This window comes from Bacillus sp. TH19 (genome assembly GCF_016651075.1).
Taxonomy (GTDB): Bacteria; Bacillota; Bacilli; order Bacillales; family Bacillaceae_G; genus Bacillus_A; species Bacillus_A mycoides.
In genome coordinates, this window is sequence record NZ_JAEKEO010000010.1 from 461,371 (window position 1) to 576,713 (window position 115,343).

Sequence of the window (115,343 nt, forward strand, 5' to 3'; positions counted from 1 at the left end):
ACTGAGACGAAACAACTTGTGGAAAAAGAAGGCGTGAATTGTGTATTATTGCCGGGAGATTTGAGTAATGAACAACATTGTAAAGAGATTGTAGAAGAGACCGCCCAGCAGCTAGGGGGGCTAAATGTTCTTGTGAATAACGTCGCACAGCAATATCCGCAGCAAGGACTAGAGTATATTACAGCGGAACAGCTAGAAAAAACGTTCCGTATTAATATTTTTTCTTATTTTCATGTTACAAAAGCAGCCCTCTCTCATTTAAAGCAGGGGGATGTAATTATAAACACGGCATCTATTGTTGCGTATGAAGGAAATGAAACGTTGATCGACTATTCTGCAACGAAAGGAGCGATTGTCGCTTTTACAAGATCGCTCTCTCAGTCGTTAGTACAAAAGGGAATTCGTGTAAATGGTGTTGCACCAGGCCCAATTTGGACACCGCTTATTCCATCCAGTTTTGATGAGAAAAAAGTATCACAGTTTGGGAGTAATGTTCCTATGCAAAGGCCTGGTCAGCCGTATGAATTAGCGCCTGCATATGTATATTTAGCGTCTAGTGATTCGGCATATGTAACGGGACAGATGATGCATGTAAATGGTGGAGTAATTGTGAATGGATAGTTTTCATTTATAAGAGCAAAGTAAAGTTAATTGTATTTATCCCGCATTAACGGGCAGTAAAATTCCACCTCAAAATTCAGGTGGAGCACAGAAGTTAGGTGGGAGGTTAACTGCCCGTAAATGCCCGATTGGTGAAGGCTAATAATCAGTGGGGGATGAACAAAACCCCCACTGATTAAAGTTTCACTTTATCCCGCTATTTGCGGGCAGTAAGACCCCTACCTAACAATTCGGTGAATACAAGGAAGTTAGGTGGGAGATAAATGTCCGTAAATGCTCGATTGGTGAAGGCTAATTCTCAGTGGGGATGGACAAAATCCCACGACGAGTAAAGTTTCACTTTATTATGATGTTAGTGCTAGGGAGGATTTAGATGAAGAAAGTATGGTTTATCGTAATCCTATTTTTCTGCCTGCCAGCTAGCGTTTTTGCTAATACAGATCATTTAATATTAGTTAACCTTACGACGAATCAGCTGTCTTTTTTTGAAGATGGAAACTATACTAAGACATTTTCGATAACGACAGGAAAAGACAGGACCCCGACGCCTGAGGGTAATTTTTGTATTATAACTAAATATAAAAATAAAGAATACCATCGTAAAAAAATAGCTGGGGGTGCTCCGAATAACCCTCTCGGTACGAGGTGGTTAGGTCTAGATAAAAAGGAATATGCAATTCATGGAACAAATCGGGAATGGACGATTGGAAGCAGGGAGTCGAATGGTTGTATTCGCATGCACGATCGGGACATACAATGGTTATACGACCGGGTACAATTACAGACGAAAGTAATTATTTCTCGTTTTCATACGAGTCCCGAATATGAAGCGTATAAGCTTGGTTATCGGGTTGTGAGTTGGAATGGTCGTAAAGTAGAAGAAGAACAAATTGGAATGCTTACGTTAGTAGATCGTGTAAATATATATTGGCAAGAACCAAATGGACAATTGACGAAAGTAAAAACGGTATTGCCAAATGAAAAATATACAGTGTATTCAAAACGAAAAGATGGAACCTATTATATAGGAAACAATTTGTATATTGTAGATGTAACGGGAGAAAAAATTCGTTATGAGCAATTACCTTATTCGATTTTAAGTAACATATATAAAAGGAAATATAATGTTCCATAATAGCTACCGTGTATAGGCGGTAGCTTATTTGTGATGAAGTTTAGTTGGTTTTAATGATTTCATACCAATCGCGCGCCTGTAAATAGTGAGATAAAAAAATTGAAACAGCAACTATTATGTTTTGCTGAATATAATACAGTACAGACTGGGGGGCGGTCACATTATGAAAAGTGAATTTGCATTTAAAATTTTCTTAATCACGACTTGTTTATTTATCGTGTATTTATATGCGTTACTCGTCTTCTCCTTTTATGTTCCATATATTGATTTAATATTGTTCGTTGGATTTATTTGGGCATTTGTTAAAGCGAGGGAAGGGGAGAAGAGTGTATATCGGCGCATTACTTTATGCGGGACGGTCCTTCTCGTTATTTTGTACTTTTTTATGATGCATGATGTTTGGAGAGGAATGTAAAAAAGCATACGACTAATCGTATGCTTTTACGTTTAATATTTCGGTTTAAATGTATGACAACACGTTTCTACACTCGTTGTTACAGAACTTTCAAGCGTCTCGTTTGTTAAAGTAGCGTTTGTATATGAACTGTTTTCAATTTGACCTGCTTCTTGTGCATCAGGTTGAACAACGATTGCACTTGCTTGACAAAGGTTACCTTGTCCCCAAAATGAGCAATTGGAAACAGAGCATTTCACTTCTGGCATAAAACCCCCTCCTCATACATTAGTGTGGGATTTTACGCCCATTTCATGTATAGAAGGAGTTTCCTTTTCTTATTATTTTTTCGTTTGCTCAAGCCACTCTTTTAATTTGTCTTCCGGTTGTTCGCCGCTAATACGGCTCACTTCTTTACCGTCTTTAAAATGAATGATTGTTGGAGTTCCTTTAATTTTATATTCATCCCAAGGAGCATCTAATTTTTCAATATCCATAACTTTCATATCAACATTCAAGTCTTTAGCCATTGGTACTACGATAGGAGATAATTTTTGGCAATGAACGCAAGATGTTTGATAAAAGTATACTGTTTCTTCTTTTTTCTCTTTTAAATTCTTTTGGAGATCTGAAAGAGAGATTTTATTTGTGTAGTAGTCAGAACCATCTGTTTGACTAGTAGCATTATCAATTTTTTGGCTTGTTGAAGCATTTTTTTCTTCCATTTGTGTTACAGCGAAAATTGCTGCAAACAAGGCGATAATAATACCGCCAAATATAAGCATTTTTTTCATTCTTTCATCTCCTTATTTGTTTTTAATTACGATGAAGCTACAAACAGCGATTGTGATAAAGCCGATAAGTGCTAAAAACGGGATTGTCACAAAGCCGAACCAGTTTATGTATTCTCCCGTACAAGGTACGCGGCCGCAAGCTGCCCCAGCAGCTGAAAATGCTGCGATTTTTTGAATTGCATAGTGATATAAAGAAATACAAGCACCAATACTTGCGATTGGTAAAGAATAACTTGCAATGCGATAGTCTTTCTTTACTACAGCGATACCGAGCCATAAAACAAATGGATACATAAAAATACGTTGATACCAACAAAGGACACAAGGCTCAAATTTCATAATTTCGGAAAAGTATAGACTTCCTAATGTAGCAATAAAAGAAGCTCCCCATGCAGTAAATAAAGCATACTCTTGCTTTTTTTCTCGTCCCATATTTTATACCTCACTTATAATAGTTACATACTAAATTATAGTATGAAGTGGTAGGGAAAAGAAAGAAAAAATATGTTTATCAATAAAAGTTTTATAAGGAGAAACTTTTATTGATATAAACATTTTAAAAAAGCGCTATTCTCATAAAGAGAATAGCGCTATATTTTACATTTGAATTTGCTCTACTTCTTCTACATGTGACTTTTGGGATGCGTGGTCAATATATTGAAATAGGAGCTGCAATTGTTTATCAACTTCTGGTAGTTCTTTACTGTATTGATAAGCGTGTAAAAAATGCTCAATACGCTTAGAAAATAATTGATCGTTCGTTTGAACCATGAGAACGAGTAATTTATCCCAATTACAGCAATACGTGTAATAGAGAGCTTTATCATAGTCGTTATATGTTTGCACTGTGTACCCTCCTTACCGAGGAGTTATATATAGTGTGTGACAAGTAAGGAGAAATACACTTGAAAGAATTTGTTAAGAAAAAAGGTGAATGAAAAGAGAAAAACGAGGGATTTTCTCGTTTTTATGCTTTTGGCATTGGCGTAGGTGTTGGCTTGCCATACCCTTCTTTGTATTTATTGTCGATATAGTTACGAATTTCGAGCGTTGATTTTCCTTTTTGTTTCATGGAAGCCGATTCAACCGCGATTTCTAGGCAGTTGACACAAGTTGTTGCGTGGGAATCCCAAACAACTTCACCATTCTTTTTAATTTCACGAATAAAGCAGTTTTTATTGTTTTTATGTCCTACACTCTCACCGCAACCGCAGTAACATGGAATCCAATCTAATAGCTCTGCATTTTGTCCAGCGACAGTGTAGATATCTTTCATTTGCGGATCAAGCTTGTCTAGGAAGGTAGGGAGTGTGTCGACTCCTTTTGTCTTTTCTTGAATATCAGCTTGCTGAGTATGTGATGCGTGGTCATGCTCTTCTTTTGATTCAGAAGATTTTTTGTCATTTGTACTAGTACTCCCGCATCCAACAAGAATTAGGCTCAGTACTGCAAGTAAAGAAAATACATACTTTTTCATTCGCTTGTCCCCTTTACAAATGTATTAACCAAATTGTATCAAATATCATGGTGTGTCGGGTGAAGATTTTTTCGACTGATTTTTGAAGCGCCATCGTAGTGAATGGAATAGAAATAAAATTGGGATATAAGCGTATACAATATATAAACCAGCTTGAGACAGTACTGTATTTAATGTATTGATACTTTCACGGTTTGTGAAAAATAAGGATGAAATAAATATAGCTGCAATAAAAAATGGAAGTGTAATTTTAAATGGTACGTGAAAAGACCTTTTACTAATGCAACAAGAAGACCAAATTGTTAAACAAAGATTAGGTAAAATAATAAGATACCACATGAAAATAATGATGTACTCAAACCTTTGGATAAAAGGAATCTTTATGATTTTTAGCATTGTTAATGTTGGCCAAATTGTATGATGTAGTTGTCCTTGGCTATAGTACATAAGGGAAACAATGGCTAGTATTACGTATAGAATTGTTGTAAAAGCAATACCACCGTGCGCCCATTTATTTAATGATTTTTCTTTTTTTATAAATGGATAAAAAACAAGAATTGCTTCAAATCCAAGAAATTCTAATGCAGATGATTTCGCTGCAGTTAGAATTTCTAAAGGTGAATGAGTTAGAATTGGGAGAATGTTACGGACATGCGCGTATTTCATTGGGAAAACTAAGAAAAATAGGACGAAAATCGGTATTACGACGCCCCAAAAACATATTCCTGTTACAGAGCGAAAACCACCTTTAATTACGTAGTAAGTCACAAGTAAAAATAATAAAGTTAATTTCCACGGTTTAATTGTAGGGAAGACCCAAACTTGAATGACTTCAATATATGTACGAAGGACAGTAAGGCAAAATAATAGAAGGTATGCAGCAAAGCATACGGACAAAAATGTTCCAATCCACTTTCCGAAACATGTCGTATGAATACTCATTAAATCATTATCTTTTTCTAACATTTTAAGCATGCAAAATAGCACGATATGAGTTGCAATGCCCGCAACAATAAGAGAAATCCAAGAATCATAACCGGCATATTGCGCAATAATCCTTTGGTATCCTAACACACCTACTCCAATTTGAAGGGAGTGTAATAGAAGAAATGTGAAATAAGGGGAAACAGTATGTGTTTTATCTTGTCCAGCCATTACAGCACCTCACTATTCTCCGATACCAGATTGCACGACATTGATTTGCACATGAACAGCAACGTCTACATTAGGGTACATTTCTTGAATTTGTTTTATAGTCCATTTTCTTGAATGACTACGAATTTCTTCTTGTATACCTATCGGATCGATTTCTTTTTCTTGGAATTGTTTTATTAATTCGTTTAAATGCTTCTCAAGCGTTTTTTCTACATGTTTTTTTACGTAAGTTATATTTTCGTGCTTTGCTAAATCGAGCCAGTCGGGAGCATTTTTTATAAGTCCGTTTAACTTTAAGTGGATGTTAACTTTCGGAATGTCACCGTTTTGGGAAAGAGAACAAAAACTTTTCCCGGATAAGTTTTGAGTAGCGATCAATCCTTTATGCTTACCTTGACGTATCGGAACTTCGTAACGACCATTTTTAGTTGGATTAATGAGTAGTTTTAATAAAAAAGATCCTTTTTTATCTGTGTACATAACCACTTTATCCTTTTTTAAAAAAGCAATTCCTTTAATGGAAGCAGACTTGTCTTCATCAACTTTAATATAAGGAAGAAATGGATCGCATCCAGATGAATAAAAGTTATATAAAAAAATATTTAAAGCTGTCCGAGGGATTGTCTCGGTTTCTATATTTTGCTCCAGTAAATCAGATAGATATAGCGATCCATTCGTTTTGACATGTTTAAGTAATTCTTCTGTTGAACCATCTACAAGCGCTAGTTGCACATCTCGGCCAATATTAGGATCACGTTGCAAGTTGTTAATAACATCCCCAATTCCACGTTCACCAAATGATTTTCCAAATAGGACAACACGCATTTGACCTACAGCGATCGTATGTGGTGATTTGGCGTTTAGAAGTGAAGAAATTGTTTCAATTGTATCTGCGGTAGTTGACTGAGTTTCTGGTTTTGATTGAACGCCTTTTGTGTAATCGGGATATAAGATTGTCCCGCGAAATTTTTTATCTTTCGTTATATCAAATCCACCTATATGAATCATTCGCTGTGTGTCTACTATATTCGGTTGTGTACAGCCGGATTGGAAAATTAAAATGATAATGGAAAAGCATAATAAAGTATTTTTCATTTCTCTTCACCATCATGTTTTTCTTTCGCTTTGTTTGGATCATAGCGCCATTTCTTTTTTGGTCTTAGAAAAGAGGCACGTCCTGCAGTTTGACTAAATGGCAAGCGAAAGAGACCTTCTGCCGTTCCTAAACCGCGAAATGGATATAGAGGTAATAAATAAGGTGATCCAAGTGATTTTAAGCGAATTAAATGAGCTAATATGAGTACGAATCCTACAATGAGACCTAAGCCCCCAAATGCACCAGCTAAAAGAATAAGTGGAAATCGTAGTATCCGGATAGTAGAAGACATTTTTACAGTTGGTGTTGTAAAAGAAGCGAGTGCTGATAAAGCAACTGCAATTAATAAAATGGTACTCGTTAAAGCAGCCTGAACAGATGCTTGGCCAATTACAATCCCGCCAACGATGCCGATTGTTTGTCCAACTTTTGTAGGTAATCGTGCTCCAGCTTCACGGAGCAATTCGATTGTGATTTCTAAAAAAAGTGCTTCTAAAATGGGTGGAAAGGGTACATTAGCTCTTGAAAAAATAATCGGACCTAGTAAATCCGCAGGAATCATTTGATAGTGATACGTTAATACAGCTGTATAAATAGCTGATGAAAATAGCGAGAATGCTGCTCCGAAAAAGCGAACCATTCGAAGAAATGAGCCTGCTATCCATGGTAAATAATAATCTTCTGGAGAGACGAAGAAATCGAGTAATGTCGCTGGTCCAGCTAATGCGTAAGGTGAACCGTCTGTTAAAATGACGACTCCTCCATTCAATAATGCATAAACGGAGCGATCTAAACGCTCTGTAGGGAGTAAAACAGGGAAGGGAGAGTTGCTGTTATCACTAATAAACTGTTCAATCATAGTTGCATCGAAAGGAACATCAAAGTCAATGTCTTGTAGGCGCTGCATCGCAGTATTAACGTGCTGCTCATTCGTAATATCTTCGATGTAAGCAACTACGACTTTTGTTTTTGATATAGAACCAACTATAACTTCTTTGAAAACTAATTGTTCTGTGACGATATTTCGCCGAAGTAAGTGTATATTTGTATCGATATTCTCAACAAATCCGACTTTTGGACCGATGACACTATATTCATTTTCAGTATCGTTATATAACCGTGTACCTAAAACGGAACTTTCAGCACGAATAAGTGCATATTCTGCGATTTGAGAATCATTTTTTAGTTGTATAAGTACATACCCACTTAATAATTTTTCACGAATGTCATCAATAGTAGGGCCAGTGATAATCTCCTCAAGTGTGACGATATTTGCGATATCACTTATATTTTCAATGTGATCTAATTCTCTTTTTATAGGTGTTAAAATGAATCGATTAATGAGGAGTGATTCAGCCGTAGATTTATAGTAAAACAAACATAATGTCCCATCTTCTACGATGTTATAAGAAACGAAATCACTCGATTCTTTCATAGTATGGATAAACTCTGGAATGGAACAGATTGTTTTTTTCTTCTTTTTAGACGATAAACGAAACATTTTCTCACCCCTTACTACATCATTTTCTTATGTTAGTTTTTGGGAAAGGCGGGAATTTATACTTGAAAATTGAAAGTTCATAAAGAAAAGGAAGAGTATTGAATATCTCTTCCTTTTTGGCGTGTTAATTTGTTTTCTTTTCTTTAATGGACTTCACTAATTTAATCATCTCTGCTCGTATATCTTCTCTTTTAACATTTAATTTTTCCGCAATTTGTTTAATATCCATCCCATCTTTTCTCATTTTTAGTACATCGTCAAGAGGGGTATTACTTTTTTGAGAGATGATTGTTAACACGGTAAGTTGGCGTAAGCCGATGTTATATTCTTTCATTTTTTGTTTCAGTCCATCTGGTGTGGACTTTTGCATATTTGCTAATTTTTGCAGTAGTGCTTTTTTCGTTTCTTTATTCATATGATGCTTTTTCAATTTACTTGGGTCTACACCGAAATGCTCGGCTGTTTTCTCCCAAGATTTATTTTGCTTATAGTAAGCTAAAACGTCCTTAATTTCTTTTTTACTTATTCTTGCAATGTGGGCAGCTTTCCAAATTTCATGTTTATTATAGCCGAGTTTTTCGAGCGACTGCATTTCTTCTTCTGAAATAGGCTTATGATGGTGCATTGTTACTTCTTTTGGCGTGGCAGCGGAAGCAGGAAAGACAGATATCCCGCACAATAATGCTGCCATAGTCATACTTACTGCGATTTTCTTGTACATATAAACTCCTCCTAGATGGGTAATGTGGAAAACTTACACATATCATTTCCATAAAATGTGAAAAACTTGTGAACAAGTTAAGTTTTTTTATTCACAGTATAAAAAGAAGTTTTTCATGGTTTTCCAACATAAAACATTGATTAATAGTGAAAAACTAGGTTATAATCGAAATTGAAAATCAATATCAATGACGGATTTATACATATAGATAAAAATAAGGGAGAGAAAAATATGACTACATATACTTCCATCGCAAACGTTATTAAAGAAAGACGTTCTGTTCGTACATTTACAAATAAAGCAGTAGAAAAAGAGCTATTAATTGAACTATTGAACGACGCAACATGGGCACCGAATCATAAACACCGTGAACCATGGAATTGTAAATTATACATTGGAGAAGGCCGTCAGAAATTAGTAGACGCAGTACTAAACTCTTTCACAGAAGAAGAAAGAGCAAAACGCGGCAAAACTTTATCTGATCGTTTCTTAAGCACACCTGCACAAATCGTTGTTTACATTAATGAAGATCCGCGTCAAATTCAACGTGACGAAGATTACGCTGCAACATGTGCATTTATGCAAAACTTCCAATTACTTGCTTGGGAACGCGGCTTAGGTTGCGTTTGGAAATCAGGTGGATTAAACTACAATCCACTATTTATAGAAGGAATTGGTTTAACACGAGGTCAACGCATCATTGGAATTCTTCATATCGGCTATTTCGATAAAGCACCAGAAGGAAAAGCTCGTACACCGATTACGGAGAAGATGGAGATCATTGAAGGTTAATTAGAAAGAGGCATTCTCGTTTTTTTAGAGGGTGTCTTTTTATTATGCAATCAATCCTCATGAAAGCTTGTTCCTCATCATACACTTTCTTAAGGGAAAGTGTAAGGAGGGAAAATAATGAGAGCAAGTGATGATAAAGCACTACAATATGCGATTGCTGAAATTACGGAAATTGCGACTGGATTTGGTCTTGATTTTTATCCGATGCGCTATGAAGTATGTCCAGCGGAAATTATCTATACATTTGGTGCATATGGGATGCCGACGAGGTTTTCGCATTGGAGTTTTGGAAAGCAATTTTTCAGAATGAAATTACAATACGATTTAGGACTTAGTAAAATTTATGAACTCGTTATTAACTCTAATCCATGTTACGCCTTTTTATTAGATACGAATTCTTTAATTCAAAATAAATTAATCGTGGCGCACGTTTTAGCACATTGTGATTTCTTCAAAAATAATATTCGTTTTTCTAATACGAAACGCGATATGGTGGAGAGTATGGCAGCGACAGCAGATCGTGTGAAGGCGTATGAACATAAGTATGGAAGAGAAGAGGTAGAAACATTTTTAGATGCCGTACTTGCCATTCAAGAACATATTGATCCATCGCTTATGCGTCCGAAACTTGCATGGAGTATTGAAGATTTAGAAGAGGATGTAGAAAAGAAAAAGATATCACAGTACGATGATTTATGGAATTTAGATGATCGAAACAAAAAGAGAGAACGACCTAATATGCATAAAAAGAAGAAAATCCCACCGCAGCCAGAAAAAGATTTACTCCTCTTTATTGAAGAATATAGCCGTGAGCTAGAAGAGTGGCAGCGCGACATATTAACGATGATGCGTGAAGAAATGTTATACTTCTGGCCACAGCTTGAAACGAAGATTATGAATGAGGGTTGGGCTTCCTTCTGGCATCAACGCATACTTCGTGAAATGGACTTAACATCTGGTGAAGCAATTGAATTTGCGAAATTAAATGCAGGTGTCGTACAGCCATCAAAAACAAGTATTAATCCATACTACCTCGGTATTAAAATGTTCGAAGATATTGAAGAGCGCTATAACAACCCGACAGAAGAAATGAAACGACGCGGTGTGAAACCTGGTTCTGGTCGTGACAAAATCTTTGAAGTACGGGAAATTGAATGGGATGTATCGTTCCTAAGAAACTATTTAAATAAAAAACTTGTAATGAGAGAAGATATGTACTTATTCCAGCGCCAAGGAAAAGAATATAAAGTAATTGATAAAGAATGGGAGCATGTACGCGATCAACTTGTAAATATGCGTACTAATGGAGGTTTCCCATACTTAGTAGTAGAAGATGGAGACTACTTAAAGAATGGGGAATTGTACATTAAACATAGCTATGAAGGAATTGAGTTAGATTTAAAATACTTAGAAAAAGTATTACCGTACCTTCATCAGTTATGGGGAAGAACAGTGCATATGGAGTCGATTGTGGAGAGTAAGGGCGTTGTGTTCTCTTATGATGGGAAGATGGTGCATCGGAAGTATGTGTGATGGAAAGAACGGACATAGAAATGCTATGTCCGTTCTTTTTTATTATATGGAGTTTTTGTTTACCAAACAGGTCGTATGCTCGATGATAATTTTCCTGTATTTTCTTTAGTAACGAATGTTGTTAAATCCTCTTTAAGCATTTGCATTCGTTCTGCACCTATGTTTGCAATCCATCGTTGTTCTATTTCAGCTACTATTTCTTCTTTTACTTTCATTACTGCTAAACCACGCTCGGTTAAAACAATAATTTTACCTCTTTTATCAGTAGGATGCGTTTGGCGCGTGACATAACCACTGTTCTCAAGAGAATCTACCATTTTACTTATGGCTTGTTTTGAAACCCCTAAATATTCAGCTAGTTCTATACCGGTTGCTCCATTAGGAAGGATGCGTTTGAACATAAAACCGTGCGCTGGCCTAATATCTTCAAATCCTAATTCACTTAATCTATCATGTAGTTCAGTAATTAATGTGCTGAAAGATAGTGATAAAAGTGATGTAAGATCTAGTTCGTTAAGTGTTTGATGAGTCATGTATATAACCTCCTTACTTATAGTCAATTAAATTGACTATAAGTAGAATCTATTGTACTATACAGGATATAGTCAATCAAATTGACTATATAATAGTAATAGAACAAATAATGATTTATCTAAATAATATCAATGAATTATGGAGGTTTCACATGGTTAATATCGTTAAAATTAGAGGGAGTGTATTTGCACCGTATGCTTTGCTGAAACCTATTCAGGATCCTGCGACGGGAAGAGTGTTTGAATATGCCGGAGATGCACGTGAATTTACACCATACGCTGTGAACACAAAGCGTTCAAGATTAGAACAAGAAGTGGTTGTTGATTTTTATAAAAGAGAAATTTTCACATATGCAGATGCTTGTATCGTTACTGTGAAAATTACAAATCCAGATGGCTCAATTGAGTATCAAAAAGGAGAAACAAGTACAGAAAACATTGCATGTACAAATATTGTATGGAGTGAAGATGAAGTTTCATTTGAAATGAGAGCAAGTGCAAGTAATCCGTTAAACGCGGCAGCACCTGCAGCTGATTATTTTTTGACTATACGAGTTAATGAAAGTGGTACTGTGCATGTTGAAGGTTTACATGATGGTTTTCCTTGCTATGAATTTTATAAACAAATCGACTTTGGTTCATTTGAATTAATATATACACATGATTTCAGGAAAACGGATGATACCCCAGCAGCACTAGCTGGAGAAATGGAATATAGCTTTAAAACGAAAATCTAGATATAAATATAGCGCTATTTTTTAGAAGGAAGTAGCAAACGTAAAAGAGAAAGCTATTGGTTCTAGGATTGAAATTGTGGTCTATTTTATTCAATAGCATGCAGTATATAAAATTAGAATTACAGGGGTGTTTCTTATGACGAATATCGTTAAAATTAGAGCCAGTGTATTTATTCCAATGTCTTGGACAGAACCGCGGAAGGATGCACAAACAGGGAAAGTAATCCAGTTCGAAGGTGATTCACGTGAATTTACACCACATGCGGTAAATACTATGCGCTCTAGAGTTGAGCAAGAGGTAGTAGTGGACTTTTATAAAGAAGAAGTGTTTTCATATGCAAACACGGGTATTACGACAGAGAAGGTCACAAATCCAGATGGTTCTGTGAATAAAAGAACAGGAAAAGCGAGTACTGAAAATATTGTGTGTACGGATATTTCATGGAATTCTGATGGTGTGCAATTCAAAATGAGTGCAAGCGCTAGTAATCCGTTAAATGTGTATGCCCCTCCTGTGGACTATTTATTAACTGTATGTGTGAACAAGGATGGTAGTATCGATATTCAAGGAGAACATGATGGATTCCCTTGTTTCGAATTTTATAAGCAAGTAGATTTCGGTTCATTTGAACAAATTTATACACATGATTTTAGAGAAACTGGTGATACACCTGAAGCGTTAGGTGGAGAGATGGATTATAGTTTTACAAAGAGGTTATAAGGCATAAGATAGTAGACCAGTTAACCTCTAGAAGGTTGAGAAAAAAATAAGCCTCTTTACAATATACCCTCAAGGGTATATTGTATTATACAAAGTTACAGCCCTTTCCGAACGAGAAAGCCCATCGCCTTTAGGCATGGGATGAAAGTGAGGTTGGATACGGAGTGCCACTAAAAATCGTAAGGTTCGTGGTACTTTAAGTATAAAAAGTATAGGTAGTTTCATTGGGTCTTTTTGTTGTGATTTTTCGAAAATAAATGATACATTGTAACTATGGTAAATGATTATAGAAGAACGTTGCAAAGTTTATGGACACGTTCTTATTTTGTTTCTACAGCTAAAAATGTAGCAAATGAAAATATGTTGAAAATCAAAAAACAAGGGGTGAAACGTATGTCACAGACCCTAACAGTGAAAGTGAAATTGATTCCAACAAAAGAACAAAGTCGTTTATTAGAAGAAAGTAGTCGTGAGTATATCAAAGTCATGAATATGCTTGTATCGGAAATGGTTGAAGCAAAGAAAAGTACGAAAAAAAGCACAAAAGATATCGAAGCGAATATCCCCAGTGCGGTGAAGAATCAAGCAATCAAAGACGCGAAAAGTTTGTTTGCTACAAAAGTAAAGAAAAGTAATTATAAAATCATTCCGATTCTAAAGAAACCTGTTTGTGTATGGAACAATCAAAATTATTCATTTGACCCCACTCATATTTCAATCCCGTTTAAGGTAAATGGAAAGTCCACTCGTTTAAAGGTCCGTGCTTTATTAATCAATAAAAAAAATCGCAATTTGGATTTGTTAAAACATAAGTTAGGTACACTTCGTATCACAAAGAAATCGAATAAGTGGATGGCCCAAATATCTGTCACACTTCCTACAAATGAAAGAGCAGGAACGAAAGTTTTAGGGGTAGACCTAGGCCTCAAGGTCCCTGCAGTAGCAATCACAGATGATGACAAGGTTCGTTTCTTTGGGAATGGTAGGCAAAATAAATATAGGAAGCGTAAGTTTCGTAGTGTTCGTAAGAAGTTAGGAAAAGACAAAAAAGTGAATGTGATTCGGCGATTTGATGATAAAGAACAAAGATGGATGCAAGATAAAGATCACAAAATAAGTCGTGAAATCATTGATTTTGCAATTGCTAATCATATTTCTGTCATTCGTTTAGAGCAACTAACGAATATAAGACAGACGGCAAGAACAAGCCGTAAAAACGAAAAGAACCTACACACTTGGTCATTCTATCGTTTGGCACAATTTATTGCTTATAAAGCAACGATAGCTGGTATTCAGATTGAATATGTGAATCCAGCTTATACAAGTCAAAGTTGTCCGAAATGTGCTGAAAAGAATAAGGCTCGAGATAGAAAATACAAGTGTCCATGTGGGTTTAAGACACATCGTGATATCGTTGGAGCGATGAATATTCGCTACGCAACTGTGATTGATGGTAACAGTCAATCAGCCTAAGCACCTATATGGTCTGGTTTAGGAGGGGCAATGAGATGCCCTTATCTTGAAGGCTGTTCAAAACAGAAATGGACTGCGAACGCTTAGTCATTCAAGAATCCCACCCGTAAATCCGTAAGGATTCGGGCTTGCGACTTTAGTTGTGGGAGTCTCAAAAAGTAATGTATAATATAGTTATAATTACGGAGGTGATCTACAGTGGAATATAATCAAGATATGAAAAATAGATTGAAACGTATTGAAGGTCAAGTTCGTGGTGTGCTTCGCATGATGGAAGAGGGAAAAGATTGCCGAGATGTTATTACACAGTTAACTGCATCCCGTTCTGCACTTGATCGTACAATTGGACTCGTTGTTGGAACAAATTTAGAGCAATGTTTGCGCGAGCAGTTTGAAACAGGTAATGGTTCAAATGAAGAGTTAATTAAAGAAGCCGTTCAATTACTTGTAAAAAGCCGATAATCTGTCAAACGTATGTGTTGACAGATTTTCAAAAACATTTTATTATACCCCTACAGGTATATGTATGCTAATTAGGGAGGAAATGATTATGAGTATAAAAGTTGATATGAATTTAGACTGTAAAGGCTTGGCTTGCCCGATGCCAATTGTGAAGACAAAAAAGGCGATGGAAGGGTTGGCATCAGGGCAAGTTATTGAAATAGAGGCGACAGATAAAGGTTCTATGCTAGATATTCAAAGTTGGTCAAGTAAAGTAGGGCATCAATATATCGGAACGAAACAAGAGGGAGATATATTAAAGCATTATGTACGAAAATCCCATGAACATGAAGTAAATGAAGTTGTGAAGTATCCTCATACAATTACGAATGGGGAATTGCAAGATCTATTATTAAGTGGTGAAGAGTGTATTGTAGTAGATGTTCGTGAAGCGGCGGAATTTGCCTTTGGTCATATTCCATCTGCCATTTCGGTTCCATTAGGTGAAATAGATAGTGCTATGTTAGACAGTGCGAAACCAATTTATGTTGTTTGCCGAACTGGTAACCGTAGTGATGTAGCTTGCCAAGTGTTGAAAGAGAGAGGTTTTTCAAACGTGAAAAATGTCATTCCAGGTATGTTAGAGTGGCAAGGAAATATAGAAAAATAAAATTTTTTAAATATAAATATACCTTAGGGGGTAATTGAATGAGTGTTAAACTGTTACAAGCAAAAGATGTCGCAGAGAAAGTTTTATTCGGGGAATTGTTTATTTTAGATGTTCGTAATGAAACGGACTATGAAGATTGGAAAATTGAAGGGAAACAAGTTTCTTCTATAAATAAACCGTATTTTGACTTATTAGATGGTGTAGATCATATTGTAGATGAATTGCCGAGGGAGAAAGAAATTTTAGTCGTATGTGCGAAAGAAGGTTCTTCGCAGTTTGTCGCAGAGCAATTGTTACATGCCGGATTCAATGATGTTTATTATTTAGCTGGTGGTATGAAAGCTTGGAGTGAATATGTAAAGCCGTTAAAAGTAGGAGATGTACAGGGCGGAGGAAGTGTATATCAATTTAACCGTCTTGGAAAAGGCTGTTTATCTTATATGATCGTCTCAAACGGTGAAGCAGCAGTTATTGATGCAGTCAGAACGGTTGAAGCATATGAAGATTTTGCGGAAGAGCATGGTGTTACTATTACGAATGTCATGGATACACATTTACATGCAGACCATATTTCTGGAGGACGTAGGTTAGCTGAAAAAGTAGGGGGTACGTATTGGTTACCTCCAAAAGATGCGGAGGAAGTCGTTTTCTCATATAAACCGCTTGTTGAAGGATCTGTTATTATGGTGGGGGGTACCAAAATTGGAATTGACGCATTATACTCACCGGGGCATACGATTGGAAGTACATCATTTATTGTAGATGATTCCTATTTATTATCAGGCGATATTTTATTTGTAGATTCAATCGGGCGTCCAGATCTTGCTGGGAAGGCGGAAGACTGGGTAGGGGATTTACGAAATACTTTATATAAACGTTATAAGGAATTATCTCAAGATTTAATTGTTTTACCAGCTCATTATTCAAAAATAAGTGAAATGGACGACAGAGGCATTGTGAGTGCGCATTTACAAGATTTATTTAAGGAGAATGTAGGGTTAAATATTGCCGATGAGGTAGAGTTTCGTAGAACTGTGACAGAGAATTTACCGCCTCAGCCAAATGCATATGAAGAAATTCGTCAAACGAATATGGGGAAAATTCATCCGAGTGTGGAAGAAGAGCGTGAAATGGAGATTGGCCCAAATCGTTGTGCAGTTCATGATTCATTATAAAATAACAAACTGGAGGAATAGATGATGAATGTAAAACAAGTATTAGATGCGAAAGGTTTAGCATGTCCAATGCCGATTGTAAGAACGAAGAAAGCGATGGATACTTTACAAACTGGAGAAGTGTTAGAAGTACATGTAACGGATAAAGGGTCAGTAAAAGATATTCCAGCATGGTCAAAAACAGGCGGTCATGAAATAGTAAAGCATAATATAGAAGACGATGTGCTGAAGTTTTGGATTAAGAAGGCGTAGTGAAGAACTAGTTTTGTAAAGGCGGAGAGGTTGGTTATATGAATACAATATTAAGTACGCTTTTCATTGTAATTGCTGTATGGTTTGTTATTTCACGTTTTTTACCGGTGAAAGGTGTTCAAAATATAAATGGAAAAGAATTAAAGAGTATAGTGGGAAAACAGGGAAAGCAGTTTATCGATGTTCGTACAGTAGGTGAATATAGAGGAAATCATATGAAGGGATTTCAGAATATCCCGCTAAATGAGTTAGCTAGTAGAGCAAATCAATTAGATAAAAATAAGGAAATAATCGTTATTTGTCAGAGCGGGATGAGAAGTAAGCAAGCAGCAAAAGTATTAAAGAAATTAGGATTTCAGCGTATTATAAATGTTTCAGGTGGTATGAACGTTTTATAAGGAGAAAGTAGTATCAGGTGTAGCTAGATAATTTGAGCCTTTTTACAATTTTTAAAATACCCCTACAGGTAATTAGGAGGAGAACAACATGGAACAACAGAAGAAAACAACAATTGTTTTATTTAGCGGAGATTATGATAAAGCGATGGCAGCTTATATTATTGCAAATGGTGCAGCGGCTTACGATCATGAGGTGACTATTTTTCATACTTTCTGGGGTTTAAATGCTTTAAGGAAAGATGAACATGTGAAGGTAAAGAAAACATTTATAGAGAAAGTGTTTGGAAAAATGATGCCGCGCGGCGCTGATAAGATGGGATTATCAAAAATGAATTTTGCTGGTATGGGGCCAAAGATGATTAAAGGCATTATGAAGAAGCACAATGCGATGCCTTTACCAGATTTAATGGATTTGGCGAAAGAACAGGGAATTAAACTTGTAGCTTGTCAAATGACAGTAGATTTATTAGGGTTAAAAGAGGATGAGATTATGGAAGGGGTAGAATTTGCTGGGGTAGGAGCATATTTAGCAGATGCTTCGGATGGAAATGTAAATTTATTTATTTAAATTACCTTCTTTTTAGAAGGCGAGGGGTACAATATGAGTTTAACAGTGCTACTATTTATTATTGGGTTTATAGGGTCATTCATATCAGGGATGGTTGGAATTGGCGGTGCAATCATTAATTATCCAATGATCTTATACATTCCAGTATTGCTAGGATTTGCTGGATATACATCACATGAAGTGAGCGGTATTACAGCGATTCAAGTATTCTTTGCAACTTTTGCAGGCGCGTGGGCGTACAGGAAAAGTAACGATATGGATAAAACTTTAGTTGTGTATATGGGAGCTAGTATATTAATAGGAAGCTTTGTAGGTAGCTTTAGTGCGAATCTATTAAATGAGCATGCTGTAAACGTTGTTTACACATTACTAGCTACTATTGCGGCTATTATGATGTTTATACCGAAGCGAAGCAATCGTAAGGGGACAGAAGGAATTACGTACAATAAGTGGCTCGCTAGTTTGCTAGCGTTTATTGTAGGAAGTGTTTCCGGCATTATTGGGGCTGGTGGTGCATTTCTTTTAGTACCGATTATGCTAGTTGTTTTAAAACTACCGATACGTACGACAATAGCAACATCTATCGCTATTACTTTTATTTCCTCGATAGGAATTACTACTGGGAAAGTGATTACTGGACAAATAGTTGTTATTCCGGCTCTTATCGTTGCGATAGCAAGTTTATTTGCCGCTCCTCTTGGAGTGAGAGTAGGGAAGAGAGTGAATCAAAAAGTTTTGCAATACGTATTGTCTACTTTAATTGTAGGAACCGCGATAAAGATGTGGGTTGATATGATATCGAAATAAAAAGATGGTGCTCTTGTAGCACCATCTTTTTATTTACGCCCAAATAACTTTCATTAAGTTCTTATATTCATCGTTTGCCAGTTTATATAGCATTCTCGTATGTTCAAAGACAAGTGCGGGATTAAAGTTTGGTTCTGAGAATGCAAGAGATGTTGAAATATCAATTGCATTTTGTTTGTTTAGCGTGAATTTTGCAAATCGATAAGATGTGTTTAATTCATTGATGACATGTAAAATATCATTTGTTGATGTTGAATCAGGTACAAGAGCAACATTGAAGCAGTATATATCCACAGCAGGATGTTCGCTTTGGAAAGCAGCGATAAGTTGAATTTTTGCGCCAGCTTCTGTTTCTAATCCTACTGAAAAATGTACCGAACCATCATTTTCATCTATATTTTCTTCCATGTATATATCGTTTGATTTTAAGTACTCTTTAAAGTCTGAAATGTTATGTTTTACTGCAGCTTTCATATGTATGAGCCCCCTGATAATTGGAATAGATTACTACTATTTATTATAATTTAAAAATATTAAAAAAGATAGTTGGAAAGTTCTGATTTTTTATTTTGAAAGCATTAAAAAGAAGCAGTGCTCTACCTCCATAGAGCACTGCTTCACTTTATTCATTGTCATTAGACGATGTTTCTGTATCTTCACTGTTATTCTTCTTATTTTGAGTTTCATCGTTACTTGATTCGCGTTCACTCGTATTTTCAGACGTAGATTCTTTTGTTTTCTCTGAGTTTGTTTTTTTCGAATCAGAATCAGATTTTGTATAGGCAGGTAGTCCAAGGTGACTACGAAGTTCGTTTGTAACATTAGCTAATTCTTTTTTATCTGGATTGTAGTAGTAAGTTCGACCACCACCAGCTGACTTACTACATGTATCATCACCTTTTGCCATGTAACAATCTTCACCTTGAAGTTGTAATTTCTCAATTTCCGAATCCGATCCATATTTATAGAATGAAAGCATGTCATCGAATGTTAAGTTTGTAACGAATTGTCCGTTAATATCATCAATGATGTTACCAACTTTTGTTACGGATCCAACGCTTGTTAGTTTCTTTAAAATTGCTTCAATAACGAGTTGCTGACGTTGTCCACGCATCGCATCACTATCAATGTGTCGTGTTCTAGCAAGAGCAAGAGCTTCTTCACTATTTAACTTTTGAACACCTTTTTTCAGGTGAATTGCTTCAGCGTTATCATTACTATCTTGTTCAGTAAACTCAACTGGTACGTCAACTTCAATGCCGCCTAAATCATCAACGATTTTCATGAATGATTTAAAGTTGAATTTTACAAAGTAATCGACGGGAACATTCATTAATTTTTCAACTGCATCAATACTAGCTTGTGGTCCACCATCTTTTCCGTTTTTAGTAGAACCAAATGCATGAGCGTGTGTAATTTTATCTTTTTTCTTTTCTACTGGAATATAAGTATACGTGTCACGTGGAATACTTAATAGCTTTACAGTTTTGCTATCTTTATTAAACGTTGCAAGTAATAGTGCATCCGTTCTTATAGCTTCACCATATTCTTTCCCACGGACATCGCTTTCATCAACGCCCATTATTAAGACAGAGACGTTATTTGTAATAGGTTTTACAGCTTTAGCACGTAAATCAGACTTATCACCGCGTGCTAAATCGTGAGCGGCGTTTCGAACAGCAGAAGATGCTTTATTTACTAAAAACCAAGTATAACCGCCACCTATTATTAAAAATAATAAAATAACGCTTATAATAATTTTTGTTTTTTTCTTACTTTTTTTCGGTTTAGTTCGTGTATTTTCTTGCAAAGATGGGTTTTGCTCCATTTCTTGTACTCCTTCATTTGAATTGAAATACGACACTCATATCCACTTATTATAATGAAATTTAGCGAAAAAAAACATTACAAATCATTTACATTTCGTAAAAATTCAATTTATTTATAAAAAGTCAGATTTTCTATATTTTATTTTTAAGATGTAGAACAAGTATAATGTGTTTTAGTAGAAATGAAAATATGTATTGTGAGAAAGTGATAGAGAAGTAAGATTTGTTGAAATATAGCCAATAAGATGTGATTAGCTGTATGTGTATTTCTTATATAATAAAGAAAGATTTTACGGATGAAGGAGAGAGCATAATGAATCATACATCATTCCGAGCAATTGTCGTGAACGAAAAAGAAAATAATCAATTTGAAAGAAAGCTTGTTGAGAGAGAAGTCAATAGTTTACCTGAAGGAGACGTATTAATACGTGTTTATTATTCTTCATTAAATTATAAAGATGCCCTTTCAGCTACTGGTAATAAAGGTGTAACGAGAACATATCCTCATACACCAGGCATCGATGCAGCGGGAGAGGTTGTTAGTAGTGGGAATACCGCCTTTCAGGAAGGTGATCAAGTTATTGTAACTGGATATGATTTAGGTATGAATACTTCTGGTGGTTTCGGAGAATATATTCGCGTGCCATCATCTTGGGTTGTTCCTTTACCGAAAGAAATGTCTTTGAAGGAAAGTATGATGTACGGGACAGCCGGTTTTACAGCTGCCTTATCGGTATATAAGCTCATTAGAGCGGGAATTACGCCTAGTATGGGAGATGTTTTAGTAACGGGTGCTACGGGCGGAGTAGGCAGTGTAGCAGTTAGCATTTTAGCGAAGCTAGGATATGACGTAGTAGGATCAACTGGGAAAATGGAAGAGGAACAGATGCTGCTACGTTTAGGTGCAAAAAAGATGATTCATCGCGCGGAGTTGAGTGATGAATCAGGAAGACCGATGCTTAAAGGAATATACGCTGGGGTTGTCGATACCGTAGGCGGAAGCATGTTAGAAAGTTCTTTAAAGGTAGTTAAGTATGGAGGCTGTGTAACAACGTGTGGTAACGTAGCAGGGCATGAATTAAATACAACTGTATACCCATTCATATTACGAGGGATTAGCCTTTTAGGAATAGATTCAGTTCAATGTCCGGTAGATGTGAGAAGAGACGTGTGGGCATTGCTAGCAGGTGAGTGGAAAAATTCAGAGCTATTATCTTATACAGAAGAATGTACATTAAAAGAATTAGATGAGAAGTTTACACTTATACTGCAAGGAAAGTTAAAAGGAAGAACGGTTGTAAAGATGAAATGAAAAAAGAGACGCTTAAATTAGCGTCTCTTTCCTATTATAATGATTGTTTTAAATTTACTTTTCCTTGTTCACCTAAAACACCATCAGCAATATTTACAGCGTGATCACCGATACGCTCTAAGTTACTTACCATATCAACGAAGATGATACTTGCATCACCTGAACAGCTACGTTCGTTCAGACGTAATACGTGACGTTTACGTAGAACACGTTCCATTTGGTCAATTTTACGTTCTTTTGCAATAACCGTTTGTGCTAGTTCAGTATCGAAGTTTGTTAAAGCATTGATTGCATCTTGTAATGTTGAAATTGTTAATTCAAGCATTTCATTTAATTCAGCTAGTGCTTCATCTGATAGTGAAACGCGGTTTGAAATTTGGAAATCTACAAGTTCTACAAGGTTTTCTACATGATCACCGACACGTTCAATATCTCCAACAACACCTGCTAAAACTGAATGTTTTTCAGAGTCTGTAGGTGAAAGTGGTTTTTCTGATAGTAAAACTAAATACTCGATAATTTTTTTATCTAAATTGTTAATAGCTCCTTCTAATTGAGTAGCCATGTTAGCGTGTTTTTTGTCTTGTGTATTTAAAAATTGATTAGCTTCTTTTAGTCCATCTAATGAAAACTCAGCCATACGAATAATTTCTTTTTGAGCTTCTGTTAAAGCAATCGCTGGAGATTGCTCAATAAAGATTGGATTTAAATGCTGTGGTTTGAAGTTAATAGATGCATCTTCACCACGAATAAGTTTTGTTACAATCCATGCTAATACTGCAATGAATGGGAACTGAATGATTGTATTCGTTACGTTAAACGTCCCGTGTGCAAATGCAATTGTCATTTCTGGATTTAAGTTTAATGACGTTTGGAAATATTGAATTAAACTTGTAAATGGTATTAATATAATCGTAAAGATAATGGTACCGATAATATTAAAGATAACGTGAACTAATGCTGCACGTCTTGCTGCAATTGAAGTACCGATTGCTGCTAATACGGCTGTAATTGTCGTACCGATGTTATCACCGAACAATACAGGAAGAGCAGCTTGTAAATCAATAGCACCCTGGCCGAATAGTTCTTGTAAAATACCGATTGTCGCACTTGAACTTTGTACAATTAAAGTGAAGACTGTACCAACAACAATTCCTAAAATTGGATTATCACTCATGCTAACCATTAACTCTTGGAATGACTCTAAAGAACGAAGAGGTTTCATACCTGCGCTCATTAATTCTAAACCGAAGAATAACATACCAAAACCGAATACAACTTGACCTACAGAATGTACTTTTTTATTTTTAAAGAAGAATAGTAAGATTGCTCCAACTGCCATAATTGGGAGAGCGTATTCTCCGATTTTAATTCCGATAATAAATGCAGTAACTGTCGTTCCGATGTTCGCACCCATAATAACACCAATTGCTTGTCTTAATGTCATAAATCCGGCACTTACAAGTCCGACTGTTAAAGCGGTTGTTCCTGAACTTGATTGAATTAATACAGTAACTAACATACCTGCTAGTACACCCATAAGAGGATTTGTTGTAAAACGATCTAGAATATCGCGAAGACGATCTCCAGCTGCTTGTTGCAGTCCATCGCCCATGTATTTAATCCCGAATAAGAAAATACCTAATCCACCAATGAACTGGAAGATCATATCTTGAATATTGTATTCCACGCATTCCACTCCTTAAATTTCATGTACGATGTAATTATTAACTAAACCTTGAGGCACTGTAAACGGTTTGTCTGTAAAATTTACACTAAATTTACAAAGTGATAAAAAGTTTACAATTCTTTAAAGAAACACCTGGATTTAATTGGTTTTCATGCATGGTATATGACTATTTTGTGAAGAAGTCACATTTATCACACTATTTATTGATAGTAAAAATAGGTGAAGGGAAACTACCCAACTGGGTATGCGGATTGGAATTTTATTTTGTTATGATGATGGTTCTTTGCATATTTTTTGATTAAAGTTAGAAAAATATGTAGGGAAACGGGGGAGGTTTGAAATGGATTTATTTAATGAAAGTAAAAAACGATTAAATTATTTTAAACTGTTTTCTTTTGAGATGCTCGCAACAATAAAAAAGAGCAATTCGCATATGAATTTGCTCTGCTTTTTTATGTTAAAAACTTTCGGTGCTTTGCATTTTAACAATTATGCAAAGTGTTTTTTCTTTATTTAGAATCGTCATTATGCTCCATAGTTATGACGACATTTCCCTTCTTATGTCCTTTTTCAACATATATGTGAGCTTCAATAATTTCCTCAAAAGTGTATTGCCTATCAATGACCACTTTTATTTTACCGTCCTCAACAAGTTCTTTAAGGAAATTTAATGCTTCGGAAGTTTCAGGTGCGTTTTGACTTAATATGAGTTTCACGCGACTTGTCAATTTAGTCCAGAACATTTGAGCACTTGGTAACGGTTCAACGATATTTATATAGGTACCATCTTCCTTTAACATTTTAATACACTCTGAAAAGGAGCTCCTGTTTACCGCTTCAAAGATAACATCATAAGTTTCGTCTGTAGTAGAAAAATTTTTTGTGGTGTAATCAATTACTTCGTCAGCTCCTAGAGATTTGACCAATTCTAAATTGGAGCTACTGCACACACCTGTAACTGTTGCGCCGAAATACTTGGAAATTTGTACTGCATAACTTCCGACACTTCCAGAAGCTCCGTAAATAAGAATGTTTTGACCGCTTTGAACGTTAGCTTTCCTAAGGAAAAATAAAGCTGTACGTGCTCCAATTGGGATGGCTGCGGCTTCTTCATAGGATATATTGGAGGGCTTCATGCACACTGCTCCACCTTCAGGTAGACAAATATACTCAGCATAAGAACCAAAATTTACTTGGGTAGCTGCAAAAACTTGGTCTCCTTTTTTAAATCGTGTGACGTCTTTTCCTACCGATTCAACTTCACCAGCCAATTCCATTCCGAGTATTTGTTTTTTCGGTTGCTTAAAGCCAAGTGCGATTCGAGCGGGTAGCCAAACAGAAGAGGGAACCGTAAAACTTCGTGAGCGAATATCTCCTGCTGTTACGGTTGTCGCTTTTATTTTTACTAGTATTTCATTGTCCTTAGGAGCAGGTTTTTCTATCTCTTTCAGTTGAAGAACGTCGGGGAGACCGTATTTTGTGTACACTATTGCTTTCATTAATATTTCCTCCAATTCGTTCTATATTAATATCATACGAACAACATGAATAAATAGAACAGCGGTTCACTCTTCAATACAATGCAAAAAGCAGTGTGATTTTTTTAGGAATCCACTGCTTTTTACAAATGTGTATACATGATTTTTTGGTCCAAGTACTTCGAAAAAGAACCAATTAGCATTACCCAACGGCTTTTTCTTTTGTTTTATCCCCCTGTTTTTGCTTCCGTAAGCTTGTGATGTAAATGAAAAGAAAAGCGATAAGTAATAGAGAGGAATATCGATATACAGTTGCATAGTTGGTAAAGTGTGCAATGAATCCAAAAATAATCGCTCCAGCACCAATTCCAAGATCAAATGCTGAGAAGAATGTTGCTGTTGCTACTCCTCTCCGATGCGGTGCTACTCGGTCAATCATCCATGCTTGTAGTGCCGGTTGAATTGCTCCGAAACCACTGCCGTAGCACGATGCGGCAATAATTAAACTCGGAATTGTAGTTGTATACGACAGCAAGATAATACCTGTAAACGTAATAATAACTCCTGGAATGATGACGAATGTATGGCCTTTCGTATCATATAATCTTCCAGAAAACGGGCGAGTTACAGCGATTGCAAGTGCGTTAAATAAAAAGAAGAGACTGATATCAGCAATCCCGACTTCCGTAGCAAATAATGTGATAAAGCTCCCAATTCCCCCGTACATTAATGTAATACATAATATTAATAATGAAGGAAGTAAAGCTTTACGCTCAATAAATCCATCGAGAAAGGTACCAGATGTTTGCTGTGGTGGTTGCGGCGATTTTTTGATTTGAAGTAGTTTCGTTAATATTAATGAAACTATTGTGCATGAAAGTGCACATAAAAAAAGAATCGTGAAGTTATATGCTTGCATAAGCCAAAGTCCGATAAGCGGACCGAGCGCCATGGCGATAGTTCCAGAAAGACCGAAATATCCCATGCCTTCACCGCGGCGAGCTTGCGGAATTAAATCTGAAACGACAGTTCCGTATGTAGTCGTTGTAATACCAAAACCAGCTCCGTGTAAAATTCGAACGGCAAGCAATAGGAAAACGGTTGAAGCGAAAAGATAACTGCCCATAGCGAGTAAACAAATAGCGGTACCGATCATTAAAATGATTTTTTTGTTGAATTTCTGCAAGGCATTTCCAGTTAGCGGCCTAATAAAAAGTGCTGCAACGGTAAACATGCCGACAACGAATCCGATATTTGAACTTGTGCCCCCAATTTCTTTCACATAAACAGGTAAAGTTGGAATTAACATTTGAAATCCTAAAAACATACATAAGTTTGCTAGAATTAGCGCAATAAACTCTTTTGTCCATAACGGTTCTCGTTTTACGAGTACTGCCTCTCCCATATATTCATCCCCTATATAAAAGTTTTCCCGCGTTAACGGGCAGTAAGACTCTCACCTCAAAATTTGGTTGGAGCAAAGAAGTTAGGTGGGAGCCCTGCTGTCCGTAAACGCCCGATTGGTGAAGGCTAATAATCAGTGGGGGATGAACAATACCCCCACTGATTAAAGTTTCACTTTATCTCTGTTCTTTCGAGTATATGTAGTGGTCAACGTAACAGTCAAGGAAGGTGCCTTGAAAACGTATAACAATTTTCAAGGCAAAAAAACTGACAAATTTGTGGAAAGACTACACAACTATGAAAAAAAGATGTAAAGTATAGATGTATAGACTAGTAGTTGTTATGAATGATAGAAATTGTTTTTTCTTTAAAGAAAGCGGATTCAAATTGTAGTGGAAGAGAAGGGGATACATACTTTTTCGCTACATATATTTGAAAGGGTTTACAATATGATGAAGAAAGAGGCGTGTACATATGAGACGATTAGGTATTTCTATTTATCCAGAACATTCGACAGTAGAGAAAGATAAAGAGTATGTAACATTAGCAAGTAAATACGGATTTACACGTGTATTCACATGTTTATTATCTGTAGATGGCGAAAAAGAGACAATTATAGAAGAGTTTAAAGAAACGATCTCTCATGCAAATGCATTAGGGTTCCAAGTATTAGTTGATATTAGTCCGTCTGTTTTTGAGCAACTAGGTATTTCTTATAATGATTTATCGTTTTTCCATGAACTAGGTGCTTACGGTATTCGTTTAGATGTTGGTTTCTCAGGATTAGAAGAATCGATTATGACGTACAATCCATACGGTTTAAAAATTGAGATTAATATGAGTAACGGTACGAAGTATGTAGATAACATTATGAGTCATAGACCAAATCGTGAAAATTTAATTGGCTGTCATAATTTCTATCCGCATCGTTATTCAGGATTATCATACGATCATTTTATTAAATGCTCGAAACAATTTAAAGATTACGGTATGAGAACAGCTGCTTTTATTTCATCATTCGATGCAACATATGGACCTTGGCCAGTAACAGAAGGGTTATGTACGTTAGAGCAGCATCGCGAATTACCGATGACAACACAGGCGAAGCATTTGTTTGCAACAGAATTAATTGATGATGTTATTATTGCGAATGCTTATGCTTCAGAAGAAGAATTACAAGCACTAGGTACGTTAAATAAAGAGAAACAAACATTTGATATAGAACTATATGATACAACAACAGATTTAGAAAGAATTATCGTATTAGAAGAACCTCATTTTTATCGCGGGGATGTATCTGAATATATGATTCGTTCTACACAAAGTCGTGTGAAATATAAAAAAGAAGAGTTTAAACCGCATAATACGCGTGAAATTAAGCGTGGCGATCTTTTAATTGATAATGAGCAATATGGCCAATATAAAGGTGAATTGCAAATTGCTTTAAAAGATATGGTGAATACAGGAAAAACAAATGTAGTTGGCCGAATTATAGAGGAAGAAATCTTCTTATTAGATTATTTACAAGCTTGGGATAAGTTTGGATTTACGCTAAAGAAATAATGAACGCGGGATAAAAGGGAAAAAACTACTGATTTCAGTGGCTTTTTCCCTTTTATATAAAGAGCGAGAGGAAGAGCTATGACAAAAGTGCATCAGCGATTAATTTCCATTTTAGAGGAGTTTTTAGAAGAGAAATCGATGTTAAATCGAGCTTTTTTAGCGAGCCGTTTACACGTATCAACGAAGACGATTCAAAAGGATATAAAATTATTAAATGATATATTGGAAGAACACGGAGCGAAAATTGAATCACAAAGAGGGAATGGGTACGAACTAGAAATTATACAAACTAAGAAGTTTGAAGATTTTTGCGTAAATGTATTTCAAAAACAGACAGAAAAGATTCCAACTTCTTATGAAGAAAGAGTAGCTTATATTTTACACCGTATTTTAACGACAGATGGGTATGTGAAGCTTTCACAGCTAGCGGAAGAGATTTATGTGAGTAAATCTACTGTAAACTTAATTATGAAAGATGTTACGGATATTTGTAGTCGCTATGAGTTACAAATTGAAAAAAGACCATATTATGGTATACGTATTGTAGGAGAAGAATTTAATATTCGTTCTTGTTTATCACAATATGGTTTGCCACGTTATGACCATACTCCGTTTCATGAGAACTATGAGCAGACGGACACATATTTATCGTTACCCCATATTTCTCTCATCCGCTCAGTTATACTAAAGTATATCGAGGGAGGAACGATATATTTATCAGATATAGAAATTGATAATTTATCAATTCATATTGCGATTGCTTTAAAGAGATGCAGGGATGATCATTACATTCAAGCACTACATGTAGAGGAATCTGAACTTATAATAAAGAAAGAATATAAAATTGCGAAACAGATTTTAGGGAATTTAGGGGAAGAGCTAAAACTTCAATTTCCAGAAGAAGAAATTTTATATGTGACGATGCATTTATTAAGTACTGCTGTTACAGCGAGAGATCGCTATGAAAATGTGGAAGAGCTATTAGGGAAAGACGTATATGCATTCATGCAGCATATTCTTTTCAAAGTAGCGGAAGAACGGAATCTTACTTTTTATTACGATGAAGAATTATTATTTGGTTTTGGTGTTCATTTAAAAACGTTATTAAATCGTTTGAGATATAAGTTAAATACGAGAAATCCTCTTTTGGCAGAAGTGAAAAAAAATTATCCATATGCTTTTGAAATTGCAGTTCTCGTTGGAGATATAATTGGTGAATATATGGGTGAATCCATTCCAGAGAGTGAGATTGGTTATATTGCCATTCACTTTGGTGGGGCGATGAGCCGCTTGCAGGAAAATAATCAAAAGAAAAGATGTTTATTAGTTTGTGCAACTGGTCAAGGGAGTGCACAACTACTGAAATATAAAATTCTATCACATTTCCGAGATAAACTAGAGATTGTAGGTATTACAGGGTACTATCAATTGAAAGTGGAAGATCTTTATAAAGATAAAATAGATTGTATTATTAGTACGATTCATATACCGAGTGGTTTGCCTGTTCCGGTTATAAAGGTAAACTCAATATTTGATGATAAAGAGATTAAATCAATTGGTAAGCAGTTATTTACACATGTGAATGATAGTATGCAGCAATATATTAAGGAAGATTTGATCTTCTTAAATCGTAGTGCTTCTACGAAAGAAGAGGTTATTCAGTTTTTATGTGAGAAAGCTGCTGAGAAAAACTATGTACCCGCAAACTTTTATGCTTCTGTTATGGAGAGAGAGAACACATCTCCTACAGCGGTTGGAAACTTAGTGGCAATTCCGCATCCGATGCAATTATTAAGCGATACGACATTTTTGATGTTTTGTACACTCGATAAGGCGATTGACTGGGGAGATAAAAAAGTACAAGTTATTATTTTATTTAGTGTGAAGCGCAATAATAATGAAGATTTACAAAAGCTTTATGATTTTTTATATGATATTATGTCTAATCAAACTATAATAGAAAAATTGCATCAGGCTCAAGCTGTTGATGATTTTCAAGAAATCTTACTATCATTATGAAAAAGTATATTAAAACTTCCGTTACATAACGGAAGTTTTTTATGTTTAATTGTATGCGTTTTCATAATAAGATGAAAATATAGAAAAAACATAGCTTGGAGGAATTTAAAATGACTGATATGCAAACTCCATTTGCGTTAATTTTACATGGTGGTAACGCGAGAAGCGCGGCACTTGAAGCAATTGCTTTTGCAAGACAAGGAGATTTTCAGAATGCGAGTGAAAAGATGGAACTTGCTAGTGAGGAAATATCATCCGCTCATCGTATTCAAACCGATTTAATTCAAGAGGAAGCAAGAGGCAATCATGCAGAAATAAGTTTATTATTAGTGCATGCACAAGATCATTTAATGAATGCCATTACAGTGAAAGAACTTGCTGAGGAATTTATTACTCTTCATAAACGAGTGGAAGAGAAAGTGACAGTATAATATGTACATTTTATTATGTTGTGCAGCAGGCATGTCAACGAGTATGGTTGTAAGAAAAATGCAAGAAGAGGCAAAGAAACAAGGGAAGGATTATAAAATTAAAGCAGTTGATTCGGAACTTGTGAAACTGGAAATAAAAAATGCTGATGTTGTTTTAATTGGACCACAGGTGAAGTATTTGTTTCCAGCGGTAGAGTTTCTTGCAAAGTCATACGATATACCAGTTGCAATTATAGAGCAGCGAGATTATGGTATGTGTGATGGTTTGAAAGTACTTAAGCAAGCTGAACAATTAGTTTTAGCGTAATTATATTTTTTTAAATATAAACATTATAATGTTATAACTTTTACTTTTGTCAGATTGAACATAGGGAGGGTTATCGATGAATGGTTTTATGAGTTTTATGGAACAGAAGATTATGCCAACAACGCAAAAGATTGCGGGGCAACGACATTTATTAGCAATTCGAAATGGAGTTATTTCTACATTACCGTTAACGATTGTCGGGTCATTTTTCGTTATCTTTTTAAACTTACCAATTGATGCATATATGGAGTGGATTGCACCGTTTCGTCATATTTTAGATATTCCATTCCGATTTACAGTAGGCTTAATGGCTTTATACGCAGCATTTGGGGTAGGGGCCTCACTCGCGAACTTTTATCAGCTCAATCAATTAAGTGCAGGATTATTATCTGTACTCGCCTTTTTACTAGCATCAGTTGAACCAATTCAAATAACAAAAGCTGTACCAGGTGTTATTGATGCAGGAAGATATATTTCAGTAGGGACATTAAGTGCTACGTCTTTATTTGGAGCTATTGTGACAGCATTAATTGCAGTAGAAATTTATCACTTTATGATTAAGCATAATATTTCGATTAAATTACCAGATAGTGTACCACCAGCAGTTGCAAACTCGTTTGCAGCATTAATTCCAACTTTAGTAGTTATTCTTTTATTCTGGGGTATTCGTTACGGTTTGAAATTTGATGTAAACACAACAATCACATATTTAATCGCACCATTAAAATCAGTATTAGTAGGAAATAATTTATTCGGCGGTTTATTAACAGTATTCTTAATCGTGTTCTTCTGGTCGTTCGGTATACATGGCCCAGCGATTTTAGGACCAATCATCCGTCCGATGTGGGATTCAGCAATTCTTGAAAATATGGAAGTATTCACGGCTACAGGAAATGCACATCAGTTACCAAACTTATTTACAGAGCAATTTATTCAATGGTTCGTATGGATTGGTGGATCAGGCTCAACGTTAGCTTTAGTAATTATGTTTATGTTCTCTAAATCTAAGTTCTTAAAAGAGTTAGGTAGATTATCATTCGTACCAGGTTTATTCAATATTAACGAGCCAATTATTTTCGGGGCACCAATTGTAATGAATCCAATCTTAATTATTCCGTTCGTTATTACACCGTTAGTTACAACGACGGTATCATATTTCGCAGTTGTTTCAGGTATGATTCCGCTCATGATGGCGAAGCTGCCATTTACGATGTTAGCGCCAATTGCAGCGATTATTAGTACGGACTGGACAATTATGGCTGGTGTACTTGTACTTGTTAACTTTGTTATCTCATTCGTTATTTACTATCCATTCTTCAAAATGTATGAGAAGCAACAATTAGCAGGAGAGGAGAAAACAGAATGCTCGGAGCAATTATCATCTTAATTACATTCGTGGCGGGGCAGTGTATTGCACATTATTCAAAGTGGGTACAAAGTAAATCGCTATTAGTTTTACTACTTGTGTCGATATTATTTATTGGATGTTCAATGGGGGCTTATGTGGCATTTAGTTTAGAATCACCGTACTTTATCATCGTACCAACGATTTTATGTGCAACATGTTTATCTGCAAAATATAGATTTACGAGCATGACATTAATACAACGTGTGAAGGAGATGCAAAAGCATGGAGCGTAAATTAGGAATTTCACTTTATCCAGAGCATTCAACGAAAGAACAAGATATGGCATACATTTCGACAGCGGCACGCCACGGTTTTTCAAGAATATTTACATGTCTATTATCTGTGAATCGTCCGAAAGAAGAAATTGTAGCTGAATTTAAAGAAATTATTGGGCATGCAAAAGAGTATAATATGGAAGTTATTTTAGATGTAGCTCCGGCTGTATTCGATCAACTTGGTATTAGTTATAGTGATCTATCATTCTTTGCAGAGTTAGGTGCAGATGGAATTCGTTTAGATGTAGGGTTTGACGGGTTAACAGAAGCGAAAATGACGAATAATCCATATGGCTTAAAAATTGAGCTGAATGTAAGTAATGATATTGCCTATTTAGAAAATATCCTTTCGCATCAAGCGAATAAATCAGCTTTAATTGGTTGTCACAATTTTTATCCGCAAAAATTTACTGGTCTTCCGTATGATTATTTCATTCGCTGTAGTGAACGCTTCAAAAAGCATGGTATTCGCAGTGCAGCCTTTATTACATCGCATGCAGCTGACATCGGTCCATGGGATATTAATGACGGATTATGTACGTTAGAACAACATCGTAACTTACCAATTGAAGTACAAGCGAAACATTTATGGGCAACAGGGCTTATTGATGATGTTATTATCGGAAATGCTTATGCGAGTGAAGAAGAGTTAGAGAAACTAGGAAACTTAAATCGTTACATGTTACAGCTAAAGGTACAATTTGTAGACGAAGCGACTGAAGTAGAGAAGAGAGCGACACTGCAAGAATTACACGTAAGACGCGGTGACATAACAGAGTATATGGTACGTTCTACAGAAGTACGTAAAAAGTACAAAGACTATGACTTCCCAGTGCGCGAAAGTGTACGACAGGAAAGAGGGCAAGTTGTAATTGGTAATAACCTATTTGGAAAGTATAAAGGTGAACTACAAATCATTCTGAAAGAAATGCCAATAGATGAACGGAAAAATATTGTCGGTACAATTGCAGAAGAAGAGTTATTCTTACTAGATTATGTAGGAGCTTGGACACAGTTTACTTGTGTGGAATAGGGAAGGTAAGAGAGGGTGCTATAGCATCCTCTTTTTTCTGTTGAAATAGTAGTCTATCGTATATAGAATTCAAAGGGATAGATTTAACTTGGACGGGGGAGAAGGAGAAAGAATGTAAGAATCATAAAAAAAGAGTCAGTCTCAAGGTTGAGACTGACTCTTTTTTATATAGTAATTAGTTTAAAATTTTCACTGTAACTGTTTTACGTCCCCAGTTACTTGATGTACCTTTATCTGGCATTAAAACATCGATTTTATTTCCTTTAATAGCTCCACCAGTATCACCAGCGATTGCTACTCCGTAACCTTCAACCCATACTTTTGAACCTAATGGAATGACACTTGGATCAACTGCAATTAGTTTCATGTTTGGATTAGCTGTTAAGTTATGACCCATAGCTGATTTTACTTGGTCTCCTGCTTTGTAACCATTTTCAAGTGGATCCGCTGTGTAAGCTGTTGCTTGAACTCTTAATTCACGAGAAGAAGATGGTGCACTTGTTTCAGTTTCTTTTGCAACAGGTTGTTGTGTAGCTGGTTTTTGAGCTTTAGCCGCTTCACGAGCTTTAGCTGCCTCTTGAGCCTTAGCTGCTTCACGAGCTTCAGCTGCTTCTTGAGCCTTAGCTTCTGCTTGAGCTTTAGCCGCTTCACGAGCCTTAGCTGCTTCTTGAGCTTTAGCTTCTGCTTGAGCTTCAGCTTCTGCCTGAGCTTTAGCTGCTTCACGAGCTTTAGCTGCTTCTTGAGCCTTAGCTTCTGCTTGAGCTTTAGCTGCTTCAGTTGCTTCTTGAGCTTTAGCTGCTTCACGAGCTTTAGCCGCTTCTTGAGCCTTAGCTTCTGCTTGAGTTTCAGCTGCTTCACGAGCTTTAGTTGCTTCTTGAGCCTTAGCTTTTGCTTGAGTTTCAGCTACTTCACGAGCTTTAGTTGCTTCTTGAGCCTTAGCTTTTGCTTGAGTTTCAGCTACTTCCCCGGCTTTAACTGCTTCACGAACTTTAGCTGTATCTTGAACGTTAGTTACTTTTTCAGCTTTAACTACTGGCTGAACTTTAACTGGTGCTTTTCCTGTTAAGTAAGGAATGTGTACATAAGCTGTTTGGCCGTTATATTCAAATTGGATCCAATCATTTTGTACTTGGTGTGTTGTTTCGATTACATCATCTTTTTTCAATTTACCAAGAATCGCTGAATCTGTATTTGCTCCAGCACGTACGTTTAATACGTTTGCTGTTACGTAGTAAGTATCTTTTGTGTAGTCAGCGCTTATGAAAGCCTCTTTACCACTATTTAATTTAACTTTTGACCATCCGTTTTCTGTATGTAAAACGTTAACTTTATATCCATCTAATAACTTTCCGACAACTTGTGATTCAGTAGTTGGGTTTTCTCGTACATTTAGTACATCAGTCGTTACGATTGTTTCTGCTTTAGCAGATGTTGTGAAAATCCCAAGACCAAAAACCGCTGCTGTTGCTATACCCATAAATTTTTTCATAATAGCCTCCATTGCATTTGTTTTCGTTGACCTCATTATAGCAACCATTATTTTCTTATTTGCGGAAAACACAAAACTACAAAGCATTCGTAACGAGGCATTAATATTCTGTAATAATTCCATTAATGTCCTGATAGCGTTTTCTTTGCGTTTTTGAGGGGATTAGAACATACGATTCATAAAATCAACACTTTTTTAATTACTAATAGATTAATGATGTATCAGTTGTGTTACTAGAATGTTTCTGTAACGTTACAAAAAAGGGGTATTTAACTATTTGAATCGCAATGTAGTTATGAAAATATAATCTTCTTGTGTGTGAAGTCGTATATATAGGGGGGATTTTAATGAAATAGAGATATAATTGTTACAAAATAAGTTGTAGTATGGAAAAAATTACGCCTTGAATTTGTTCTTTTACATATTATTTTTGCAATAATAGGATTGCTTGATAGCTTTCGTGAGAAATGAAAGTTTAAATGATAAAAAGATAATCGCAACATGAAACATATATAATAGAAGAAACATGAATTAAAGGGATGATATCGTTATGAATTGGTTCGTGAGTTGCAGTAGAATTATCCCGCTATTTGTGGGCAGTAAAACCCTCACCTCAAAATTCGGCTGAAGCAAAGAAGTTAGGTGGGAGATTAACTGCCCGTAAAAGCCCGATTGGTGAAGGCTAATAATCAGTGGGGGATGAACAAAACCCCCACTGATTATAGTTTCACTTTATATAATAGAAGTTAGAGGTTCTTATTTTTGTTAAAACATCGATGAAATTACATTTGCCTTCAACAAAATAAAAAACGTAGGAGTGTAAACTCCTACGTTTTTTTATTTACTCATATCGTAAACATTCAATTGGATCAAGTTTAGCAGCTTTGTTTGCTGGTAGTAAACCGAATGCAATACCGATTAGCATTGAGATACCTACTGAAAGAAGTCCAAGTTCTTTTGAGATAACGAGTGGCCATCCGGCAAAGATTGAGACGATCCAAGCGAAGAAAATACCAAGCATGAATCCGATGAAACCACCGAGTCCTGTTAAAATACAAGATTCAATTAAGAATTGTGTTAATACTTTACCGCGCGTTGCACCAAGTGCTTTACGAATACCGATCTCACGTGTACGTTCTGTTACAGATACAAGCATGATGTTCATTACACCGATACCACCAACAAGTAAGGAGATAGCGGCAATGCCACCGAATACCATTTTCATCATACCGATGGATTCGTCTAATTGCTTCGTAAATTCACCTAAGTCCTGTGCTTCGAATTTGTGCTCGAATTTAGGAGCTTTCATGTCGTTTAAAACAGAAACAGCTTGTTTTTCTACACTTTTACGTTCTGTTGGAGAGGTCATTGTTAATTTTACAGAGTCATACTCATTTACTCCTGAAATGACAGGCGCGTTTTCAAGAGATGTATAACCTTCAGGCATAGCCATTCCAAATTCGTTTTTCGTTTCGTATACACCGACTATTTTATACGGCTTTCCTTTTACATCTGTGTATAAATTTGATTCCCAACCACTAAATAATTTGTTGAAAGCTTCTTCATTTAATATAACAGCAGGGATTGCTTGGTTTAATTCGCTGTCGTTTAATTCACGACCGTGAACTAATTTTATTTTCGAATCTGTCATAAAGGCGCCTGTTCCACCTTTTAAATCAAGAGAGACATCTTTTGAACCAGAAGATGCTTTTACTTTCATACTTACATCTGGATAAACATCTTTAACGCCTGGTACAGTTTGAAGACGTTTTAGCATATCAGGTGTGATTTTGGCACTATCAGTTCCATAATCAGGGTTGTTGTAGTAAATCGTTACTTCAGTATCTTTTCCTTGGCCTAACTCTTTTTTAAACTTTGCATTTGTACCATCACCCATTGAAATGATAGTAATAATGGCGCTAATACCGATAATAATACCTAGCATTGTTAATATAGAACGCATTTTATGAGCAAAGATAGAGGAAAGGGCCATGCGTATATTTTCACTCGTGTTCAAAATTAACCTCTCCAATCTTGGACGATATTTCCGTCACGAATTACAATTTGACGTGCTGCCGCTTCCCCAATTTCACGATCGTGGGTAATCATAATGATTGTTGAGCCTTGTTTGTTTAATTCGTAAAAGAGATCCATAATTTGTGTACTTGTTTTCGTATCAAGTGCACCCGTCGGTTCATCTGCTAAGAGAAATTTCGGGTTATTTACGATTGCACGTGCGACTGCGACACGCTGCTTTTGTCCACCTGACAATTCATTTGGTAAGTGAGTAGCACGATCAGCTAAACTGACTTTTGTTAAAGCTGCTAATGAGCGCTCACGTCTTTCTTTTTTATCGACTCCAGCGTAAATAAGAGGTAGTTCTACATTTTGAAGTGCTGTAAGTCTCGGTAATAACATAAAGTTTTGGAATATGAATCCGATCTCTTTATTACGAACATGTGCAAGTTCTGTTTCAGACATGTTTGAAATGTTTTGACCAGCTAGTTCGTACGCACCTGTCGTTGGTTTATCTAAGCAACCTATAATGTTCATTAATGTTGATTTACCAGAACCAGATGGTCCCATAATAGAAGTGAATTCTCCTTGGTTTAGTGTTACATCAATTCCGTGTAATATTTGAACGGACTCTGCACCATTTTGGAAAGATTTCGTGATGCCTTTTAAGTTAATCATTGAGTGACAACCTCCATACCGTCTTTTAAGTCTTTTTCAGGTTTAGAGATAATTTCCTCTCCTTTTTTCACTCCAGAAACTTTTGCTTCGCTATCTGTCTCGAATTCAACAGTAACTGCTTGTTCTTTCGCTTTACCGTCTTTTACAACGAAGACAACATTTTTGTCACCTTTTTTCACAATGCTGCTTTTCGGAACAATCGTACCAGTTGCTTCGCCAGATTTACTTGTTACGTAAACATGGAAGCCGTTTTGTAATTCTTCACTATTATCTAATGTGACAGTGAATTGATAATTAGAAACAGTTTTATTTTCGTCCATGCTCTTTAATGGTGTAGAACCGATTTCTGTTACTTTTCCTGTCCAAGTCTTACCAGCGACAGTTTTTGATGAAACAGTTACTTCTTGCCCAACTTTCATACTAGCAAGTTCATATTCAGAAAGTTGACCTTTTACTTTAAATTGACCAGCGTGACGAAGTGTAATGCCACTCATACCTGTTTTTTCATCAGCAGTTTTTACGATATCATCAATTACACCGTCGGTTGGACTCGTTACAGAAAGTGTGTTTACTTTCTCTTTTGCTACTTTAATCATTTCATCAGCTTTTTCTACTTCAAACTTTTTCATTTCAAGTTGTGATTCTAATTGCCCAACTTCAATTTCTGATGCTTTTAATGCTTCAGCGGGAAGGCCTGCATTTTTATCTTTTTGTAATTTTTGTTTCGCTGCATCAATTTGTTTTTGATATAATGTCACTTCTTTTTGTGCAATTTTCTTTTGCATTTCTGCTTCTGTTACACCTTGTTTAGCAGTAGGGTCATTATATTTAAATAGAAGCTGCCCTTTTTTCACTTCGTCACCTTTTTTAACAGCTAATTCATACGTACCTTTTGTTGGATCAAATGAAATTGTTTCGATGCCGTTTGGAATGACTTCACCGCCAAATTTTTGCGCGTTTTCAATTTGTTTTTCTGTTACTTTATATCCGCTATATGCCATTGCTACTTCTGAACTACCGCCAGCTAAAGCAAAATATGATCCAGCTGCAATTCCGATCGCTACTACACTAGTAATTAACACTTTATTTTTCTTCTTCATCTATTTATCACCTTTTCGTTCGTTTTAGTATCTACATTAAGTATAAAAGAGGTGAAGAATCTGACAAATCGTTTTAGCTTACAATAACCTTACAGTTTTGTAAGGTATGAATATCTAAATGTAAGGTAGAGGTTGTCCTAGCTAGTTTAAGCAAATGAATTGACTCGTTGTTTCTTTCTAACAATAATATTGTATGAAGGAGAGGAGGAAGGAAGATGGAAGCTTATTTTAGTGCGCATCCATTAAAACCATTTATTCCGTACTCGAGGCAACATGTCATTATATTATTTATTATGTTGGTGGGGATATTTTTTCTGTATCAATACCAAGATTTATTGCGTCAAAGTGAGTGGAATATAACGGTTCGATATGCAATTGCATTTCTATTTATAGGGAGTGAGATTGGACTTCATATGTGGGAATGGAAAGCTGGGATTTTTGAGCTAGGCACTTCATTACCATTTGAGTTATGTACGATTAGTTTATTGTTAGCATCGATTATGATTGTAACGAAAAGCTATCGAATATATGAGATTGTGTTTTTTACAGGGATTATCGGTGCATCGCAAGCTATTTTAACACCGAACGTGCAATATGCTTTTCCGCATTTTCGCTTTATAGAATTCTTTATCGCACATATATTGCTCATTTGGGCACCACTCTTTATGACATGGGTGGAAGGATATCGTCCGACATTACAATCTATTAAGCGTACGATGGTATTTTTAAATATATTGATTCCAATTGTTTCGTTTGTGAATTACAAAACAGGCGGTAATTATATGTTTTTAGCTCGTAAGCCAGAAACTGCTTCATTACTCGATATGTTAGGGCCGCATCCTTACTATATCATTTCATTAGAAATAGCTGCGCTTATGGGATGTTTTATTTTGTATATGCCGTTTGTGAAAAGAGAAGGGCATGCGCATAAAGAATCACTAGGATCATAACCTAGTGATTTTTTATCTTATAAATATTTACAATTCAGAAAATTAAGAATAAAATTAGAGGGTAAATTACATATAGAGAGAAGGGAAAACGTGGTCAAAAAAGTTTTTTTGAATGGGATGGAAGTGACGATTCAATTTATTATTTCGATTTTGGGTATTATTTGTTTAGGGGCACTGCCGAAGTTGTTTTATGGATTTGAGCTGCATGTATCAGAGTACATAAAGAGTTTAAAAGAAGTATTTGCGAACTTAATGGATTTCTCCAATTTGCAATATGTGAGAGATAAATTTTTATTCCCACAGTTGTTTGTCCATTATAAAGAAACGATTGTTATTTTTTTGGCCGCTTTTTTCATTTCATTATTTGTAGCATTTTGTATCGTTTATATGATTATGAGTAGTTCACCGCGTATACAACATCGAATTAAATCATTTCTCATCTTCCTAGAATCCATTCCAGACATTCTTCTTATTTTAGTATCACAAATTTTAGTTATATGGTTTTTTAAACAAACAGGTTTTTTACCTTTTCAAATTGCGTCAATTGGAGGCGAGTCGATTAGAGGATTGCCAATATTTTGTTTGAGTATACCGACTACGATTATGTTTGTAAAAATGTTAGTGCTTCGTTTTGAAAATGAGCTAGAAAAAGATTATGTACTATTTGCTAAGGCGAAAGGGCTGGATCGCTTTCATATTTTAAATCGTCATATTTTACGAAATGTGTTGCTTAGTACACTTTTCTTTGCGAAAACGAATGTTTTTTTTATGTTATCTAATTTATATATTATAGAATGGATTTTTAATACGGGTGGTATTTTTATGTTTTTGAAATCTTATGAAGGTATTAGGGTTGAGGTTTTCATCGTTAGTGTGCTGCTTATTTATATTCCGATTTTTATTTTATTCAAATTGTTTCATTATCTCATTCCAGCTGCGATGAAGGAGAGATTATAATATGTGGACGTATATAAAACGTGATAAAAGATTTTGGATGAGCATTGGATTTCTTCTCATATTAGTTCTTTTGAGCATCGGAAATACGATATGGAATGGTGGGCACATTAGACAAGTTACACTGCAATATGATGCGGATGGAAATCCAGAAGTACCACCGTTTTCACCTTCATTACAATTTTTACTCGGGACAGACCGGAAAGGATATGACCTTTTACATTTAGTCATTGAAGGCGCGAAGTGGACGATTGGGATATCTATTTTAATTGCGGCACTTAGAATGGTAATAGGTGTATTTTTTGGTGTTGTACTCGGAACGTACATAAAAAGAGGGTTTTCAAAAATCGAGGCTTTTTTTGATAGTTTTACAGTTATTCCGACAGTTATGATTGCGTATTTCTTTCTTCACTCTGTGAATACCTTTGGAAGTGGAGAGGAAACAACAACCTTTTTTGAAAGAGCTTCATTTCAAGTGGTATTACTTGTAATGCTTGCGATGCCGGTTATTGCACTGTATGTTGCGAAGGAAGTTCGTAAATTACAAACGGAAGAATTTATTGATGCCGCGCGCATATTAGGCGGATCGAGAAGACGTATTGTTATAAAACATCTTTTTCCGCATCTCTATATGACGTTTATACTCGTATTTCTTCAACAGTTTACGCAGACTCTTACTATTTTACTGCACTTAGGGTTACTGGAAGTATTCTTTGGTGGAACAGTTAACTTTATGGGGCCGGTGGAAGAAGTGGAATCTTATACGCATGAATGGTCAGGTTTAATTGGAGTATACTTTAGGTCATTAACAGTGCATCCATGGATTCCTCTCGTCCCAATTACATTTTTCGGGCTTACTATTTTTTCAGGAAATATGATTGTGAAAAGTATAGAAGAGGCGATGTTGAAAGTAAGATTAGGAGGAGAGAGAAAGAGGAAAGATGTAGAAGAGGAACAGCCTGCTGTGCAGTCAAAAGAAGAGTTATTTACTTTTAAACATACGATGTGAAGAGCCTAGGAAACTAGGTTCTTTTATTTTGTTATATTACAATATTGTAAGAGAGGTGTAATGAAAATCGATAGGGAGGAATTTTTTTTCGTATACACTGCATGTATAGAGACATGCGAGAGCGGATGGAGGTATACGATGGATTTTTTAGAAGTATCAAAGCGTAGTATAAAACGAAATATGAAAGATTATTTTCTATACTTTATTTCATTAGTAGGCAGCATTATTATTTATTTTACATTCGTATCGATTAAACGAAATGAAAGTGTAGTAGCTCTTTTAAAAGAGTCAGATAAGGTGGAAACGACATTTACGTTTGCACAAATATTATTGATTATCTTTTTGACGATATTTATTTTTTATTGTAATAGCTTCTTTTTACGAAAGAAGAAGAAAGAAATTGCATTGTATAGTTTATTAGGAATTCGTAAAGAAGAAATTGCAAAGTTACTCTTTTATGAAACATTACTAGTTGGTGCTGCGGCAAGTGTATTAGGTATTATTTCTGGTTTATTTATAGCGAATATATGTGCAGGGCTTCTTGTGAAGTTAATGGGAAGTGCGTTTACGTTCACATTTACGATTTCATTTTTATCTATAGTAGAAGTCCTTATAACGATAGGTGCGATTTTCTTTATTGCATCATGGAAAAGTAAAAAGTTAATTTATGAGCATCGTTTAGTTGAATTACTATATGGTGAAAATCAGAAGGAAGAGGCACCTACGTATTCAAGTAAGAAGGCAAAACGAGCGATTGTTTTATTAATTACAGGTTATAATAATTGCGTTACTCACACAAGTTTTTGGGTTTGGAGCAATTTTTATTACAGGTCTACTTATTTTTGGGTGTATTGTAAAAGGTACGTTTTTACTATTTGAGCAATATACAGTGAAATCACTCCATAAAATAAAGGGAGATAAAACGAAATATTGGAATGGAACGAACATTTTATCGATTTCTTCACTGTTCTTTAGAATAAAAGGGAACGTAAAGATGCTTGCGTTATTATCTTTATTAAGTGCAGTGACGTTATGTACAATTGGGATTAGTTCTAGTATGTATTATGGGGCTCAGAAAACGGCGACATTAATGAATCCAGTTAGTTATGAGTATGTAACAACTGGAAAGGAATTAGATAAGAAAGTTAGAGAAGAAATTCAAAAACATGAGTTAGGAATAAAAAATGAAACGTCCGTAGCTTTACTTTCTATGCAAGGGAAGATAGATGGAGAACAAATATTAACTGGGTATTTAATAGGTAATGGTAATGTACAAGTTATAAAAGAGTCGGATTTTAATAAATCAGCTTCTATGTTAGGGAATAAAAAAGCTGTGCTTCATTCGGAAAAGGAAGCAATTTTATTAGATCCGTATAAATCATATAACATTGAAAAGAATTCGCTTGAAGGAAACAACGTGTCCTTTGAAGGGATGAAGAATGGTATAACAATTGTTGAGCATCGTGAGGAAACAATTGTTAGTGCGAAACTTGCGCCAGTTGGACTTGTTGTTCAAGACTCGTTATTTAATAAGTTGCAGCAAGGAAATGCTGTTTCAAAGGTAAGTGGATTTATCGTTGAAGGAAACGGTAGTAGAGAGCTAACGAAAGAGCTAGAGACTATTCTTTTTAAGGAAGCGAAATTCCAATCATTTGAACAGGCGAGTCAAGCTGAGTTGCAAGATGGTGCAGTGTTGTTATTTGCAAGTGTATTTTTAGGGATTGTTTTTATTCTTGCTACTGGCTGTATTTTATACTTTAAACAAATAACAGAAGCGCTGGCAGAGCGACCAGCATATGGAATGTTAAAGAAAATCGGACTAACGAAAAGAGAAGCAACAGAGTCTGTAAGAAAACAAGTAGGAGCGATTTTCGTAGTACCATTACTGCTTGCGATTTGTCATACATTCTTTGCATTTTTAAGTTTGATGGGCTTTACAGGGATGTTTGAATATAGTCTTCCTTTACTAGGTAGTATAGGAGTGTATATCATGATTTACTTAGGCTACTATATGTTAACTGTTCGCTCATATACAAATACTGTATTCAGCGATAGAAAATAAAAAGAAGCAAGCATGGATTTCATGCTTGCTTGTTTTCTTTATTTTGTAGAAACTTCACCTGCAGCTTCTGTTTGTGGAATACAGTATCCGATTATACCACCGATTATTGCTGGAACGATCCAGCCGATTCCTAAGTTATAAAAAGGAATTGTGTGTACGATATTAGCGATAAAACTTGGTATCATTCCCACATTATCAAGTGCATGAATACAGCTAATAATGAATGCTGCGATCATCGCTCCGATATAGACAGAAGGTTTACGTTTCGTATATTTATCGATAAATGATACGAAAATTAAAATGATTGTAATTGGATATAAAATAATTAATACGGGTAATGTAATTTTGATTAATAAACTTAATCCTAAGTTTGAAATAACGAAGCTAAAAATACAAACGTATAGTACAAGCTTCTTATATGAAACATTTGTTAATACTGTTGTGAAATAGTTGGCGAATGCACTTACAACACCGATTGCAGTCGTTAAACAAGCAGCTATAATTGCGATACTTAATAAAACATTACCGCTTGTCCCAAAGAATTGATACATAATAGTTGCTAATAGTTGACCGCCATTTTCAAATTGTCCTAAGTTTCCGTTTGAAGCGCCGATATAACCTAGTAAGAAGTAAACAATTGTTAAGAAAAGAGCCGCAATGCTTCCGCAAATAATTGTATATTTCGCAATGGATTTCTTATCTTGTATACCGTTTTGGCGAATTGCATTTACAACAATCGTTGATAATACGAGAGCTCCGATTGCATCTAATGTTAAAAAGCCTTCGAGAAATCCTTTGAAAAATGGGATTTCTTTATAGTCACCAACAGGTTCTGCGAACGATACTGGTGAAAGAATCGCCTTTGTTGCCATAATTGCAATAATTCCAAGCAAAATTGGCGTTAATATTTTTCCGATATGATCTACTAATTTGGATGGATTTAACGATAAGAAGTAGACGACTATAAAGAAAATCGCACTAAAAACTAACATAGAGTACCATTGATCTGGGAAAAGTGGTGTAATCCCAATTTCATAAGATACAGTTCCAGTTCGTGGAATAACAAATAGTGGGCCGATGGAAAGATAAATAATGATAGCGAATACTGCTGCGAATTTTGGGTGAACACGGCTCGCTAAAGTATTAAAACTACCACCAGCAAGGGCAACAGCGACGATAGCTAGTAAAGATAAACCGACATCTGTAATAATAAATCCTGTAATGGAAACCCACATATTTTCTCCGGAAGAAAGACCGAGAAGAGGCGGAAAAATCATATTACCAGCACCGAAGAAAACTGCGAATAGTAATAAACTAATCGAAAGTATTTGCGCTGGTTTTAAAGTTGTACGCATATAAAGAAAAGCCTCCTAATGAGCGTTTTTTTGTCGAAAATTCAAATAATTTGTCGATTGACTGTTATTATTTTAAAGGTCTGATGACTAGAAAGCAAGAGGGAATTTTAAAAATATTTTAAAATAATGCGTAAAATTGAATAAATATACTATTTATATGTTAATGAGGAAGGATTTTACTTTTAACGTAAAAAAACACATATCGCTAGGATATGTGTATTAAAAATAAATTTGCCTATCACGTTCTTCTTTTAAAATTTCTACAGCCTCTCGGAAACGTTGAGAATGGACAATTTCTCGTTCGCGTAAAAAGCGTAAGCTATCATTTATATCGGGATCGTCTGATAAATCAATTAGCCATTGATAAGTCGCTCGTGCTTTTTCTTCAGCTGCAATATCCTCGTATAAATCTGCGATAGGATCTCCTTTCGCTTGAATGTAAGTGGCAGTAAAAGGAACACCACCTGCATTATGGTAAAACAAGGCGCTATCATGATTCGCATAATGCGCGTCTAATCCGGCAGCTTTCATTTGTTCAGGTGTTGCATCTTTTGTTAATTTATAAATCATTGTAGCAATCATTTCTAAATGTGCGAACTCTTCTGTACCAATATCAGTTAGTAAGCCAACGACTTTGTCAGGAATTGTATAACGTTGATTTAAGTAGCGAAGAGCAGCAGCCAGTTCGCCGTCCGCACCGCCATATTGTTCAACTAATAATTTGGCGAGTGCTGGATTACAAGTACTCACCTTAACAGGATACTGTAATTTTTTTTCATAAATCCACATAGTTTCTCTCCTTTATCCCGCTATTTGCTGCCCGTAAACTCCACTTGATTAAAGTTTCATTTTATATTTGCCATGGCCACGGTCCTTGGCTCCATTGCCATGGAGCGTTAGAATAACTATTTCCGAACTGCTGAAGTGGCCCGTATTTTTCTTCAATTTTTTGTTGTAATACTCTTCGTTTATAGGAGAAATCATTGAATTGATTTATAGCTGCAGTATCGTCGGGGTGCGTATCTAAATAGAGGGTAAGTTCAACTAATACAAAGTCTAGTTCTTGTAGTTCTTCAATCCATTTGTAATATTCATCAGGCAATGTTTGTGTCACGTTTTTATTCACCGTCCTTTTTTGTGAGGATTTTCATAAAAATCATAAAAAGCAGGCCATAAAGTCCCTTTTCTTAAAGCTTCGTTTGGTGGGAATTGGGGTAAGTTAGGTGGTTGAAAGCCCATAAATAGGTGTGGGGGAGTTGAGTAGTATTTCTTTCCAATTGGAGGGCAAGGATCATTTGGACCGTGATAAGGTATGTAAGATTTCATGAATTTATCCATGTTACACGCCTCCTTTATAAATGAAATATTCATCACTATGTATTGTATTCGTACATAATTGCAAATTATGACTCATATAGAAAACTAAAAGGGGCAGGGGGAGTGCGGATGGAAAGTGTTACAACATGTATTGTCTTAGAATCTAAAAACTTAAAGGAAACATTATATTTTTATGAAGGAATTCTAGGGTTTAAACCGAGCGAGGAGAGGCCACAAATACGTGTAACAGGTGTGTGGTATGATATTGGTTTAACGAGAATTTGTTTTGTTGTAAACAGGGGACTGGGAGAGTATAGAGAAACTGTAACCTCATCAGTGAAGGAACTATTGTTAAAAACTACAAATATCGAGCGGTTAAAGAAAAAGTTAGCGTTTTATCAAATATCATTTGTAGAAAAGCGCCGCGGGGAAGAAGTTAAAATAATATTTCTTGATCCAGATGGTTATACACTCCAATTTACTTCAATAGAGAACGTGAAAGAGAGCTTTTTGCAATGTAATAATCTGAATGGTGAATGAAAAAAATATTGACAAGCTTAGGTAAATATTTTAATGTGATTGTATAAAATTGTGTATCTAAAGGGGAGTAACTTATTACAGTAAAGTCGTCATTACAGGGAGAAACCCTCGGCTTTATTGGCAACGATTCGTTGTTAGTGAGACCTTTACCAGCAATGGTAAAGGCCCCTTCTTGTCTTTTTTAGGACCCTTACCATATTTGGTAGGGTCCTTTTTGTATACAAAGAGAGGAGAAATAAAAATGAAAAAACTTATAAGTAGATTAAGAGTTGTATTTCATGTCCGCCGTTTTGTTCCATTCCTATTTGACTTTTTTACTTCAAAAGAGGTTTCAATAAAGAAGAAAATTTTATCTATTGCTTTTTTAGTTGGTTATGTAGCGATGCCGCTCGATTTAATTCCAGACTTCCTACCGTTCATTGGTATTTTAGATGATATTGGAATTGTGTTATTTATTTTGAACCGAATTGTAAAGATGGCGCCAGTTCAATTACAAGAAAAGCATAACGTAAACGTAGGATAGGAGTTGAAAATATGGAGCAAATTATTTTAGATATAATCGAGTTTTTAAAGCAGTTTTCTTATTTTGGAGTTGTGTTAGCATTAACGTTTGAATTTATTCCAGCAGAAGTAGTTTTGCCCATGGTTGGGTATTGGGTATATGAGGGAGATATGAATTTTTGGCTAGCTGTATTAGCTGGAACGCTTGGCGGAACGACAGGACCTTTAACGTTATATGCGCTCGGGTATTACGGTGGTCGTCCTCTATTAATAAAATACGGGAAATACTTCTTCATTAAAGAAGAACAAATTCAAAAAGCAGATGATTTCTTTGAAAAATATGGACCGGTTGTAGCATTTGTTGGACGCTTTGTGCCAGGAGTTCGAACGCTTATTTCCGTTCCATGTGGTATGGCGAAAATGAACATATGGAAATTTAGCATATATACATTTGTAGCAATGTTCCCATTAACGACTTTGTATATTTATTTTGGAATGAAATTAGGTCCGCATTGGGAAAAAGCAGCGGGTGTTGTTGGACAATATATGCTACCGATATTAGTCGTCGTTCTTATTATTGTAGGTGGTATTTTAATCTATAAATTTATGAAAAAACGAAACAGATCGGAATCTATCTAGTCATTGGTAATGGAATTTGCATATTTTTTGAAAATAGATGAATAGTACAGGCAAAAGACTCTGAGGGACATACACATATAGGGAATATAAAAGAGAGAGGGGAAACAACTATGTCTTGTGAGTGCTCAGGGTCAGCATTAACTTGCTGTCCAGATAAAAATTATGTGCAAGATAAAGTGTGTAGTCCGTGGTCTGCTACTGTAGTTGCAACAGCAATTGATAATGTTCTTTATACAAATAATATTAACCAAAATGTAGTTGGTACTGGTTTTGTTAAATATGATGTTGGTCCAGGTCCAATTACTGTAGAAGCGCTTGATTCTGCTGGGGCTACAATTGATACACAAACATTAAACCCAGGAACGAGTATCGCTTTTACGTATCGCCGCTTTGCTAGTATACAAGTTGTGCTACCTGCAACACCTGGTGGAACGTATCAGGGAGAATTTTGTATTACAACACGTTATCCACTTTCATAGTAGAATAGGAGAGGATCGAAATGGGAATGAGAAGTTCCGGTTTGTCTTGTTGTTCTAATAAAACACTTGTGCAAGATCAAGTATGTACAGACTGGTCTATTACAGGTGCTGGTACTCAAATTGTATATACGAATAATATTACACAAGAAGTATATGGTTCAGGTTATGTGAAATATGATGTAGGCGCGAATCCCATTACAGTTGATTTTTTAGTCGGTGCTACAGTAGTTGATACAATTACTGTACAACCACAAAGTAGTGGTACTTTCACTGTACGATATTTTACTACTGTCCGAATTACTACGACAGGAACAACTGTTAATCAAGGCGAGTTTTGTATTACAGTACGTTATCCAATTTCATAAAAAAAGCATACCGTAAATGGTATGCTTTTTTTAAATTGAGGAAGTAATAAAATTGGTATTCTATAAGCAACATGTAAATTGGCAACAGTACTTGCCTTCTAAATATAGTGAAGGATTATTTTGTATATTAATAATACTAACGGATTTTAAATCTTTACCTGTGTAAGATATTGTATTGCCAGGAAACACAGTGAAAATATTGGTTACTGCTCCAATGATTTGAATTGTAATTGCTTCAGTGCTGCTAGTACTATTGTAAACCGAGACAGTACCTGATATAAGCAGTATCCCATCACTTTGCCACAGTATCATTGATTGTAGTGCATCTTTGGTAGAGGGAATGGTGTTGTTAGTTATGAGGAAATTACCTGCAAATTCATTTGTTACTCGCTCACAACTTGGATTTGGAGGAGGGGGCGGTGGACAAGGGTCTGGACAAATGATAGATAAAGGAGCGAAACAGCCAATATTTTTTTTGTTCTTCAATACAACCCCTCCTTTTTAAGTTGTCTTTTACTACTATTAAATGTAGAAGCATGGCCGATGTGTTAAGAAAAGAAGAAAATTTTTAAAATTAAGATTGTCTAATAGGCTTACAGCTTAACTTATCATTAATGTTATAGAAAAGATTATATGTGAATAGACATGGGAAAAGAATGATCAGACTCTTTTAGACAAAAGGTGGTTGTATACAATAGTACGAGTAATGTTGGACTTAACACTTAATTAACTGTATATTTACAAAAAACTAATAAAATTCATTTGTTATTTAAACGATATTAATATGTTTAAGATAAAATAGCCCTTGTAATGAATCAATTATTATGAGGAGGATTCACGTGGAAAGAACTGCTTTACGAAAAGTAAAAGGTCTTATTGGATTATTAATGGTGTTTGTATTGGCATTTGTATCATTACCGTGGAGTACGTCGGTTAAAGCGGAGGAGAAAAAGCAAGAAAAGGCACCAAGTGAGAAGAAAATCGTTTTCCCAGTTGTAAGTGATGTGCATATTAAAGATAGTGGAACAGATGATACGTTCCGCTGGAAAAGAGCGATTGAGCAATTTAATACGCTTGCACCAAAGCAAGATGCGTTTGTCATTGTAGGTGATTTTACTGATTCGGGTTCAGTAAAGCAATATGATCGTTTCATGCAAGTGTATAACGAAAATGCAAATAAAGATGCGGTACGAATGAATTCTCTAGGTAATCATGATTATTGGAACGGCTTATCTGTAGAGGGAGCACAGAAGCGTTTCTTAGAAAAGACAGGAATGGAATCGGTTTATTATCATAAGGTGGTAAAAGGGTATCATTTCCTTGTTATGTCTCCAGAGGATGGGACAACACATGGCTATTATTCGGACAAGCAAATTAATTGGTTAAAAGAAGAAATGGCAAAGGCACAAAAAGATGATCCAGAAAAACCGATTTTTGTGTTTTTACATCAACATATTAAAGATACAGTGTACGGTAGCCAAGAATGGGGAACGAAAGATAGTGCGAAAATTAATGCGGTATTAAAAGAATATCCACAAGTCATTACGTTTTCAGGTCATTCGCATTATCCGTTAGATGATCCAAGATCGATTCATCAAAAAGACTTTACGTCTGTTGGAACATCTTCTGTAAGTTATATGGAAGTTGAAGGTGGTAAAGTACAAGGAAATATCCCGTCAGGAGCTAGCACGTTAAGCCAAGGTCTATTAGTAGAAGTGGATGATAAAGAAGTAACGATTAATCGCCGCGACTTCCATACGAATTCTTGGACAGGTGAACCTTGGAAAATTAAATTACCATCAAAGAAAGAAACATTTACTCATGTAGAAGATCGTGATAAAGAAAAACCATACTTTGCAAAAGATGCAAAGCTTGCTGTATCAAATGTAACGGAAAATGCGGCAATAGTAACATTCCCGCAAGCATTGGACAACCTTCTTGTTCATTCTTATCGCTTGCAAGCAAAGGATAAACAAACAGGTGAGATTAAAAATAAGCTATTAGCGTTCTCTGAGTTTTATCGTGATCCAGTTCCAAAAGAACTTACATTTACACTGGCAGGATTAGATGGCGGGAAATCATATACACTTGAAGTAGTTGCAATTGATTCGTTTGGCAATGAAAGTGAGCAACCATTAACTGCAGAAATCATAACGAAAAAAGAGAATATTGATCCGAATGTGAAAGTACCAAAGGCAGACGTTTTTGATGTGAATTTCTTAGATGGTACATTTAAAGATAACTCACCGTTTGGAACAAAAGGTGATGTGAAAGGAAATGTATCTATTGAATATGATAAAGCGTTGAAAACAAATGTAATGAAATTAAATGGAAAAGCAAATACATTTGGGTACCTTCCATTTTCAGCAACACAAAAAGAAAAAGTAGCAAATTCATTTACGTTAGAAACTGTATTTTCAATGAATGAAATTCGCGGACAAGGTATTTTGCAAAATACAGAGAGCGGTGGAATTGGTTTTGAGTCTACAGGAAGTGGATATGTAGAATTATGGGCTCATATTGGCGGAAGTTATAAACGTGTAGGTGTTCAATTAGAAGCAAACAAAACGTATCATTTAACAGGAACGTATAATGGAAGTGAAGTAGCAATTTATGTAGATGGTAAAAAAGTAAATAGTCAGCCAGCTCAAGGGAAAGTATATCACCCGAACGTACCATTTGCACTTGGTGCAGATCCAGATAGCAATGGAAATGGTGGTATTCCGTTAAATGGACAAATTGCGTTAGCAAAATTATATAGTAAAGCATTAAGTTCTTCAGAAGTATTAGCAGCATATAACGAATTTTCTAATCGTACAAAATTAGAGCAAGTAAATGCGTTATATGAAGAGAGTGGAAAAGTGAAAGAAGTGTTAGCTGGTACTTATGAATTTGGTGAAAAACCAGGTCAGTATTCCCAAGCAGCTTTTAACGAATTAAAAAGAAGTTATGACAATGCAAAGAAAGTGTTTGAGAATATAGCAAGTACAGGAGAACAAATTGTTCAAACGTATAATGAATTAAAAACAGCAAACCAAACATTTGTACAATCAAAGGTAGCAGAAGAACAGCCAAAAACACCGAAAGAAAAATTACAAGTGAATATTGAATCTGCAAAAGCAGTAGTGAAAAAAGCACAAGCTGCAAATGTAACGGACGGTTCAGTGAGATCATTGAGTCAAAAAATTACAGTTGCAGAAGCTGTAGTAAAAGATGTGAAAGTAAAAGATGCACAGGTAGAAACGATGAATCGTACGTTAGAGTACGCTATTTCACTGGTTGAAAAAAGCATCAACAAATAAGGTATAAGAAAAAGAAGCTTATCATGATAGGCTTTTTTTTTGTTATACTAAAAGTAGTATAGAAAAAGGGAGCGAATAATTTGGAAGAGAAAAAGCTAAAAAGAATTCTTGAATATGTATGGATCGCCGTTGTGCTCCTTGTAGGATATTATTTATTAAAAGATAAAAGTATATGGATTCTATTTTTAATGACATTTTTATTAGCGGGATTAGGAACGCTATTTATTAACTTTTTCTTTGATAGTGTAAACGCGTGGAGAAAGAAAAAGAAAGAGACGAAGTAAGGGAGAATAAAGTGAAACTTTAATCAGTGGGAGTCTTACTGCCCGGCAAATAGCGGGATAAGTATACAAAAGTTGATCGGTGTATTTTTCGTTTTACAATCGTTAATGAAAATAGCTCGCCTTTATTATAGGCGAGCTATTTTTTTATACTTCTTTTTTCTCATCATTTGTTTTTTTAGTAGCTAAATGACTATGTTTTCTAGAGTAGAAGAAGTATACGCATAAACCGACTATAAGCCAAAATAAAAAGCTGATCCATGTCGTTTTGGACAAATTAGTCATTAAATATAAACAACAAAGAATAGCGACAACCGGTAGTGCAGGTACGAGTGGTGTGCGGAAGCCTCGTTTTAAATCAGGATGAGTTTTCCGTAAAATAAGTACAGCAAAGCAAACGAATGTGAAGGCTGTTAACGTACCGATGTTTACTAAATTCGCTAGTAAATGTAGGTCTAAAAGTCCTGCTAATAAAGCTGCAAATACTCCAGTAATCCATGTATTTAATAAAGGGATTTTCACTTTTTTATTTACGCGTGATAAAGCTTTTGGGAGTAAGCCGTCTCGGCTCATTGCATAAGAAACACGAACTTGTCCATACATAACGACTAAAAGAACGGTTGTCATTCCTGTCATCGCACCTACTGCAAGTAGCCCCGCAATAGTATCTTCACCAACGAAATGTAGTGCAAATGCAACTGGATCAGAAACGTCTAATTGCGTATAAGGAACCATGCCTGTTAAAACGAAAGATACGATCATGTATAAAACTGTACAAATAAGAAGGGAACCGATAATGCCAATTGGTAAATCACGCTGCGGTTTTTTCGTTTCCTCTGCCGCGGTTGCGATTGCATCAAAACCTAAAAAGGCGAAGAAGACAGTGGCAGCTCCGGTAATAATACCGTCGTACCCGAATGGAATGAACGGTGTCCAATTTTCAGGCTTTACATACTTTGCACCTGCTACGATAAAGGCGATAATAACTGCTAATTTTATAAGGACCATAATATTATTAATGCGTGCGCTTTCGCGTATACCAAAACTTAAAAGCCCAGTAATGAGAAGTAAAATACAAACAGCTGGTAAATCAATGAGACCACCTTTTCCTGTACCAGGGGCCGAGGCTATTATGGCGGGCAGATGGATGTTAAATCCTTGTAGTAAAGATTGTAAATAACCAGACCAACCGACAGCTACTGCTGCGACGGCAAGTAAATATTCGAGCATTAAACACCAACCAACGATAAAGGCGACAACTTCTCCGACAGTCATGTATGCATAAGTGTAAACACTGCCTGAGACTGGTATAGAAGAAGCGAATTCGGCATAACAAAAGGCTACACAAGCACAAGTAAATGCAGCAATAAGGAATGATAACATAATACCAGGGCCAGAATGTTTTGCCGCTACGATACCTGTTAATACAAAAATCCCTGTCCCAATTACGGCGCCGATTCCTAAAAACGTTAAATCGAGTGCTGTTAATGTTCTATCTAGCTGTCGTGGTGATTCAGTACTAAGCGCTTTTTTTCGTAATAATGACTTCACTTTGGACTCTCCTCCCATTTTTCATCTCCATAACTGCGAATAGTGTGAATCCATTGGAAAAGAGTACGTAAGTGAATAAAGGTACAGTTATGGTATGTAGTTTTTTGAAATTTCTGGATTAATTTTATTATAATTCAGAATATTTTGTCAAATAAAAATGTGACAAATAATATTCGAATGAATAGGGGAAACTACTTGCAGGAATGGACGAGGGTTAACAGAGTGACAAAACCACTCATTAAAGTTTCACTTTATCCCGCATTAACTGCCCGTAAATGCCCGATTGGTTTAACTAATAATCAGTGAGGATGGGGAAATTCCCCACTGATTAAAGTTTCACTTTATAAAGTAGGAGAAGATGTTATGTTATTTTATTTTGAACTTGTCGTCATTTTACTTTGTACGAAATTAGCTGGTGATATTAGCGTAAGACTCGGCCAGCCCTCTGTACTTGGTAAATTAATCGTTGGTATTATTATCGGTCCGGCTTTGCTAGGTATTATTAATAGTTCAGAACTTATTGATGAGCTTAGCGAAATCGGTGTTTTGCTACTTATGTTTATGGCAGGACTCGAAACTGATTTAGAAGAGTTAAATCGTAATTTAAAATCTGCATTCGCAGTAGCGATGGGAGGAATTATTTTCCCATTCCTTGGTGGGTATTTAGCAGGACTTGCGTTTGGAATGTTACAGTCGCATGCGATCTTTTTAGGGTTATTACTTTGTGCCACTTCGGTTAGTATTTCTGTTCAAACACTAAGAGATTTAGGGAAAATGAATACGAGAGAAAGTACGACGATTTTAGGTGCAGCTGTATTTGATGATGTAATTGTCGTTATTTTATTAGCATTTGTGATGAGTTTTTTAGGTACACAAGATGTAAATGTAACGCTAGTCATTGCAAAGAAAATTATCTTTTTTGTAAGTATTGTTTTCATCTCTTGGAAAGTTGTTCCATGGATTATGAAAATGCTCGTACCACTTCGCGTAACAGAAGCGTTAATTAGTGCAGCTCTTATTATTTGTTTCTCTTTTTCGTATTACAGTGAAATGATGGGGATTGCAGGTATTATTGGGGCATTTGCAGCAGGAATTGCGATTTCGCAAACAGAGTATAAGCATGAAGTGGAACATAAAATTGAACCGATTGCTTACGCGATATTCGTACCGGTTTTCTTCGTAAGTATTGGAATGGAAATTACATTTCAAGGTATCGGAAGCCAACTTTGGTTCATTATCATTATGACGCTCATCGCAATTTTCACAAAGTTAATCGGATCAGGTTTAGGAGCAAGATTAACAGGGTTTAACTTACAATCTTCTATTAGTATTGGTGCGGGAATGGTGTCGCGCGGGGAAGTAGCGCTTATCATTGCAGCAAATGGACTTGCGGCGAATTTGTTAGCGAAAGAAAATTTCACAGCGATTGTTATTGTTGTTATATTGACGACAATTATTACGCCGCCGCTTTTGAAGAAGTATTTTGTATAGAGAGGAAGGGCTTATCTGATGTAGGTAAGCTCTTTTTTTATTGCAAAATGCAGTGGTCATGTAGCATGAATGGATTGTAATTATGATAAAATCTATGTATGTGATATGACAAGGAGAGGGAAGTGTGAAGATTACAAAGGGGAAAGTTATAGGTGTAATCATACTTATTGCACTATGTATACCATTTACTGCATGGAAAGAGTCAAAAGTGAAAAATTTTCCAGTTTCTATTTTTTCTTCCTATGTAGAAGACGAAAACCCGAAAGACTATAAGTACACTGCTTTTGTACCTGACTTTGCAATTTGGATACATGGATGGGAAAAACAGCGATCTGAAGGTGAAATAACGTCATATAAAAAAGGGGATCGAACTGTAATTGTTCACCATCCACCTGGCAATGATGGTTTTTATCTATATGATACAAATGATATTAGAGAATATACGCAACCGTAAGAAGTGGAGGTTAAATAGTGAAAGCTTCAACACTACTATTTAAAATTGAAAGTAATATGGATCAATTTTCACCAGCTGAAAAGAAGGTTGCCATGTACATAATGGAGAATGCTGAGATTGTTCCGAATTTAACGACGAAAGAAGTGTCAACGAATGCAGGTGCAAGTGAGGCGAGTGTTGTTCGCTTTTGTAAATCGATTGGAATCGGAAGCTTTAAAGCATTTAAGATAGCGCTCGTTCGTGAATTAACGATTGCTGATTATAATATTAATGATTTTTCAGTGATGAATACGGAAGATGGACCGTACGATTTGTTTAATAAAGTTACATATGTGAATAAAGCTGCAATTGAGGCGAGCGTTACTGCGATAGATAAAAAGGAACTTGAGAAAGCTGCAGATCGTATTGTAAATGCGGATAAAATTATATTTTACGGAGTAGGCGGATCGGCTACTCCAGCGATGGACGGGGCTTATAAATTTACAAGGCTCGGATTTACAGCGATGATGCTATCTGATTTTCATATGATGTTGCCACTCGTCACGAATTTAAAAGAGGGAGATATATTTGTGGCGATTTCAACTTCTGGGCGGACGAAAGATGTGCTCGAAATGGCGCAATATGCGAAGAAGCGAGGGGCTACAGTTATTGCGATTACGAAGCTAGATCAATCATCTCCTTTATATAAAGCGGCAGATATTCGCCTTTGTATGCCGGATGTAGAGCAAGACCATCGCATTGCGAGTATTGCTTCGAGAATGACGCAACTGAATATGATTGATGCTTTATACGTGATTACTTTCAATCGAATTGGTAATAAAGTATTAGATCAATTTATGGAGACGAGAGAAGAAGCATTACGGTTACGGAAATTGAAGTAGAAGAAAAGATGGGGAGACTCATCTTTTTTATTATCTTTGACACAAATATGTCATGTTGTGAAATTTTATTTCATAAAATAAGAAAGAGTTATTGATTTTTAATTTCTTAAAGTTATAATAAAAGTGTGAAATATAATTTCGAAGAGGGTGGCAATATGTTAGAGAATTTATCGACAGAACACCGTAATGAGAAAACGATGAATCTAGATGAGATGAGTATAAAAGAAGTGTTACAAAGTATGAATGAAGAAGATCGAACTGTTGCGTTAGCAGTTGAAAATGAAATAGAAGAAATTGAAAAGGTTGTACAAATTGTTACTAAGTCTTTTGAAGAAGAAGGCCGTTTAATTTATATTGGGGCTGGTACGAGTGGCCGTTTAGGCATTTTAGACGCAGTAGAATGTCCCCCGACATTTGGAACAGATGATAAAATGGTTCAAGGATTTATAGCAGGTGGATTGAAAGCGTTTACTAAGGCGGTGGAAGGTGCCGAAGATCGTGAAGAGTTAGCAAAAGAAGATTTAAAAAGTATTGGATTAAACGAGAAAGATACGGTTATTGGAATTGCAGCAAGTGGTAGAACACCCTATGTAATTGGCGGATTGAAATATGCAAGTAGCGTGGGAGCAAGTACAGCTAGTATTTCCTGTAATAAAAATGCTGAAATAAGTAAATATGCAAAACTAAATGTGGAAGTGGAAACAGGCGCAGAAATATTAACAGGCTCAACACGGTTGAAGGCTGGCACAGCGCAAAAGTTAGTACTCAATATGATTTCTACAGCGTCTATGATTGGTGTAGGGAAAGTATATAAAAACTTAATGGTAGATGTTCAATCTACAAATGAAAAATTGGTAGAACGCTCAAAACGAATTATTGTTGAAGCGACAGGCGCTAGTTATGAAGTAGCTACAGAGTGTTATGAGAAAGCAGATCGAAATGTGAAAGCTGCAATCGTTATGATATTACTACAGTGTGAATATGGGGAAGCACTAGAAAAATTAAAAGGTGCGAAAGGATTTGTGAAGAAAGCACTTTAAACTTTGGGGAGGGGGATTCTATTATGAAGAAAGAAGAGAGAATGGCCAAAGAGATTTCAGAGCAACTTGGGGGAGTAAAAAATATTCGTGGCATTGCTCATTGTATGACGAGACTGCGATTAACGCTTCATGATGAAAGTAAAGTGAATATGGACCTTTTGAAAAAGGTTGAAGGGGTTATGGGCGTTATTGAAGATGAGACGCTTCAAGTTGTTGTTGGACCAGGGACAGTAAATAAAGTAGCAGCTGAGATGGAAGGTTTAACGGGACTGCGAATTGGTGAGGTGGCAGATCAGCACCTTGAAGATCTTGGGCAAGAGATGAAGTCAGAGATTAAGAAGAAAAATAATACACCAGTGAAAAACTTTTTAAGAAAAATAGGAAGTATTTTCATTCCGCTAATTCCGGGGCTTGTTGCGTCAGGAATTATAAATGGGGTTGCTAACTTTGCGAAAAACGCAGGTGCTGATCCGAATGCAACGTGGCTACAAATGCTACTACTTATTGGCGGCGGTATCTTTACATTCTTAGGAATTTTAGTCGGTTGGAATACAGCGAAAGAATTTGGCGGGACACCAGTTCTTGGGGCAATTGCAGGTATTTTAATTTTTAACCCAGCGATGGCGAATGTAAAATTATTTGGTGAAGCGCTCGTACCCGGACGGGGCGGATTATTTGCAGTTATTTTTGCAGCATGGCTTATGGTTGTAGTTGAGAGACGAGTGCGGAAAGCTGTGCCAAATGCAGTTGATATTATCGTAACACCACTCATTACTGTATTAGCTGTAAGTATAGTAACGATGTTAGCGATTCAGCCAGTAGCAGGCTTCTTATCTGATGGTATTACAAGCGGTATTAATGCAATTTTAAATGTTGGCGGAGCATTTGCTGGAGCTGTGCTTGCCGGAACATTTTTACCTCTCGTAATGGTCGGATTACATCACGGTTTAACACCGATTCATATGGAATTTATTAATCAAACGCACGTAACGCCTTTATTACCAGTACTCGCAATGGCTGGCGCTGGGCAAGTAGGAGCAGCAATTGCGATTTATGTGAAAACAAAAAATAAACGCCTTCGTAATGTGATTAAAGGTGGATTACCAGTAGGATTTTTAGGGATTGGCGAACCGCTATTATACGGGGTTACATTGCCACTTGGGAAACCGTTTATTACTGCTTGTTTAGGAGCGGCTGTCGGTGGTGCATTCCAAGCTGTTATGAAAACGGCTTCACTCGGAATAGGTGTATCAGGATTATCATTAATTCCGTTAATTGCTGATAATAAATATTTATTATATTTCCTTGGATTAGTAGTTGCATATACGTTCGGATTCATCTTTACGTACTTCTTCGGCTTTAAAGAAGAAATGGCAGAAAACATATAGAGAAAGGGATTCCTTTCTCTTTTTTTTATATTAATAGAAGGAGAGATTCATATGATAGGAGTTTCAATTTATCTTTCAAAAGAGCGAGTAGAGAAACAAGAAGCATGGTTAAAACTAGCGAAAGAAAACGGATTTTCATCTGTTTTTACATCTCTTCACATTCCAGAAGATGATCCGAATACGTATAAGGAGTTAATTCAAATACTTGGGCAACAAGCTCTCGAAAATGAAATGGAATTAATGGTTGATGTCTCTCCAAAATCGTTAAACCATTTAGGGATGACGTATGAAAATGTGGAAGAGTTATTAGACTTTGGCATTACTGGTTTACGAATGGATTACGGTATTACGCCAAGAGAAATCGCACGTGTATCTCATAAGATGAAGGTAGCTTTAAATGCGAGTACGATTACAGAATCATTTTGGAAAGAGTTACTTGCGGAAAATATACGAGTAGATCGAGTAGAAGCGTGGCATAATTTTTATCCACGTCCAGAAACAGGACTAGCCAAATCATTCTTGCAAAAACAAAATAAATATTTACATGAGTGCGGAATAAAAACGATGGCGTTTATTCCGGGAGATGGTGAAAAACGCGGTCCGTTATATGAAGGTTTACCAACTTTAGAAAAGCACCGCTATATACGGCCACTTGAAGCGTATTTAGAACTTGTGCAAGAGTGCGATGTTGATAAAGTGCTAATTGGAGATATAAGCGGGAGCCTAGAGAGTGTACAAGAAATCTCGAGTGCGAGTGGTGGGATTATTCCAGTGCGATATGAGTCATTTATAAATGCAAGTGAAGTATTAAAAGTGGTAGAGCAAGTGCATACAAATAGGTTAGATCCGGCTCGTGATGTAATTCGTTCTGTAGAATCGCGCGAAGAAAATAAAGTTGCATTACAACCGATGAATACAATTTCAAGAAAACGAGGCAGTATTACAATTGATAATGAATTGTACGGTAGATATGCTGGTGAAATGCAAATAGTTATAAATGATTTACCTGAAGATAGGAAAGTGAATGTTGTTGGAATGGTGATGGAAGAAGATGTGTCTTTATTGTCTTATATAGGTGCTGGGAAAAATTTTCAACTTTTTTCTAAGTAATAGAGCGAAAGCTTGAATTAGCACTATTTTATAAAAAACATTATCTGCAAAAAGGATAATGTTTTTTGGTTTCTTTAAAAAAGCATTTGACGAATGAAAAGAAATACCGTATTGTTTTGTCTTGTGAATAAATTTTCACCATAACAAAACAAAAAGGGAGAGTTCAGAATGAATCAATATATTGGTAATTTAATTATTCGTATCGTATTAGGAGTTACTTTTTTTGCACACGGTTTAGCAAAGTTTCAATCAGGTATAGATAACGTAGCAGGATGGTTTACAAGCATCGGTTTACCAGGTGGTCTTGCATATGGCGTAGCAACAGTTGAATTAGTTGGTGGTATATTATTAATTATCGGTTTAGGCGTGAGGTATGTAGGATTGTTATTCGCTCTTATTTTGGCTGGAGCTATCGTAAAGGTAAATGGAGCAGCAGGCTTATTAGGAGATGGAAAGAATCCGGGATATGAATTAGATCTTGCATTATTATCAATGGGTGCGTATTTATTCGTTGTAAAAGCAGAAGGATATGTAGATCGCTTCTTAAAAGAGAAAGTAATGAAAACGAAGTAAATTTTATTTTTTTAGTGTTGACTTGACGACTTGGTGTAACTATAATGATTACATTAAGTCGATTAGTAATAAAATGATTCGTATATTTTTTTATTCCGGTTGTAACTAACTTAGTTACAACCGGAATAAAGCTTAAAGAATAAAGGAATATAAAAGAGTAAATAAAAAGTGGAGGAAATAACATGTCAAAATTACATTTAGAGGTTTTTACAGGATCTGAGCAAGCATTTCAAGTTACATCCACAATTGTATACGGAGAAAAAGATGCAATTCTTATCGATGCACAATTTTTATTAAGTGATGCGCACCGTTTAGCAGCTCAAATTATTGAAACAGGAAAGAATTTAACTCATATTTATGTGACTCATTTCCATCCAGATCACTATTTTGGATTAAATGTATTACATGAAGCATTTCCAGAAGCGAAGATTGTTGCATTACGGAATACTGTTGAAGATATTCGTAACACATTTGAGAAGAAAGTGGAACAGTGGAAACCATCTATTGGGCATAATGTTCCTCATCAACCAATTGTTCCAGAGGAATTAACAGAAGAGAAATTGATTTTAGAGGGAAATAATTTAATCATTAAAGGTGGTTTGCAAGGTGATACACCGAATAATAGTTATGTATGGATTCCATCATTAAAAGCCGTTGTTACAGGCGATATCGTTTATAACAATACTTTCGTATGGACGTTAGAAACAGATGCTGAAGCTCGTCATAAATGGTTAGACACATTAAGTGAACTTGAAAATCTTCATCCTGAAATTGTTGTAGCGGGTCATCGTGATTATGACGTACCAAATACAGCAGACGCGATTAAACATACTCGTAAATATTTAGTTGCATTTGATGAAGTTCTTACAGGAAATCCTTCAAGTGAAGAAATTCAAACGGCAATAAAGGAGCGGTTCCCGCGCGTTAAAGCGTTAGAAATTGGACTTATTTTAGCGGCAAACGCGTTTGGGGCGAAAAAATAATGAAGCAAAAAACAAATTTAGAAATTATTCAAAGCACGTATGAAGGATCAGCTTCTTCGAATGCAAAACATTTAGCAGAAGCATTTTCTGAAAAAGTGGAATGGACAGAGGCAGAAGGTTTTCCGTACGGCGGAACGTATATAGGTACAGAAGCTATAATGGAAAATGTATTTAGTCGTTTAGGATCAGAATGGGATGATTATAAAGCGAGTGTAAAGACGTACCATGAAGTAAACGGAAAAGATGTGATTATTGCTGAAGGTGTTTACTCAGGAGTTTATAAAGAGACGGGAAAATCATTTGAGGCGGAATTTGTTCATGTGTGGCAGTTTAAAAATGGAAAAATCATGAAATTTAAGCAATATGTGGACAGTTACATTGTACGAGAAGCGATGAAGGCTTAAAATGAAATAAGGAAACAAATGGAATCGACTATGTGCAGGCGATTCCATTTGTTTATGTAATTATTAGGGGGAATGGGGAGTACATAATATGAAAAAATGGATAATAGGGACAATTACAATGATTGTAATTGCGGTAGGAGCTGTATTCGGTGTTACTAAACTTCTTAATTATATAGAGGAGGAGGAGAAGAGCCTTAAAGTACAAAAAGTAATGGATCAACAGGAGAAGAAAGTAAAGGAAGAGAAGCCACAAGTTAGTGAAGATGAAATTATTTCTACAATGCATAGGATGGTACATCAAAAAGTGAAATCCTCTGAGAAATGGGGATTTATCGAAATGACAAATAAGGAAATTAGTAGTGCGAAGAACGCAGTAGAAAGCAGTACTAATTTTAAATATAAATCAAAGCTACTTTCTACTTTAGAGCGTTGGGAGAAAGGGGATTTTTCACAGACGGTTGAGGAGCATAACTTTTTGTGGGAAATTCAAGGTGGTGATACCGGAAAGGCAACAGAACGTTTATCGCCAGAAGAAGAAAAGCAGTATGTGAAAGAAATGAAAGGTAAATAAAAACATCGCCACTTTGGTGGCGATGTTTTTGATTAAGAATGTTTTCGCATTAAAGTTCTAGTTGGCTGAACAGCAACGGTTTTGAAATGAGAAAATAAATAACACCCTGTCACGACGATGATTGTACCGAAAATTTGAATCCATGTTAATTCTTCTCCAAGGAAAAGGAATGCTAAAATAGCTGTGAAAATTGGATTGAAATTTAGAAAAATCCCCGATGTAGTAGCGCCTAATTTCTGTACACCAATATTCCAAAACACCATACAAAGTACTGTTGAAATGAGTCCTGTATATAAAAGTGATGTTATGAAGGAAGAGTTGATATTGGAAACAGTGAAGCTACCTATGTTAAATGGAAGCAATAAAATGACACCAAAAATGCCAGAATATAATGTAGCCATTAGCGGTGTAACTGTTTTTGTCGCCCATTTACTACAAACAGAATAAATGCCCCAAATACAAACTGCTGCAATCATCCATAAATCCCCGCTATTAAAATGTAGTGAAAATAAAAGAGCAAAATTTCCTTTTAAAAGGACGAGCATAACCCCGAAAAATGAAAGAATCATAGAAAGAATTTGAAGTGTATTTACTTTTTCTTTTAGAAATAGCACAGAAAATAATGCAATTGAAATAGCGTTCAATGTAGAAATAAGACCTACATTCGTTGCGGATGTTTTTTCTAGTGCTAAAAATTGAAAAATGTTGAAAAGAGCGACGCCTGTAATTCCCATAATTACTAACGGGATTATAGCAGCACGCGGTGGAATAATTTTCTTCTCTTTAAACCATACGAGTGGTAATAAACAAACAATCGCAATCATCCATCTTAAACTTGTCAGTGTCATCGGAGACGCATGATCGACAAGTGATTTCCCAACGACAAAATTTCCTCCCCATAATAAGCTTGTTAATAATAGTAAAAAGACGTAAAAATAAGGCATGCTAAAAACCCCTTTGTTGAAATAAGAATGAACTGTAAATAATTTTAGCATTTTTCTTTATTATCTAATATATTCTTTTGTATAATGGTAAAAACTCGATAAAATGTTTCGTTAGAAATATTATTTACAGGAAAACATTCAGTTTTATATAAGTTATGAGATGTTTCTTCGAATAATCGTCGGTAAGAAAAAAGGGGGAATTTTGATGGAGTCATCTGTTATTAAAGTGCTTGATGATTTGGATGTGAAAATTTTAGATATATTGCAGAAAGAATCACAAGTAAGTAATGCAGAGCTTGCACGCCGTGTTAATTTATCTCCAGCTGCGATGCATGCACGAATAAAAAGGTTAGATGGGGAAGGTTTTATTGATAAGCAAGTAGCAATTTTAAATCAAGAAAAGCTTGGATTTGATTTATTATGTTTCATTTTTATGAGCACGAATATTCATCAGTATGAAAAGCTTGAAGTGTTAGAACGAGAATTAGAATCTATGCCTGAAGTGTTAGAATGTCACTGTTTAACAGGAGAGTATGATTATTTATTAAAAGTTGCAAATCGTGATCGTAAGGAACTGGAGCATTTTATTAGAAAGCTGAATAAGCTTGGTATTACACGTATACAGACGAGTTTAGCACTTCGTGAAATTAAATATTCGACGGTATTGCCGATACGAAATGAGGAATCAAGCATCGATTAAGTTGCTTGGTTTTTTGTTCATCCACCACTGATTATTAGCCTTCACCAATCGGGCGTTTAGGGGCAGCCCGACTCCCACCTACCTTCTTTGCTTCAGCCGAATTTTGAGGTGGGAGTCTTACTGCCCGTTAATGCGGGATAAAATTCAGAAAAGTGATTGACGGAGAGAAAAGAGAGATGTATTATTATATGAAATTATGAATTAAAATTCATTCGTTGTTATAAATATTAATTCTGGGGGCAAGGGGATATAATATGAAAATCTTTAATGCGGTTACAAGTGATGTGAAAGAAATTTATAATCTCATTGAAATGTATGCAAAAGAGGGAGTTATTTTGCCGCGTTCTCATTTGTCTCTCTATCAATATTTACAATGTTTATATGTTATGAAAGAAGGGGAGGAAGTCGTTGGAGTTGCTGGTTTGCATGTGTTAGGAGAGGATCTCGCAGAAGTACGATCGTTAGTAGTTTCGCATACATATGCAGGAAAAGGGATAGGGCGTAAGTTAGTGAATCATGTAATGAATGAGGCGGCAAAGATAAAAGTGAACAGGATAATTTCTTTAACATATGAAACAGAATTTTTTCAAAAGTGCGGGTTTGATTTTGTGAATAGACAAGCATTGCCAGAAAAAGTGTGGATTGATTGTAGACATTGTCCAAAAGTTGATTATTGTGATGAGGTGGCGATGATACGGTATGTGGGGTGAAATTTTTAGAGAGAAAAAAGGCCCACTATTATTTAAGAAATAGTGGGTATCTATATTTTAATCAGAAATGAGATGTTGTTAAGAATTTGAATTCGTTTGTCTCACTGCAAAATTAAAAATGGGATTTTTAAGCTCATAGTTATAAGTAGAACCATCGACAAGCCCTACAACTTTATCGCTATCATAAAGGTCGAGCATAAATTGTGCCATTTGTTTTGCAGTGTGGAATTTTGGTACAACATTATCGTATTGGAATTCATCAATATCAAATGAACGTTTTGCGAATTCTGTTTCAGTTGCAGCAGGAGCTAAAACTTTTGCTTGTAGTTTTGCACGTTGTTCTTTCAGTTCGTGAGATAGTCCTTCTGTAAATGCACTTACATAAAATTTCGTAGCGCAATACGTAACAGCATCAGCAACAATCGTGTATCCACCGCCTGATGAAACGTTAATAAGCTGTGTTCCTGCGGTCATTGAATAATCTCGAACGAAAAGGGAAGATAGTATTGTTAGTGCTTCTATATTTACATGCAACATCGTTTCTATCTTGTTTAAATTTTGTTCAGCAATTGAGGCAAAATTACCAAAACCTGCGTTGTTAATCCACGTTTCAATTTGAAAACTTTGTAGACTTTCATAAAATTTATAAACTTCTTCAGTGACGGATAAATCAGTTCTTCGAATGACAACATCCAATTCCGGATGCATTTCGTTAATTTTCAATTTTAATTCTTCTAATTCTGCTTGTCTTCGAGCTACAAGTATTAAGTTTTTTCCGCGAGATGCAAAGGCTAAAGCGGATTCATAGCCAATTCCTGAACTAGCACCAGTAATAACAGTATATTTCATATAAAAGCCTCCTAAATTCAAATTAATTTATCATGGTTAGATTGTATTTGTTAGAGTATACTCTAAGTCAAATGTTTTTTATAATTTGGATAAGGCAGTAAAATATATGAGAGTAAATGGCTTGCGAAGGGAGTATGGTTATGTACACAATTAGCGAGGTAGCTAAATTATTAGGAGTGAGCACACATACATTACGTTATTATGAAAAGGAGAACATATTAATTGCAAATCGCGATGTAAATGGGAATAGATTGTATGAAGAGTCACATATAAAGTGGTTGCAGTTTGTAATGAAGTTAAAACAAACACAAATGCCGATAGCGAAAATAAGAGAATATGCTAGATTATATTTAGAAGGAGAGCATACAACCGAAGCTCGTTTACAACTGTTAGAAAATCATAAAAAATCTATTCGAACTCAAAGAGAAAACTTAGAAATTACAGAGAAGATGCTCGAAAATAAAATTATTGCATACAAAGACTCGTTGAAAAGTAAATAGCGTACAAAATATTTCGTTCTTTGTTGCATGTTGAAAAGGGAGTACAGGTTTTTGTTTTGGAATTTATCTATGAGTATTTTATTATAATGTGCCGATAAATTAAAAAAGAGCAGTTAGCTAAAAGCAACTGCTCGATTCAAAGGGATCTCCAAGGGGGAATGGAGAAAATATTATGTTACTACCATTATTGACAGATTATTAAGAAATATTCATGTGGATTTAAGAAATTTAAAATATTTTTTGGTTAATAGAATCCGGGTGTTGACACTTTATCAATTGGTCATGTAGAATGTTTATGAATGACATTCAGTCATTTTTCTGTGAAAGGGTGTAGATAAGCAACTTTTATATGTAGTTAGCTTAATAACGGAACAAATATAAGGATAAATGAGGATGATATTGGTTTTTTAAATAGTAGTTAGAGTGAGATTATATTTTTTAAATTAAAAATGACTGACGGTCAGTCAGTAAATAATAGAAGGTGAGAGATATGAAAAATAAAGCTTGGTTATATGTCATATTAACATGTATCTTTGAAATTTTTTGGGTGTTTGGTTTTAATACAGCCCATACTTGGTGGCATTGGGTCATTATTGTAGGAGTTATCGCTGTTGATTTTTACTTCCTATCGAAAGCGTGCGAACATCTTGCAACAGGGACTGTATACGCTGTGTTTGCCGGAGCTGGTACGGTAGGTACTTTCCTAATGGATGTATTCCTTTTCGGCGGCAGTTTCAGTGTAGGAAAACTATTCTTTATCGTAATGGTCGTAGCGGGCGTTATCGGTTTAAAATTAGCTGATAATAAAGAAGAAACCGCGGAAGAAACTATGGAAGGAGCTGCTTAAAAATGGGTTGGTTTTTCGTATTTTGTGCTGCAATTAGTGAAATAGTCGGTGTAATAGGCCTTAAAATGTATAGTAAAGATAAGACGTTAGCAAATGGAGCGATTTATATAGGTGGATTTGCAACTTCCTTCGCATTCTTATACACATCTTTCTTGTTCTTACAAGTAAGTGTAGCTTATGCGGTTTGGATTGGCATTGGTACAGCAGGAGCTGTTTTATTAAATATGTTTCTGTTTGGTGAATCAAAAAGTAAGGCACGTTTGATTAGTGTAGCTCTTATCGTATGTGGAGTTACGGGATTAAAGGCTCTTTCATAAGAAAAGGATATTAAAGTTAAATCTCCTAACGATTTGTTGGGAGATTTTTATTATGAAAAGTGCACGATGATTGACAGTACAGCTAATTATTTTATAAAATGAGTGACAGTCATTCAATACGCGTGTGAAAGGGTTTAGATGATGAATAAAAAAGAAAAAATTGTCTATGCAGCTATTGAAGTGTTTCAGGAAAAGGGCGTTGAAAAAACGAAGATTTCTGATATCGTGAAATTGGCTGGCATAGCACAAGGAACTTTCTATTTATATTTTCCTTCTAAGTTATCTGTTATGCCTGCAATAGCAGAAGTGATGGTTGAGAAGATGATACTTGCAGTGAAAGAAAAAGTACAGAACGATTCACCTTTTTCAAGTAAAGTTGAGCAAGTAATAGATGCAGTATTTACCTTTATAGCTGAATATCGTGAAATACAAGCATTAATGTATGCGGGCCTTGCATCAACTGAACATATAAAAGAATGGGAAGCTGTATATGAGCCTCTTTATATATGGCTAAGTGACTTTTTAAGTGAGGCAAAAGAATCAGGTGAAATTCGTGATTCGGTTCACGCAGAGCGAACAGCGAAGTTATTTATCGCTCTTGTTGAATCAGCAGCGGAACAAGTTTATTTATATGATCATAAAGATGATGAGCAAGTCGAGCTACAAAAGGCAGAAGTACTAGATTTTTTAACACATGCACTACATATAAAGAAGTAGTAAGATGAACCTGTCTGAAAAGGTAGGTTCATTTCTGCGGGAAACTGAATGATAGTCATTCACCCTGTGTTTATGTATGTGTGGAAGGATAGAGTGAAATTCTAATGAGTGGGGACATCTTTACTCAGTATGAGCCCACAAATAGCAGGATAAAGAAAAAGCTTCTTGGGCATTATTTTTGAGAGGAACTACGGGAAGAGGTGTTAAAAATTGAAGAAACCGATAAAAGAACAAAAGATGGTATTGATCATTCTTTTGAGTAATATATTTATCGCTTTTTTAGGGATTGGATTAATCATTCCGGTTATGCCGTCCTTTATGAATGATATGAATTTAACAGGAAAGACGATGGGTTATCTCGTTGCAGTGTTTGCAATGGCGCAGCTTATTACTTCCCCTATTACGGGTCGTTGGGTCGACATTTACGGTAGGAAGAAAATGATAATCATTGGATTATTTATTTTTGGTGTTTCAGAGCTTCTTTTTGGATTAGGTACAGATGTGTGGATGCTTTATGCAGCGAGGGTGTTAGGCGGAATTAGTGCCGCGTTTATTATGCCGGGTGTTACGGCATATGTTGCGGATATTACTTCTATTCAGGAACGTCCAAAGGCGATGGGATATCTTTCAGCTGCTATTAGTACCGGATTTATTATAGGGCCTGGAATCGGCGGATTTATTGCAGAATACGGTATACGTGTGCCGTTCTTTGTGGCAGCAGCGATTGCCTTTGTTGCATGCGTGATTTCTATATTTATTTTGAAAGAGCCGTTAACGAAAGAAGAACTTGCAGAGATTTCTGCTAATACGAAAGAATCCAGCTTTATCGGAGATTTAAAGAAATCATTAAATCCAATGTATGCAATCGCATTTATTATTGTATTTGTACTCGCATTTGGATTATCAGCATATGAAACTGTGTTTAGCCTGTTCTCTGATCATAAGTTTGGTTTCACACCGAAAGATATTGCTGCAATTATTACGATTAGCTCCATCTTTGGGGTAGTCGTGCAAGTATTTATGTTTGGCAAATTGGTTGACATGTTCGGTGAGAAAGTATTAATTCAAATATGTTTAATTGTAGGTGCAGTATTAGCATTCGTCTCAACTGTAGTCTTTAATTATTGGATTGTACTTCTCGTTACTTGCTTTATTTTCTTAGCATTTGATTTGCTTCGTCCAGCTTTAACGACGTTTTTATCAAAAGCAGCTGGAAAAGAGCAAGGATTCGTTGCTGGTATGAACTCAACGTATACGAGTTTAGGAAATATCGCAGGACCAGCGATGGGCGGAATATTATTTGATATAAACATTAATTATCCATATGCATTTTCAGGTGTTGTTTTAATCGTTGGTCTCGGTATTACATTTATGTGGAGAGAGAAACAGCTAGCTCAAAGTTTTGCGAAGTAATGTAGTGAATAACGAAAAGCCTCTTACTATTTTTATGGTAAGGGGCTTTTCGTTTATAAACTTAATCCAAACCGCTTTAATTCAATAAATATCCCCTCTAATTGCTTTCCTTTATCCGTTAACGTGTACTCTACGCGAGGCGGAACTTCTGGGTATACTTTTCTCGTTATAATCCCTTGTGCTTCCAATTCTTTTAGGCGAAGTGATAATGTTTTCGGACTAATCCCGTCCATTGATTTTTGTAAATCGCTAAATCTTAATGTTCCTTCGATAAGAAGATCGCGAATGATTAAAAACGTCCATTTTGTACTAATTACGTCAAGAGTTTTAGCGATAGGACAAGGTATACCAGGTAAACCTTTCGTTAATACAACTGGATCTATATTGCTCATGGAAATAGCCTCCATAAAAATTTTTTTAATGAATTTGCCTTATCGTATCACAAAACTATCTTTTTGGTAACTATATGAAAAAAATATCACTACTTCCATATAGGAAGTTACTGTATATACAATAGCAATAAGAAATACAAAGGGTTTGTATGAAGAGGAGGTGATTTCCATGGGTATGAAAAAGCTGTTTATGTTACTTAGTTTTTTTGTCATTTGTATTGTGCTTGTAGCATGTAGTGGTGAGCAAAAAACTGAAATTCAGTTATTAAAGGAAATGCCGAAGCCAAAAGCAATGACAATTGATTCTTCATTAAGTAAAAAGGAAGCGACAGAAATCGTGCATGCAGCTCAGCGTTTTTATGCATTTTGGGATACAGGTAAAGAGGAGCTTATTCCGCAGACGGTTACTGAAAATTTTTTCGATAACACACTGCCGAAAGGTCGACCACAAGGAACTGAAGGATTAAAGCTTGCGGCGCAAAACTTTCGTAAAGTAGTTCCAGACATACATTGTGAGATTGAAGATTTATTAGTGGTTAGTGATAAAGTAACAGCTCGTCTTTCTTTTACAGGAACTCATAATGATAAGAAAATCAATTTTTTTGCAATTGATATTTTGCATGTGAAAGACGGAAAGATAACGGAAGATTGGCATTTAGAAGATAATCTTACGCTGAAGCAGCAACTCGGCTTGATAGCTGAAGAGTAAAATAAGGGAGAGAAAAGTGATGAAAAATATATTCATTATAAATGGGCATGAAAAATACGGTACGAAAGAAGGACGATTAAATAGAACGTTAGTTGATTATATGGTAACTGTATTAAGTGAGAATCATTATGTGAAAACAACAACGATTCAAGATGGATACAGTATTAAGGAAGAGCAAGAAAAGTTTTTATGGGCTGATGTTGTAATTTATCAAACACCTATTTACTGGTTTAGTGTACCGGGATTATTTAAAACGTATATGGATGAAGTGTATGAATACGGTTTGTTCTTTAAAGGTGCAGATGAATACGGAACAGGTGGTTTATTAAAAGAGAAGCAGTATATGTTTTCTACAACTTGGAATGCACCTGAAAAAGCATTCGGAGATAAGACGAAGTTCTTTGAAGGAGAAAGTTTAGAATCAGCACTTAGTCATTTACATCGTGTGCAGAAGTTTATTGGTATGAGTCCGTTAAAGAGCTTTGCTTGTTATGATGTGGTGAAAAATCCGGATATTGAGAAATTTTTGATGGACTTGAAGAATCATTTGGCTGAGGTAATTTAATAGTAGTTTGCATCTTTGTGCGTAAAAAGGTTCATCTTTAAACATGTAAAAGAAGGTACTACTAAGGAGGTAGTACCTTCTCTTGCATTCATAAAAATTTCTTAGTTTTTCTTAGCTTAAAGTCTTCATAAGCGGAATTTAACCTTTTATGAAATACGTTGAAAATCTTTACTCATACAGGACTGTTTTAGTTTTTTTGATTTGATTAAATGTTTAATATCAGAGATGTTATCGTATGAAAGCTGAGTATGATAATAGTTAATGTACTCAAGTAATGCAAAAATATAAATAAATAGAGTGAATGATAGCCCACCTAAAGGTAAGTGGGGATACCAAATTACAAAATCAATAGTAAACGTAATAAATCCCGTGATAAGTAATGCTATATTTATCTTTTTAAGTATTTTTAAATATTGAATCATCCTAATGGGTGTAACAGATGTTTTCTCTTTTTTTAGTCGTTTCCACTTTACGTACCAGTAAAGTGTTCCTTGTAATAAGATAAACTCTAAAAGAAGAAATGAGATCCAAAAAGAATATAAGGAATATAAATGTAACGTAGGATAAGCATAATTAAGTAAGTAACTTGTGAAAATAAAAGTAATGACTGAAAATAACTCACCTGTGTATAGATAGGAAAGCCTTTTTTCTAGGTTGCTTTTCATGGTTCTTCTCCTTTTATAAAAAACTTCACATTTTAATGCGGGGATGGCTGTATCCATAACTTCGCAAAATTCGCCCAACCGAATGAATCAATTGTTACGTTTTTAAAGAAGAAGGGTATGTTTTTCTTTTTAAAACGTGATAGTTAAATAAAATGATGTTTTCAGCTTGTAAAAACTCTTCGATCTCATACATGAGCTTATACCGTTTTTCTTTATTGTCTTCTAATAAAAAGGTATCAAGTAAACAATTAATTTGTTTTGCATAGTGTGGGTCCATGAATCGATTTACGAAGCAACTTTTATTTTTAAATACATTTAAAAATGCAATTTCATGATCAGCAGCAAACACTTCGCCCATAAAAATAATATCCGCATGTTTATCAATAGAACGATCCATATAATCTGAAACGAGAAATGGGTGAAGTTCTACGTGTACTCCTAATTGTTCGCAGCGTTCTTTTAGGAAATGTGCATCATTTGCACTATCTTTAAATGCGAAGAAATAAATATGTATCGTTTCTCCATTATAGGTGCTCTTTTTTAAATAATCTTTCGCTTTTTCTAAAGAGTAGGATCTTCCATGAGCTTGGCGGCTTCTTTCAGGGAAAAAGCTTGATGCAGCAATTGTTCGTCGCCCCTCTATATTACGAAGTATCGTTTCAACGTCATATATTTCTCTCCAAGCTTTACGAAAGTAAATGTCGTGGTGGGGACCAGGTTTTGTAAAGTTGAAGCTAGCATAAATACAGCCTATTTCTTCTATTTGTATGTCATGTCTTTCATTTTCATTCTCATTTGGTAATTCATAATCAGCATCTATTTGCACATGATCAGGAATACCCCAAAATTCAATACGGTCTAATAACGCGCGCTCTTTAAAATAATGGGTGAACGCTTCGAGTACGATATTATCTTCAGAGTAATGAGCAAGCCTGAAAGGTCCAGTACCTATATAATGATGATTTTGAACGGCTGCATCATGTGGCAAAATTGCTAGTTGCATGGAACTCACATAGTGTAAGAAAAATAAATTTGGTTTTGCTAAATGAAATCGTATTTGCAGTGGTGATGGTGTTTCAATTTGAACAATTTCCTGTGTTAACCATGCGTAAGGAGATTGAGCTTGCTGCAATCTTTCAAATGAAAATTGTACATCTTTAGAAGTTAGAACAGTTTCGTTATGAAAATATATATCTTTTCGTAAATGAAACGTCCACGTAAGCCCGTCTTCGCTTAATTCCCACGTATGTGCAATGTGTGGTTCCATTTTTTCTGTAATATCGTTATAAATGACTAATGTATCAAAAATTTGGTTAATAAGATGACCCTCTGTTGTTACAGCCGTAAAAGCGGGATCTAATGGTAATATCTTTCTTGATATAGGGATCTTCAATATGTCATACATATCATTTGAAGGTTCGTATCCAAAATGATGATGTAGTTTATTTTCTATCTTTTTTTGAATTGCAAGGGGTAGAGGTTCTTTTAAAAGAAGAAAAACATCCTTTAACTTTTCTTGCGCTAACAGTTCATCTGTATAGGATTCAATTGCTTCTAGGAAACTATGTGCAAATAAAATTTCCGTTTTATTTCCGCGACCACGTCCTGGAGTCCAGTGAATTAATTGCTCCTCGTTCATTTTCTTTAATAAAATCTTTACGTTTTTCGTACTGCAATATAAAACATCCGCTAATTCTTGTAAGCTATTTCGTATATGTTGTTGGTCTTGTGCATGTAATCTTAAACGAATGTAATAGTCCATAATTTTCATATATACACTTCCTTCTATAATAAAGTGAAACTTTAATCAGTGGGGGTCTTACTGCCCGTTAATGCGGGATAAAAGGGGAAACTCTTTAGAATATTCTAACCTTTTTCTTCCTCTTTTTCAAAGTAAAATGAATAAGCATAAGGAGGGGGAAACAATGGGATTTTGGAGTATGCACCGAAATATAAAAATCAGAATTATAACTTCGTTTTTAACACGCACTGTATCCACAATGATTTTTCCATTTATGGCGATTTATTTTTCAATAAAATTAGGTAGTGCGATTGCTGGTGCTTTATTACTCATCAATGTGCTAGCTGCATTAATTATCGGTTTATATGGTGGGTATGTTGGAGATCGGCTCGGTCGTAAAAAAGTAATGATTATCGGCCAAAGTATACAAGTCGTTTCCATTGCTTGTATGGGAATTGCAAACTCAGATTATGTAGATTCACCGTGGCTAACATTTGTGTTTATGTTAGTGAATAGTTTAGGATCTGGACTTATGAATCCAGCGACGGAAGCGATGTTAATAGATGTGAGCACACCTGAAAATCGAAAAGTGATGTACAGCATTAACTACTGGGCTATTAACTTATCAATTGCGATTGGAGCAATATTTGGCGGATTACTATTTGAGAACTATAGATTGCAATTGTTTATCGGATTAACAGTTATTGCAGTTATTACTTTATATGTGATGGCTGTATATATGGAAGAAGTGTATGTGGCACGAAAAACGGTGGAGAAGAAAAATGTATTAAAAGATATGGCAGATAGTTATAAAGTCGTGATGAAAGATAGAGCGTTTTTAATTTTTTGTGCAGCAAGTATATGTACACTATCGTTAGAGTTTCAAATTAATAATTATTTGGGGATACGTTTACAGAAGGAATTTGAAACGATTCACCTTTTCTTTGGCGATGGTTTTACTTTTGATTTAACAGGTATTCGAATGCTGAGCTGGATTTCAGCAGAGAATACAATTTTAGTTGTGTTATGTTCGGCGCTTCTTATTAAAATGCTGAAAAGCTTTAACGATTTAAAAATTTTATATGTAGGCTTATTCATTTATACAATTGGATTTACAATACTCGGAACGAGCAATAGTTTATGGATCTTATTAATCGCAGGGCTTTTCCAAACTGTAGGAGAGATGATGTATGTGCCAGTTCGTCAATCTATTATGGCAGATATGGTGCCGAATGAGGCAAGAGGCTCTTATATGGCGATTAACGGAATGGTCTTTCAAGTTGCGAAAATGAATGGTGCATTAGGTGTTATGCTAGGGTCATTTATTGCATCTTGGGGCATGAGCGCTCTATATTTCATCGTTGGTATGAGCAGTATTTTATTATTTATGAAGGCGATAGGGAAAGAGAAGTATCAGAATGAAGGAAATGTTTCTCAGATTGGATGAAACTATATAAAAGCGAACCAGTTATACTGGGACTCGCTTTTTATATAATTTTTAAAACGGATCAACTTCAGCTAAATCAGGATTGGCGTTAGGGTTTGTTAATAAGGTTTTCAGTTCACCTACTTCTGAGAGAGCGACGAGGATATAACCACTAATAAGGACGATGAGTCCGATGACTCGTAATGTTTGCAATTTAATGTCACGGCTATTTTCTTCTGAGTTGTTTTGGGGCGTTGCAGGCGGATTGTTGTTCATAATAGAGCTCCTATCTTTTTTATTTATATGTGCGAAATCATTATTTAACTTATGGATAGGAATTGTATAGTCATTTTCACTATATGAGAACTGCCTATGAAAAGTGATTAGAAATTTTGGGACGAGAAAAGAGGCTGTGATGTGCAGCCTTTTTTTCGTTAAAACGAAGAAACGCGTTGCTTCGTTTTTGGTACAATAATAAATTTGATCCAGATTAACCCGATAATCATAATGATAAGACTATGTGAAAATTGCCCTGTAGCAATGAGTATAATACTTGAAAATACAATGAGTTGAATACTTAGCAATATAAAGATTAAGCGGAGAAATTGATTCATTCGTTTTTCAGTATCAATTGGATATAATGCTACAATAATATTTCCCGAAAAATATTTCCACAGAGAACGAAGCTGCATAGAAATCATATATAGGACGATATAAGCGATAGCACCTTTTACATATATATTCGGAATGAAATATAGAGCGAAAGCACCGATCAACCCTAAGCGAATATATATACCGAAATAATCATTACCGCGTAAAAATGCTAGTGTATGTAAATAGAAGAAAGTTGCTCGTTTTTTATGTAATAAAGGTTCAATCCAATTTGTAAGCCATTTTCTTTTATTTACTTGCTTATTCAGTTGCGGAACATCAGTGAAGATGCTAGCGAATTGATAGAAACGTATGTCCATTTTTTCTTCTTGCTCAATTATGTATTCCCACGGTATTCGCTTTGTGGGCTGTTTTTTTGTATATAGGAGTAGGAAGGCAAGAAGTAATAGTAAGCCTCCTAGCACAATGATATTTGCAGTATAAAACAGCATGTAAATGATCAGGGCGTTACAAGCAATGCGAATGATAAACCATATGCTTTTTTCATAACTATCACGCCACATCCAATGTATGTATATGTTCCAGCCCTTTAGAATCATTAAAATTATAAAGATTGTACATAAGAAAGGTACGGTTAGTTGTAATGATTGCATGGCAAGCGGTACGATAACAAGGAACGTAAATATAAGCGGGAAAAGCTGAATGATGTAATTATATAGAAGAGATTTTTTAAAATAAGATGTTAATTTCTCTTCTAATGCAAGTAAATAGACAGCGTCCGGTTTTTGAATAAATGTGCGAACTTGGCATCTCGTTACAATGAGTGTAAGTACGATCGTGATGAGTAATAAAGATATTCCTTTAGAAGGATCCGTTTTAAGAAACTTAGCGTAATAATATGCACCTACACATGAGACGAAGATGAAGCTATATAGTAAACCGTTAATCATACGTGCAAAGTATGTGATGGCATTTTGAATATGTTGTTGAAAGCGAGAGCTCCATAGTGATTCGATTGACATGTTTTTCACCTCTTTTTTCTATTATATATGTTTTATAAAGTAAAAAACGAGCAAATTGCGTTACGCAACTTGCTCGTTTTTCTTTTCTTTATTTTTTTTCTGATCACGATTCATTAATGGATAGAAGGCAAAGCCAATCCCGAATAAACCAATTCCGAGAAGAAATGTTTTTATATCGGATGCTCCTGTTTTAATAACCCATAGTGCATAGCAAAGTGCGATAACTGCAACTACACCATCCATAATTCTTGAACCCATTTCATTTTTATATGTTTCACCAGTTGCGACTAGTTTTAACTGGAAGATTGGTGAAACGAGATATGGAATGAGATAGGCCAGTGTTGATACGGTAATAACGAATGTATAAGCTTCCGCAATTGTTCCTGATAATGTTGAGAATAAGAACACTTGCGACATAATGTTTGTTAATCGTAGTGAATGAATTGGACTTCCTTTTTTATTCGTTTTTGCGAAGAAGGAAGGGAAGAAACCTTCTTTTGCTGCTTGATAAGGTACTTCTGAGCTTAATAAAATCCAGCCTAATATTGAACCGAATAGGGAAGTAAGAGCAAGTAATGCCATAAGTTTCCCGCCGCCATGACCCATTGCAGCGTTTAATGCATCTGCTAATGGACGTTCAGAAGCTTGTAATTTATCAACGTGAAGTACACCCATTGTTAAAATTGTAATTCCTAAGTAAATTGCAACTGTGATAAGTAATCCTGCAACAGTTGCGCGTTTTACCGTTTTTGGAGAGGTAGCTCGGTTTGATAAAAGAACGGCTGATTCAATCCCGATAAATGCCCAAAGTGTTGTAAGAGCGGCTAAATTTACTTGTGAAAGGAGACCGTGTGATACGCCTTCTTTATCGATCATCGGTGTGTACCATTGTCCAAACTTTGAAGCTTCGAACGCAAACAACGTAACAATGATGAATAGAAGGAATCCAGTTACTTTCGTTGTTGTTGCTAAGAAGTTTAGTTTCCCAGCTCCGCTTACACCGTTTGTTAATATTAAATGAGTTCCCCAAAGTAAGACGGAACAAATAGTAAATGTAATGAGCTTTCCAACTTCAATATCGAACGAGCCGATTGAAAATAATAGTCGCGTATCTTTCATAATCGGGAAGAAGAGTGATAAATATCCCGCGAAAGATGTAATGATGGCAACGTTACTTGCCCAGTTTGCAACCCAATATCCCCATACCATGCTGAAACCAGCCATTTTCTTTCTTTTTGGTGTTGAGAATAAAGCATATGCATGACTTTGTGGTCCTGTCGTTAAATCAGGACGACGAATTGCTAAATTACCGAAAACAAGAGCTAGCATTAAAACACCAAACCCTGTTGTTAACCAAGCTAAAGTGACACCGAGTGGGCTTGCTGTTTGTGCTAACGTACTTGGCACCATGAAAATACCAGCGCCAACCATGTTACCGACAACGAAAGCTGTTAGTACCCAAAAGCCCCATTTTTTTTGTTGCATAGAAAATACCTCCAAAGTTAGTATAACCAAGTCAAGCGAGGAGATATGTATGTCTTCCTGATAAGGAAGAGAAGTTCCAAACAAAACAAAAAAAGCACGTAATCTGCCGCTACATGCTTTCTATCTTATAAGAAACCCACGACATACCTCTCGATAGCTCTCCACAAACGAAACGTTTGTGACAGTTCTGCACTTATTAAATGCAGACCCAGCAAGCGTGTATGGTGGACACGACTTACTTCGGCAATCATTCCTTTCTCATTTCTTCATCAATGCCACTACATCTCCTGAAATGATACTCTTAATGACTGCAACCTCTACCTCACCGAGATACGAATGAGGATTTATGTATTAAATTAACATGTTTAAGAGTAACAAATGTATTTTTATACGTCAATGGATATAGTAATAATCAGATTATAGAGAAGAATTCGTTATTAGGTTCTGGAGGGTTTTAACTAAAAAGCAGCTGACCTAAATATTAGATCAGCTGCTACATATAAGATTAAACTAAGTTTAATACAGTTACTTTTTGACGAGTCATAGACTCAAGGCTCTTACGAATACCTTGTGCGCCCATACCTGAACCTTTTACACCGATGAATGGGAAGTGGTCAGGGCCGCGCTCTGTGCGTCCGTTAATTTGAACAGAACCAGTGTCGATTTTGTTAGCAATTGCAAATGCTTTGTTAATGTCTTTTGTGAAGACACTTGCTTGCAGACCGAACTCTGATTTGTTAGCAATTTCAATCGCTTGTTCGTCAGAAGAAACACGGATGATTGGAAGGATTGGGCCAAATGGCTCTTCCCAAGCAACTTTCATTTCTTCTGTTACGTTGTCGATTAATGTTGGATAAATTAGGTTGCGCTCACGTTTGTTACCGATAACGATTGTTGCACCTTTTTCAGCAGCATCGTCAATTAAACCTTGAACGAAGTCAGCAGATTTGTCGTCGATTAATGGAACGATTGTGCTGTTTTGTTCTGGAGATCCAACTGATAGTTCAGCTACTTGCTCTTTTAATAAGCCAGCTAGTTCGTCTGCTACATTTTCATGTACAAGTACACGCTTAATAGCTGTACAACGTTGACCTGAGTAAGAGAATGCACCGCTTACGATATGCTTTGCAGCTTCTTGTAAGTCTGCATCTTCACAAACGATACCAGGATCTTTACCACCAAGTTCTAATACAAGTGGAATCATCGCAGCTTTTTTCGCTAAATGTTTACCTGTATTTGTACCACCTGTGAACGATACCATATTTACGCCAGGATGTTCTACTAAGTAGTCACCAATTACAGAACCGCGTCCTGTAGCTACGTTTACAAGACCTTTTGGAAGGCCAGCTTTATGAAGTGCTTCAACCATTTTAACACCGCTAATTGCACCTTGAGTTGCTGGTTTGAAGATAACAGCGTTACCCATAATAAGTGCTGGTGCAAGTTTTGCAGCAGATAAGTTTACTGGGTAGTTAAATGGTGCAATTGCTAATACAACACCAAGTGGTGCGCGCTGAATAATCGCAAGTTTAGATTTAGATCCACCAGGGAAGCTATCACCCATCATGCTTTCACCGTGCATGTGAAGTGCTTCGTCAACTGTGTAACGAATTAAGTCAGCTGTACGAACGACTTCTTTTTGCGCATCTTTATAGCCTTTACCGACTTCTTTCATAATGATATCGGCAATTTCATCTTGCATATTTACGAGCTCATCAGCCCATTTATATAAATATTTTGCGCGATCTTGTAGAGAAGCTTCAGCCCATGATTTTTGAGCTTCTTTTGCAGATGCAATTGCTTCATCTACTTCTCCTTGAGTAATTGCTTGTACTTGCCCAATTACTTCGTGTAAGTATGGAGATGGAATGTCGATTGTTTGACCTGAAGAGCTTTCTCTCCATTCTCCGTTTAAATAAAATTTGTACGTATTGCTAGTTGTCATGATTAGTCCTCCTAAAATAGCAACTTGTAAGAGTGAGTATAAGGTGATTGTAGGTGGTTTGATAATATTTTTCAAATGAAATGTTTGTGAAAACGATTTCTTACTATTTTTTTATTTTGTATGCCCTTTCTTACAGAAGATTCTCTTATTTCAAACTGAATTGTAAGTAGAATGCATCACTTTTATTTTTTGTGATAAAAGATTATTTTATTCTAAAGCGAAAAAAACAATTGACAGAATACTCAATAAAGTTGTAAGATTATAAATGGAAAATAAATGAAGGGGGTGTGCGTAATGATTGTAATCGTAAATGTAATGGGCTTAGCTCTGTTAAATGGCGGAAAACATTCATATCATTACGCAACCTGTGCGGATATATAGGACCTTTTTGTCTTATGAGAAGCGTACGTTGCGTATATCGTAACGTACGCTTCTATGCATTCTATTGCATATCGTCAAGCGGCGATATGCTTTTTTTTGTTTGTTTTCCTTGTTACTATAAAAAACCGGAATTTGGAAGGTGGAAAAATGTGATGAAATTGTATGGCTTACGAAATGTAAATGTGATGGGTTTGGATAGCGGATAAAGAAATGTGAATCAAACGGGAACGAGAAAGGAGAGGTTATATTGTTTTCAGTATTACTAAAGTTAAGCTGGTTTTTTAGAGAGCATTGGAAAAGGTATAGTATTGCAATTGGGGTACTTTTAATTGTAAACGTGATAGAGGTAATTCCTCCGAAAGTGTTAGGAATTACAATTGATAATATTAAAACGGGAGCCTTAACGAATGAGGCGATTATGCAATATATTCTTATTTTACTTGGGGTAACGATTGGTGGGTATGTACTTACTTTCATTTGGCAGCACCAACTATTTGGCGGTGCGTTCGTACTTGAGAAAACGATGCGTTCAAAATTTATGGGGCATTTACTTAAGATGACACCGACGTTTTATCAAAAAAATCGTACTGGCGATTTAATGGCGAGAGCGACAAATGATTTAAAAGCAATCTCCATGACAGCTGGTTTTGGTATATTAACGCTCGTTGATTCTAGTCTATATATGCTTACAATCGTTTGTATGATGGGCTTTTCAATTAGTTGGCAGTTAACATTTGCTGCGCTTATACCGCTTCCGATTATGGCGTATGCGATGAATAGATACGGAAAGAAGTTGCATGAAAGATTTACAGTCGCGCAAGATGCGTTCGGGGATATGAACGATAAAGTACTTGAATCAATTGCGGGTGTACGCGTTATTCGTGCGTATGTACAGGAGAATGCTGATCAAGAAAGGTTTCATCATTTAGGAGATGACGTATACGAGAAAAATATGATAGTAGCAAGAATCGATGCATTATTCCAGCCAACTGTAAAAATGCTCGTCGGTCTTAGTTATTTAATTGGTTTAGTGTACGGTGCATATCTCGTATTCCAATCAAAGGTGACACTTGGTGAGCTCGTTTCTTTTAACGTCTATTTAGGGATGATGATTTGGCCGATGTTTGCAATTGGTGAATTGATTAATGTTATGCAAAGAGGAAATGCGTCGCTCGACCGTGTAAATGAAACGTTAGCTTATGAACCGGATGTAAAGAATCCGAAAGATCCAAAGGTTGTACAAGAGCCAGATTACATTGAATTTGATAATGTTACTTTTTCATATCCTTCATCAATTGAAACAAATTTAAAAAATGTTTCGTTCTCATTAAAACAAGGAGAGACACTTGGAGTTGTTGGGAAAACAGGAAGCGGGAAAACGACGCTCGTTCGTCAGCTTCTTCGTCAATATCCACTCGGGGAAGGGGATATTGCGGTTTCTGATGTGAAGCTAGATAAAATTACGAATGATAACGTACTTGGCTGGATTGGGTATGTACCTCAGGAACACATTTTGTTCTCAAAAACAGCGAAGGAAAATATTTTATTCGGAAATAGAGAAGCGACTGAAGAAGAACTTGAAAAAGCGATTGAAATAGCTGCGTTTAAAAAGGATTTAGAGTTTTTACCGGAAGGTTTAGAAACGCTCGTTGGAGAGAAAGGTGTTTCTTTATCAGGTGGGCAAAAGCAAAGGATTTCGATTGCGAGGGCTGTTATTCAAAATCCGGAAATTTTAATTTTGGACGATTCTTTATCAGCTGTTGATGCTCGTACTGAAGCGGCAATTATTGAAAACATACGAACAGAAAGAAGCGGGAAGACGACGATTATAACGACGCATCGTTTGTCAGCAGTGCAGCATGCTGATTGGATTCTCGTTATGGATAACGGTGAGGTTATTGAAGAAGGCTCGCATGAAGCGCTCGTTCGAAATGGGGGCTGGTATGCAGAGCAGTTCGAAAGACAACAAGGTGAAAGTGAAAGTACGGATAGTGGGGTGAAAATATGAGTGTTTCAAAACGATTGTTTCAATACGCGATGAAAGTAAAAGGGCCGATTTTTGCAGCGATGGCGATGCTATTTGTTTTCGTTATTGCAGAACTCGCGGGTCCTTTCGTCGCAAAAACGATGATCGATGAGCATATCGTTGGAATAGAGAGACCCTGGTATGAAACAGAAAAGAGTGAGGATGCTGTTTTATATAATGGCGCCTTTTATAAGCGAAGTGATCGCTTTGAACAAGGTGAGCAAAAAGGGAAAGAAGTCCGAGTGATTCAAGTTGGTTTTCAGTACTATTTTGTACCGAATAAAATAACGCTTGAAGGAACTCGTTCTGTTAAGGGTGATGTGCTTACAGTACAAAGTGGTAAGGCAGTGCAGGTTTATAAAACGAAAGCCTTAACGAAAAAGGAAGTATTTGCGTTTTATAAACCAGAAATAAATCGGTTACTACTACTTGGCGGTGGATATTTCGCTTTATTAGTAGTCGTATCATTATTTGCTTACGGAAAGCAGTTCTTCTTACAGAAGGCGGCAAACAAAATTATTCAAATTATGAGGGAAGACGTCTTTTCCCATATTCAAACGTTGCCAATTCGTTATTTTGACCATTTACCAGCAGGGAAAATTGTATCGCGTGTAACGAATGATACAGAAGCGATTCGTGATTTATATGTAACAGTGCTTGCGACATTCGTCTCTAGTATCATCTATATTATCGGGATTTTCGCTGCGCTATTTTTACTTGATGTAAAACTGGCGGCACTATGCTTACTCATCATCCCAATTTTAATTGTTTGGGCGATTATGTATAGAAAGTATGCGTCTGTATACAATCATAAAATGCGTTCGCGTTTATCGGATATTAACGGAACAGTGAATGAATCAATTCAAGGGATGCCAATTATTCAAGCATTTCGTCAAGAACATGAAACGAAGAAGGAATTTGAAGAGTTAAATGGTGATTATTTTAAATATCAAAATAAAATTTTAAATTTAAATGCAGCAACTTCGCATAATTTAGTGTCTGTATTAAGAAACATCGCTTTTACAGGTGTAATTTGGTATTTCGGTGGTGCTTCATTAAGTGCTTCTGGCCTCCTTTCTCTAGGGATACTGTATGCTTTCGTCGATTATTTAACGAGATTGTTCTCGCCAATTACGAACATGGTGAACCAACTGGCTAACTTAGAGCAATCGCGTGTTGCATCAGAGCGCGTCTTTGAATTGCTAGAGGAAAAGGGAGAGGCAGTAGAAGAAGAACGTATGCCTCGCTTAACCGGAAATGTGAAATTCGATAATGTTTCGTTTTCTTACAATGGAAAAGATGAAGTATTAAAAAATATTTCTTTTGAAGCGAAACAAGGGGAGACAGTGGCACTTGTCGGTCATACTGGATCAGGAAAAAGTTCCATTATGAATGTGCTCTTTCAGTTTTATGAATTTCAAAAAGGGAAGCTTACGATTGATGGTCATGATGTAACAGAGATGCCGAAACAAGCAACACGTGAACATATGGGAATTGTATTGCAAGATCCGTTTTTATTTAGCGGGACAGTGGCATCCAATGTAAGCTTAGAAAATGAAAAAATTTCAAAAGATCGCATCGTAAAGGCGTTACGTGATGTTGGTGCGGAAAGGTTTGCGAACAATATAGATGAAAAAATTACGGAGAAAGGAAGTACACTTTCAACCGGAGAACGTCAGCTTATATCGTTTGCTAGGGCACTTGCTTTTGATCCTGCTATTTTAATTTTAGATGAAGCGACTTCCAGTATTGATACAGAAACAGAAGCGATGATTCAACAAGCGCTAGAAGTTGTGAAAAAAGGACGAACGACGTTTATTATCGCTCATCGTCTTTCAACAATTAAGAGCGCTGATCAAATTATTGTGCTTGATAGAGGAACGATTTTGGAAAAAGGTTCCCATGATGAATTAATGAAAAAGCGCGGGCGTTATTACGATATGTATAAAACGCAAATGGAAGGAAACCAGAGTGCTTAATTTTTAGAAGAACTTGCGATTTTCGCAAGTTCTTTTTTGATAGGATTGTCCGCTTAGAAGTTAATATATTTCACCGGCTGAAAAACTTATAAATAAGTAGGTATTGTTTTACCTTTTTCTTTATAAATGCTATATTAAAAAATGTTACTTATTTTTTGTATGTAGCGCTATTTTTCCATTTTGTTTGATTATGAAGAAAAAGGTTAAACTAAATAAGAACATTTTCATTGAAAAATTGTTCGAAATTGCATACAATCAATATAGTTTTTAAATTCCTATCAGAATACTTGGAGGACTACTATCATGAAAAAATTATTTTCAGTGCTTGCAGTAACTACATTAGCGATTGGGATTGTAGCGGGCTGCGGTAAAGAAGAGAAAAAAGATACAGCTAATCAAGATGCATTACAGAAGATAAAACAAAGCGGTGAGCTTGTAATTGGTACAGAAGGTACATATCCACCATTTACGTTCCACGATACAAACGATAAATTAACTGGGTTTGACGTTGAATTAGCAGAAGAAGTTGCAAAACGTTTAGGAGTAAAGCCTGTATTTAAAGAAACACAATGGGATAGCTTACTTGCAGGAATAGATGCAAAACGTTTCGACATGGTTGCGAACGAAGTTGGTATTCGTGAAGATCGCCAAAAGAAATATGACTTCTCTAGTCCATATATTTCTTCTTCAGCAGCATTAGTTATTGCGAAAGATAAAGATAAACCTGCTACATTTGCTGACGTAAAAGGATTAAAAGCAGCACAATCTTTAACAAGTAACTACGCAGATATTGCTAAGAAAAATGGTGCGGAAATCACAGGTGTAGAAGGATTTAGCCAAGCAGCAGAATTATTAAGTTCTGGCCGCGTTGATTTCACAATCAATGATAAATTATCAGTGTTAAACTATTTAGAAACGAAAAAAGATGCAAAAATTAAAATTGTAGATACAGAAAAAGAAGCGTCACAAAGTGGATTCTTATTCCGTAAAGGTAGCGACAAACTTGTACAAGAAGTAAATAAAGCGTTAGAAGATATGAAAAAAGATGGTACGTACGATAAAATAACGAAAAAATGGTTCGGTGAAAATGTATCTAAGTAGCGCATTGATGTCAGATCGATTGTCTACTTGGATAGATATTATGCAGACTTCCTTCGCGCCTATGCTGAAGGAAGCTGTCTTTACGACAATTCCGTTAACGCTTATTACATTTATTATCGGTATTATACTTGCGACGTTAACAGCGCTCGCACGTATTTCAGGTAGTCGTATTTTACAATGGATTGCTCGTATCTATGTATCTATCATTCGCGGAACGCCACTTCTTGTACAGTTATTTATTATTTTCTATGGTCTTCCAACTCTTAATATTGAAGTTGAGCCATATACAGCAGCAGTTATTGGATTTTCATTAAATGTAGGTGCATATGCATCTGAAATTATTCGTGCTTCTATCCTTTCAATCCCGAAAGGACAGTGGGAAGCAGCTTACACAATTGGGATGACATACCCGCAAGCATTAAAACGTGTTATTTTACCACAAGCAACACGCGTATCAATTCCGCCGCTTTCGAATACATTTATTAGTTTAGTGAAGGATACGTCATTAGCGTCGTTAATTTTAGTAACAGAAATGTTCCGAAAAGCGCAGGAAATTGCGGCAATGAACTATGAGTTTTTAATTGTTTATTTTGAAGCAGGTCTAATTTATTGGGTAATTTGCTTCTTATTATCTATCGTGCAACAAATATTAGAAAAACGTTCAGAACGTTATACTCTAAAATAACCCTTTCATAAAAGGAGTTTTTGTTTTTATGATTTCAATTCAACATTTACAAAAAAGTTTCGGAGATAATACCGTATTAAAACATATAGACCTATCAGTTGAGAAGGGCGAAGTGGTTGTTATTATCGGGCCATCTGGATCTGGTAAAACGACATTCTTACGTTGTCTCAACGTGTTAGAAACGCCGAACGCTGGTAACATTCGCATCGGCAATAAAGAGCTTGATTTCTCTCAAAAAGTATCGAAGAAAGATATTGTAAATCTTCGTACGCAAACAGGTATGGTATTCCAACACCATAATCTATTTCCTCATTTAACAGCAATTCACAATGTAATGGAAGGGCTCGTTACAGTGAAAAAGATGGGGAAAGAAGAAGCGAAGAAAAAAGCAAACTATTTCCTTGAAAAAGTTGGTCTTGCGGATAAAGTAGACTTATATCCGTTCCAATTATCAGGTGGACAACAACAGCGCGTTGGAATCGCTCGTGCGCTTGCGATGGAGCCGGAAGTTTTACTATTTGATGAGCCAACGTCAGCACTTGATCCTGAGCTAGTTCAAGAAGTTTTAAAGGTTATGAAAGAACTTGCTAAAGAAGGAATGACGATGGTCATTGTAACGCATGAAATGCGCTTTGCTCATCAAATTGCGAACCGTGTTATTTTCATGGATGGCGGTGTCGTTGTCGAACAAGGTACACCGGAAGATGTATTTACAAATCCAAAAGAAGAACGAACGAAGAAGTTTTTACAAATGTTGCAATAAATTAAGGAAGGTCTCAAGGCATATGCCTTGAGACCTTTTTGCCATATATATTTATTTTTGGAATCCGCCAAGGCTTTGCTCAGCCATTGCAACTAGACGTTTTGTAATTTCTCCACCAACAGAACCGTTAGCGCGAGCCGTAGAATCTGCTCCTAATTGTACACCAAATTCTTGAGCGATTTCGTACTTCATTTGATCGATTGCTGCTGTTGCACCTGGTACTACTAATTGATTGTAAGAACTTTGGTTTGCCATAGGAATATATCCTCCTTAGAGTTATAAAAATTTTTTTGGTTGGACTAGCTGGATTTGAACCAGATTATCGCCCCGTTTGGCGCTAATCCATCGGTAATTAAGTTTGTACTCATAGTATGGATGTTACCTAGAAAGATATACAAAAAAATAATTTGTAAATTTTGTAAAAAATATTTCATCATTTCGTAAATTATGAAATAAGAGTAATCGTTGTATTTTTAAGAAAGAAGGCTAAACTAAGAGCGAAATCATATGCGTTTTTTTCTTTGTATAACCAGCTTGGCTTACTTAACTTATGATTTGTTAAAGTGAGACAAATTCCAGTTTAGTAAAATGAAAATTAAATTGGGAGCAACTACATAGTTCTGTTTTAACCCAGGATGGGGCAGAAAAAGGAACTGACCGCGTCTATGCACGGCTAGATGCTCTCTTCAATCTAAAAAAAGGGCTTTTTAATTGTTTTTAAACGATAACGTATGGAGGAATCATGATGGGAATTTGCCCGCTTTGCAACGCGCTAGAATCACAAACATATTCTTGTCAAAATTGCCAAGGTATACTCCAAGATTATGGGAAAACTGTAGATTACATAGACGATTACAGTGCATATATGGATCAAGAATTATTAAGTGCAGTAGACGGTTTAACACATAATAATTCACAGGAGTATTGCAATCATGTTTTTTATTGCGGAGTATGTAATGTGGAAACAGAAGTTGTAGTGAAGCTCGTTTAAATAAAAAACTTCCACCTTATGAAGGAGGTGGAAGTTTTTGTTTTTGTATTTGTGAGTTAATCATAGGGGAAGGGATGTTTTCGGTATGTGACGAAGGATCTGATTTTATTTGTGACATTTTTTCTTTCTTGTCGCGCAAAGAGTGTTCAGTTAAATAGATGGCATATTCATAAAATAATTGGCGCGTAAGTTCACTTTGTTCTTTTAACTTTTCATCTTGGAATACAGTTCGCCCCGGTTTAGAATTTGCTTCAAATAGCCACGGGTTTTCCGTGGTGTCTAAACCAATGTCAAAACCAATTTCTCCAATGTTCCCGGTTACTTGCCCATCGAGTGCATAACTGATTTGTAAGGCTGTTTGTTTTAGTTTATTTTCAATTTGAACTTGTTTTGTTGAATCAGGAAATAGTTCCTGAAGTAATTTCGTATCACCGCCACTATTTACATGAGTTGTTAAGCTACCTTTGCCGGCGATTTTTGCGACGATTGCACTGACTACCCAATTACCAAAATGGTTTTTATTTGTATGAATGCGAAAATCGACGGGTTGCCCTTCGAAGCGGAGCAGTGAGATACCTTGTTGTACGATAAACTTTTTTAAATCATGTCCTTTTAACACATGGTTAAGAAGGGCTTCTAATGATTGATACTTTCTTAGTTTGTTTTGTTCATTTTCACGATAACGACAATAGTAGCAATTATCAGTTTGAGAATAGAGTATTTGATGAATATTTCTTCCGAAGCTACCGTGTATTGGTTTCATATAAATGTACTTATGCGTACCGAGAAGTCGTTCTACTTGTTCAAAATGTTGAAATACTTCTGTATTTGGTAAGAATGGTTTAATTGAATCTTCTTTCATTAAAAGTTGATGCACTTCCCATTTATTGAAAAATCCCGGATTAAACCACGGAATCGCATAGTCGCTTTCTAAACGTTTTTTTGCTCTTACGATAGGTTTGTAATTTTCTGCTTGCCGATTTGGTAATCGGTCGTAAATGACATTTGGTAAAGGGACTTTGTTTTTTACCCATTTTCCTTCTTGAAAGAAGTACCCTTCAATTGTTTCCTCTTCCCAGTTTATATGTTGAATGCCAAAGACAAATACAAATGGCTGCAATGTGAATGGTGGTGTTAATAACTCACTGAGAGAGATGGAACGACTTCCTAAAGGAGAATTAGAATCATCGTTAAAGCCAGTTGTGAAAATCCCGATTAATGGGCCGAAAATAATGGTTTGATTGTGTAAGAAGGCATGGATTGTTGCTGAATGCGGTAGTAAAAGATCGGCTGCAATCTGTTCGCCAATAATAATTTCTCGCGTGAATGAATAATGAATTTTAATATTCTCACATGTAATATAACGTAAGCCAAAGAAAAAGGATGTAATTGGTGGTGTAATAGAAAAAACGTAAGGTAAAGTAATACTATTTGGCTGCTCATCTGAAATACTTAATGTATATATGTGCTCTTTCAACGGGGATTTCCTCCTTTCGTTATGGTGTAAAACGGCTAAACTTTAATGGACCATGAAAAATTTGCTCAGCCAGTTCGTCGTTGTACCTAGTATAAACATCGTAAGAAGGCATCGTATTGACGTACATAAGCCAAATGGCACCTTTTTGATCCATAATGGTAGAAAGCTCTAGTTCAAATAATGAAGAATAGGACTGATCGAGTGTTTTAAACACTTCATTTACAACATCATGTAAAGCATCTTTTAATAATTGAACGCCAGTTGGAGAAAGTAAATATTTAATTTTAGAAAATGGATGTAACATAGAACGTTCTGTTGCTGAAAGTAAAAATTGTGCTGGGAATGAAGATTTTTGTATAAATTGACCGAGCACTTGCCAATTCTGTTCTTTATTTTTTTGCATAATGGTTCGAATATGAATCGGATATGATAGTTGATTTGGAGGTTGTAACATTGGATGAATCATATAACTGAATGAGTGTATGTTCGATTTGCACCATGATATAAATTTATCTGTTCGTTTGAATTGAGTAGAAGTATGATGTTGTTCATTTATTGTATCGATATGAAATGTTTTATTTTTGTAAGTGGCCCGATATAAATTTTCATTGGAGTGTATATTGATTGGTCTTATAATAATATCTCTTGTTTCTAGTAGTAATTTAAAAATTCCTTGTACTGTTCCTTTTATTATTTTTGGTACGTAAGGGGAAAGACGTTTATTAGTAAGAAAAAGATTGTGTAAATCGCTTGGGTTAATAAGTGTGTTGTTTAAAAAGGTAGTGGAAGAACGTTTGTGTAATGAATGAATAATCGCATTTGCTTGTTGGAATTCCTCATCCTCTTTGAAATGACAACGATCATATATATATGAAGGAATGGGAAAGGTTTGATCTATCCAATTTCCTGTATCTGTATCGTAAATAAGACCAGAAACAAGATCTGTCTTTGAATCAATGCTAAACGGTGTGAATTGGGCAACGACGTTATGATAAAGACGAGCTCGCTTAGCGATTTCGGTGTAATACGTTTGCTCGTGATGGAGCCCGGAAGTTAAAAGACCAAGAACCAACGAAATCACTCCTTTAGTAATAAGATGTTTGCATTATAGGCGAAGCTATATATTGCAAATACGTTTTTATACCATTATACTTTTGTCCGTATGATGATATGCTATAGTTTTGGAGAAGTGAAAGGTTGATTGTGATGAATATATGGTTAAATATGTTAATAACGACAGGGCTCGGGGCAATTATTGGAGGATACACAAATCATTTAGCGATAAAAATGTTATTTCGTCCTCATCGTCCTATTTATATTGGGAAGTTTCAAGTTCCATTTACGCCAGGGTTAATTCCGAAACGCCGCGATGAGCTTGCTGTTCAATTAGGTAAAATGGTTGTAGACCATTTGTTAACACCAGAAGGAATCGGAAAAAAACTAACAAATAAAGAGTTTCAAACCAGTTTAATTCGCTGGACACAAGTGGAAGTTGATAAAGTAATTACAAATGAACAGTCGTTACGGGATATGTTAGAAAAATGGAATTTAGAACATGTAGAAGAAGAGGCGATCGGGAAAATCCAACATGTTATTACAGAAAAAATTCATGCATTTTTAGCAGAGTACTATACATATACATGGGAACAGGCGTTACCTCATTCTGTTCATGAAAAAGTAGAGAATGCGATTCCGAATGTAGCATCTTTTATTTTAAAAAGAGGAATTAGCTTTTTGGAAAGTGAAGAAGGAAAGGAACGCCTTTCAAAAATGATTGATGACTTTTTCGCTTCCAGGGGAACGCTGCTTAACTTAGTTGGTATGTTTTTAGGGAATGTAAGTTTAGTTGATCGCGTGCAGCCGGAAGTCATTAAGTTTTTAGGACAAGATGGAACAGAGCGTCTGTTAACTGATGTACTGCAAAAAGAGTGGGAAAAGTTAAAAGGAAGAGACGTAAAAGAATTAGAAACGTTCGTAGAGAAAGAAATGATTGTGAACTCCATATTGTCAGCGGTTAAAGTAGAGGAAACAGTGAGTAGATTTTTAAATCAGTCTGTTCAGCAAGTATGTGAGCCAGTGCGAGAAACAATCGTTGAAAAAGTGGTCCCTAGCGCAGTAGAGAAAGGCTTGAAGTGGGGGACAGAAAATGTGGGAAGTATATTGGGAAATCTACAGCTTGCAGAAATTGTCCAGCAAGAAGTATCTACATTTTCAACAGAGAGACTAGAAGATCTCGTATTGTCCATTACAAAAAATGAGTTAAAAATGATTACATATTTAGGGGCGTTATTAGGAGGAACAATTGGATTTATTCAAGGGTTGTTACTCTTGTTCCTTAAGTAATAAAGATGGGTGCATAGAAATAAAAGTGAAATTTCTTCCCATCTCTTGCATAGTTTGATATGGTAGGAAGAGGTGCGTATGTAAATGCACTTAAAAGGCAGTGCGAGCGAAAAGCGCTAGCCTTCTAAAGGAGGAAAAATAAAATGACAAAAAACATTCATGATGTTGCATATGAATTACAAAAAACAATCGCTGAAAACGAAGATTTCCAAACATTAAAAGCAAGCTACGCAGCAGTACAAGGAGATGCAGAGTCAAAGAACTTATTCGAAGAGTTCCGCACGATGCAACTTGGCTTACAACAAAAAATGATGCAAGGCCAAGAAATCACTGAAGAAGACAACCAAAAAGCACAAGAAGTTGTAGCTCGCATTCAACAAGATGCAAAAATTACAAAGTTAATGGAAACTGAGCAACGTTTAAACATCGTTATCACTGACGTTAACAAAATTATCATGAAGCCACTTGAAGAATTATATAGCGCGCAACAAGCGTAATGATAGAAGACGCTCCTAGTATGGGGGCGTTTTTTTTGTGTAGGAAATTTGATAGTCCTTCCACAAAAAAATCCCCTTCAAAATAGCCATGTGTTAGTGACTGTTTTGAAGGGGATATATGATGTATCTTTCAATTTCTCTTTTACATATATAATTACTTGTTGAAATACTCAGTTCTAATATTTTTTTCTTTCAAAAACTTTTCAATTTCTTTTTGCTTCCTACCATTAACTTTCTCAAAGCGTTTTGTAAAAGAAAAATCAGTTTTGAATAAGTTACCATCTTGCGCGAGTTTGTCTAATTCGTCCTCTAGTTCTACTAAAAGTGCCGTAGATGCTGAAATAAAGTCATGAATTTCCTTCGAAGGCTTTTTGTAATCATCAGGGATCGTATTGTTACTAATAAAATCATGGAAATTCGCATCATTTTGTTGCGCTAAATCTACTAGTTGCTTTAATTTCTCTCGGTCGGATTCCGTGACATTCTCGTCAGACATAGATGATGAAAGTGGAACGATGTTTTCGTCTAACTCTCCGCTATAATCTAAATAAATTTTTATATTTTGTTTCATTTCGTCTTCGTTAATCGTTTCATTCTTTTTTGAGGAAGTGAATATAGTTTCTGGAATTTTTATCGTTACATCTTTAATAGATTGCACATCGTTTTCTTCCTTAGGTTGTGCACTGTTTGAACAAGCTGATAGAAATAAAATTGTAAGTAACATGAGTAGATATAAAGTATACTTCTTCATTTTAATCTCCTTTTATATTCATTATTATCTTTGTAAAATAGCTATATTCCATTTCAAATACTTTACTAAAGTTGCGTATAGATGTTTTACCATTTGGTAAGATATGACGGATATGAGTAAACCGCTGCAAAAAGCGATGAACACATTGTAAACATCGGAATAACTAATTTGATGAAACCCTTTAAAAAATCCTAACCCTATTAATAAAATAGGTGAGATGATTAATAATGGAGTGGCAATGATAAGGGCTAGAAGAATCGGTAATAAAAAGAGTAGTACGAAAAAGGCGATAATGATAAAGGCAAAGTTTAAAACACTTAAGCTCATAACAGAAAATAGTGCGGTTATCATATTTTTGAAGCTTCGTTTATTGTCCGCGTTTTGTATTGCATAGGAAACATTAAGTTCTTTAGCAATAGTTTTAGGGTCTCCTAGTTTCCTGGAAATTTCTTCTTCAGATTTCCCATCCTGTTTAGCACTGATAAAATGAGTTTCATACTCTGAAATAATATCTTTCTTTTCTAAACTAGGCATATTCCGCAGGGAAGAACTAAGTTGTTCCAAAAATTCACTTTTGTTCATAACAATCACTTTCCTTTATAAAATGATGAATTACAGCTGAGAATCCTATCTTTTGAAAAGGGGATACGAATTATAAAGCACGTTCCAATTATTGGTTATTCCAATATTTACAAATATATCATTTAGTAATGTTCTTTGCAAGGTACTATAATCTTATTAATACTGTGATTAGATGTAATTTTTTTGTGCATTTTTAGAGGAGATATAAAAATATTATTTTAGGATAAACAAAGGGTTGTAAGCGTATTCCTTAGAGGTTGTCAAAAAACTGTCAAATTCATATCGTTGGAAAAATAATGCATTTGTACTATAATGATAAACAAGATATATTACACTATGTTAATTAATGTGGTGAAGTATATAAAATTAAAATCTTTATTACACACATTATGAAATAAAGGGATGATTAGTTTGAGTACAGGTGTAAAAGCAAACGACGTGAAAACAAAAACAAAAGGAGCAGATCTTGTTGTTGATTGTTTAATTAAACAAGGTGTTACACATGTTTTCGGTATTCCAGGAGCGAAGATTGACTCTGTATTTGATGTACTGCAAGAAAGAGGACCAGAGTTAATTGTTTGTCGTCATGAACAAAATGCAGCTTTTATGGCAGCTGCTATTGGTAGATTAACAGGGAAACCGGGCGTATGTCTTGTAACTTCAGGACCAGGGACATCAAATTTAGCGACAGGTCTTGTTACTGCGAATGCGGAGAGTGATCCCGTTGTTGCTTTAGCTGGTGCAGTTCCGCGTACAGATCGATTAAAACGTACGCATCAATCTATGGATAATGCTGCATTATTCGAACCAATCACTAAATATAGCGTAGAAGTCGAGCATCCTGATAATGTACCAGAAGCACTTACTAATGCATTTCGAAGTGCTACTTCTACAAATCCAGGAGCAACACTTGTAAGTCTTCCGCAAGACGTTATGACTGCGGAAACGACAGTAGAATCTATCGGTGAGCTTTCTAAGCCACAGCTTGGAATCGCTCCCACAAATCATATTGAATACGTAGTAGAAAAAATAAAATCAGCAAAATTACCAGTTATTTTACTCGGTATGAGAGCAAGCACCAATGAAGTAACGAAAGCAGTTCGTGAGTTAATTGCTGGTACAGAACTTCCTGTTGTTGAAACATATCAAGCAGCTGGTGCAATTTCACGTGAGTTAGAAGATCATTTCTTCGGCCGCGTTGGATTATTCCGTAACCAACCAGGTGATATTTTACTAGAAGAAGCGGATTTTGTTTTATCTATCGGCTATGACCCAATTGAGTATGATCCGAAATTCTGGAATAAACTTGGCGATAGAACAATTATTCACCTTGATGATCACCAAGCAGATATCGACCATGATTACCAACCAGAGCGTGAATTAATTGGCGATATCGCTTTAACTGTAAATAGCATTGCGGAGAAATTACCGAAGCTTGTATTAAATACGAAATCAGAAGCAGTTTTAGAACGATTACGCTCGAAATTATCAGAGCAAGCAGAAGTTCCAAATCGTGCTTCAGAAGGTGTTACGCATCCACTTCAAGTCATTCGTACGCTTCGTTCTTTAATTAGTGACGATACAACCGTTACATGTGACATCGGTTCCCATTCTATTTGGATGGCGAGATGTTTCCGTTCTTATGAACCACGTAGACTATTATTTAGTAACGGTATGCAAACGTTAGGTGTTGCACTTCCTTGGGCAATTGCAGCTACTTTAGTTGAACCGGGCAAGAAAGTTGTTTCCGTGTCAGGTGATGGTGGTTTCTTATTCTCTTCGATGGAATTAGAAACAGCGGTACGTTTAAATGCGCCTGTTGTCCATCTCGTCTGGAGAGATGGTACATATGATATGGTTGCGTTCCAACAAATGATGAAATACGGTAGAACATCAGCTACAGAGTTTGGCGATGTTGATCTTGTGAAATATGCAGAAAGTTTCGGTGCAATAGGTCTTCGTGTCAATACACCAGACGAATTAGAAGGTGTATTGAGAGAAGCGTTAGAAGCAGAGGGTCCTGTCATTATTGATATTCCAATTGACTACCGTGACAACATTAAATTAAGCGAAAAATTATTACCAAACCAATTAAACTGATGGGGGCATGAGTGAGATGACTGTTGCGCAATTAATTGATATTGATGCAAAAAGAACGAAAATGAGTAATGAAGTATATCAAACATCTACAATGCTTGCGCTATTAGATGGTATATACGATGGTGTTATTAACTTTGAGGAACTGAAAGAACGTGGTGATTTTGGCATCGGTACATTTGATCAATTAGATGGTGAAATGATTGCGTTTGATAATGAGTTTTACCATTTACGTTCAGACGGTTCAGCGGAAAAAGTAGAACCGGAAGAAACAACACCTTTTGCGACTGTAACGTTTTTTGAAAAAGAAATGAGTTATACGGTAGAGCATCCGATGAATCGTGAAGAAGTGGAAGCATTATTACATGAGTTAATGCCAAGTAAAAACTTATTTTATGGTATTCGAATGGATGGAACGTTCCGTGAAGTTAGAACGAGAACTGTTCCAAGACAAGAAAAACCGTATACGCCGCTCGTTGAAGTGACGAAATCACAACCGATTTTTTCGTTTAAAGATACAGAAGGTACGCTAGCTGGATTTTGGACACCAGATTATGCGCAAGGTATTGGTGTAGCTGGTTTCCACTTACATTATATTGATGATGAAAGAAGCGGGGGAGGACATGTTTTCGACTATGTTGTAGAAAACTGTACGATCCAAATTTGTCAAAAAGCTCATATGCATTTAGCACTTCCTGAAACAGCTGATTTTATGGCGGCGGAATTATCAAGAGAAAACTTAGAGAATGATATTGCGACCGCGGAAGGTGCGGAGTAAAAAGGAATCGAAATTATGTATTCTCTATATAAAGAACCGAAGTCTTGTTCAGGCTTCGGTTTTTTTCATTGATTTGCAATCTTCGAGTGAAATTCCCCTATCCAATTTCACTGCACCGCCTCATTATGTTTCTTTTGTAAAATGAAAACTCAATTTTGAAGCAAAAGAAATATAAATTTCTCTCCAAACATATACATCAAAAGGATAGGGGGGATATGATGGAAAACTCCATTACTATTAGTTTATGCATGATTGTAAAAGATGAAGAACAAACTATATCAAAATGCTTAGAATCGGTTAAAAGTGTTGTGGATGAAATTATTATTGTAGATACAGGTTCCACAGATGCTACAAAAGAAATTGTGAAGAAGTACGACGCGAAAGTTTATGATTTTCAATGGATTGAAGATTTTTCAGCGGCACGAAATTTTGCGTTTTCTAAAGCTACAAAAGAATATATTCTTTGGCTAGACGCAGATGACATAATAGATACGGAAGATATAAAGAAATTGTTGCAGTTAAAACATACGTTAGATCGTAGTACGGATGCAGTATCTATGAAATATTATTTAACTTTTGATATAGAAGGAAATCCAACACATTCTTTAAGGAGATATCGATTAGTCAACAGAAGTAAAAATTTTCAATGGTATGGATTTGTTCATGAATATTTAGAGGTGTATGGAAATCTTATAAATAGTGACGTAGGGGTAAGTCATAAAAAAGAAAAAGCATATACTAATCGTAATTTGAAAATATATGAAAAACATCTTGAGAGTGGAAAAGAGTTTAGCCCCCGCGATGTGTACTATTATGCAAATGAATGTAAGGACCACAGATTATTTGATAAGGCTGTTAAGGGGTATTCTAGGTTTTTAGATGAAGAAAAGGGTTGGGTTGAAGATAACATTCAAGCATGTTTAAAAAGAGCCGAATGTTATTTAGAATTGGGGGACTTAAAAAAATCTATACAGTCTTGTTTGCAATCATTTACGTATGACACGCCTAGAGGAGAACTTTGTTGCCACTTAGGACGTGTATTTTTGCAACAAGGGGAATATTCTAAAGCGATATATTGGTACCATGCAGCAATTGACGGGCCCAGGCCAAAGGATTCTCCGTTTGTCCGAGAAGAGTGTCATACATGGTTGCCGCATATTCAACTATGTATTTGTTATGATCGAATAAAAGAATATGAAAAGGCAATTTATCATAACGAACAAGCTGCACTGTTCATACCTAATAATCCGAGCATTGAATATAATAGAAAATATTTTGATAGTTTATCGGAAAAATAATATTTAATAATACTAGATAATCATTTTGGCTGCTGAGAGGAGTTTGATTCATGCTCACAAGTATAATTATATTGACTCATAATCAATTACAGTATACAAAAGAATGCATCCAAAGTATTAGAACTTATACAGTGGAACAAGAGTATGAGTTAATAGTTGTGGACAACGCGTCAACAGATGGTACTGTAGAATGGTTACAAAAACAATCGGATATTATGCTAGTGGAAAATGCGGAGAATATGGGTTTTCCAAAGGGATGCAATCAGGGAATTAAAGAGGCAAAAGGTGACAATATTCTATTATTGAATAATGATGTGGTCGTAACTGAAAATTGGCTAAGCAACTTAATTCGGTGTTTATATGAAAGTAAGGATGCTGGAGCGGTAGGGCCCATAACTAATAATGCCGCTTACTATACTGCTATACCAACCTTTTATAAAGATATTGAAGGAATGCAGAAGTTTGCAACTTTATATAATCAAAGTGATAAAAATAAATGGGAAGAACGTATGAAATTAATCGGATTCTGTATGCTTATAAAAAAATCAGTGTTAGATGAAGTTGGATTATTAGATGAACGATTTACACCGGGGAATTATGAAGATGATGATTTGTCACTAAGAATGTTTGAAAAAGGATATAAACTGTATTTATGTAAAGATACATTTATTCATCACTACGGAAGTGTCTCATGGAAAGAAGATAGTATGAAATTTTCTGTAGTTTTACATGCAAATAATATAAAATTGTATGAAAAATGGGGATTTTATGGTGAAAGTTTATACATTCATTATGATTTACTAGCAATTGTAGATCGATTTGCGCCTGATCAAGTGAATATTCTTCATATAGGAGCTGGATGTGGTGCAACTTTATTAGAAATGAAAAGGCGTTACCCGGCAGTTCCCATATTTGGAGCAGAAATTAATGAAAAAGCAGCAGCTCTTGCAAATAGGGTAGCTCCTACAACTTCTGCTGAGTATGACAAGTTACATGAGGTATTTACAGATGAAAAATTCCAGTACATTTTGTTATCACATCCTATTGAGCCAGCGAAATTACCGCAGGTCATACAATCTATGTCACAACTTTTAACGCCAACAGGAACTTTCATTATGTCGAAATTCAATTTGGATAATTATTATGCATTAAAAAAATAATGCTTTTAAGATTTTCTCTTTGGAGATGAGCTGTATTTGGCAATGTTGGAGGAACAACGGTTTCTTTTATAGAAACAAAACCGAAATCCGAGCCCGGATTTCGGCTTTTCGGCGTGTGATGAATTACGAAAAAAGAGCTATCCTATAAGTTGGTTTCACTTACTTATAGGATAGCTTCTTTATTTTGAAACAAACGGATGCTTTTCATAATAAAACCGCCATGGATAGTGAACGGCTTCTTCTGCATAATCAATATTAATACGAGGGCCAGCTATTATGTTATGTGTGGATGATAAATGGTCTTCTTCAGGAACTAATTCAATATGTAACGTATCACTTTGAAGTGATACGCCGCGCTCTTCTAAAGTGATTCCGAGCGCGCGGCATAGTTTTCCGGGGCCATTTGTTAAGTTTTTATACTGAGCTTTCGTAATGTCAGTTTTGTTGTAGCGCGCTAGTTTCATGTCTTCGATTCCATCTACAGGTTCAAGGGCACGAATGAGAACTCCTTGCGGGGTGCCGATTGGTGCTGTAATTACGTTAAAGCAATGATACATGCCGTAAATTAAATATACGTAAGCATGTCCCGGTGCACCGAACATTACTTCTGTTCGATCAGTCCGTCTGCCTCCGTAACTATGAGCGGCCTTATCATCTGGACCTTTGTATGCTTCTACTTCTACAATAAAACCGCTCCGCTTTATGCCGTCTACAATATGAACGAGTTTATGTCCGAGTAACTTCTTTGCGACCACTAATGTATCGCCTTCATAAAAAGAAGGAGGTGCCTGCATTGTACTATCTCCTTTGCCAGTTGTATATGTATATAGTAAACCAAATTTTCAGTAGTAATTCTAACTCGTTCTATTTACTACATTTATTTCATAAATTATGGATAGAGTACAACAGCGAAGAGGGGGAGTGCGACATGATTTATCGCTTACTAGCTCTTAATATAGATGGGACACTACTATACAACAACGGAAAAATCGCAAAAGGGTTACGGGAGACAATTGACTTTGTGAAAAGAAAAGATGTATACGTTACATTGTTTACGAATCGTAATTTTCAATCTGCTCATAAAATAGCGAAGGCGTTAAAATTAGATTCTATATTAGTTACACATGGTGGTGCTTTCGTTTCAGCGACGTTAGATAAGCCGTTCGTTCAAAGGAGATTATCTGAAGAGAAAACCTTTAATATTGTGCAAGTGTTAGAGCATTTTGATTGTAATGTTCGCATTTCTCATGAACGATATTCAATTGGGAATCGTGAGAGAAATACACCAAACTTAATTGCGCGTACTGTATTATCAAGCGCAGATCCATTATTTTATCCGGTTCAATTTGTAGATTCGCTAGGGGATGCACTGCGTGATCATCCAGTAGCTGCACCAAAAATTGATATTGTTTTCCATACGAAAGGTGAAAAAGAAAGAGGGATGAATACGTTAAAAAAGGCATTTCAAGATGTAGAGTACGTCGAGTGTGATGAAAGACATATAGAAATTCTCCCTCAAAATGTATCAAAACTACGTGGTTTACAATTACTTGGGGAGCATTTAAATATTAACCTTAGTGAAATGGTTGCGATTGGAGATAGCGTAGAAGACTTAGAGGTAATTGAAAATGTTGGGCTTGGGGTAGCGATGGGGAACGCTCCTGTAGAATTAAAGCAAGCGGCGGACTGGATTACACGTTCTAATACTGAGAACGGCGTAGAGTACATGATTAAAGAGCATTTTCGTAAGCAATTCCCGCTTCCTTTTTTAAAGAGTCATAAACATACACCGAAACGATGAAAGAAAAACGTAGCTTTTTGGCTACGTTTTTTTGTTGAACTTATTAAAATGAATGAAAACGTTTTAGATTGTGAATTGTGTATGGAATATATACAATTTACTTGAATACTCTAGGAAACTGTTGTAAAGTGGATGATGTTGCCAAAGTAGTTACACCATATGAAATATTCTCCAGGTTAATTTTGTTGAGCTCCAAACGCAAAAAACACTTCCGCATGTTAGTTTAGTTCACGTATTATCTCAAAAATGGATTGTAGTAATTTTATTAATGAGTTGTAGAGTTTCTTTGTTTTATTTAAATGGATTATTTTAAGTTAATGTGAGTAAGACTTGGTACATACGAAATGTACTTCTTTTTGTGGTTTTAGGAAGTTTAAAAGGGGGAATGAATTTCTTGAGGAAATCATTTAATCAAAAATTTAAAAAAGTAAGTAGTAGTTTTATAGTTGTATTACTAATATGTATGAATTTTTTAATCCATTTACCATTTAAAGCAGAGGCAGCTACAACAGAATTAAAAGGTTTAGGTGATGTATCTTATTACAACGCCATCATTTTTGGAGATCATAGTGCAACGAGTGCGGATATTGAGGGTGCGATGGCTGTTCAAAAAAATATGAACGCATCAAGTTATACAGTCCTAGCGGCTGCAACTGGAGCAAACAACTTAGCTGGAGCAACATGGAAAGATGAAGGATATCCATCATTATTACTAGGTGGTCAATTTACGAAAGCGGGAGCAGGACAAGTAATCATCCAAGATGGAACAGTGGCGATGACAAAAGAAGGCGACCCAGAAGGTGCAATGAAATCATCTTATGACCGTATCTCTTATAAAGAGCAAGCAGAGATTGATGCCAAGTTCAAAGAATTTAGAAAAGACGTTGATGGTGTAATTGGAGATGCGAGTCAATTACATACTGATAAACCAAAACCTAATATGAGCTTTGGAATCGGTGAAGATGTAAACAACCCTAATATTTACGTTTCTTCAGGCTTAACAGGAAAGAAAATATTTGATGTAAAAGATGTTTATCTTCCGAATGTAAATAACAAAGACTTTATTGTTATTTATTCAGACGCAGAAGAAGTGAATTTTGGTAGCGGTGCAATTTTGTACGATACGAGAAATACTGGGATGGCAACAGACTTAATTAATACATCTCAAGCATATGACCCTAATTCAGCTTTTACTGAGTTAGCTAGTAAAGTCATTTGGGTGTTCCCTAATGCTACAAAGATAACAACTAAAGGTTATGGTGTAGTAGGTAGTGTGTTTGCGCCTAATGCTGTTGTAGAGACAAAAGGTGGTTCTATTAACGGACAAGCCTATGTTGGAGGATTACACCAAAGAGATGGATTTGAGGTTCATAACTTTAAATTTAATTGGCCAAAGTGGAATAAGCCAGTAGTTGAAAAAGGAAACTTACAAATTAAAAAAGTTGATGCAAATGATGAAAATATTGTTTTAAAAGACGCAAAGTTTGATGTTATAGACAAAGATAATAATGTTGTGGCTACTGTTACAACGAATGAAAAGGGTATTGCTGAAATCAAGGATTTACCACTTGGTGACTATTTTGTAAAAGAAATAAGTGCACCAGAAGGATATATAAAAGTTGATACACCAGTAAAAGTAACAATTGATAGTACAAACGTAATTGAAATTGTTATGAAGAATACGAAAAAAGTAGAGAATGGCCAATTTAAATTATTGAAAAAAGATAGTGAATCTGGTCAACTTCTACCAGGTGCAAAATTTGATGTTATAGATAAAGATGGAAATGTTGTTGAAACAATTATTACAGATGGTAAAGGTGCAGCTTTATCAAAACAACTTCCAGTTGGAACATATACATTAAAAGAAGTTGAAGCACCAAAAGGTTATGAACTATCATCTAGCTCAGTTCGTGTTGATGTAGCTGCTAATAAAACAGTGACTGTAGATGTGTTGAATAAAAAAATCGCTGAAAAAGCTACAGGCCAATTTGAAATCGTAAAAGTAGATGCGAATGATAAAACGAAGCTATTATCGGACGCAGAGTTTGAAGTGTATAAAGATGGTGAAAAGGTAGATACGTTACGAACAGATAAAACAGGTAAAGTAATATCTACGAAATTAGAACCAGGAAAGTATACATTAAAAGAAACGAAAGCACCACAAGGATATAAGTTGTTAAAAGAAGAAATTGAAGTCGTTGTGGAAGCAAACAAAGTAGTACAAGTACAAGTAGAAAATGCGAAAGAACTAGGAAGCTTACAAGTAATCAAAAAGGATGCAGAGAGTGGAAAAGTTCTAGAAGACGCAGAATTCAGACTGAAAAACGAAAATGGTCAAGTAGTTGGAGAAGCGAAAACAACGAATAAAGATGGTGTTGTGACATTCGAAAACTTAGTGCCAGGTAAGTATACGCTAGAAGAAACGAAAGCGCCAGAAGGCTACAAAGCGGTAGAATTAAAAGTGGAAGTAAATGTTGTAGCAAATGAAGTAGTAAAACAGGAAGTAATGAACGAAAAAGTTCTGGGTCAATTTGAAATCGTAAAAGTAGATGCGAATGATAAAACGAAGCTATTATCAGATGCAGAATTTACTGTGTATAAAGATGGTAAAAAGGTAGCAGAGTTGAAAACTGATGAGAGTGGAAAAGCGATGTTACCGAAATTACCATTAGGTGAATACACAGTGAAAGAAACGAAAGCACCAGCAGGTTACAAGATTTCAAATAAAGAATGGAAAGTAACAATTCAAAATGAGAAAGAAGTAGTAAAAGTAGAGGCAGAAAATGAAAAACTCTTGGGCTCTCTACAAATTATTAAAACAGATGATAAAGATCAAGCGGAACGTTTAGCAGGCGCAGTATTTACATTGAAAGATGCTAAAGGAAATGTTGTAAAAGAAAAAATTACAACAGATAAGTCTGGAACGGTTAAAGTAGAAGGACTAGTACCGGGTGAGTATACGTTAGAAGAAACAAAAGCACCAGAAGGTTATGAGTTAACAAAACAAGTAATTCATGTAACAGTCGACGGTGAAAAAGTTGTTGATGTAAAAGTAACGAATAGTAAGAGCCTTGGTCAATTTGAAATCGTAAAAGTAGATGCAAACGATAAAACGAAGCTTTTATCAGACGCAGAATTTGAAGTGTATAAAGATGGTAAGAAAGTAGAGATGTTACGAACAGATAAAACAGGTAAAGTCATCTCTGGAAAATTAGAACCAGGAAAATACACGTTAAAAGAAACGAAAGCACCAAAAGGATATAAATTACTAAAAGAAGAAATTGAAGTCGTTGTGGAAGCAAACAAAGTAGTACAAGTACAAGTAGAAAATGCGAAAGAACTAGGAAGCTTACAAGTAATCAAAAAGGATGCAGAGAGTGGAAAAGTTCTAGAAGGCGCAGAATTCAGACTGAAAAACGAAAATGGTCAAGTAGTTGGAGAAGCGAAAACAACGAATAAAGATGGTGTTGTGACATTCGAAAACTTAGTGCCAGGTAAGTATACGTTAGAAGAAACGAAAGCGCCGGAAGGCTACAAAGCGGTAGAATTAAAAGTGGAAGTAAATGTTGTAGCAAATGAAGTAGTAAAACAAGAAGTATTGAATGAAAAAGTGAAAGAAAAAATCACAGGTCAAGTAGAAATTACAAAGATAGATGCTAATGATACAGAGAAAAAATTAGAAAGTGCAGTGTTTGAAATTCTGAAAGATGGAATAAAAATAGACACATTAACATCAGATAAAAATGGTAAAGCAACTTCGAAGAAACTGGAACCAGGAGATTACGTTTTAAAAGAAGTCCAGGCTCCAGAAGGATATAATTTATCTGATAAGGGAATTGAATTTACGATTTCTAATGAGAAAGTAGAAGTTATAAAGCTTCAAATTACCAATGAAAAAGAAACAGGAAAAGGTCCAGAGAAACCAGGTGGAGAGACAGAAACACCAGGTGGAGAGACAGAAACACCAGGTGGAGAGACAGAAACACCAGGTGGAGAGACAGAAACACCAGGTGGAGAGACAGAAACACCAGGTGGAGAGACAGAAACACCAGGTGGAGAGACAGAAACACCAGGTGGAGAGACAGAAACACCAGGTGGAGAGACAGAAACACCAGGTGGAGAGACAGAAACACCAGGTGGAGAGACAGAAACACCAGGTGGAGAGACAGAAACACCTGGTGAAGGAACAGAAACACCTGGTGGAGGAATAGAAACACCAGGTGGAGAGACAGAAACACCTGGTGAAGGAACAGAAAAGCCAGGTGAAGGAACAGAAAGCCCAGGCGAAGAAGTAGAAAAGCCTAACTTACCAGAAAAAGAACAAGGCGGTTCTAATAATCAAAAACTTCCAGCTACAGGGCATAATACGGATTACCTTCCATTTATAGGTGTAATTCTGGTGTTATTAGGAATACGTTTAAGATTTATGACTAAAAATAGTTAATAGATGTATAAAAGGCAAAAGAGATAATATTATCTCTTTTGCCTTTTAGGTTAATACAGAAGGATTAAAGTAAAAACATCTATATTTAGTTATAAATGTTTTTAAGCTTCAATCACGTTAAGCATTCTGTTTATAAATGCAGCTGCGTGAGCACGTTGTGATGGTCCTTTTGGTACGAATTGATTAAATTCATTACCTTTTACAATTCCATATCCATACACTCTTTGTACTTCTTCTTTAGCGTAAATTAAGTTTTGGTCTACGAATGGTAGTTCAACTGGTTTTGCGAAAATACCAGCGTGTTTTAGAGAACGATCAATCATAATAACAGCTTCTTCGCGTGTAATTGTAGTATTTGGATCAAAGGTATTATCACCACGTCCGCGGATTATGCCTGCGCTTGCTGCACGATTAATACCGTCTCTTAAAGATGGATGTACTTGTTCTAAGTCTGTGAAATTAGCATTTCCACTTGGTAATTGTAAAGCACGAGTAATTAATGTAGCAAATTCAGCACGCGTTACAAGACGTTCTGGGAAGTACTTGCCGTTCCCTTCTCCTTGCATAATGCCTCTAGCTGCTAATTGACGAATGTCTTGTTCATACCATCCACCTGTAATGTCATCAGTTACTGGATCTTTTCGGTTTTCCTTATAGTATGTTTCAGTTCCTTTTAAGAAAGCATCCCATTGTCCGCGTTGAATCATATACGCAGGGCAATTTTTTCCTGACCAAAATTGGTGTTTTTGGACCTTATCTAGAGAAATATTTAATTCGTTCATTAAATAAGCTGCTAATTTACGGGCATTCTCTACCGCTTTTTCATAGTTTCCATCTTGATTAACGGCAATTTCAATTCCGATAGATTCATAGTTTCCAGTTTTATTTCCAGCATGCCATCCAACTTCATTTACTGGAAGATGTTGATAAATTTCTTTATCATCTACTGTGAAATGCCAAGATGCGGCGCGATCAGCTGTTCCGCGTGCTTGACTATCTAAGAATTTTGCGTGATTTAGAGCATTGGCACCTTTCGCTGGATTAGCCGTTTCGTGAATCGTAATATATTTAGGGACCATCGCGTAGCCAGGGCGAATATCGTCATTTCCTTTTGGGACAATCATTTCTTTAAATGTAACGCCATAAATATTGTTTGTTTGTAGAGTAGCTGGAGCTCTCAATAAACTACTTTTAGCAGAACGACCGTTTTTTAATAATGAAGCTTTTGTACCTTCAAATGTAGCAGAAGGTGCATAAATCCATTTTGATGTTTCATTTATTTGGACTTTAAACCAATTTCCTGCTTGTTCAGTAGGAATAATTACTTGAGGCTGTAGTTTACCCTCTTCTTTAAACGTTTGGAATGGTAATGAATGTATGGAAGCTTCTTCTTTCACAATTAATTTTTGATTAGATAGTTTATGAATCTCTTGAACTTCTAAGCTATTATCATTGTTATTTATCCACCCAGCGCCAGCTGGAGTTGTTATGTAGTATGCATTCCCTTTTTTCTTTGTCGCCGTTACGACTTGTTCTGTAATCTCGATATTCGATTTGTTTTTTAAATCATTCGCGGTATATAATGAATGTTTTTTTGATGTGTATAGTAGGAATTGGCCAGTAACCTCGATATCTTCTTCATGAGTACTATGCTCTTTCACATGCTCTTTGATACTTTTAAAAACTTGATCCTCCGTATATACTTCGGCGGATTTTTCAGCATTCTCTGCAAATGAATAAGTAGGTGCAAGAACAGTTTGTAATGCAAGAGAGAGAGTTAAAACACTATAAAATTTCTTTTTCATATTTTTTTTAACACATTAGATTATGGAATCTAGTGTTAACATTCCTCCTTTATATATTGTATTTTCACTATGTATAGATTTTCGTACTAATAAATTTTAACAAGAGAAAATCATGATGTCTATATACATGAGCGATATTCATAAAAAGAATTATTTGAAAAAATGTAAGAAAAACAGGTAAAACCTTCTGTATTGACCTTCAAACGCCCTTCAAGTAAACTAAAGAGAGTTTGCAAATGAAAAGGTGATAATGTTGTTAATTTCAATTAAAACGTTACAAGATGATCGTTTTTTACGTCCGCTACAAAATATTGGCGGTTTATTTTTTGAAGAGAGCACGATAGGGTTTGAGAAAGAAGAAGCAAATCTTATCGTTGATATACAGATAGAAGGTAATGTGACAGCATCGGCTCGTTTAACAGATGTTGCAACCGGAAATGTATATGAAGAAACATTCGCAAAAGATTTATCTGCTTTCACAGAAGAAAAAGAACGTATGAAGCAAGTGAAACATGTTGTTTCTTACGTATATCTTTCTGTACTTCAACAGCTAACTGGACTTGAACAGAGCTGGGGAATATTAACTGGGGTACGCCCAACGAAACTTCTTCACAAACTGCTTCAAAATGGTATGTCAAAAGAAGAAGCGCATAAAGAACTTCGTGAAAGTTATTTAATTCATGAAGAGAAAATTGAACTTCTTCAGCGTATTGTTGATTGCCAATTAGCGGTTGTTCCGGATTTATACCGTTTGAAAGAAGAAGTAAGTATTTACATCGGTATTCCGTTTTGTCCTACAAAATGTGCGTACTGTACGTTCCCGGCTTATGCAATTAACGGACGCCAAGGATCAGTTGATTCGTTCTTAGGCGGGTTACATTATGAAGTTCGTGAAATTGGTAAGTTTTTAAAAGAAAAAGGTGTTACAGTTACGACGATTTATTACGGCGGCGGTACACCGACGAGTATTACAGCAGAAGAAATGGATATGTTGTATGAAGAAATGTACCAAGCTTTCCCTGATGTGAAAGATGTACGTGAAGTAACAGTTGAGGCAGGTCGCCCAGATACGATCACACCAGCAAAGCTAGAAGTGTTAAATAAATGGAATATTGACCGTATTAGTATTAATCCGCAGTCATACCACCAAGAAACACTAAAAGCAATTGGACGTCATCACACTGTAGAAGAAACGATTGAGAAGTATCATTTAGCACGTGAAATGGGAATGAACAATATTAATATGGATTTAATTATTGGTCTTCCTGGTGAAGGATTAGACATCTTTAAGCATACGTTAGATGAAACAGAAAAGTTAATGCCAGAATCGTTAACAGTTCATACGTTATCATTTAAACGTGCTTCTGAAATGACGCAAAACAAACGTAAATATAAAGTAGCAGGTCGCGAAGAAATTACTGCGATGATGCATGAGGCGGAAGAGTGGACGAAGAACCATAATTACGTACCATACTATTTATATCGTCAAAAAAATATTTTAGGTAACTTAGAAAACGTTGGGTATGCAATACCGACGCAAGAAAGTATCTACAATATTGTTATTATGGAAGAAGTACAATCGATTATCGGACTTGGTTGCGGGGCATCAAGTAAATTTGTTCACCCACAAACAGGAGCAATTACACACTTTGCGAATCCGAAAGATCCGAAATCATATAACGATGGCTTCGTGAAATATACAGAAGATAAACTGAAAATTTTAGAAGAGCTATTCGTGTAAGAAGAAGGGGGTTGTTCCGGTTTGGAACAGCTTCTTTTTATATTGTCAGTTTTTGTTGGTAAGTCGATATATTCGAAAAATAGCTGATATAAATTGAGTTGCGTCCGATATATTCAAAAAATCGCCGATATAATTTCATTTACCATCAAACGGTCCATATGTAAAACTATGTCGATAATAATCAGAAAAATTAGTCATATTATTAGAGGACAATGTCTACTTATAGACGAAATGATAGATTTATGAAAGAGAAAAGGGGGAAATTGTTGGCATGTACATGACGATAGGGAGAATTTTTGATTTGACAGTTGGCAAATATCCGAATAAAGAGGCGTTAGTAGAACCAGAAAAAAATATTCGTTGGACATATAAACAGTGGGATGAGCAAATAAATAAAACGGCGCAAGCTCTATTGAAAGAAGGAGTAAGAAAGGGAGATTGTGTATCTGTTTACCTATATAACTGTCGTGAATTTGTAAACGTTTACTTAGCTTGTGCGAAAATTGGCGCGATCTTCAATCCAATTAATTTCCGCTTAAAAGCAAAAGAATTATCGTATATCCTCCAAGATGCAGCCTCGAAAGTAGTTGTCTTTGAAAAAGCAGTCGAATCAACAGTTACTATGATTGAACGAGATTTTCCAAATTCGTCTTTTTGGTACGTGGAAGACGATGCACCTTCCTATGCTAGTTCTTACCATGAAAAAGTAAATGAAGCATCAGCTGAGAAAGTAGATATTGTAGTCGATGAAATGGATTTTTGTTCTATGCTTTATACGAGCGGAACGACTGGTCATCCGAAAGGCGTACTACATCGCCATCGTGATATGGCTGAGCATAGTATGATTTGTACGTATTTCATAAAATATAACAGGGATAGCGCCGGGCTTGTGGTAGCACCTTTATATCATTGCGGCGAGTTAAATGCTGGAATCATACCGCGCATTCAAGTTGGCGGAAAGAATGTTATTTTACATCATTTTGATACGGATAGAGTATTACATACCATTCAAGAAGAGAAGATTACGACGTTTTTTGCAGCACCGACGATGTGGAATATGTTACTGCAAAAAGATCTAACTAAGTATGATTTAACTTCAATGAAAATCGGTGTATATGGCGGGGCTGCGATGGCTCCGGCGTTAGTGAAGGAATGTAAAGAGCGTCTTTATATTGATCTTGTCCAAATTTACGGAATGACAGAAATGGGACCAGTTGTTGCGTTTCTCGTAGAAGAGGATCAAATTACGAAAGCTGGTTCAGCAGGAACACCGTGCTTTAGCCATGAAATTCGAATTGTGAAACCGAACGAAGATGGACCAGCAGAGCCAGATGATACGTTGCCTCCTTATGAAGTAGGGGAAATTATTTTGCGCGGTCCAACTATGATGGCTGGTTATCATAATCGAGAAGAAGCAAATGCAAAATCGATGTATAAAGGATGGTATCACTCTGGTGATTTAGGATACTTCGATAAAGACGGCTATTTATTCGTTGCAGACCGCGTTGATGATATGGTAATTAGCGGTGGCGTAAATATTTATCCTCGCGAAATTGAAGATTTTCTTCATAGTCATCCTGGTGTATTAGATGTTGCAGTACTTGGTGAGCCAGACGAACTATGGGGAGAGCGTGTCGTTGCGGTCGTTGTAAAGAAAGATAAAAATATTTCAGAAGCTGATTTAGAAATGTATTGCAAAGAAAGTGATGAATTAGCCGACTATAAACGTCCGCGTCATTACTTATTTGCAGATGAACTTCCTCGTAATGCGAGTGGGAAGTTGCAAAAATTTGTGCTGAGAGAGTCGTTAAAAGGTATGAAAAAATAATGAAAAAATGCCTTTCCAAATTCGGAAAGGCATTTTTATTACTTGCGTGAGAAACCTTCTTCATCAAGGTATTCCGCAGCTTCTGGATAAGAGTTGAATGTACCGTCTAAGTTTACGCCAGCGTAAACATTCCACATGTCATCCTCTTGAATAAGAGTTAGGATATGACCGTCTTCGTTCTTCCATTCTTCTTCTGCAGCAGGTTCCATTGCTACAATTTCCTCTGGCTCCTGTGATAGACGTTCAATTACTTTTTCAATTAATGAACGCAGTTCTTCTTCTGAAAACTCACGGATGTTAATCATACCTTTAGCATCTGTTTTATAACCTTTAATGAAGTATGCATATACAAATCCGTTTCCATTTGGGTGTAAATGATATACAACGTTCTTTTTATCTAAACGACTTTCTTCAAAGTGAAAGTTTACGCGTTTTAATGATACGTTCTTTCTTTCTAATTCCGGGAAAGATTCAATAATCGATAATTTTTCTTCAAAAGTTAGCATAGTGCCTCCAAGTATATAGTAAAAGATTTAATTTGTTCATTATAGCATAGTTGTAATTGTTTCCAAAGGTAAGGGGGAAACTTTTATTTGGATGCGTTTACTTCACGATACTGTAAAGAGTTTCTTATAAACAGGCTAACGGATGAGTATTTTTAGGTGTACAATGGAACGTGGACTTTATCCCGCATTAACGGGCAGTAAGACCTCCACCTCAAATTTCGGCGAATGCGAGGAAGTTAGGTGGGAGATCAACTGCCCGTAAACGCCCGATTGGTGCGGGCTAATAATCAGTGGGGATGAAAAAACTCCCCACTGATTAAAGTTTCACTTTATATGAAGGTGGTTATTTATATGTTTCAAAAAATAGCAAAGGAATGTTTAGCAGGATTTACTGTTGCGATTGTTGCGTTGCCGCTAGCAATTGCATTTGGTATTGCCGCGACAGGGACGTCTGAGGGAGCACTTGTTGGATTGTATGGTGCGATTTTTGCAGGTTTATTCGCAGCGTTATTTGGCGGGACACCTGGGCAAGTAACGGGGCCAACTGGACCAATTACTGTTATCGCAACAGGAGTTATTGCGACGCACGGCTTAGAGGCAAGTTTTATTGCCTTTATGATGGCAGGGTTATTTCAAATTTTATTCGGTGTATGTAAGCTCGGTTCTTACGTTCGATATATTCCGTATCCTGTCGTTTCAGGATTTATGAATGGTATTGCATTAATCATTATTTTAGGTGAAATAAAGCACGTACAAAATAGTTTTCTACTTGTTGTGTTAACGATTATTGTAATGATTGTTTCTGGCAAATGGATTAAGGCGATTCCGTCTAGTTTAGTAGCACTAGTCGGTGTGACAGCTTTGCTTCCTTTATTTTCTTCTCTACTCGAAGGACTTACAGTAAAGTTACCGATTATCGGAAATCTTTCATTAAATAAAGTAATTGAAAAGATTGGAACCATTCCAGAAGCGATGCCTACGCTTCATATTCCATCTTTAAGTGGAACAGGAATAGCAACACTTATTTTACCAGCGCTTAGTATTGCTTTATTAGGATCGATTGACTCGTTGTTAACATCGGTCGTAATGGATAATGTGACAGGTACACGTCATAAAAGTAATAAAGAGCTCATTGGACAAGGTATCGGTAATATGATGAGCGGATTGTTTGGCGGATTAGCAGGTGCAGGTGCGACTGTAAGGTCTATCGTGAATATAAGAAGTGGTGGTAAAACAGCACTTTCGGCATGTATGCATAGTGTTATATTATTTATTTTTATTATGGGTCTTGGTTCGGTCGTACAATACATTCCGCTTGCTGTATTATCAGGTATTTTAATTTTAACTGGTATTGGAATGTTCGATTGGGAAAGCATGAAAAAGATGCATGTCGCTCCTAAAGGTGATGTCGTTGTTATGCTCGTAACGATGATTGTAACGGTGAAGTTCGATTTAATGATTGCTGTTGCATTCGGTATTATTCTTTCGTTCATCATATATATGGTGAAGTGTAAAGAACGTAAAACTTCTATCGTAAAAGAAAGAGAAGAAACGTACACGATTCAAGGGCCGCTCTCTTTCCTATCAGTAGATCGTATTTTCTCTACTTTACAAGATGTGAAGTCACCGGTTGTTTTACGTATGAAAGATGTGCGTTATATGGATGTATCAGGAGCTATGGCATTATTAAATTTTGTTGAGCAATCAAATAAAGTAGGAGCAAGTGTAAAGCTTGAGCAAGTACATCCGAGTATTGAAAAAACAATCGTAGTAATGGCGAACGATGAACAGAAAGAGCAATTGAAAATCTTAAGTGTTTAGATGGTAATTAGAATATCTCACAATCTTACATACATTATAATGTAGAGTTGTGGGATATTCTTATAATGTTTTTAGTAATATGTATCGCATTGATAGAGAAGAAGAGCTTTTTTGAGTAACAGAAACAGTGATAATATGTACATATATAATGGAAAGAATTAGAAAATTAATTGTGAAGAAATAGGCGTGAACTGGTTCTCTTTTCTATTTTGAAAAAAAAACCAAGTATTCAACCTATAATAAATTTGTTATGATAATCAATGGGATAAAGTGAATCCCTATCGTTTAAAACAATATGTTTGAGAGTATATGTATAAAAGAAAAGAGAAAAAATATGAATAAAACATTTGTAAAAGGAGCAGCAATTTTAACCATTACAACTTTTTTGTCGAAATTGCTTGGTAGTTTTTTTCAAATTCCATTACAAAATATTGCAGGAGATGAAGTGCTCGGTATTTTCCGCCTTGTTTTTCCTGTATATATGATTGCTCTTACATTATCGGTAGCCGGAGTTCCGCTTGCAATTTCGAAATTAATTGCCGAGTTGAACGAAAAAAATAAGCAAAAGGAAATTGCGAAATTATTTAAATCAGCGTCAATTATAGGGATAGCATTTGGCGTTTTCGGCTGTTTAGTCATTGTATTATTTTCTATTGAAATTGCAAATATGCTTGGTGGACAAGAAACTAGAATGCCGTTGCTTATTACTTCATTAGCATTACTCATTGCGCCATACATGGCGGTTTATAGAGGGTATTTTCAAGGTTTCGGTGATATGAAACCAACAGGGGTATCACAAGTCATTGAGCAATTTGTACGTGTGTTTTTTATGCTAATAATTGCTTACATACTAGTATCATGGGATAAGAGTAATACTGTTATTACTAGTGGTGCGATGGTTGGCTCTTTTCTTGGAGTCATTAGTTCGCTTATATATTTGCGTATAAAATATAATAGAAGTCCATACTACAATAAAAGCAATTCCTATTCGCTCCGAGATTTAAGAGAACACGGCAAAAAGATATTGCGGGTATCGATCCCAATCGCTATCGGAGCTTTATCAATGCCACTTTTAAATTTAGTAGACTCGCTTACAATACCGCATGTATTACAAGGATCATCAACAGAAATTCAAGAACAATTTGGAATATACAGTCGCGGTTTTGCATTCACGCAAATAATTGTTATTTTTGCAAGTGCAATTGTATTTCCGTTAATACCACTCTTAACTTCCGCATTGGCCAAAAGAGATATAAATTTGGCGAAAATAACAATTCAAAATACAAATCGACTAGCGCATGTTTTGACAGCACCGTTAACAATATGGTTGATGGCATTAACAGTACCGTTAAATATCGGATTGTTCACAGACGTAAAAGGCAGTAGTATGTTAACAGTTATGATTGGCAGTTCGTATTTTACTGCGGTTATGGTATTATCAATAGGTGTTTTACAGGGGATTAATCGTTCTGCACAAGCTGCATGGATTGTTATTGGCGCGAGTTTTGTGAAAGTCGTGTTAAACATGATGTTAGTGCAGGAGTTTGGCATAGATGGAGCGGCGTATAGTACATTAATTACTTACGTATTGATTTGTATTGTAAATTATTTGTATATTCGAAGCTACATTGCCTATTCTATTCATTTAAAAAGCTTTTTTGGTGTGCTAGGAATAGCATGTATTTTGGGACTAGGATTGTATG

112 protein-coding genes, 2 pseudogenes and 1 riboswitch (2 of these 115 only partly in view) are annotated in these 115,343 nt (G+C 35.8%); of the genes and pseudogenes, 72 read left to right on the top strand and 42 right to left on the bottom strand.

Features of this window, described 5'->3' with window-relative positions; translation table 11 throughout:
* The 3 genes from JFU54_RS20065 to JFU54_RS20075 form a co-directional block, all read left to right on the top strand.
* On the top strand, nucleotides 1-621 hold the 3' portion of the coding sequence (locus JFU54_RS20065) for an SDR family oxidoreductase (RefSeq protein WP_002087502.1). It extends 246 nt beyond the left edge of the window; only the last 621 of its 867 coding nucleotides appear in the window; the start codon falls outside the window, past its left edge; the stop codon is at nucleotides 619-621.
* A gap of 373 nt (nucleotides 622-994) precedes the next feature.
* Nucleotides 995-1,756: a L,D-transpeptidase family protein gene (locus JFU54_RS20070; RefSeq protein WP_201066019.1), complete on the top strand. Its 762-nt coding sequence runs from the start codon at nucleotides 995-997 to the stop codon at nucleotides 1,754-1,756.
* 163 nt (nucleotides 1,757-1,919) lie between these two features.
* Complete coding sequence (locus JFU54_RS20075) at nucleotides 1,920-2,171, top strand: hypothetical protein (RefSeq protein ID WP_002029881.1); 252 nt, start codon at nucleotides 1,920-1,922, stop codon at nucleotides 2,169-2,171.
* A 32-nt stretch (nucleotides 2,172-2,203) separates the two neighbouring features.
* On the opposite strand, the gene JFU54_RS20080 is transcribed toward JFU54_RS20075, so the two are convergent.
* The 9 genes from JFU54_RS20080 to JFU54_RS20120 form a co-directional block, all read right to left on the bottom strand.
* Complete coding sequence (locus tag JFU54_RS20080; protein WP_002029883.1) at nucleotides 2,204-2,419, bottom strand: DUF1540 domain-containing protein; 216 nt, start codon at nucleotides 2,417-2,419, stop codon at nucleotides 2,204-2,206.
* A 72-nt stretch (nucleotides 2,420-2,491) separates the two neighbouring features.
* The gene (locus tag JFU54_RS20085; protein ID WP_002029885.1) at nucleotides 2,492-2,944 is read right to left on the bottom strand and encodes a thioredoxin family protein; all 453 of its coding nucleotides are present in this window, start codon (nucleotides 2,942-2,944) and stop codon (nucleotides 2,492-2,494) included.
* A gap of 12 nt (nucleotides 2,945-2,956) precedes the next feature.
* Nucleotides 2,957-3,376 carry a disulfide formation protein C gene (locus tag JFU54_RS20090; protein WP_000532256.1) on the bottom strand — a complete coding sequence of 140 codons (420 nt, stop codon included), beginning with the start codon at nucleotides 3,374-3,376 and terminating at the stop codon, nucleotides 2,957-2,959.
* 165 nt (nucleotides 3,377-3,541) lie between these two features.
* Nucleotides 3,542-3,790, bottom strand: a complete 249-nt coding sequence (locus JFU54_RS20095; protein ID WP_001195459.1) for a YhdB family protein — start codon at nucleotides 3,788-3,790, stop codon at nucleotides 3,542-3,544.
* Nucleotides 3,791-3,911: 121 nt separating this feature from the next.
* Nucleotides 3,912-4,421: a PCYCGC domain-containing protein gene (locus JFU54_RS20100; protein ID WP_002125374.1), complete on the bottom strand. Its 510-nt coding sequence runs from the start codon at nucleotides 4,419-4,421 to the stop codon at nucleotides 3,912-3,914.
* A gap of 45 nt (nucleotides 4,422-4,466) precedes the next feature.
* Nucleotides 4,467-5,576 carry a GerAB/ArcD/ProY family transporter gene (locus tag JFU54_RS20105; protein ID WP_201066021.1) on the bottom strand — a complete coding sequence of 370 codons (1,110 nt, stop codon included), beginning with the start codon at nucleotides 5,574-5,576 and terminating at the stop codon, nucleotides 4,467-4,469.
* 12 nt (nucleotides 5,577-5,588) lie between these two features.
* A complete protein-coding gene (gene gerYC / locus JFU54_RS20110; protein ID WP_002140451.1) occupies nucleotides 5,589-6,671 on the bottom strand; it encodes a spore germination protein GerYC in 1,083 nt (360 codons plus the stop codon).
* Nucleotides 6,668-8,173 (bottom strand): spore germination protein, encoded by a 1,506-nt coding sequence (locus JFU54_RS20115; protein WP_033729732.1) that lies wholly within the window; start codon nucleotides 8,171-8,173, stop codon nucleotides 6,668-6,670. The genes gerYC and JFU54_RS20115 overlap by 4 nt, the downstream gene beginning before the upstream one ends.
* A gap of 124 nt (nucleotides 8,174-8,297) precedes the next feature.
* Complete coding sequence (locus JFU54_RS20120) at nucleotides 8,298-8,894, bottom strand: hypothetical protein (RefSeq protein WP_201066023.1); 597 nt, start codon at nucleotides 8,892-8,894, stop codon at nucleotides 8,298-8,300.
* Between the two features lie 231 nt (nucleotides 8,895-9,125).
* On the opposite strand from JFU54_RS20120, the gene JFU54_RS20125 reads away from it, so the two are divergent.
* On the top strand, nucleotides 9,126-9,686 hold the full coding sequence (locus tag JFU54_RS20125) for a nitroreductase family protein (protein WP_002125380.1): 561 nt from the start codon (nucleotides 9,126-9,128) through the stop codon (nucleotides 9,684-9,686).
* 117 nt (nucleotides 9,687-9,803) lie between these two features.
* The gene (gene spoVR, locus JFU54_RS20130; protein WP_002029894.1) at nucleotides 9,804-11,219 is read left to right on the top strand and encodes a stage V sporulation protein SpoVR; all 1,416 of its coding nucleotides are present in this window, start codon (nucleotides 9,804-9,806) and stop codon (nucleotides 11,217-11,219) included.
* A gap of 59 nt (nucleotides 11,220-11,278) precedes the next feature.
* On the opposite strand, the gene JFU54_RS20135 is transcribed toward spoVR, so the two are convergent.
* On the bottom strand, nucleotides 11,279-11,752 hold the full coding sequence (locus JFU54_RS20135; protein ID WP_201066024.1) for a MarR family winged helix-turn-helix transcriptional regulator: 474 nt from the start codon (nucleotides 11,750-11,752) through the stop codon (nucleotides 11,279-11,281).
* 152 nt (nucleotides 11,753-11,904) lie between these two features.
* On the opposite strand from JFU54_RS20135, the gene JFU54_RS20140 reads away from it, so the two are divergent.
* The 10 genes from JFU54_RS20140 (at nucleotide 11,905) to JFU54_RS20185 (ending at nucleotide 18,994) form a co-directional block, all read left to right on the top strand.
* Entirely contained in the window at nucleotides 11,905-12,489 is a 585-nt protein-coding gene (locus tag JFU54_RS20140) for a DUF3238 domain-containing protein (RefSeq protein WP_002140455.1), read from the top strand.
* A 136-nt stretch (nucleotides 12,490-12,625) separates the two neighbouring features.
* The gene (locus JFU54_RS20145) at nucleotides 12,626-13,210 is read left to right on the top strand and encodes a DUF3238 domain-containing protein (RefSeq protein ID WP_002140456.1); all 585 of its coding nucleotides are present in this window, start codon (nucleotides 12,626-12,628) and stop codon (nucleotides 13,208-13,210) included.
* Between the two features lie 393 nt (nucleotides 13,211-13,603).
* Nucleotides 13,604-14,683, top strand: coding sequence for an RNA-guided endonuclease TnpB family protein (locus JFU54_RS20150; protein ID WP_201066026.1), 1,080 nt, complete (start codon nucleotides 13,604-13,606; stop codon nucleotides 14,681-14,683).
* Nucleotides 14,684-14,881: 198 nt separating this feature from the next.
* Complete coding sequence (locus JFU54_RS20155) at nucleotides 14,882-15,145, top strand: metal-sensitive transcriptional regulator (protein ID WP_000456201.1); 264 nt, start codon at nucleotides 14,882-14,884, stop codon at nucleotides 15,143-15,145.
* 88 nt (nucleotides 15,146-15,233) lie between these two features.
* Nucleotides 15,234-15,794, top strand: coding sequence for a sulfurtransferase TusA family protein (locus tag JFU54_RS20160; protein WP_002140458.1), 561 nt, complete (start codon nucleotides 15,234-15,236; stop codon nucleotides 15,792-15,794).
* A 38-nt stretch (nucleotides 15,795-15,832) separates the two neighbouring features.
* Nucleotides 15,833-16,969 (top strand): MBL fold metallo-hydrolase, encoded by a 1,137-nt coding sequence (locus JFU54_RS20165; RefSeq protein WP_201066028.1) that lies wholly within the window; start codon nucleotides 15,833-15,835, stop codon nucleotides 16,967-16,969.
* A gap of 21 nt (nucleotides 16,970-16,990) precedes the next feature.
* The gene (locus tag JFU54_RS20170) at nucleotides 16,991-17,221 is read left to right on the top strand and encodes a sulfurtransferase TusA family protein (RefSeq protein WP_002010727.1); all 231 of its coding nucleotides are present in this window, start codon (nucleotides 16,991-16,993) and stop codon (nucleotides 17,219-17,221) included.
* A gap of 38 nt (nucleotides 17,222-17,259) precedes the next feature.
* Nucleotides 17,260-17,619, top strand: a complete 360-nt coding sequence (locus tag JFU54_RS20175) for a rhodanese-like domain-containing protein (protein WP_061689276.1) — start codon at nucleotides 17,260-17,262, stop codon at nucleotides 17,617-17,619.
* A gap of 88 nt (nucleotides 17,620-17,707) precedes the next feature.
* Complete coding sequence (locus JFU54_RS20180; RefSeq protein WP_201066030.1) at nucleotides 17,708-18,187, top strand: DsrE/DsrF/DrsH-like family protein; 480 nt, start codon at nucleotides 17,708-17,710, stop codon at nucleotides 18,185-18,187.
* A 33-nt stretch (nucleotides 18,188-18,220) separates the two neighbouring features.
* Nucleotides 18,221-18,994 carry a sulfite exporter TauE/SafE family protein gene (locus tag JFU54_RS20185; RefSeq protein WP_002029911.1) on the top strand — a complete coding sequence of 258 codons (774 nt, stop codon included), beginning with the start codon at nucleotides 18,221-18,223 and terminating at the stop codon, nucleotides 18,992-18,994.
* Nucleotides 18,995-19,027: 33 nt separating this feature from the next.
* Here JFU54_RS20185 and JFU54_RS20190 read toward each other — a convergent pair whose 3' ends face one another.
* Both JFU54_RS20190 and JFU54_RS20195 read right to left on the bottom strand, forming a co-directional pair.
* On the bottom strand, nucleotides 19,028-19,468 hold the full coding sequence (locus tag JFU54_RS20190; protein ID WP_002029912.1) for a hypothetical protein: 441 nt from the start codon (nucleotides 19,466-19,468) through the stop codon (nucleotides 19,028-19,030).
* Between the two features lie 148 nt (nucleotides 19,469-19,616).
* Nucleotides 19,617-20,822 carry an LCP family protein gene (locus tag JFU54_RS20195; protein ID WP_201066032.1) on the bottom strand — a complete coding sequence of 402 codons (1,206 nt, stop codon included), beginning with the start codon at nucleotides 20,820-20,822 and terminating at the stop codon, nucleotides 19,617-19,619.
* A 314-nt stretch (nucleotides 20,823-21,136) separates the two neighbouring features.
* On the opposite strand from JFU54_RS20195, the gene JFU54_RS20200 reads away from it, so the two are divergent.
* On the top strand, nucleotides 21,137-22,135 hold the full coding sequence (locus JFU54_RS20200) for a YhdH/YhfP family quinone oxidoreductase (RefSeq protein ID WP_201066034.1): 999 nt from the start codon (nucleotides 21,137-21,139) through the stop codon (nucleotides 22,133-22,135).
* 34 nt (nucleotides 22,136-22,169) lie between these two features.
* On the opposite strand, the gene JFU54_RS20205 is transcribed toward JFU54_RS20200, so the two are convergent.
* The 3 genes from JFU54_RS20205 to JFU54_RS20215 form a co-directional block, all read right to left on the bottom strand.
* On the bottom strand, nucleotides 22,170-23,825 hold the full coding sequence (locus JFU54_RS20205; RefSeq protein ID WP_201066039.1) for a Na/Pi cotransporter family protein: 1,656 nt from the start codon (nucleotides 23,823-23,825) through the stop codon (nucleotides 22,170-22,172).
* A gap of 509 nt (nucleotides 23,826-24,334) precedes the next feature.
* A complete protein-coding gene (locus tag JFU54_RS20210) occupies nucleotides 24,335-25,324 on the bottom strand; it encodes an NAD(P)-dependent alcohol dehydrogenase (RefSeq protein ID WP_201066041.1) in 990 nt (329 codons plus the stop codon).
* 181 nt (nucleotides 25,325-25,505) lie between these two features.
* Complete coding sequence (locus tag JFU54_RS20215; RefSeq protein ID WP_201066043.1) at nucleotides 25,506-26,708, bottom strand: MFS transporter; 1,203 nt, start codon at nucleotides 26,706-26,708, stop codon at nucleotides 25,506-25,508.
* Nucleotides 26,709-27,181: 473 nt separating this feature from the next.
* On the opposite strand from JFU54_RS20215, the gene JFU54_RS20220 reads away from it, so the two are divergent.
* The 7 genes from JFU54_RS20220 to JFU54_RS20250 all read left to right on the top strand — a co-directional run bounded on the left by JFU54_RS20220 (nucleotide 27,182) and on the right by JFU54_RS20250 (nucleotide 33,743).
* On the top strand, nucleotides 27,182-28,270 hold the full coding sequence (locus JFU54_RS20220; RefSeq protein ID WP_201066045.1) for a DUF871 domain-containing protein: 1,089 nt from the start codon (nucleotides 27,182-27,184) through the stop codon (nucleotides 28,268-28,270).
* 78 nt (nucleotides 28,271-28,348) lie between these two features.
* A complete protein-coding gene (locus JFU54_RS20225; protein WP_201066047.1) occupies nucleotides 28,349-30,289 on the top strand; it encodes a BglG family transcription antiterminator in 1,941 nt (646 codons plus the stop codon).
* A 110-nt stretch (nucleotides 30,290-30,399) separates the two neighbouring features.
* Nucleotides 30,400-30,720: a PTS lactose/cellobiose transporter subunit IIA gene (locus tag JFU54_RS20230; protein WP_002125414.1), complete on the top strand. Its 321-nt coding sequence runs from the start codon at nucleotides 30,400-30,402 to the stop codon at nucleotides 30,718-30,720.
* Nucleotide 30,721: 1 nt separating this feature from the next.
* Entirely contained in the window at nucleotides 30,722-31,027 is a 306-nt protein-coding gene (locus JFU54_RS20235) for a PTS sugar transporter subunit IIB (protein ID WP_002087440.1), read from the top strand.
* A gap of 76 nt (nucleotides 31,028-31,103) precedes the next feature.
* The gene (locus tag JFU54_RS20240) at nucleotides 31,104-32,414 is read left to right on the top strand and encodes a PTS sugar transporter subunit IIC (RefSeq protein WP_001013048.1); all 1,311 of its coding nucleotides are present in this window, start codon (nucleotides 31,104-31,106) and stop codon (nucleotides 32,412-32,414) included.
* Nucleotides 32,390-32,668, top strand: coding sequence for a hypothetical protein (locus tag JFU54_RS20245; RefSeq protein WP_201066049.1), 279 nt, complete (start codon nucleotides 32,390-32,392; stop codon nucleotides 32,666-32,668). Before JFU54_RS20240 ends, JFU54_RS20245 begins: the two co-directional genes overlap by 25 nt.
* Complete coding sequence (locus tag JFU54_RS20250) at nucleotides 32,658-33,743, top strand: DUF871 domain-containing protein (protein ID WP_063226073.1); 1,086 nt, start codon at nucleotides 32,658-32,660, stop codon at nucleotides 33,741-33,743. Before JFU54_RS20245 ends, JFU54_RS20250 begins: the two co-directional genes overlap by 11 nt.
* A gap of 175 nt (nucleotides 33,744-33,918) precedes the next feature.
* Here the strand turns inward: JFU54_RS20250 and entC are convergent, their stop codons facing one another.
* The 4 genes from entC to JFU54_RS20270 all read right to left on the bottom strand — a co-directional run bounded on the left by entC (nucleotide 33,919) and on the right by JFU54_RS20270 (nucleotide 39,026).
* Nucleotides 33,919-35,355, bottom strand: coding sequence for a cell wall-binding protein EntC (gene entC / locus JFU54_RS20255; protein ID WP_201066051.1), 1,437 nt, complete (start codon nucleotides 35,353-35,355; stop codon nucleotides 33,919-33,921).
* Nucleotides 35,356-36,073: 718 nt separating this feature from the next.
* On the bottom strand, nucleotides 36,074-37,225 hold the full coding sequence (locus JFU54_RS20260; protein ID WP_002029935.1) for an ABC transporter permease: 1,152 nt from the start codon (nucleotides 37,223-37,225) through the stop codon (nucleotides 36,074-36,076).
* Nucleotides 37,226-37,251: 26 nt separating this feature from the next.
* The gene (locus JFU54_RS20265) at nucleotides 37,252-37,926 is read right to left on the bottom strand and encodes an ABC transporter ATP-binding protein (protein ID WP_002087431.1); all 675 of its coding nucleotides are present in this window, start codon (nucleotides 37,924-37,926) and stop codon (nucleotides 37,252-37,254) included.
* Nucleotides 37,923-39,026 (bottom strand): efflux RND transporter periplasmic adaptor subunit, encoded by a 1,104-nt coding sequence (locus tag JFU54_RS20270; RefSeq protein ID WP_201066053.1) that lies wholly within the window; start codon nucleotides 39,024-39,026, stop codon nucleotides 37,923-37,925. The genes JFU54_RS20265 and JFU54_RS20270 overlap by 4 nt, the downstream gene beginning before the upstream one ends.
* A gap of 215 nt (nucleotides 39,027-39,241) precedes the next feature.
* On the opposite strand from JFU54_RS20270, the gene JFU54_RS20275 reads away from it, so the two are divergent.
* The 4 genes and pseudogenes from JFU54_RS20275 to JFU54_RS20290 all read left to right on the top strand — a co-directional run bounded on the left by JFU54_RS20275 (nucleotide 39,242) and on the right by JFU54_RS20290 (nucleotide 44,001).
* Nucleotides 39,242-39,976: a YwaF family protein gene (locus JFU54_RS20275; RefSeq protein WP_002125428.1), complete on the top strand. Its 735-nt coding sequence runs from the start codon at nucleotides 39,242-39,244 to the stop codon at nucleotides 39,974-39,976.
* Between the two features lie 90 nt (nucleotides 39,977-40,066).
* A complete protein-coding gene (locus JFU54_RS20280; protein ID WP_201066055.1) occupies nucleotides 40,067-40,933 on the top strand; it encodes an ABC transporter permease subunit in 867 nt (288 codons plus the stop codon).
* Nucleotide 40,934: 1 nt separating this feature from the next.
* A complete protein-coding gene (locus JFU54_RS20285) occupies nucleotides 40,935-41,939 on the top strand; it encodes an ABC transporter permease (RefSeq protein WP_201066057.1) in 1,005 nt (334 codons plus the stop codon).
* 138 nt (nucleotides 41,940-42,077) lie between these two features.
* Nucleotides 42,078-44,001, top strand: a pseudogene (locus JFU54_RS20290) (FtsX-like permease family protein).
* 38 nt (nucleotides 44,002-44,039) lie between these two features.
* Here the strand turns inward: JFU54_RS20290 and brnQ2 are convergent.
* From brnQ2 to JFU54_RS20310, 4 genes are all read right to left on the bottom strand, one after another.
* A complete protein-coding gene (brnQ2, locus tag JFU54_RS20295; RefSeq protein ID WP_201066059.1) occupies nucleotides 44,040-45,356 on the bottom strand; it encodes a branched-chain amino acid transport system II carrier protein BrnQ2 in 1,317 nt (438 codons plus the stop codon).
* A 219-nt stretch (nucleotides 45,357-45,575) separates the two neighbouring features.
* Nucleotides 45,576-46,145 (bottom strand): spore coat protein CotJC, encoded by a 570-nt coding sequence (gene cotJC / locus JFU54_RS20300; RefSeq protein ID WP_002010774.1) that lies wholly within the window; start codon nucleotides 46,143-46,145, stop codon nucleotides 45,576-45,578.
* Between the two features lie 61 nt (nucleotides 46,146-46,206).
* Entirely contained in the window at nucleotides 46,207-46,470 is a 264-nt protein-coding gene (locus JFU54_RS20305; protein WP_000194953.1) for a spore coat protein CotJB, read from the bottom strand.
* Between the two features lie 8 nt (nucleotides 46,471-46,478).
* A complete protein-coding gene (locus JFU54_RS20310; protein WP_002193326.1) occupies nucleotides 46,479-46,694 on the bottom strand; it encodes a spore coat associated protein CotJA in 216 nt (71 codons plus the stop codon).
* 108 nt (nucleotides 46,695-46,802) lie between these two features.
* Between JFU54_RS20310 and JFU54_RS20315 the strand changes: the two genes are divergently transcribed.
* The 5 genes from JFU54_RS20315 (at nucleotide 46,803) to JFU54_RS20335 (ending at nucleotide 49,197) form a co-directional block, all read left to right on the top strand.
* Nucleotides 46,803-47,213, top strand: a complete 411-nt coding sequence (locus JFU54_RS20315) for a VOC family protein (protein ID WP_201066066.1) — start codon at nucleotides 46,803-46,805, stop codon at nucleotides 47,211-47,213.
* Nucleotides 47,214-47,454: 241 nt separating this feature from the next.
* On the top strand, nucleotides 47,455-47,736 hold the full coding sequence (locus JFU54_RS20320; RefSeq protein ID WP_000733844.1) for a YkvA family protein: 282 nt from the start codon (nucleotides 47,455-47,457) through the stop codon (nucleotides 47,734-47,736).
* A gap of 11 nt (nucleotides 47,737-47,747) precedes the next feature.
* Entirely contained in the window at nucleotides 47,748-48,353 is a 606-nt protein-coding gene (locus tag JFU54_RS20325; protein WP_002166332.1) for a DedA family protein, read from the top strand.
* Nucleotides 48,354-48,463: 110 nt separating this feature from the next.
* A complete protein-coding gene (locus tag JFU54_RS20330; protein ID WP_002087413.1) occupies nucleotides 48,464-48,832 on the top strand; it encodes a DUF3992 domain-containing protein in 369 nt (122 codons plus the stop codon).
* A gap of 20 nt (nucleotides 48,833-48,852) precedes the next feature.
* Nucleotides 48,853-49,197: a DUF3992 domain-containing protein gene (locus JFU54_RS20335; RefSeq protein WP_000525803.1), complete on the top strand. Its 345-nt coding sequence runs from the start codon at nucleotides 48,853-48,855 to the stop codon at nucleotides 49,195-49,197.
* Nucleotides 49,198-49,257: 60 nt separating this feature from the next.
* Here JFU54_RS20335 and JFU54_RS20340 read toward each other — a convergent pair whose 3' ends face one another.
* A complete protein-coding gene (locus JFU54_RS20340; RefSeq protein WP_002087412.1) occupies nucleotides 49,258-49,683 on the bottom strand; it encodes an S-Ena type endospore appendage in 426 nt (141 codons plus the stop codon).
* A gap of 353 nt (nucleotides 49,684-50,036) precedes the next feature.
* On the opposite strand from JFU54_RS20340, the gene JFU54_RS20345 reads away from it, so the two are divergent.
* Nucleotides 50,037-52,499, top strand: coding sequence for a LamG-like jellyroll fold domain-containing protein (locus JFU54_RS20345; protein WP_201066068.1), 2,463 nt, complete (start codon nucleotides 50,037-50,039; stop codon nucleotides 52,497-52,499).
* Nucleotides 52,500-52,579: 80 nt separating this feature from the next.
* The gene (locus JFU54_RS20350; RefSeq protein ID WP_000391506.1) at nucleotides 52,580-52,783 is read left to right on the top strand and encodes a hypothetical protein; all 204 of its coding nucleotides are present in this window, start codon (nucleotides 52,580-52,582) and stop codon (nucleotides 52,781-52,783) included.
* A 144-nt stretch (nucleotides 52,784-52,927) separates the two neighbouring features.
* On the opposite strand, the gene bcaP is transcribed toward JFU54_RS20350, so the two are convergent.
* Entirely contained in the window at nucleotides 52,928-54,331 is a 1,404-nt protein-coding gene (gene bcaP, locus JFU54_RS20355) for a branched-chain amino acid transporter BcaP (protein WP_374100973.1), read from the bottom strand.
* A gap of 363 nt (nucleotides 54,332-54,694) precedes the next feature.
* On the opposite strand from bcaP, the gene JFU54_RS20360 reads away from it, so the two are divergent.
* The 10 genes from JFU54_RS20360 to JFU54_RS20405 all read left to right on the top strand — a co-directional run bounded on the left by JFU54_RS20360 (nucleotide 54,695) and on the right by JFU54_RS20405 (nucleotide 63,226).
* Nucleotides 54,695-55,822, top strand: coding sequence for a cation:proton antiporter (locus JFU54_RS20360; protein ID WP_000899801.1), 1,128 nt, complete (start codon nucleotides 54,695-54,697; stop codon nucleotides 55,820-55,822).
* Between the two features lie 124 nt (nucleotides 55,823-55,946).
* Complete coding sequence (locus JFU54_RS20365; RefSeq protein WP_000704964.1) at nucleotides 55,947-56,276, top strand: hypothetical protein; 330 nt, start codon at nucleotides 55,947-55,949, stop codon at nucleotides 56,274-56,276.
* Nucleotides 56,277-56,293: 17 nt separating this feature from the next.
* Complete coding sequence (locus tag JFU54_RS20370) at nucleotides 56,294-57,157, top strand: MurR/RpiR family transcriptional regulator (RefSeq protein WP_002029960.1); 864 nt, start codon at nucleotides 56,294-56,296, stop codon at nucleotides 57,155-57,157.
* 155 nt (nucleotides 57,158-57,312) lie between these two features.
* A complete protein-coding gene (murQ, locus tag JFU54_RS20375) occupies nucleotides 57,313-58,197 on the top strand; it encodes an N-acetylmuramic acid 6-phosphate etherase (RefSeq protein ID WP_002140489.1) in 885 nt (294 codons plus the stop codon).
* 23 nt (nucleotides 58,198-58,220) lie between these two features.
* Nucleotides 58,221-59,585 (top strand): PTS transporter subunit EIIC, encoded by a 1,365-nt coding sequence (locus tag JFU54_RS20380; RefSeq protein WP_193652623.1) that lies wholly within the window; start codon nucleotides 58,221-58,223, stop codon nucleotides 59,583-59,585.
* Between the two features lie 51 nt (nucleotides 59,586-59,636).
* Nucleotides 59,637-60,695 carry a DUF871 domain-containing protein gene (locus JFU54_RS20385; protein ID WP_201066072.1) on the top strand — a complete coding sequence of 353 codons (1,059 nt, stop codon included), beginning with the start codon at nucleotides 59,637-59,639 and terminating at the stop codon, nucleotides 60,693-60,695.
* 168 nt (nucleotides 60,696-60,863) lie between these two features.
* Nucleotides 60,864-61,268 (top strand): DoxX family protein, encoded by a 405-nt coding sequence (locus tag JFU54_RS20390; RefSeq protein WP_001077751.1) that lies wholly within the window; start codon nucleotides 60,864-60,866, stop codon nucleotides 61,266-61,268.
* Between the two features lie 182 nt (nucleotides 61,269-61,450).
* Entirely contained in the window at nucleotides 61,451-62,251 is an 801-nt protein-coding gene (locus JFU54_RS20395; protein ID WP_201066074.1) for an MBL fold metallo-hydrolase, read from the top strand.
* Nucleotides 62,251-62,655, top strand: a complete 405-nt coding sequence (locus tag JFU54_RS20400) for a nuclear transport factor 2 family protein (RefSeq protein ID WP_201066076.1) — start codon at nucleotides 62,251-62,253, stop codon at nucleotides 62,653-62,655. The genes JFU54_RS20395 and JFU54_RS20400 overlap by 1 nt, the downstream gene beginning before the upstream one ends.
* An 88-nt stretch (nucleotides 62,656-62,743) precedes the next feature.
* Nucleotides 62,744-63,226, top strand: coding sequence for a PRK06770 family protein (locus tag JFU54_RS20405; RefSeq protein WP_002087394.1), 483 nt, complete (start codon nucleotides 62,744-62,746; stop codon nucleotides 63,224-63,226).
* Nucleotides 63,227-63,258: 32 nt separating this feature from the next.
* Here the strand turns inward: JFU54_RS20405 and JFU54_RS20410 are convergent, their stop codons facing one another.
* The gene (locus tag JFU54_RS20410; protein ID WP_063219321.1) at nucleotides 63,259-64,170 is read right to left on the bottom strand and encodes a DMT family transporter; all 912 of its coding nucleotides are present in this window, start codon (nucleotides 64,168-64,170) and stop codon (nucleotides 63,259-63,261) included.
* A gap of 205 nt (nucleotides 64,171-64,375) precedes the next feature.
* Between JFU54_RS20410 and JFU54_RS20415 the strand changes: the two genes are divergently transcribed.
* Both JFU54_RS20415 and JFU54_RS20420 read left to right on the top strand, forming a co-directional pair.
* On the top strand, nucleotides 64,376-64,870 hold the full coding sequence (locus JFU54_RS20415) for an Lrp/AsnC family transcriptional regulator (RefSeq protein ID WP_002029975.1): 495 nt from the start codon (nucleotides 64,376-64,378) through the stop codon (nucleotides 64,868-64,870).
* A gap of 254 nt (nucleotides 64,871-65,124) precedes the next feature.
* Entirely contained in the window at nucleotides 65,125-65,580 is a 456-nt protein-coding gene (locus tag JFU54_RS20420) for an N-acetyltransferase (protein WP_201066078.1), read from the top strand.
* 78 nt (nucleotides 65,581-65,658) lie between these two features.
* Here JFU54_RS20420 and JFU54_RS20425 read toward each other — a convergent pair whose 3' ends face one another.
* Nucleotides 65,659-66,429 carry an SDR family NAD(P)-dependent oxidoreductase gene (locus JFU54_RS20425; RefSeq protein ID WP_201066086.1) on the bottom strand — a complete coding sequence of 257 codons (771 nt, stop codon included), beginning with the start codon at nucleotides 66,427-66,429 and terminating at the stop codon, nucleotides 65,659-65,661.
* Nucleotides 66,430-66,569: 140 nt separating this feature from the next.
* On the opposite strand from JFU54_RS20425, the gene JFU54_RS20430 reads away from it, so the two are divergent.
* From JFU54_RS20430 to JFU54_RS20450, 5 genes are all read left to right on the top strand, one after another.
* Nucleotides 66,570-66,929: a MerR family transcriptional regulator gene (locus JFU54_RS20430; RefSeq protein ID WP_012260378.1), complete on the top strand. Its 360-nt coding sequence runs from the start codon at nucleotides 66,570-66,572 to the stop codon at nucleotides 66,927-66,929.
* A gap of 490 nt (nucleotides 66,930-67,419) precedes the next feature.
* Nucleotides 67,420-67,776 (top strand): DMT family transporter, encoded by a 357-nt coding sequence (locus tag JFU54_RS20435; RefSeq protein WP_002140502.1) that lies wholly within the window; start codon nucleotides 67,420-67,422, stop codon nucleotides 67,774-67,776.
* 2 nt (nucleotides 67,777-67,778) lie between these two features.
* Entirely contained in the window at nucleotides 67,779-68,093 is a 315-nt protein-coding gene (locus JFU54_RS20440; RefSeq protein WP_000539672.1) for a DMT family transporter, read from the top strand.
* A 138-nt stretch (nucleotides 68,094-68,231) separates the two neighbouring features.
* A complete protein-coding gene (locus JFU54_RS20445; protein WP_002063960.1) occupies nucleotides 68,232-68,810 on the top strand; it encodes a TetR/AcrR family transcriptional regulator in 579 nt (192 codons plus the stop codon).
* A gap of 210 nt (nucleotides 68,811-69,020) precedes the next feature.
* Nucleotides 69,021-70,223 (top strand): MFS transporter, encoded by a 1,203-nt coding sequence (locus JFU54_RS20450; protein ID WP_201066093.1) that lies wholly within the window; start codon nucleotides 69,021-69,023, stop codon nucleotides 70,221-70,223.
* A gap of 53 nt (nucleotides 70,224-70,276) precedes the next feature.
* Here the strand turns inward: JFU54_RS20450 and JFU54_RS20455 are convergent, their stop codons facing one another.
* Nucleotides 70,277-70,615 (bottom strand): winged helix-turn-helix transcriptional regulator, encoded by a 339-nt coding sequence (locus JFU54_RS20455; RefSeq protein WP_002166316.1) that lies wholly within the window; start codon nucleotides 70,613-70,615, stop codon nucleotides 70,277-70,279.
* A gap of 169 nt (nucleotides 70,616-70,784) precedes the next feature.
* On the opposite strand from JFU54_RS20455, the gene JFU54_RS20460 reads away from it, so the two are divergent.
* Together JFU54_RS20460 and JFU54_RS20465 are read left to right on the top strand one after the other, a co-directional pair.
* Nucleotides 70,785-71,324 (top strand): ester cyclase, encoded by a 540-nt coding sequence (locus JFU54_RS20460; RefSeq protein WP_201066095.1) that lies wholly within the window; start codon nucleotides 70,785-70,787, stop codon nucleotides 71,322-71,324.
* Between the two features lie 19 nt (nucleotides 71,325-71,343).
* Nucleotides 71,344-71,889: an NAD(P)H-dependent oxidoreductase gene (locus JFU54_RS20465; protein ID WP_098635809.1), complete on the top strand. Its 546-nt coding sequence runs from the start codon at nucleotides 71,344-71,346 to the stop codon at nucleotides 71,887-71,889.
* Nucleotides 71,890-72,035: 146 nt separating this feature from the next.
* On the opposite strand, the gene JFU54_RS20470 is transcribed toward JFU54_RS20465, so the two are convergent.
* Complete coding sequence (locus tag JFU54_RS20470) at nucleotides 72,036-72,554, bottom strand: hypothetical protein (RefSeq protein WP_061689542.1); 519 nt, start codon at nucleotides 72,552-72,554, stop codon at nucleotides 72,036-72,038.
* A gap of 32 nt (nucleotides 72,555-72,586) precedes the next feature.
* Nucleotides 72,587-74,325 (bottom strand): annotated as a pseudogene (locus JFU54_RS20475) (ABC transporter substrate-binding protein).
* Between the two features lie 154 nt (nucleotides 74,326-74,479).
* Between JFU54_RS20475 and JFU54_RS20480 the strand changes: the two are divergent.
* Nucleotides 74,480-75,742: an MDR family MFS transporter gene (locus JFU54_RS20480; RefSeq protein ID WP_201066097.1), complete on the top strand. Its 1,263-nt coding sequence runs from the start codon at nucleotides 74,480-74,482 to the stop codon at nucleotides 75,740-75,742.
* Nucleotides 75,743-75,793: 51 nt separating this feature from the next.
* Here JFU54_RS20480 and JFU54_RS20485 read toward each other — a convergent pair whose 3' ends face one another.
* The 4 genes from JFU54_RS20485 to gapN all read right to left on the bottom strand — a co-directional run bounded on the left by JFU54_RS20485 (nucleotide 75,794) and on the right by gapN (nucleotide 80,785).
* Nucleotides 75,794-75,997, bottom strand: a complete 204-nt coding sequence (locus JFU54_RS20485) for a hypothetical protein (RefSeq protein WP_002010828.1) — start codon at nucleotides 75,995-75,997, stop codon at nucleotides 75,794-75,796.
* Between the two features lie 158 nt (nucleotides 75,998-76,155).
* Nucleotides 76,156-77,355, bottom strand: a complete 1,200-nt coding sequence (locus JFU54_RS20490; protein WP_201051299.1) for an ABC transporter permease — start codon at nucleotides 77,353-77,355, stop codon at nucleotides 76,156-76,158.
* A gap of 60 nt (nucleotides 77,356-77,415) precedes the next feature.
* Nucleotides 77,416-78,840, bottom strand: a complete 1,425-nt coding sequence (locus tag JFU54_RS20495) for an amino acid permease (RefSeq protein ID WP_002087377.1) — start codon at nucleotides 78,838-78,840, stop codon at nucleotides 77,416-77,418.
* 146 nt (nucleotides 78,841-78,986) lie between these two features.
* A riboswitch (Lysine riboswitch) is annotated at nucleotides 78,987-79,168 on the bottom strand.
* 177 nt (nucleotides 79,169-79,345) lie between these two features.
* Entirely contained in the window at nucleotides 79,346-80,785 is a 1,440-nt protein-coding gene (gene gapN / locus JFU54_RS20500) for an NADP-dependent glyceraldehyde-3-phosphate dehydrogenase (protein ID WP_002010835.1), read from the bottom strand.
* Nucleotides 80,786-81,413: 628 nt separating this feature from the next.
* Between gapN and JFU54_RS20505 the strand changes: the two genes are divergently transcribed.
* From JFU54_RS20505 to JFU54_RS20525, 5 genes are all read left to right on the top strand, one after another.
* Complete coding sequence (locus JFU54_RS20505) at nucleotides 81,414-83,174, top strand: ABC transporter ATP-binding protein (RefSeq protein ID WP_201066104.1); 1,761 nt, start codon at nucleotides 81,414-81,416, stop codon at nucleotides 83,172-83,174.
* The gene (locus JFU54_RS20510; protein WP_201066106.1) at nucleotides 83,171-85,171 is read left to right on the top strand and encodes an ABC transporter ATP-binding protein; all 2,001 of its coding nucleotides are present in this window, start codon (nucleotides 83,171-83,173) and stop codon (nucleotides 85,169-85,171) included. Before JFU54_RS20505 ends, JFU54_RS20510 begins: the two co-directional genes overlap by 4 nt.
* Nucleotides 85,172-85,474: 303 nt before the next feature.
* A complete protein-coding gene (locus JFU54_RS20515) occupies nucleotides 85,475-86,272 on the top strand; it encodes an amino acid ABC transporter substrate-binding protein (protein WP_002030008.1) in 798 nt (265 codons plus the stop codon).
* Nucleotides 86,259-86,957 carry an amino acid ABC transporter permease gene (locus tag JFU54_RS20520; protein ID WP_033706449.1) on the top strand — a complete coding sequence of 233 codons (699 nt, stop codon included), beginning with the start codon at nucleotides 86,259-86,261 and terminating at the stop codon, nucleotides 86,955-86,957. The genes JFU54_RS20515 and JFU54_RS20520 overlap by 14 nt, the downstream gene beginning before the upstream one ends.
* Nucleotides 86,958-86,985: 28 nt before the next feature.
* The gene (locus tag JFU54_RS20525; protein WP_002010843.1) at nucleotides 86,986-87,720 is read left to right on the top strand and encodes an amino acid ABC transporter ATP-binding protein; all 735 of its coding nucleotides are present in this window, start codon (nucleotides 86,986-86,988) and stop codon (nucleotides 87,718-87,720) included.
* Between the two features lie 51 nt (nucleotides 87,721-87,771).
* Here JFU54_RS20525 and sasP read toward each other — a convergent pair whose 3' ends face one another.
* Complete coding sequence (gene sasP / locus JFU54_RS20530) at nucleotides 87,772-87,975, bottom strand: small acid-soluble spore protein, SasP family (RefSeq protein ID WP_000013349.1); 204 nt, start codon at nucleotides 87,973-87,975, stop codon at nucleotides 87,772-87,774.
* 490 nt (nucleotides 87,976-88,465) lie between these two features.
* On the opposite strand from sasP, the gene JFU54_RS20535 reads away from it, so the two are divergent.
* Nucleotides 88,466-88,711, top strand: coding sequence for a hypothetical protein (locus JFU54_RS20535; RefSeq protein ID WP_002087367.1), 246 nt, complete (start codon nucleotides 88,466-88,468; stop codon nucleotides 88,709-88,711).
* A gap of 16 nt (nucleotides 88,712-88,727) precedes the next feature.
* Here JFU54_RS20535 and JFU54_RS20540 read toward each other — a convergent pair whose 3' ends face one another.
* Both JFU54_RS20540 and JFU54_RS20545 read right to left on the bottom strand, forming a co-directional pair.
* The gene (locus tag JFU54_RS20540; protein WP_201066108.1) at nucleotides 88,728-90,188 is read right to left on the bottom strand and encodes a YheC/YheD family endospore coat-associated protein; all 1,461 of its coding nucleotides are present in this window, start codon (nucleotides 90,186-90,188) and stop codon (nucleotides 88,728-88,730) included.
* 19 nt (nucleotides 90,189-90,207) lie between these two features.
* Entirely contained in the window at nucleotides 90,208-91,260 is a 1,053-nt protein-coding gene (locus JFU54_RS20545) for a YheC/YheD family protein (protein ID WP_201066110.1), read from the bottom strand.
* Between the two features lie 125 nt (nucleotides 91,261-91,385).
* On the opposite strand from JFU54_RS20545, the gene JFU54_RS20550 reads away from it, so the two are divergent.
* Nucleotides 91,386-92,531 carry a DUF445 domain-containing protein gene (locus tag JFU54_RS20550; RefSeq protein WP_201066112.1) on the top strand — a complete coding sequence of 382 codons (1,146 nt, stop codon included), beginning with the start codon at nucleotides 91,386-91,388 and terminating at the stop codon, nucleotides 92,529-92,531.
* A gap of 143 nt (nucleotides 92,532-92,674) precedes the next feature.
* Nucleotides 92,675-93,028, top strand: coding sequence for a YlbF/YmcA family competence regulator (locus JFU54_RS20555; RefSeq protein ID WP_002030016.1), 354 nt, complete (start codon nucleotides 92,675-92,677; stop codon nucleotides 93,026-93,028).
* A gap of 154 nt (nucleotides 93,029-93,182) precedes the next feature.
* Here the strand turns inward: JFU54_RS20555 and JFU54_RS20560 are convergent, their stop codons facing one another.
* Both JFU54_RS20560 and JFU54_RS20565 read right to left on the bottom strand, forming a co-directional pair.
* Nucleotides 93,183-93,779 carry an NDxxF motif lipoprotein gene (locus JFU54_RS20560; RefSeq protein ID WP_201051305.1) on the bottom strand — a complete coding sequence of 199 codons (597 nt, stop codon included), beginning with the start codon at nucleotides 93,777-93,779 and terminating at the stop codon, nucleotides 93,183-93,185.
* A 24-nt stretch (nucleotides 93,780-93,803) separates the two neighbouring features.
* A complete protein-coding gene (locus tag JFU54_RS20565; protein ID WP_002188462.1) occupies nucleotides 93,804-94,361 on the bottom strand; it encodes an HAAS signaling domain-containing protein in 558 nt (185 codons plus the stop codon).
* Nucleotides 94,362-94,763: 402 nt separating this feature from the next.
* Here JFU54_RS20565 and alsS point away from each other — a divergent pair, with 402 nt between their 5' ends.
* The 4 genes from alsS to JFU54_RS20585 all read left to right on the top strand — a co-directional run bounded on the left by alsS (nucleotide 94,764) and on the right by JFU54_RS20585 (nucleotide 99,694).
* Nucleotides 94,764-96,461 (top strand): acetolactate synthase AlsS, encoded by a 1,698-nt coding sequence (gene alsS, locus JFU54_RS20570; RefSeq protein ID WP_374100975.1) that lies wholly within the window; start codon nucleotides 94,764-94,766, stop codon nucleotides 96,459-96,461.
* 16 nt (nucleotides 96,462-96,477) lie between these two features.
* Complete coding sequence (alsD, locus tag JFU54_RS20575; RefSeq protein ID WP_002125519.1) at nucleotides 96,478-97,236, top strand: alpha-acetolactate decarboxylase; 759 nt, start codon at nucleotides 96,478-96,480, stop codon at nucleotides 97,234-97,236.
* A gap of 218 nt (nucleotides 97,237-97,454) precedes the next feature.
* Nucleotides 97,455-98,534, top strand: a complete 1,080-nt coding sequence (locus JFU54_RS20580) for a glycosyltransferase (protein WP_002125520.1) — start codon at nucleotides 97,455-97,457, stop codon at nucleotides 98,532-98,534.
* Between the two features lie 50 nt (nucleotides 98,535-98,584).
* Complete coding sequence (locus JFU54_RS20585) at nucleotides 98,585-99,694, top strand: glycosyltransferase (protein ID WP_201066116.1); 1,110 nt, start codon at nucleotides 98,585-98,587, stop codon at nucleotides 99,692-99,694.
* A 179-nt stretch (nucleotides 99,695-99,873) separates the two neighbouring features.
* On the opposite strand, the gene JFU54_RS20590 is transcribed toward JFU54_RS20585, so the two are convergent.
* Complete coding sequence (locus tag JFU54_RS20590) at nucleotides 99,874-100,488, bottom strand: DNA-3-methyladenine glycosylase (protein ID WP_012260391.1); 615 nt, start codon at nucleotides 100,486-100,488, stop codon at nucleotides 99,874-99,876.
* Between the two features lie 134 nt (nucleotides 100,489-100,622).
* On the opposite strand from JFU54_RS20590, the gene JFU54_RS20595 reads away from it, so the two are divergent.
* Together JFU54_RS20595 and JFU54_RS20600 are read left to right on the top strand one after the other, a co-directional pair.
* Nucleotides 100,623-101,495 carry a Cof-type HAD-IIB family hydrolase gene (locus JFU54_RS20595; protein WP_201066118.1) on the top strand — a complete coding sequence of 291 codons (873 nt, stop codon included), beginning with the start codon at nucleotides 100,623-100,625 and terminating at the stop codon, nucleotides 101,493-101,495.
* A gap of 394 nt (nucleotides 101,496-101,889) precedes the next feature.
* Nucleotides 101,890-105,939 (top strand): MSCRAMM family protein, encoded by a 4,050-nt coding sequence (locus JFU54_RS20600; protein ID WP_201066120.1) that lies wholly within the window; start codon nucleotides 101,890-101,892, stop codon nucleotides 105,937-105,939.
* Between the two features lie 101 nt (nucleotides 105,940-106,040).
* Here JFU54_RS20600 and JFU54_RS20605 read toward each other — a convergent pair whose 3' ends face one another.
* Nucleotides 106,041-107,744, bottom strand: a complete 1,704-nt coding sequence (locus tag JFU54_RS20605; protein WP_201066122.1) for an S-layer homology domain-containing protein — start codon at nucleotides 107,742-107,744, stop codon at nucleotides 106,041-106,043.
* A 250-nt stretch (nucleotides 107,745-107,994) separates the two neighbouring features.
* Here JFU54_RS20605 and JFU54_RS20610 point away from each other — a divergent pair, with 250 nt between their 5' ends.
* Together JFU54_RS20610 and JFU54_RS20615 are read left to right on the top strand one after the other, a co-directional pair.
* Entirely contained in the window at nucleotides 107,995-109,485 is a 1,491-nt protein-coding gene (locus JFU54_RS20610) for a coproporphyrinogen III oxidase (protein WP_002010930.1), read from the top strand.
* 271 nt (nucleotides 109,486-109,756) lie between these two features.
* Nucleotides 109,757-111,313: a fatty acid--CoA ligase gene (locus JFU54_RS20615; RefSeq protein WP_078184536.1), complete on the top strand. Its 1,557-nt coding sequence runs from the start codon at nucleotides 109,757-109,759 to the stop codon at nucleotides 111,311-111,313.
* Between the two features lie 38 nt (nucleotides 111,314-111,351).
* Here JFU54_RS20615 and JFU54_RS20620 read toward each other — a convergent pair whose 3' ends face one another.
* Nucleotides 111,352-111,819: a hypothetical protein gene (locus tag JFU54_RS20620; RefSeq protein WP_078184537.1), complete on the bottom strand. Its 468-nt coding sequence runs from the start codon at nucleotides 111,817-111,819 to the stop codon at nucleotides 111,352-111,354.
* Nucleotides 111,820-112,170: 351 nt separating this feature from the next.
* Between JFU54_RS20620 and JFU54_RS20625 the strand changes: the two genes are divergently transcribed.
* Nucleotides 112,171-113,640 carry a SulP family inorganic anion transporter gene (locus tag JFU54_RS20625; RefSeq protein WP_012260397.1) on the top strand — a complete coding sequence of 490 codons (1,470 nt, stop codon included), beginning with the start codon at nucleotides 112,171-112,173 and terminating at the stop codon, nucleotides 113,638-113,640.
* A gap of 334 nt (nucleotides 113,641-113,974) precedes the next feature.
* On the top strand, nucleotides 113,975-115,343 hold the 5' portion of the coding sequence (locus JFU54_RS20630) for a putative polysaccharide biosynthesis protein (RefSeq protein ID WP_040963037.1). Its footprint extends 152 nt past the window's final position; 1,369 of the gene's 1,521 nt are visible here — the first part of the coding sequence; the start codon lies at nucleotides 113,975-113,977; its stop codon lies beyond the right edge, outside the window.

Bases quoted from the DNA above. Each gene is read 5' to 3' on its own strand.
- JFU54_RS20170 (WP_002010727.1), top strand. From the start codon at position 16,991: ATGATGAATGTAAAACAAGTATTAGATGCGAAAGGTTTAGCATGTCCA.
- JFU54_RS20325 (WP_002166332.1), top strand. From the start codon at position 47,748: ATGGAGCAAATTATTTTAGATATAATCGAGTTTTTAAAGCAGTTTTCT.
- JFU54_RS20420 (WP_201066078.1), top strand. From the start codon at position 65,125: ATGAAAATCTTTAATGCGGTTACAAGTGATGTGAAAGAAATTTATAAT.
- JFU54_RS20605 (WP_201066122.1), bottom strand. From the start codon at position 107,744: ATGAAAAAGAAATTTTATAGTGTTTTAACTCTCTCTCTTGCATTACAA.
- JFU54_RS20390 (WP_001077751.1), top strand. From the start codon at position 60,864: ATGAATCAATATATTGGTAATTTAATTATTCGTATCGTATTAGGAGTT.
- JFU54_RS20460 (WP_201066095.1), top strand. From the start codon at position 70,785: ATGGGTATGAAAAAGCTGTTTATGTTACTTAGTTTTTTTGTCATTTGT.
- JFU54_RS20405 (WP_002087394.1), top strand. From the start codon at position 62,744: ATGAAAAAATGGATAATAGGGACAATTACAATGATTGTAATTGCGGTA.
- JFU54_RS20235 (WP_002087440.1), top strand. From the start codon at position 30,722: ATGTACATTTTATTATGTTGTGCAGCAGGCATGTCAACGAGTATGGTT.
- JFU54_RS20400 (WP_201066076.1), top strand. From the start codon at position 62,251: ATGAAGCAAAAAACAAATTTAGAAATTATTCAAAGCACGTATGAAGGA.
- cotJC (WP_002010774.1), bottom strand. From the start codon at position 46,145: ATGTGGATTTATGAAAAAAAATTACAGTATCCTGTTAAGGTGAGTACT.
- JFU54_RS20560 (WP_201051305.1), bottom strand. From the start codon at position 93,779: ATGAAGAAGTATACTTTATATCTACTCATGTTACTTACAATTTTATTT.
- brnQ2 (WP_201066059.1), bottom strand. From the start codon at position 45,356: ATGCGTACAACTTTAAAACCAGCGCAAATACTTTCGATTAGTTTATTA.
- JFU54_RS20185 (WP_002029911.1), top strand. From the start codon at position 18,221: ATGAGTTTAACAGTGCTACTATTTATTATTGGGTTTATAGGGTCATTC.
- JFU54_RS20220 (WP_201066045.1), top strand. From the start codon at position 27,182: ATGAGACGATTAGGTATTTCTATTTATCCAGAACATTCGACAGTAGAG.
- JFU54_RS20210 (WP_201066041.1), bottom strand. From the start codon at position 25,324: ATGAAAGCAATAGTGTACACAAAATACGGTCTCCCCGACGTTCTTCAA.
- JFU54_RS20180 (WP_201066030.1), top strand. From the start codon at position 17,708: ATGGAACAACAGAAGAAAACAACAATTGTTTTATTTAGCGGAGATTAT.
- JFU54_RS20195 (WP_201066032.1), bottom strand. From the start codon at position 20,822: ATGGAGCAAAACCCATCTTTGCAAGAAAATACACGAACTAAACCGAAA.
- JFU54_RS20120 (WP_201066023.1), bottom strand. From the start codon at position 8,894: ATGTACAAGAAAATCGCAGTAAGTATGACTATGGCAGCATTATTGTGC.
- JFU54_RS20230 (WP_002125414.1), top strand. From the start codon at position 30,400: ATGACTGATATGCAAACTCCATTTGCGTTAATTTTACATGGTGGTAAC.
- sasP (WP_000013349.1), bottom strand. From the start codon at position 87,975: ATGGCAAACCAAAGTTCTTACAATCAATTAGTAGTACCAGGTGCAACA.
- JFU54_RS20080 (WP_002029883.1), bottom strand. From the start codon at position 2,419: ATGCCAGAAGTGAAATGCTCTGTTTCCAATTGCTCATTTTGGGGACAA.
- alsS (WP_374100975.1), top strand. From the start codon at position 94,764: ATGATTAGTTTGAGTACAGGTGTAAAAGCAAACGACGTGAAAACAAAA.
- JFU54_RS20150 (WP_201066026.1), top strand. From the start codon at position 13,604: ATGTCACAGACCCTAACAGTGAAAGTGAAATTGATTCCAACAAAAGAA.
- JFU54_RS20090 (WP_000532256.1), bottom strand. From the start codon at position 3,376: ATGGGACGAGAAAAAAAGCAAGAGTATGCTTTATTTACTGCATGGGGA.
- JFU54_RS20610 (WP_002010930.1), top strand. From the start codon at position 107,995: ATGTTGTTAATTTCAATTAAAACGTTACAAGATGATCGTTTTTTACGT.
- JFU54_RS20240 (WP_001013048.1), top strand. From the start codon at position 31,104: ATGAATGGTTTTATGAGTTTTATGGAACAGAAGATTATGCCAACAACG.
- JFU54_RS20265 (WP_002087431.1), bottom strand. From the start codon at position 37,926: ATGATTAACTTAAAAGGCATCACGAAATCTTTCCAAAATGGTGCAGAG.
- JFU54_RS20620 (WP_078184537.1), bottom strand. From the start codon at position 111,819: ATGCTAACTTTTGAAGAAAAATTATCGATTATTGAATCTTTCCCGGAA.
- spoVR (WP_002029894.1), top strand. From the start codon at position 9,804: ATGAGAGCAAGTGATGATAAAGCACTACAATATGCGATTGCTGAAATT.
- JFU54_RS20200 (WP_201066034.1), top strand. From the start codon at position 21,137: ATGAATCATACATCATTCCGAGCAATTGTCGTGAACGAAAAAGAAAAT.
- JFU54_RS20440 (WP_000539672.1), top strand. From the start codon at position 67,779: ATGGGTTGGTTTTTCGTATTTTGTGCTGCAATTAGTGAAATAGTCGGT.
- JFU54_RS20555 (WP_002030016.1), top strand. From the start codon at position 92,675: ATGACAAAAAACATTCATGATGTTGCATATGAATTACAAAAAACAATC.
- JFU54_RS20115 (WP_033729732.1), bottom strand. From the start codon at position 8,173: ATGTTTCGTTTATCGTCTAAAAAGAAGAAAAAAACAATCTGTTCCATT.
- JFU54_RS20510 (WP_201066106.1), top strand. From the start codon at position 83,171: ATGAGTGTTTCAAAACGATTGTTTCAATACGCGATGAAAGTAAAAGGG.
- JFU54_RS20135 (WP_201066024.1), bottom strand. From the start codon at position 11,752: ATGACTCATCAAACACTTAACGAACTAGATCTTACATCACTTTTATCA.
- JFU54_RS20275 (WP_002125428.1), top strand. From the start codon at position 39,242: ATGGAAGCTTATTTTAGTGCGCATCCATTAAAACCATTTATTCCGTAC.
- JFU54_RS20285 (WP_201066057.1), top strand. From the start codon at position 40,935: ATGTGGACGTATATAAAACGTGATAAAAGATTTTGGATGAGCATTGGA.
- JFU54_RS20125 (WP_002125380.1), top strand. From the start codon at position 9,126: ATGACTACATATACTTCCATCGCAAACGTTATTAAAGAAAGACGTTCT.
- gapN (WP_002010835.1), bottom strand. From the start codon at position 80,785: ATGACAACTAGCAATACGTACAAATTTTATTTAAACGGAGAATGGAGA.
- JFU54_RS20520 (WP_033706449.1), top strand. From the start codon at position 86,259: ATGTATCTAAGTAGCGCATTGATGTCAGATCGATTGTCTACTTGGATA.
- JFU54_RS20380 (WP_193652623.1), top strand. From the start codon at position 58,221: ATGAAGAAAGAAGAGAGAATGGCCAAAGAGATTTCAGAGCAACTTGGG.
- JFU54_RS20190 (WP_002029912.1), bottom strand. From the start codon at position 19,468: ATGAAAGCTGCAGTAAAACATAACATTTCAGACTTTAAAGAGTACTTA.
- JFU54_RS20140 (WP_002140455.1), top strand. From the start codon at position 11,905: ATGGTTAATATCGTTAAAATTAGAGGGAGTGTATTTGCACCGTATGCT.
- JFU54_RS20270 (WP_201066053.1), bottom strand. From the start codon at position 39,026: ATGAAGAAGAAAAATAAAGTGTTAATTACTAGTGTAGTAGCGATCGGA.
- JFU54_RS20360 (WP_000899801.1), top strand. From the start codon at position 54,695: ATGTTATTTTATTTTGAACTTGTCGTCATTTTACTTTGTACGAAATTA.
- JFU54_RS20260 (WP_002029935.1), bottom strand. From the start codon at position 37,225: ATGGCCCTTTCCTCTATCTTTGCTCATAAAATGCGTTCTATATTAACA.
- JFU54_RS20615 (WP_078184536.1), top strand. From the start codon at position 109,757: ATGTACATGACGATAGGGAGAATTTTTGATTTGACAGTTGGCAAATAT.
- murQ (WP_002140489.1), top strand. From the start codon at position 57,313: ATGTTAGAGAATTTATCGACAGAACACCGTAATGAGAAAACGATGAAT.
- JFU54_RS20455 (WP_002166316.1), bottom strand. From the start codon at position 70,615: ATGAGCAATATAGATCCAGTTGTATTAACGAAAGGTTTACCTGGTATA.
- JFU54_RS20105 (WP_201066021.1), bottom strand. From the start codon at position 5,576: ATGGCTGGACAAGATAAAACACATACTGTTTCCCCTTATTTCACATTT.
- JFU54_RS20250 (WP_063226073.1), top strand. From the start codon at position 32,658: ATGGAGCGTAAATTAGGAATTTCACTTTATCCAGAGCATTCAACGAAA.
- JFU54_RS20310 (WP_002193326.1), bottom strand. From the start codon at position 46,694: ATGGATAAATTCATGAAATCTTACATACCTTATCACGGTCCAAATGAT.
- JFU54_RS20480 (WP_201066097.1), top strand. From the start codon at position 74,480: ATGGGATTTTGGAGTATGCACCGAAATATAAAAATCAGAATTATAACT.
- JFU54_RS20410 (WP_063219321.1), bottom strand. From the start codon at position 64,170: ATGCCTTATTTTTACGTCTTTTTACTATTATTAACAAGCTTATTATGG.
- gerYC (WP_002140451.1), bottom strand. From the start codon at position 6,671: ATGAAAAATACTTTATTATGCTTTTCCATTATCATTTTAATTTTCCAA.
- JFU54_RS20075 (WP_002029881.1), top strand. From the start codon at position 1,920: ATGAAAAGTGAATTTGCATTTAAAATTTTCTTAATCACGACTTGTTTA.
- JFU54_RS20160 (WP_002140458.1), top strand. From the start codon at position 15,234: ATGAGTATAAAAGTTGATATGAATTTAGACTGTAAAGGCTTGGCTTGC.
- JFU54_RS20445 (WP_002063960.1), top strand. From the start codon at position 68,232: ATGATGAATAAAAAAGAAAAAATTGTCTATGCAGCTATTGAAGTGTTT.
- JFU54_RS20465 (WP_098635809.1), top strand. From the start codon at position 71,344: ATGAAAAATATATTCATTATAAATGGGCATGAAAAATACGGTACGAAA.
- JFU54_RS20100 (WP_002125374.1), bottom strand. From the start codon at position 4,421: ATGAAAAAGTATGTATTTTCTTTACTTGCAGTACTGAGCCTAATTCTT.
- JFU54_RS20485 (WP_002010828.1), bottom strand. From the start codon at position 75,997: ATGAACAACAATCCGCCTGCAACGCCCCAAAACAACTCAGAAGAAAAT.
- JFU54_RS20595 (WP_201066118.1), top strand. From the start codon at position 100,623: ATGATTTATCGCTTACTAGCTCTTAATATAGATGGGACACTACTATAC.
- JFU54_RS20625 (WP_012260397.1), top strand. From the start codon at position 112,171: ATGTTTCAAAAAATAGCAAAGGAATGTTTAGCAGGATTTACTGTTGCG.
- JFU54_RS20335 (WP_000525803.1), top strand. From the start codon at position 48,853: ATGGGAATGAGAAGTTCCGGTTTGTCTTGTTGTTCTAATAAAACACTT.
- JFU54_RS20395 (WP_201066074.1), top strand. From the start codon at position 61,451: ATGTCAAAATTACATTTAGAGGTTTTTACAGGATCTGAGCAAGCATTT.
- JFU54_RS20430 (WP_012260378.1), top strand. From the start codon at position 66,570: ATGTACACAATTAGCGAGGTAGCTAAATTATTAGGAGTGAGCACACAT.
- JFU54_RS20245 (WP_201066049.1), top strand. From the start codon at position 32,390: ATGCTCGGAGCAATTATCATCTTAATTACATTCGTGGCGGGGCAGTGT.
- JFU54_RS20470 (WP_061689542.1), bottom strand. From the start codon at position 72,554: ATGAAAAGCAACCTAGAAAAAAGGCTTTCCTATCTATACACAGGTGAG.
- JFU54_RS20525 (WP_002010843.1), top strand. From the start codon at position 86,986: ATGATTTCAATTCAACATTTACAAAAAAGTTTCGGAGATAATACCGTA.
- JFU54_RS20320 (WP_000733844.1), top strand. From the start codon at position 47,455: ATGAAAAAACTTATAAGTAGATTAAGAGTTGTATTTCATGTCCGCCGT.
- JFU54_RS20385 (WP_201066072.1), top strand. From the start codon at position 59,637: ATGATAGGAGTTTCAATTTATCTTTCAAAAGAGCGAGTAGAGAAACAA.
- JFU54_RS20175 (WP_061689276.1), top strand. From the start codon at position 17,260: ATGAATACAATATTAAGTACGCTTTTCATTGTAATTGCTGTATGGTTT.
- JFU54_RS20435 (WP_002140502.1), top strand. From the start codon at position 67,420: ATGAAAAATAAAGCTTGGTTATATGTCATATTAACATGTATCTTTGAA.
- JFU54_RS20580 (WP_002125520.1), top strand. From the start codon at position 97,455: ATGGAAAACTCCATTACTATTAGTTTATGCATGATTGTAAAAGATGAA.
- JFU54_RS20070 (WP_201066019.1), top strand. From the start codon at position 995: ATGAAGAAAGTATGGTTTATCGTAATCCTATTTTTCTGCCTGCCAGCT.
- JFU54_RS20495 (WP_002087377.1), bottom strand. From the start codon at position 78,840: ATGCAACAAAAAAAATGGGGCTTTTGGGTACTAACAGCTTTCGTTGTC.
- JFU54_RS20165 (WP_201066028.1), top strand. From the start codon at position 15,833: ATGAGTGTTAAACTGTTACAAGCAAAAGATGTCGCAGAGAAAGTTTTA.
- JFU54_RS20425 (WP_201066086.1), bottom strand. From the start codon at position 66,429: ATGAAATATACTGTTATTACTGGTGCTAGTTCAGGAATTGGCTATGAA.
- JFU54_RS20565 (WP_002188462.1), bottom strand. From the start codon at position 94,361: ATGAACAAAAGTGAATTTTTGGAACAACTTAGTTCTTCCCTGCGGAAT.
- JFU54_RS20590 (WP_012260391.1), bottom strand. From the start codon at position 100,488: ATGCAGGCACCTCCTTCTTTTTATGAAGGCGATACATTAGTGGTCGCA.
- alsD (WP_002125519.1), top strand. From the start codon at position 96,478: ATGACTGTTGCGCAATTAATTGATATTGATGCAAAAAGAACGAAAATG.
- JFU54_RS20585 (WP_201066116.1), top strand. From the start codon at position 98,585: ATGCTCACAAGTATAATTATATTGACTCATAATCAATTACAGTATACA.
- entC (WP_201066051.1), bottom strand. From the start codon at position 35,355: ATGGAATTATTACAGAATATTAATGCCTCGTTACGAATGCTTTGTAGT.
- JFU54_RS20225 (WP_201066047.1), top strand. From the start codon at position 28,349: ATGACAAAAGTGCATCAGCGATTAATTTCCATTTTAGAGGAGTTTTTA.
- JFU54_RS20215 (WP_201066043.1), bottom strand. From the start codon at position 26,708: ATGGGAGAGGCAGTACTCGTAAAACGAGAACCGTTATGGACAAAAGAG.
- JFU54_RS20145 (WP_002140456.1), top strand. From the start codon at position 12,626: ATGACGAATATCGTTAAAATTAGAGCCAGTGTATTTATTCCAATGTCT.
- JFU54_RS20085 (WP_002029885.1), bottom strand. From the start codon at position 2,944: ATGAAAAAAATGCTTATATTTGGCGGTATTATTATCGCCTTGTTTGCA.
- JFU54_RS20315 (WP_201066066.1), top strand. From the start codon at position 46,803: ATGGAAAGTGTTACAACATGTATTGTCTTAGAATCTAAAAACTTAAAG.
- JFU54_RS20415 (WP_002029975.1), top strand. From the start codon at position 64,376: ATGGAGTCATCTGTTATTAAAGTGCTTGATGATTTGGATGTGAAAATT.
- JFU54_RS20535 (WP_002087367.1), top strand. From the start codon at position 88,466: ATGGGAATTTGCCCGCTTTGCAACGCGCTAGAATCACAAACATATTCT.
- JFU54_RS20515 (WP_002030008.1), top strand. From the start codon at position 85,475: ATGAAAAAATTATTTTCAGTGCTTGCAGTAACTACATTAGCGATTGGG.
- JFU54_RS20330 (WP_002087413.1), top strand. From the start codon at position 48,464: ATGTCTTGTGAGTGCTCAGGGTCAGCATTAACTTGCTGTCCAGATAAA.
- JFU54_RS20490 (WP_201051299.1), bottom strand. From the start codon at position 77,355: ATGTCAATCGAATCACTATGGAGCTCTCGCTTTCAACAACATATTCAA.